At 70.6% G+C, this 110,232-nt stretch carries 110 protein-coding genes and 1 tRNA gene (2 of these 111 cut by a window edge); 61 read left to right on the top strand and 50 right to left on the bottom strand.

Annotation, left to right across the window (positions count from 1 at the left end; translation table 11 throughout):
* A protein-coding gene (locus ACFOWB_RS12780; protein ID WP_261402593.1) for a hypothetical protein crosses the window boundary here: on the bottom strand, window positions 1-440 show its 5' portion. Its footprint begins 301 nt before the window's first position; 440 of the gene's 741 nt are visible here — the first part of the coding sequence; the start codon lies at window positions 438-440; its stop codon lies off the left edge, out of view.
* 218 nt (window positions 441-658) lie between these two features.
* Here ACFOWB_RS12780 and ACFOWB_RS12775 point away from each other — a divergent pair, with 218 nt between their 5' ends.
* From ACFOWB_RS12775 to ACFOWB_RS12680, 20 genes are all read left to right on the top strand, one after another.
* Window positions 659-889 (top strand): hypothetical protein, encoded by a 231-nt coding sequence (locus ACFOWB_RS12775; RefSeq protein ID WP_261402592.1) that lies wholly within the window; start codon window positions 659-661, stop codon window positions 887-889.
* Window positions 886-1,194 carry a DUF7673 family protein gene (locus ACFOWB_RS12770; RefSeq protein WP_261402591.1) on the top strand — a complete coding sequence of 103 codons (309 nt, stop codon included), beginning with the start codon at window positions 886-888 and terminating at the stop codon, window positions 1,192-1,194. The genes ACFOWB_RS12775 and ACFOWB_RS12770 overlap by 4 nt, the downstream gene beginning before the upstream one ends.
* The gene (locus ACFOWB_RS12765) at window positions 1,194-1,448 is read left to right on the top strand and encodes an acyl carrier protein (protein WP_378147649.1); all 255 of its coding nucleotides are present in this window, start codon (window positions 1,194-1,196) and stop codon (window positions 1,446-1,448) included. Before ACFOWB_RS12770 ends, ACFOWB_RS12765 begins: the two co-directional genes overlap by 1 nt.
* The gene (locus tag ACFOWB_RS12760; RefSeq protein WP_378147647.1) at window positions 1,445-1,801 is read left to right on the top strand and encodes a hypothetical protein; all 357 of its coding nucleotides are present in this window, start codon (window positions 1,445-1,447) and stop codon (window positions 1,799-1,801) included. Before ACFOWB_RS12765 ends, ACFOWB_RS12760 begins: the two co-directional genes overlap by 4 nt.
* Window positions 1,791-2,009, top strand: a complete 219-nt coding sequence (locus ACFOWB_RS12755) for a hypothetical protein (RefSeq protein WP_261402589.1) — start codon at window positions 1,791-1,793, stop codon at window positions 2,007-2,009. Before ACFOWB_RS12760 ends, ACFOWB_RS12755 begins: the two co-directional genes overlap by 11 nt.
* A gap of 3 nt (window positions 2,010-2,012) precedes the next feature.
* Entirely contained in the window at window positions 2,013-2,447 is a 435-nt protein-coding gene (locus ACFOWB_RS12750) for a helix-turn-helix domain-containing protein (protein WP_261402588.1), read from the top strand.
* Window positions 2,444-3,007, top strand: a complete 564-nt coding sequence (locus ACFOWB_RS12745; protein WP_261402587.1) for a DUF3310 domain-containing protein — start codon at window positions 2,444-2,446, stop codon at window positions 3,005-3,007. Before ACFOWB_RS12750 ends, ACFOWB_RS12745 begins: the two co-directional genes overlap by 4 nt.
* A complete protein-coding gene (locus tag ACFOWB_RS12740; protein ID WP_261402586.1) occupies window positions 3,004-3,633 on the top strand; it encodes an HD domain-containing protein in 630 nt (209 codons plus the stop codon). Before ACFOWB_RS12745 ends, ACFOWB_RS12740 begins: the two co-directional genes overlap by 4 nt.
* A complete protein-coding gene (locus ACFOWB_RS12735) occupies window positions 3,630-3,776 on the top strand; it encodes a hypothetical protein (RefSeq protein WP_261402585.1) in 147 nt (48 codons plus the stop codon). The genes ACFOWB_RS12740 and ACFOWB_RS12735 overlap by 4 nt, the downstream gene beginning before the upstream one ends.
* A 3-nt stretch (window positions 3,777-3,779) precedes the next feature.
* On the top strand, window positions 3,780-4,061 hold the full coding sequence (locus tag ACFOWB_RS12730) for a hypothetical protein (protein WP_378147643.1): 282 nt from the start codon (window positions 3,780-3,782) through the stop codon (window positions 4,059-4,061).
* Window positions 4,062-4,063: 2 nt separating this feature from the next.
* Window positions 4,064-4,555 carry a hypothetical protein gene (locus ACFOWB_RS12725; RefSeq protein ID WP_378147641.1) on the top strand — a complete coding sequence of 164 codons (492 nt, stop codon included), beginning with the start codon at window positions 4,064-4,066 and terminating at the stop codon, window positions 4,553-4,555.
* Window positions 4,548-4,793 carry a hypothetical protein gene (locus ACFOWB_RS12720; protein WP_261402582.1) on the top strand — a complete coding sequence of 82 codons (246 nt, stop codon included), beginning with the start codon at window positions 4,548-4,550 and terminating at the stop codon, window positions 4,791-4,793. Before ACFOWB_RS12725 ends, ACFOWB_RS12720 begins: the two co-directional genes overlap by 8 nt.
* The gene (locus ACFOWB_RS12715; protein ID WP_261402581.1) at window positions 4,790-5,140 is read left to right on the top strand and encodes a hypothetical protein; all 351 of its coding nucleotides are present in this window, start codon (window positions 4,790-4,792) and stop codon (window positions 5,138-5,140) included. Before ACFOWB_RS12720 ends, ACFOWB_RS12715 begins: the two co-directional genes overlap by 4 nt.
* Window positions 5,137-5,646 (top strand): hypothetical protein, encoded by a 510-nt coding sequence (locus ACFOWB_RS12710; RefSeq protein ID WP_261402580.1) that lies wholly within the window; start codon window positions 5,137-5,139, stop codon window positions 5,644-5,646. The genes ACFOWB_RS12715 and ACFOWB_RS12710 overlap by 4 nt, the downstream gene beginning before the upstream one ends.
* Window positions 5,643-6,125: a hypothetical protein gene (locus tag ACFOWB_RS12705; protein WP_261402579.1), complete on the top strand. Its 483-nt coding sequence runs from the start codon at window positions 5,643-5,645 to the stop codon at window positions 6,123-6,125. The genes ACFOWB_RS12710 and ACFOWB_RS12705 overlap by 4 nt, the downstream gene beginning before the upstream one ends.
* A complete protein-coding gene (locus ACFOWB_RS12700) occupies window positions 6,122-6,613 on the top strand; it encodes a helix-turn-helix transcriptional regulator (protein WP_261402578.1) in 492 nt (163 codons plus the stop codon). The genes ACFOWB_RS12705 and ACFOWB_RS12700 overlap by 4 nt, the downstream gene beginning before the upstream one ends.
* Entirely contained in the window at window positions 6,610-7,893 is a 1,284-nt protein-coding gene (locus ACFOWB_RS12695; RefSeq protein WP_261402577.1) for a hypothetical protein, read from the top strand. Before ACFOWB_RS12700 ends, ACFOWB_RS12695 begins: the two co-directional genes overlap by 4 nt.
* A 114-nt stretch (window positions 7,894-8,007) precedes the next feature.
* A tRNA-Leu gene (locus ACFOWB_RS12690) sits at window positions 8,008-8,092 on the top strand.
* 372 nt (window positions 8,093-8,464) lie between these two features.
* Window positions 8,465-9,427, top strand: a complete 963-nt coding sequence (locus tag ACFOWB_RS12685; RefSeq protein ID WP_261402576.1) for an alpha/beta hydrolase — start codon at window positions 8,465-8,467, stop codon at window positions 9,425-9,427.
* A gap of 83 nt (window positions 9,428-9,510) precedes the next feature.
* Window positions 9,511-10,476: an alpha/beta hydrolase gene (locus tag ACFOWB_RS12680; RefSeq protein WP_261402575.1), complete on the top strand. Its 966-nt coding sequence runs from the start codon at window positions 9,511-9,513 to the stop codon at window positions 10,474-10,476.
* Window positions 10,477-10,591: 115 nt separating this feature from the next.
* Here the strand turns inward: ACFOWB_RS12680 and ACFOWB_RS12675 are convergent, their stop codons facing one another.
* Window positions 10,592-11,125 (bottom strand): 3'-5' exonuclease, encoded by a 534-nt coding sequence (locus ACFOWB_RS12675; RefSeq protein ID WP_261402574.1) that lies wholly within the window; start codon window positions 11,123-11,125, stop codon window positions 10,592-10,594.
* 132 nt (window positions 11,126-11,257) lie between these two features.
* On the opposite strand from ACFOWB_RS12675, the gene aroC reads away from it, so the two are divergent.
* Window positions 11,258-12,343 (top strand): chorismate synthase, encoded by a 1,086-nt coding sequence (aroC, locus tag ACFOWB_RS12670; RefSeq protein ID WP_378147636.1) that lies wholly within the window; start codon window positions 11,258-11,260, stop codon window positions 12,341-12,343.
* Between the two features lie 308 nt (window positions 12,344-12,651).
* On the opposite strand, the gene ACFOWB_RS12665 is transcribed toward aroC, so the two are convergent.
* From ACFOWB_RS12665 to ACFOWB_RS12655, 3 genes are all read right to left on the bottom strand, one after another.
* On the bottom strand, window positions 12,652-13,671 hold the full coding sequence (locus tag ACFOWB_RS12665) for a YcjF family protein (protein WP_261402573.1): 1,020 nt from the start codon (window positions 13,669-13,671) through the stop codon (window positions 12,652-12,654).
* Between the two features lie 163 nt (window positions 13,672-13,834).
* Window positions 13,835-15,322 carry a YcjX family GTP-binding protein gene (locus ACFOWB_RS12660; protein WP_378147633.1) on the bottom strand — a complete coding sequence of 496 codons (1,488 nt, stop codon included), beginning with the start codon at window positions 15,320-15,322 and terminating at the stop codon, window positions 13,835-13,837.
* Window positions 15,319-15,846, bottom strand: a complete 528-nt coding sequence (locus tag ACFOWB_RS12655; protein WP_261402572.1) for a SixA phosphatase family protein — start codon at window positions 15,844-15,846, stop codon at window positions 15,319-15,321. The genes ACFOWB_RS12660 and ACFOWB_RS12655 overlap by 4 nt, the downstream gene beginning before the upstream one ends.
* Before the next feature lie 362 nt (window positions 15,847-16,208).
* On the opposite strand from ACFOWB_RS12655, the gene ACFOWB_RS12650 reads away from it, so the two are divergent.
* The 5 genes from ACFOWB_RS12650 (at window position 16,209) to ACFOWB_RS12630 (ending at window position 21,593) form a co-directional block, all read left to right on the top strand.
* Window positions 16,209-16,574, top strand: a complete 366-nt coding sequence (locus ACFOWB_RS12650; protein ID WP_378147631.1) for an Hpt domain-containing protein — start codon at window positions 16,209-16,211, stop codon at window positions 16,572-16,574.
* 156 nt (window positions 16,575-16,730) lie between these two features.
* Complete coding sequence (locus ACFOWB_RS12645) at window positions 16,731-17,051, top strand: 2Fe-2S iron-sulfur cluster-binding protein (protein WP_261402570.1); 321 nt, start codon at window positions 16,731-16,733, stop codon at window positions 17,049-17,051.
* A gap of 104 nt (window positions 17,052-17,155) precedes the next feature.
* Window positions 17,156-18,184: an NAD(P)/FAD-dependent oxidoreductase gene (locus ACFOWB_RS12640; protein WP_378147628.1), complete on the top strand. Its 1,029-nt coding sequence runs from the start codon at window positions 17,156-17,158 to the stop codon at window positions 18,182-18,184.
* The gene (locus ACFOWB_RS12635) at window positions 18,181-19,467 is read left to right on the top strand and encodes an MFS transporter (protein ID WP_261402569.1); all 1,287 of its coding nucleotides are present in this window, start codon (window positions 18,181-18,183) and stop codon (window positions 19,465-19,467) included. Before ACFOWB_RS12640 ends, ACFOWB_RS12635 begins: the two co-directional genes overlap by 4 nt.
* Window positions 19,468-19,661: 194 nt before the next feature.
* On the top strand, window positions 19,662-21,593 hold the full coding sequence (locus ACFOWB_RS12630; RefSeq protein WP_378148808.1) for a DEAD/DEAH box helicase: 1,932 nt from the start codon (window positions 19,662-19,664) through the stop codon (window positions 21,591-21,593).
* 38 nt (window positions 21,594-21,631) lie between these two features.
* On the opposite strand, the gene ACFOWB_RS12625 is transcribed toward ACFOWB_RS12630, so the two are convergent.
* Both ACFOWB_RS12625 and ACFOWB_RS12620 read right to left on the bottom strand, forming a co-directional pair.
* Complete coding sequence (locus tag ACFOWB_RS12625) at window positions 21,632-22,837, bottom strand: GNAT family N-acetyltransferase (RefSeq protein ID WP_261402567.1); 1,206 nt, start codon at window positions 22,835-22,837, stop codon at window positions 21,632-21,634.
* Window positions 22,838-22,974: 137 nt separating this feature from the next.
* The gene (locus ACFOWB_RS12620) at window positions 22,975-24,153 is read right to left on the bottom strand and encodes a vWA domain-containing protein (protein WP_261402566.1); all 1,179 of its coding nucleotides are present in this window, start codon (window positions 24,151-24,153) and stop codon (window positions 22,975-22,977) included.
* 291 nt (window positions 24,154-24,444) lie between these two features.
* Here ACFOWB_RS12620 and ACFOWB_RS12615 point away from each other — a divergent pair, with 291 nt between their 5' ends.
* Window positions 24,445-31,866, top strand: coding sequence for an apolipoprotein A-IV repeat region-like domain-containing protein (locus ACFOWB_RS12615; RefSeq protein ID WP_378147625.1), 7,422 nt, complete (start codon window positions 24,445-24,447; stop codon window positions 31,864-31,866).
* Window positions 31,867-32,201: 335 nt separating this feature from the next.
* On the opposite strand, the gene ACFOWB_RS12610 is transcribed toward ACFOWB_RS12615, so the two are convergent.
* The 6 genes from ACFOWB_RS12610 to ACFOWB_RS12585 all read right to left on the bottom strand — a co-directional run bounded on the left by ACFOWB_RS12610 (window position 32,202) and on the right by ACFOWB_RS12585 (window position 37,447).
* A complete protein-coding gene (locus tag ACFOWB_RS12610) occupies window positions 32,202-32,696 on the bottom strand; it encodes a DUF6644 family protein (RefSeq protein ID WP_261402561.1) in 495 nt (164 codons plus the stop codon).
* A 169-nt stretch (window positions 32,697-32,865) separates the two neighbouring features.
* The gene (locus tag ACFOWB_RS12605; RefSeq protein WP_378147622.1) at window positions 32,866-33,213 is read right to left on the bottom strand and encodes a DUF6152 family protein; all 348 of its coding nucleotides are present in this window, start codon (window positions 33,211-33,213) and stop codon (window positions 32,866-32,868) included.
* A gap of 94 nt (window positions 33,214-33,307) precedes the next feature.
* Window positions 33,308-33,895 (bottom strand): ABC-type transport auxiliary lipoprotein family protein, encoded by a 588-nt coding sequence (locus ACFOWB_RS12600; protein ID WP_378147620.1) that lies wholly within the window; start codon window positions 33,893-33,895, stop codon window positions 33,308-33,310.
* Window positions 33,892-35,472, bottom strand: coding sequence for an MlaD family protein (locus tag ACFOWB_RS12595; RefSeq protein ID WP_261402559.1), 1,581 nt, complete (start codon window positions 35,470-35,472; stop codon window positions 33,892-33,894). The genes ACFOWB_RS12600 and ACFOWB_RS12595 overlap by 4 nt, the downstream gene beginning before the upstream one ends.
* Window positions 35,473-35,492: 20 nt before the next feature.
* On the bottom strand, window positions 35,493-36,299 hold the full coding sequence (locus ACFOWB_RS12590; RefSeq protein ID WP_261402558.1) for an ABC transporter ATP-binding protein: 807 nt from the start codon (window positions 36,297-36,299) through the stop codon (window positions 35,493-35,495).
* A gap of 2 nt (window positions 36,300-36,301) precedes the next feature.
* Window positions 36,302-37,447 carry an MlaE family ABC transporter permease gene (locus ACFOWB_RS12585; protein WP_261402557.1) on the bottom strand — a complete coding sequence of 382 codons (1,146 nt, stop codon included), beginning with the start codon at window positions 37,445-37,447 and terminating at the stop codon, window positions 36,302-36,304.
* A 114-nt stretch (window positions 37,448-37,561) separates the two neighbouring features.
* Between ACFOWB_RS12585 and dgcN the strand changes: the two genes are divergently transcribed.
* Complete coding sequence (gene dgcN, locus ACFOWB_RS12580) at window positions 37,562-38,569, top strand: N-acetyltransferase DgcN (protein ID WP_261402556.1); 1,008 nt, start codon at window positions 37,562-37,564, stop codon at window positions 38,567-38,569.
* A 169-nt stretch (window positions 38,570-38,738) separates the two neighbouring features.
* On the opposite strand, the gene ACFOWB_RS12575 is transcribed toward dgcN, so the two are convergent.
* Window positions 38,739-39,473, bottom strand: coding sequence for an alpha/beta hydrolase (locus ACFOWB_RS12575; protein WP_261402555.1), 735 nt, complete (start codon window positions 39,471-39,473; stop codon window positions 38,739-38,741).
* Window positions 39,474-39,700: 227 nt separating this feature from the next.
* On the opposite strand from ACFOWB_RS12575, the gene dgcA reads away from it, so the two are divergent.
* A complete protein-coding gene (gene dgcA, locus ACFOWB_RS12570) occupies window positions 39,701-40,690 on the top strand; it encodes an N-acetyl-D-Glu racemase DgcA (protein ID WP_261402554.1) in 990 nt (329 codons plus the stop codon).
* Window positions 40,691-40,786: 96 nt separating this feature from the next.
* Complete coding sequence (locus ACFOWB_RS12565; protein ID WP_261402553.1) at window positions 40,787-41,350, top strand: hypothetical protein; 564 nt, start codon at window positions 40,787-40,789, stop codon at window positions 41,348-41,350.
* A 10-nt stretch (window positions 41,351-41,360) separates the two neighbouring features.
* Here the strand turns inward: ACFOWB_RS12565 and ACFOWB_RS12560 are convergent, their stop codons facing one another.
* Complete coding sequence (locus tag ACFOWB_RS12560) at window positions 41,361-42,389, bottom strand: glycosyltransferase family 4 protein (protein WP_261402552.1); 1,029 nt, start codon at window positions 42,387-42,389, stop codon at window positions 41,361-41,363.
* Between the two features lie 53 nt (window positions 42,390-42,442).
* Window positions 42,443-43,255 carry a UDP-2,3-diacylglucosamine diphosphatase gene (locus tag ACFOWB_RS12555; protein WP_378147615.1) on the bottom strand — a complete coding sequence of 271 codons (813 nt, stop codon included), beginning with the start codon at window positions 43,253-43,255 and terminating at the stop codon, window positions 42,443-42,445.
* Between the two features lie 224 nt (window positions 43,256-43,479).
* Between ACFOWB_RS12555 and ACFOWB_RS12550 the strand changes: the two genes are divergently transcribed.
* Complete coding sequence (locus tag ACFOWB_RS12550) at window positions 43,480-43,980, top strand: DUF2852 domain-containing protein (protein ID WP_261402551.1); 501 nt, start codon at window positions 43,480-43,482, stop codon at window positions 43,978-43,980.
* Window positions 43,981-44,065: 85 nt separating this feature from the next.
* Window positions 44,066-44,845 carry an SDR family oxidoreductase gene (locus ACFOWB_RS12545; protein WP_261402550.1) on the top strand — a complete coding sequence of 260 codons (780 nt, stop codon included), beginning with the start codon at window positions 44,066-44,068 and terminating at the stop codon, window positions 44,843-44,845.
* Window positions 44,846-45,086: 241 nt separating this feature from the next.
* Here the strand turns inward: ACFOWB_RS12545 and ACFOWB_RS12540 are convergent, their stop codons facing one another.
* Complete coding sequence (locus tag ACFOWB_RS12540) at window positions 45,087-46,397, bottom strand: OmpP1/FadL family transporter (RefSeq protein ID WP_378147612.1); 1,311 nt, start codon at window positions 46,395-46,397, stop codon at window positions 45,087-45,089.
* A 294-nt stretch (window positions 46,398-46,691) separates the two neighbouring features.
* On the opposite strand from ACFOWB_RS12540, the gene ACFOWB_RS12535 reads away from it, so the two are divergent.
* From ACFOWB_RS12535 to ACFOWB_RS12525, 3 genes are all read left to right on the top strand, one after another.
* A complete protein-coding gene (locus ACFOWB_RS12535) occupies window positions 46,692-47,588 on the top strand; it encodes a fumarylacetoacetate hydrolase family protein (protein WP_378148807.1) in 897 nt (298 codons plus the stop codon).
* Window positions 47,589-47,693: 105 nt separating this feature from the next.
* A complete protein-coding gene (locus ACFOWB_RS12530) occupies window positions 47,694-48,974 on the top strand; it encodes a hypothetical protein (RefSeq protein WP_261402549.1) in 1,281 nt (426 codons plus the stop codon).
* A complete protein-coding gene (locus ACFOWB_RS12525; RefSeq protein ID WP_261402548.1) occupies window positions 48,971-49,459 on the top strand; it encodes a hypothetical protein in 489 nt (162 codons plus the stop codon). Before ACFOWB_RS12530 ends, ACFOWB_RS12525 begins: the two co-directional genes overlap by 4 nt.
* Before the next feature lie 22 nt (window positions 49,460-49,481).
* Here ACFOWB_RS12525 and otsB read toward each other — a convergent pair whose 3' ends face one another.
* The 9 genes from otsB to ACFOWB_RS12480 all read right to left on the bottom strand — a co-directional run bounded on the left by otsB (window position 49,482) and on the right by ACFOWB_RS12480 (window position 61,169).
* Entirely contained in the window at window positions 49,482-50,270 is a 789-nt protein-coding gene (gene otsB / locus ACFOWB_RS12520) for a trehalose-phosphatase (protein WP_378147609.1), read from the bottom strand.
* Between the two features lie 159 nt (window positions 50,271-50,429).
* Complete coding sequence (locus tag ACFOWB_RS12515) at window positions 50,430-51,518, bottom strand: TRAP transporter substrate-binding protein (RefSeq protein ID WP_378147607.1); 1,089 nt, start codon at window positions 51,516-51,518, stop codon at window positions 50,430-50,432.
* A 370-nt stretch (window positions 51,519-51,888) separates the two neighbouring features.
* Window positions 51,889-52,977: a TRAP transporter substrate-binding protein gene (locus ACFOWB_RS12510; protein WP_378147605.1), complete on the bottom strand. Its 1,089-nt coding sequence runs from the start codon at window positions 52,975-52,977 to the stop codon at window positions 51,889-51,891.
* 166 nt (window positions 52,978-53,143) lie between these two features.
* The gene (locus ACFOWB_RS12505) at window positions 53,144-54,394 is read right to left on the bottom strand and encodes a DUF1513 domain-containing protein (RefSeq protein ID WP_261402545.1); all 1,251 of its coding nucleotides are present in this window, start codon (window positions 54,392-54,394) and stop codon (window positions 53,144-53,146) included.
* 43 nt (window positions 54,395-54,437) lie between these two features.
* Window positions 54,438-55,484 (bottom strand): imelysin family protein, encoded by a 1,047-nt coding sequence (locus tag ACFOWB_RS12500; RefSeq protein WP_378147602.1) that lies wholly within the window; start codon window positions 55,482-55,484, stop codon window positions 54,438-54,440.
* Between the two features lie 17 nt (window positions 55,485-55,501).
* Complete coding sequence (locus ACFOWB_RS12495) at window positions 55,502-56,671, bottom strand: di-heme oxidoredictase family protein (RefSeq protein WP_378147600.1); 1,170 nt, start codon at window positions 56,669-56,671, stop codon at window positions 55,502-55,504.
* Between the two features lie 194 nt (window positions 56,672-56,865).
* Window positions 56,866-58,341: a multicopper oxidase family protein gene (locus tag ACFOWB_RS12490; protein ID WP_261402542.1), complete on the bottom strand. Its 1,476-nt coding sequence runs from the start codon at window positions 58,339-58,341 to the stop codon at window positions 56,866-56,868.
* Window positions 58,342-58,560: 219 nt separating this feature from the next.
* Complete coding sequence (locus ACFOWB_RS12485; RefSeq protein WP_261402541.1) at window positions 58,561-59,847, bottom strand: imelysin family protein; 1,287 nt, start codon at window positions 59,845-59,847, stop codon at window positions 58,561-58,563.
* Window positions 59,848-60,008: 161 nt separating this feature from the next.
* Complete coding sequence (locus ACFOWB_RS12480) at window positions 60,009-61,169, bottom strand: Mrp/NBP35 family ATP-binding protein (protein ID WP_378147597.1); 1,161 nt, start codon at window positions 61,167-61,169, stop codon at window positions 60,009-60,011.
* A gap of 66 nt (window positions 61,170-61,235) precedes the next feature.
* On the opposite strand from ACFOWB_RS12480, the gene ACFOWB_RS12475 reads away from it, so the two are divergent.
* The 5 genes from ACFOWB_RS12475 to ACFOWB_RS12455 all read left to right on the top strand — a co-directional run bounded on the left by ACFOWB_RS12475 (window position 61,236) and on the right by ACFOWB_RS12455 (window position 65,137).
* Window positions 61,236-61,859 carry an NTP transferase domain-containing protein gene (locus ACFOWB_RS12475; RefSeq protein WP_378147595.1) on the top strand — a complete coding sequence of 208 codons (624 nt, stop codon included), beginning with the start codon at window positions 61,236-61,238 and terminating at the stop codon, window positions 61,857-61,859.
* A 75-nt stretch (window positions 61,860-61,934) separates the two neighbouring features.
* Window positions 61,935-62,738 (top strand): transporter substrate-binding domain-containing protein, encoded by an 804-nt coding sequence (locus ACFOWB_RS12470; RefSeq protein ID WP_261402538.1) that lies wholly within the window; start codon window positions 61,935-61,937, stop codon window positions 62,736-62,738.
* Window positions 62,739-62,838: 100 nt separating this feature from the next.
* Window positions 62,839-63,654: a transporter substrate-binding domain-containing protein gene (locus ACFOWB_RS12465; RefSeq protein ID WP_261402537.1), complete on the top strand. Its 816-nt coding sequence runs from the start codon at window positions 62,839-62,841 to the stop codon at window positions 63,652-63,654.
* An 11-nt stretch (window positions 63,655-63,665) separates the two neighbouring features.
* Window positions 63,666-64,412 (top strand): ABC transporter permease, encoded by a 747-nt coding sequence (locus tag ACFOWB_RS12460; protein WP_261402536.1) that lies wholly within the window; start codon window positions 63,666-63,668, stop codon window positions 64,410-64,412.
* A 5-nt stretch (window positions 64,413-64,417) separates the two neighbouring features.
* On the top strand, window positions 64,418-65,137 hold the full coding sequence (locus ACFOWB_RS12455) for an ABC transporter permease (RefSeq protein ID WP_378147592.1): 720 nt from the start codon (window positions 64,418-64,420) through the stop codon (window positions 65,135-65,137).
* Between the two features lie 4 nt (window positions 65,138-65,141).
* On the opposite strand, the gene ACFOWB_RS12450 is transcribed toward ACFOWB_RS12455, so the two are convergent.
* The 6 genes from ACFOWB_RS12450 to ACFOWB_RS12425 all read right to left on the bottom strand — a co-directional run bounded on the left by ACFOWB_RS12450 (window position 65,142) and on the right by ACFOWB_RS12425 (window position 68,230).
* Window positions 65,142-65,375: a hypothetical protein gene (locus ACFOWB_RS12450; RefSeq protein ID WP_261402535.1), complete on the bottom strand. Its 234-nt coding sequence runs from the start codon at window positions 65,373-65,375 to the stop codon at window positions 65,142-65,144.
* A gap of 45 nt (window positions 65,376-65,420) precedes the next feature.
* Window positions 65,421-65,870 (bottom strand): periplasmic heavy metal sensor, encoded by a 450-nt coding sequence (locus tag ACFOWB_RS12445; protein WP_261405831.1) that lies wholly within the window; start codon window positions 65,868-65,870, stop codon window positions 65,421-65,423.
* Window positions 65,871-65,872: 2 nt separating this feature from the next.
* Window positions 65,873-66,301 carry a hypothetical protein gene (locus ACFOWB_RS12440; protein WP_261402534.1) on the bottom strand — a complete coding sequence of 143 codons (429 nt, stop codon included), beginning with the start codon at window positions 66,299-66,301 and terminating at the stop codon, window positions 65,873-65,875.
* A gap of 3 nt (window positions 66,302-66,304) precedes the next feature.
* A complete protein-coding gene (locus tag ACFOWB_RS12435) occupies window positions 66,305-66,937 on the bottom strand; it encodes a sigma-70 family RNA polymerase sigma factor (protein WP_378147590.1) in 633 nt (210 codons plus the stop codon).
* A gap of 31 nt (window positions 66,938-66,968) precedes the next feature.
* Window positions 66,969-67,487, bottom strand: a complete 519-nt coding sequence (locus ACFOWB_RS12430) for an EF-hand domain-containing protein (protein WP_261402532.1) — start codon at window positions 67,485-67,487, stop codon at window positions 66,969-66,971.
* 89 nt (window positions 67,488-67,576) lie between these two features.
* Window positions 67,577-68,230 (bottom strand): uracil-DNA glycosylase family protein, encoded by a 654-nt coding sequence (locus ACFOWB_RS12425; protein WP_261402531.1) that lies wholly within the window; start codon window positions 68,228-68,230, stop codon window positions 67,577-67,579.
* A 105-nt stretch (window positions 68,231-68,335) separates the two neighbouring features.
* On the opposite strand from ACFOWB_RS12425, the gene ACFOWB_RS12420 reads away from it, so the two are divergent.
* Window positions 68,336-69,898 (top strand): sensor histidine kinase, encoded by a 1,563-nt coding sequence (locus ACFOWB_RS12420; RefSeq protein ID WP_261405830.1) that lies wholly within the window; start codon window positions 68,336-68,338, stop codon window positions 69,896-69,898.
* A gap of 33 nt (window positions 69,899-69,931) precedes the next feature.
* Here ACFOWB_RS12420 and ACFOWB_RS12415 read toward each other — a convergent pair whose 3' ends face one another.
* The 9 genes from ACFOWB_RS12415 to ACFOWB_RS12375 all read right to left on the bottom strand — a co-directional run bounded on the left by ACFOWB_RS12415 (window position 69,932) and on the right by ACFOWB_RS12375 (window position 83,800).
* Entirely contained in the window at window positions 69,932-70,279 is a 348-nt protein-coding gene (locus ACFOWB_RS12415) for an Hpt domain-containing protein (protein WP_261402530.1), read from the bottom strand.
* 52 nt (window positions 70,280-70,331) lie between these two features.
* Window positions 70,332-77,429, bottom strand: a complete 7,098-nt coding sequence (locus ACFOWB_RS12410) for a translocation/assembly module TamB domain-containing protein (RefSeq protein ID WP_378147585.1) — start codon at window positions 77,427-77,429, stop codon at window positions 70,332-70,334.
* A gap of 31 nt (window positions 77,430-77,460) precedes the next feature.
* Window positions 77,461-79,407, bottom strand: a complete 1,947-nt coding sequence (locus ACFOWB_RS12405) for an autotransporter assembly complex protein TamA (protein ID WP_378147583.1) — start codon at window positions 79,405-79,407, stop codon at window positions 77,461-77,463.
* A gap of 91 nt (window positions 79,408-79,498) precedes the next feature.
* On the bottom strand, window positions 79,499-80,113 hold the full coding sequence (locus tag ACFOWB_RS12400) for a MerR family transcriptional regulator (RefSeq protein WP_261402526.1): 615 nt from the start codon (window positions 80,111-80,113) through the stop codon (window positions 79,499-79,501).
* Entirely contained in the window at window positions 80,110-80,436 is a 327-nt protein-coding gene (locus ACFOWB_RS12395; RefSeq protein ID WP_261402525.1) for an integration host factor subunit alpha, read from the bottom strand. The genes ACFOWB_RS12400 and ACFOWB_RS12395 overlap by 4 nt, the downstream gene beginning before the upstream one ends.
* A 137-nt stretch (window positions 80,437-80,573) precedes the next feature.
* Window positions 80,574-81,551, bottom strand: coding sequence for a beta-ketoacyl-ACP synthase III (locus tag ACFOWB_RS12390; RefSeq protein WP_261402524.1), 978 nt, complete (start codon window positions 81,549-81,551; stop codon window positions 80,574-80,576).
* Complete coding sequence (gene plsX, locus ACFOWB_RS12385) at window positions 81,548-82,618, bottom strand: phosphate acyltransferase PlsX (protein ID WP_261402523.1); 1,071 nt, start codon at window positions 82,616-82,618, stop codon at window positions 81,548-81,550. The genes ACFOWB_RS12390 and plsX overlap by 4 nt, the downstream gene beginning before the upstream one ends.
* Before the next feature lie 121 nt (window positions 82,619-82,739).
* Window positions 82,740-83,249: a YceD family protein gene (locus ACFOWB_RS12380; RefSeq protein WP_261402522.1), complete on the bottom strand. Its 510-nt coding sequence runs from the start codon at window positions 83,247-83,249 to the stop codon at window positions 82,740-82,742.
* On the bottom strand, window positions 83,246-83,800 hold the full coding sequence (locus ACFOWB_RS12375; protein WP_378147578.1) for a ubiquinol-cytochrome C chaperone family protein: 555 nt from the start codon (window positions 83,798-83,800) through the stop codon (window positions 83,246-83,248). Before ACFOWB_RS12375 ends, ACFOWB_RS12380 begins: the two co-directional genes overlap by 4 nt.
* A gap of 172 nt (window positions 83,801-83,972) precedes the next feature.
* Between ACFOWB_RS12375 and ACFOWB_RS12370 the strand changes: the two genes are divergently transcribed.
* The 3 genes from ACFOWB_RS12370 to ACFOWB_RS12360 are packed head-to-tail and all read left to right on the top strand — an operon-like array spanning window position 83,973 to window position 85,323.
* Complete coding sequence (locus ACFOWB_RS12370) at window positions 83,973-84,422, top strand: outer membrane protein assembly factor BamE (RefSeq protein ID WP_378147576.1); 450 nt, start codon at window positions 83,973-83,975, stop codon at window positions 84,420-84,422.
* 5 nt (window positions 84,423-84,427) lie between these two features.
* On the top strand, window positions 84,428-84,871 hold the full coding sequence (locus tag ACFOWB_RS12365; RefSeq protein WP_261402519.1) for a hypothetical protein: 444 nt from the start codon (window positions 84,428-84,430) through the stop codon (window positions 84,869-84,871).
* A 14-nt stretch (window positions 84,872-84,885) separates the two neighbouring features.
* The gene (locus ACFOWB_RS12360) at window positions 84,886-85,323 is read left to right on the top strand and encodes a DUF1489 family protein (RefSeq protein ID WP_261402518.1); all 438 of its coding nucleotides are present in this window, start codon (window positions 84,886-84,888) and stop codon (window positions 85,321-85,323) included.
* Window positions 85,324-85,376: 53 nt separating this feature from the next.
* Here ACFOWB_RS12360 and ACFOWB_RS12355 read toward each other — a convergent pair whose 3' ends face one another.
* On the bottom strand, window positions 85,377-85,664 hold the full coding sequence (locus ACFOWB_RS12355) for a hypothetical protein (protein ID WP_378147573.1): 288 nt from the start codon (window positions 85,662-85,664) through the stop codon (window positions 85,377-85,379).
* Between the two features lie 816 nt (window positions 85,665-86,480).
* Between ACFOWB_RS12355 and ACFOWB_RS12350 the strand changes: the two genes are divergently transcribed.
* Entirely contained in the window at window positions 86,481-87,158 is a 678-nt protein-coding gene (locus ACFOWB_RS12350; RefSeq protein ID WP_261402515.1) for a DUF599 domain-containing protein, read from the top strand.
* A gap of 141 nt (window positions 87,159-87,299) precedes the next feature.
* Here the strand turns inward: ACFOWB_RS12350 and cimA are convergent, their stop codons facing one another.
* A complete protein-coding gene (gene cimA, locus ACFOWB_RS12345; protein WP_378147571.1) occupies window positions 87,300-88,898 on the bottom strand; it encodes a citramalate synthase in 1,599 nt (532 codons plus the stop codon).
* A complete protein-coding gene (gene cysS, locus ACFOWB_RS12340) occupies window positions 88,895-90,253 on the bottom strand; it encodes a cysteine--tRNA ligase (RefSeq protein WP_378147569.1) in 1,359 nt (452 codons plus the stop codon). The genes cimA and cysS overlap by 4 nt, the downstream gene beginning before the upstream one ends.
* Window positions 90,254-90,792: 539 nt before the next feature.
* Here cysS and pqqA point away from each other — a divergent pair.
* The 5 genes from pqqA to pqqE all read left to right on the top strand — a co-directional run bounded on the left by pqqA (window position 90,793) and on the right by pqqE (window position 94,298).
* Window positions 90,793-90,873: a pyrroloquinoline quinone precursor peptide PqqA gene (gene pqqA, locus ACFOWB_RS12335; protein WP_128779492.1), complete on the top strand. Its 81-nt coding sequence runs from the start codon at window positions 90,793-90,795 to the stop codon at window positions 90,871-90,873.
* A 53-nt stretch (window positions 90,874-90,926) separates the two neighbouring features.
* A complete protein-coding gene (gene pqqB / locus ACFOWB_RS12330; protein WP_261402514.1) occupies window positions 90,927-91,862 on the top strand; it encodes a pyrroloquinoline quinone biosynthesis protein PqqB in 936 nt (311 codons plus the stop codon).
* 30 nt (window positions 91,863-91,892) lie between these two features.
* Window positions 91,893-92,663, top strand: coding sequence for a pyrroloquinoline-quinone synthase PqqC (pqqC, locus tag ACFOWB_RS12325; RefSeq protein ID WP_261402513.1), 771 nt, complete (start codon window positions 91,893-91,895; stop codon window positions 92,661-92,663).
* Window positions 92,660-92,941, top strand: a complete 282-nt coding sequence (pqqD, locus tag ACFOWB_RS12320; RefSeq protein ID WP_261402512.1) for a pyrroloquinoline quinone biosynthesis peptide chaperone PqqD — start codon at window positions 92,660-92,662, stop codon at window positions 92,939-92,941. Before pqqC ends, pqqD begins: the two co-directional genes overlap by 4 nt.
* 187 nt (window positions 92,942-93,128) lie before the next feature.
* Window positions 93,129-94,298 carry a pyrroloquinoline quinone biosynthesis protein PqqE gene (gene pqqE, locus ACFOWB_RS12315; protein WP_261405828.1) on the top strand — a complete coding sequence of 390 codons (1,170 nt, stop codon included), beginning with the start codon at window positions 93,129-93,131 and terminating at the stop codon, window positions 94,296-94,298.
* 324 nt (window positions 94,299-94,622) lie between these two features.
* Here the strand turns inward: pqqE and ACFOWB_RS12310 are convergent, their stop codons facing one another.
* Window positions 94,623-94,784 carry a Flp family type IVb pilin gene (locus ACFOWB_RS12310; RefSeq protein ID WP_261402511.1) on the bottom strand — a complete coding sequence of 54 codons (162 nt, stop codon included), beginning with the start codon at window positions 94,782-94,784 and terminating at the stop codon, window positions 94,623-94,625.
* Window positions 94,785-95,023: 239 nt separating this feature from the next.
* Here ACFOWB_RS12310 and ACFOWB_RS12305 point away from each other — a divergent pair, with 239 nt between their 5' ends.
* From ACFOWB_RS12305 to ACFOWB_RS12270, 8 genes are all read left to right on the top strand, one after another.
* Complete coding sequence (locus tag ACFOWB_RS12305; RefSeq protein WP_378147565.1) at window positions 95,024-96,235, top strand: DUF2865 domain-containing protein; 1,212 nt, start codon at window positions 95,024-95,026, stop codon at window positions 96,233-96,235.
* 119 nt (window positions 96,236-96,354) lie between these two features.
* Entirely contained in the window at window positions 96,355-96,975 is a 621-nt protein-coding gene (locus ACFOWB_RS12300; protein ID WP_261402509.1) for an anthranilate synthase component II, read from the top strand.
* Window positions 96,976-96,986: 11 nt separating this feature from the next.
* On the top strand, window positions 96,987-98,012 hold the full coding sequence (trpD, locus tag ACFOWB_RS12295) for an anthranilate phosphoribosyltransferase (protein WP_378147563.1): 1,026 nt from the start codon (window positions 96,987-96,989) through the stop codon (window positions 98,010-98,012).
* The gene (gene trpC, locus ACFOWB_RS12290; protein ID WP_378147561.1) at window positions 98,009-98,803 is read left to right on the top strand and encodes an indole-3-glycerol phosphate synthase TrpC; all 795 of its coding nucleotides are present in this window, start codon (window positions 98,009-98,011) and stop codon (window positions 98,801-98,803) included. Before trpD ends, trpC begins: the two co-directional genes overlap by 4 nt.
* Window positions 98,804-98,832: 29 nt before the next feature.
* A complete protein-coding gene (locus ACFOWB_RS12285) occupies window positions 98,833-99,390 on the top strand; it encodes a DUF1003 domain-containing protein (protein ID WP_261402508.1) in 558 nt (185 codons plus the stop codon).
* A gap of 90 nt (window positions 99,391-99,480) precedes the next feature.
* Window positions 99,481-99,825: a hypothetical protein gene (locus ACFOWB_RS12280; protein WP_261402507.1), complete on the top strand. Its 345-nt coding sequence runs from the start codon at window positions 99,481-99,483 to the stop codon at window positions 99,823-99,825.
* Window positions 99,826-99,827: 2 nt separating this feature from the next.
* Entirely contained in the window at window positions 99,828-100,325 is a 498-nt protein-coding gene (gene moaC, locus ACFOWB_RS12275) for a cyclic pyranopterin monophosphate synthase MoaC (protein ID WP_261405827.1), read from the top strand.
* Entirely contained in the window at window positions 100,322-101,539 is a 1,218-nt protein-coding gene (locus tag ACFOWB_RS12270; protein WP_261402506.1) for a molybdopterin molybdotransferase MoeA, read from the top strand. Before moaC ends, ACFOWB_RS12270 begins: the two co-directional genes overlap by 4 nt.
* Window positions 101,540-101,568: 29 nt before the next feature.
* On the opposite strand, the gene ACFOWB_RS12265 is transcribed toward ACFOWB_RS12270, so the two are convergent.
* The gene (locus tag ACFOWB_RS12265; RefSeq protein ID WP_261402505.1) at window positions 101,569-101,952 is read right to left on the bottom strand and encodes a hypothetical protein; all 384 of its coding nucleotides are present in this window, start codon (window positions 101,950-101,952) and stop codon (window positions 101,569-101,571) included.
* Between the two features lie 299 nt (window positions 101,953-102,251).
* On the opposite strand from ACFOWB_RS12265, the gene lexA reads away from it, so the two are divergent.
* Window positions 102,252-102,953, top strand: coding sequence for a transcriptional repressor LexA (lexA, locus tag ACFOWB_RS12260; protein ID WP_378147557.1), 702 nt, complete (start codon window positions 102,252-102,254; stop codon window positions 102,951-102,953).
* Between the two features lie 186 nt (window positions 102,954-103,139).
* Here lexA and ACFOWB_RS12255 read toward each other — a convergent pair whose 3' ends face one another.
* Entirely contained in the window at window positions 103,140-105,443 is a 2,304-nt protein-coding gene (locus ACFOWB_RS12255) for a ComEC/Rec2 family competence protein (protein ID WP_378147555.1), read from the bottom strand.
* 100 nt (window positions 105,444-105,543) lie between these two features.
* Between ACFOWB_RS12255 and gltX the strand changes: the two genes are divergently transcribed.
* Both gltX and gltA read left to right on the top strand, forming a co-directional pair.
* On the top strand, window positions 105,544-106,983 hold the full coding sequence (gene gltX, locus ACFOWB_RS12250) for a glutamate--tRNA ligase (RefSeq protein WP_378147553.1): 1,440 nt from the start codon (window positions 105,544-105,546) through the stop codon (window positions 106,981-106,983).
* Between the two features lie 167 nt (window positions 106,984-107,150).
* Entirely contained in the window at window positions 107,151-108,488 is a 1,338-nt protein-coding gene (gene gltA / locus ACFOWB_RS12245) for a citrate synthase (protein WP_378147551.1), read from the top strand.
* 223 nt (window positions 108,489-108,711) lie between these two features.
* Here the strand turns inward: gltA and ACFOWB_RS12240 are convergent, their stop codons facing one another.
* The 3 genes in view from ACFOWB_RS12240 to clpA are tightly spaced (at most 41 nt apart) and all read right to left on the bottom strand, a layout consistent with a single transcriptional unit that may run on beyond the window.
* Window positions 108,712-109,053: an AzlD domain-containing protein gene (locus ACFOWB_RS12240; protein WP_378147549.1), complete on the bottom strand. Its 342-nt coding sequence runs from the start codon at window positions 109,051-109,053 to the stop codon at window positions 108,712-108,714.
* Window positions 109,050-109,802: an AzlC family ABC transporter permease gene (locus tag ACFOWB_RS12235; protein ID WP_378147547.1), complete on the bottom strand. Its 753-nt coding sequence runs from the start codon at window positions 109,800-109,802 to the stop codon at window positions 109,050-109,052. Before ACFOWB_RS12235 ends, ACFOWB_RS12240 begins: the two co-directional genes overlap by 4 nt.
* Before the next feature lie 41 nt (window positions 109,803-109,843).
* A protein-coding gene (gene clpA / locus ACFOWB_RS12230) for an ATP-dependent Clp protease ATP-binding subunit ClpA (protein ID WP_261402503.1) crosses the window boundary here: on the bottom strand, window positions 109,844-110,232 show its final stretch. Its footprint extends 2,065 nt past the window's final position; the window shows 389 of its 2,454 coding nt (coding positions 2,066-2,454); the start codon falls outside the window, past its right edge — the gene reads right to left on this strand; the stop codon is at window positions 109,844-109,846.

Raw genomic sequence — 110,232 nt, 5'->3', positions numbered from 1 at the left:
GCGGCCAGCACCGCGAGCCCGTCCTTGGCCCTTCGCAAGGTGGCCCGCATCGGATCGTCTTTCCGCGAAAGGCCGAAGCCTTCGAAGAAGGTGACGGCGTCGGCGATGATCTCGCCGGTCCCAAGATCGATCAGCTCGACCATGCGGTCGGCGCGGAACAGCCGCGGCTCAAACCGCAGCGTGCAGAACGCGCTGACATAGCAGACCTCGCGATCGAACCAGCCGCGGCTGAAGCGGACGATCCGCTTCGTCACCTCGGATTCGCCCTCATAGATCAGCGCGCAGGCGAGCGGGCTGAGCCTGACCGCGGACGCCGGAGCGCCGCGCAGCATCATCGAAACAGGATCACCGATCCCTGCATTGCTGAAGAAGCCCGGCGGCGGCCCAAGATTTTCACCGCACCGCGCCGCCAGCCAGTCCCGCGCCTCGTCGTGATCCATCGCTCGCCCCGAAGACTTCGCGCGTCGCTAACCCCCGAGCCGCCCGCGCGCACGCGAGAGTGGCACAGCCATACCCGCCGGCCATGGCTGATTCGGACAGACTGAGCCGCCAAGCGCGATCCACCCCGCGACGATATGTCGAATTTAGACATTTTCTCTCTTGACGATTATGTCTGATATCGACATGCTTTCTCCATCAACCGCTGATGGAGCCGCCGATGTCTCTTTGCCTGTCGCCCGCGCCGCGCGCCAAGGAAGTCCGCGCGCCCGGCTCCCGCGCCGTCACCCTCGCCGACATGGTCGAGGCCGCCCGCAAAACGATCTTCCGGCGCGGCGAGCTGCACGAGTCCGACCTCGAGCTCGCCGGCTTCACCAAGGCCGAGATCGCCGAGCACCGCGAGACCGTGCTGGCGCGCCTGCGCCGCGAGGCCCGGAGGCTCGACGCGTGAGCGCGGCGCTTTTCCCCTCGGGCGTCGAGGCCTATGGGGCGCTCGCCCGCCTCCTCGACGTCGCCATCACCGACACCGGCCAGGGCCGCCGCTGCGCGAACTTCGTTCTGGCCTGGTGGAACGCCGGCCAGAACGGCGGCTTCGACCTCTCCGACCTCTGGAACGTCGACGACCGCCTCACCTCCGACATGACGACGGTGTTCGCCTATGTCGCCCGTACGCCCGGCGGGACCTATCCGGTCGATTACCGCGACGAGATCGAGCGCGTGATCGCGCTGCACCGGCCCGCCGCGGAGGCCGCGTGATGGCCGACACGCTGGAGCGACTGCGCCGCATCGCCGTCGACGAGCAGGGCGTCGACGCCGCCGCCTTCACGCTCGAAGCCGAGTTCGAAAGCTTCGGCCTCGACAGCCTCGACATGGTCGAGCTGCTGATCTCGATCGAGGAGGAGTTCGGGATCGAGGTCCCGGACGCGCAGTTCGAGGGCTGGCGCACCGTCGGCGCCGCGGTCGGCGGGATCGACGAGCTGACAGCCACAACCCGCGGAGCCGCCGCATGAGCGCCGCGGCCCTGCGTTCCGCCTCGCCCCGCCGCCCGGCATTTCGCCTCGCCGATCTCGAACCGAAGGTTCTGGGCGTCGCGCTCGAGGGCCTGCTGGACGCCCGCCGCGACCGGCCTCGCGCGCTCCGCGCCGTCATGGTGCTGGACCAGGTCGCGCGCCTGCCCTCGCCGGGCCTGGCGAAAACCGCGGCGCGCGCCGCCGACGAGATCCGCCGCGCCGTCGGCCACCTGCCGCCGGCCGCCCCGGCCGTCGCCCCTCGCCCGTGCTTTCCCCGCCCGCTCTCGCCCGCCCGCGCGCTGCAACAGGCCGTCGAGCGCGCGTTTTCCGGAGGTTCCGCGCATGCCCTCTGAGCGTTTCGTCTGCCGATCCTGCGACGGCCTCGGCGCCCGCCTCGTCCGCGAAGCCGGCGAAGTCACCTTTGCGCCCTGCGCCTGCCAGGCGCCCCGCGAGGCGCACGAGCCCGCCGCCCGGCCGCGGCTCGCGGCCTCCGCTCCGCATCCCTCCGTCTTTGCGCTTCGCCGCCCGGCGCCGCGCCTCACCCTCGTCAAGGGCTTTTGAGCCATGCTGCAGACCCTCGCCCGCCCCATCGTCGCCAAGCCCTCGAGCCTGGCGCCCGACCCCATCGACGTCCGCGTCGGCGCGCGCATCCGCCTCGGCCGCCGGCTCGCCGGCTTCAGCCAGACCAAGCTTGGCGAGGCCGTCGGCGTCTCGTTCCAGCAGATGCAGAAATACGAGAAGGGCGTGAACCGCGTCGCGGCATCGCGCATGGAGAAGATCGCCGCGGCGCTCGGCCGCCCGATCGCCTGGTTCTACGCAGAGGGCTCGGATTACGACGCCGCGGAGAACGACGAGGAGGCGCTCGCCTCGCTCGCCGAGCGCGACGTCGAGTTCCTGCGCGATCTCTCCCGCCTGGGCGACCGCCACTTTTTCATTGTCAAGCAGATGGCCGCCGCCCTCGCCTCTCAAGGCGCCGCCGGCCAGGAGCGCGCGGCGTGAGCTCGGCGGTCAACTCGCCCTCGCATTACCGCCGCGGCGGCTTCGAGCTCGCGCAGGTGATCGACGCCTTCGAGCTCGACCGCTGGGAGACGCAGGCCGCGCAATATCTCTTCCGCGCCAAGCACAAGGACGGCGGCGCCCATGAGGCGCAGGACCTCGCCAAGACGATCGCCTTCCTGATCCACGCGCTGACGCTGAAGTCGCCCGCGACGCTCGAGCGGTTCGAGGCCTTCGGGTTCCGGCTCACGCGCGGCGGCGAGGCGGATGTCGATTTTCAGCCCGCCAGAATTCCGCCGCTCACGCGCTCGACAGCGCTGTCCCTGGTGTCGCTGGAAGACACGCTTGAGGCGTTTCTTGGCGAGAGCCGCGAGGTCGTGCTGGAAGGGCTCACCGCCGCGCTCGCTCTGCAGGGGCGGCTGCGGCCGTCGCTCAAGGGCAGCGTCGGCGACCAGACCGCCGGACTTCCGGAAGACGATCCAGCCGTCTCGGCGATCTGCAACGCCGCCGAAGCGATCGCGCACGAGCGCGTGATCGTCGCCGCGCGAGGTCGAGCGTCATGAGCGCCGCCGCACAGCTTTACGAGGCCGGCTCGCGCGGGCCCGAACTCTTCATGCCGTGGGCCGACGGCGGAAAATGGGACCTGCTCGCGCCCGATCCCGCGACGCTGCGCTGGCGCGACCTCGCGCTGCGGCTCGCCCGCATGCCGCGCTTCGGCGGCGAGACCGACTGGTCGCTCGCCGAGCACATGATGCTGGCCGCCCGTCTCGCGCCGCCGGAGGCCCGCGGCCACGCGCTGCTGCACGACGCCCACGAAGGGATCTTGGGCGACTGGGTCACGCCCGTGAAGTCGGCGCTGAAGCGGCTCGGCGGGCCGCCGGTGCGCGTCGCCCTCGGCGAACTTGAGCGCCGCTCGGCCGCCGCCGTCCACGCCGCCGCGGGCCTGCCCTTCCCGCCGCCCGACGCGGTCGCCCGCGCGGTCGACGAGGCCGACCGCCGCGCGCTGTCGACCGAGCGCCGCGACCTGTTCTCGCCCGCCTACTGCGCCGGCTGGGGCGAGAATCTGCCCGACCCTGCCCCGCTCCGCGACGGCCGCCTGAAGCCCAAGCGTGCGCCCGAGGCGATCGCCGAGGCCTGGCTCACGGCGCTGGTGATCCACGCAGGCTTGAGCCCGGAGACAGCCCGATGACGCTCGAACATCAGCAGAAGCTCGCCCGCCGCAATCCGTGCTTCGCGCCGGAGGACTGCGCCAACACGGCGTTCGGCTGGCGGCTGCCTGCGCCCTTCGACGACGCCAGCGTCATGCTGACGCTCAACGTCGGCATGGAGTGAGCGGTGTTCTTCGGCGGCGCGCCCCTCTGGCACGCGAGCGTGGTCCTCTGGGACCGGCTCACCCGCCGCCCGAAGCCGGTGTCCAGTTGGACCCAAGCCGACCGCTCCCGCGCCGAGACCGTCGCGAGCAACGTCCTTGCGGGCGTCGGGATCCCCGATCGCACGCGATCCGAAACCTTCGAGCTCGGCCTGCATGTGCGGCGGGAGACCACCGGCCAGGAACGGGACTCCGTCTTTAAGACGCCGCGCGGCCGCCGCGCCGCATGGGCCCACGAGAGAGGCTGAACATGCCCAATCGCAAATGGATGCCGAGCCACCTGCAGGACGAACAGGTGCCACCGCCGCGCGACAGTCCGTCCGACTGGATCATCGGTCCCGCCGGCGACTGCTGGCTGATCGCCGGTGACGAGAGCGCAGACGCCGAGGGCCGCGAAAACTCACGCCGCGCGATCGCCCCGGGCGAGACGCTCGACTTCGACTGGAACGAGGCGGGCGAGGACTTCGAGGCGCTCATTCGCGCCGACGGAACCTTCGAGTTGCCCGCCGGCGGCGAGCCGCCCGAGGCGACGCATTACTGGATCCCCTACGACTCCGACACGATGGCTTTCAGCTGGAAGGACTTCGTCGCGGCGCAGGCCCAGGTCGCGAGCGCCGACGGCGACCTCGTGGAGGTCGAGGCCTACAGCTGGTCGGAAGCCCCGGTCCCGCACCGCCTCGTGGTCGAGAACGGCGCGGCGCGGTTCGAGCCGGTCGAGGCGGAGGCCGCCGCCCATGTCTGACGCGCCGACCGCCGACCCGCGCATGTCGCTTACCCTGAAGGACCGCACGCTTTACGGGTCGAACCCGGACCGCGAGGCCGAGCTCGCCCGCCGCGCGCTGCGCGCCGCCGAGGCCGACTATCTCGGCTGGCCCGCGCCGGCCGCCGCCCCCGGCCCGATCACCGACGACCAATGGGCCGACGAGATCGCCGCCGGCGTCGCGGCGGGCCTGAAAGCCCGCGCCGGAGGGCGGCGATGATGGCCGAGAGCGCGTGGTTCTACTTTGGCTGCGTCGACGTGATCGGCCACGGGTCGCACGACGAGAAGCTGCGCCGCGTCTATGACCGCCGGTTTGACAGGTACGACGCCCAGCTTTGCCCTGAGAGCCGCGCGGGATACGTCGCGCGCGTCACCCGACTGCCTGCCATTGGGTTCACCGCGCTCGCCTTCTGGGATTACACGGTGGACGCCCGCGGAGGCTCGAACAGCGCGTTCTTCGCGCCGACGCTGACGATCGAACCATTCGAGATGCTCGAAGAGGCTCGCAAGCGGTTCCCTTCGATCTTTCTGCGCTGCCCGCCGATCTCGCTGGAGCCGCGCCCATGACCCCGATCCAGCGCGATCTCGCCCGCCATGCGCTCGGCCTGCCGAACGCGCGGTGCCGCTCCTACCGAAACCACTTCGGCGGCCCGCGCGGCGAGGACCTCGAGGCGTGGTCCGCGCTTGTCGCCGACGGCCTCGCCCGGCGCTTCGGGGGATCGTCTCTCACCGGAGGCGACGACTGCTACGTGCTCACCCGCAAGGGAGCGCTGCAGGCGCTCGTGAAGAACGAGCAGCTCGACCCCGAGGACTTCCCGTCGCCCGAGATGGTCGCCGCTCTGCGCCGCCTCTCCGAAACCGGCACGGCGACCCACTGGATCGCCAAGGCCTGCAGCCTCGACACGGCCGCCGCGCGCCGCTTCTTGAAGCGCCTCGCAAAGGAGGGCTTCGTCGAAGGGATCGTCGGATCGAACGACTGGGCCGTGCGCACTTGGCGCATCACCCCGCGCGGCCAGTGCGCTCTCCGGACCTTCGACAAGCGCGCCGCAGTGGCGGAGTTCGGCCAGCCATGACGAACCTTCCCGCCCTCACCGTCTGGCAGCCTTGGGCGTCGCTGATCGCGATCGGCGCGAAGCCCTATGAATTCCGCGGCTGGCGCGCGCCCCGCGCCTATCAGGGCCGCCGCATCGCGATCCACGCCGCCGCCCGGCCGGTGAGGATCGCCGAGGTCGTCGAGATGATCGAGGACCTCACCTCGGACCGGGCCTGGACGACGTGCCTCGACGCCAAGCTCGCGCTGCCGGTCCTCGAGCGCGTTTATCGCGACCCAAAGATCCTGCCTCTCTCGGCGGTCGTGTGCACCGCCATGCTCGGCGTCCCGCGCCACGGCGACGACATCGCCGCCGAATTCGGCGGCCCGGTGAACGACAGCGATCGCCACGATCACGCCCACTGGGGCTGGCCGCTCACCGACGTCTTCGTGCTGGAGCCCCCGGCCCCGGCCCGCGGCGCCCAGGGGTTCTGGACATGGACCGACGTGAGGCTGGCGTGAGCGCCGCGGCCGTCGCGCTCGTCGAACTGTCCTGCAGCGTCCGGCACGTGTCGGACGCGACGGTCGTGATCGAGCATGACGGCCGCATCACATCTCTGCCGCGCCGCGCCGTTGAGGAGATCGGCCCGCGCTTCGTCCTGATCCCGCAGGCGATCGCTGCGTCCGTCTCCGAATCCGCCGTCGAGCCGCTCGACGAGGCGGCGCTCGCCCGCCGCTTCGGCCGCTCGCGCGACTGGGTCTATCGAAACATCGCCCGGCTCGTCGCCGAAGAGGAATTTCCGCCGCCGCTCTCCCGCTTCGGCCACCGCCGTTATGCGCGGGAGGCGGTCGACGCCTGGTTCATGGGCGAACGGCCGAAGCCCCGGTCGGCCACGCCCGAGCCACGGCCCGAGCCGCGGCCCCAGGCGCCCCCCGCCCCGGCGCTCGCCCTCGACGAGGCCGACGCGCAGGAGTGGCGGCGCGCGCTCGCGGCCGAGTATGGCGCTTGACCCTCGCCGTCGGCGGTCGTGAGATGCCGGCCTCCGCCGCCCGAGCGCCCGACGTGCCGAAGCTCAAGCTGAAAGTTCCCTACCTCGTCTGGCGCGACGGCCGGCCCCGATGGGTTCCGGGCCCGGCCTTGCGCGCCAAGGGCGCGAAGGGCGCAGACCTCAAGAGCGCCGAGGGCGCGTGGCTCGGGCTCGAGGCGGCGATCGAGGCGGCGCGCAAGCTGAACGCCGAGATGGCCGACGCCAGGCCGTTGACCCCAAAGCCCGCGGCGCGCGGCGCGAGCGTCGTCGACCTCGTCGAGGACTACATGCGGTCCGACGACTTTTCGCGCCTCGCCGCCACCACGCAGGACACCGCCCGTTCGAAGCTGCGCGCGATCAAGTTCCGCCCGGCCCGCCACGGCGAGCCCGAGACCCGCGAGCTCTTCGGGCTGTCGCCCGCGCGCGCCATCGGCAAGCCGGAGGCCAAGGCCTTCTTCGAACATTGCCGGAAGACCCGCGGCCTCGTCTCGGCCCGCCACATCATCATGCTGGTCTCGGCCGCATGGAAATGGGGCTCGACCTCGACCACGTGGCGGCTGACGGGAGAGAACCCGTGCCACAAGCTCAACCTTCCGACAGCCGACGCGCGCATCCGGGTCGCGATCGAGGCGGAGATCCGCGCGCTCGACGGCGCCGCCGAGGCGCTCGGCCTCTGGTCGGTGGTCGACGCCGTCTACCTCGCGCTCTTCAGCGGCCAGCGCCAGACCGACGTGCTGCTGCTCGCCGACCCGTTCGGGTCGAACCGATCGGCGGCGGACCGCGCCGCCGCCGGCGAGCCGATCCGCCTGCGCCAGAAGAAGACCGGCGCGGTGGTGGCTGTGTTCTGCGCGCCGCCGCTGGTCGCCCGCCTCGCCCAGATGGAGGAGCGCCGGCGCGCGCGGGCCGTCGTGCGCGACGAGCTGCTGGTCGACGAGCGCAGCGGGGCGCCCTTCGTCAGCCGCAGCCAGTTCGACAAGCGCTGGCGCGAGGTCCGCGATCTCGCGATCGCGGGCGACGCCGCGCGCGGCCTCGAGCCCTGCCCAAGCCTCAACACCCTCACCTTTCGCGACCTGCGCGACACGGCTGTGACCTGGCTTTTCCGCGCCGGCGCGAACTACCCCGAGATCGGCTCGATCACCGGCCATTCGCCGGCGACGATCATCACCATCCTCAAGCACTACCTGCTGATCGACGAGACCGACGCCAGGCGCGCGAACGACAAGCTGACGGCCTGGCTGGCGGCGCAAGGAATGAGGCTGTAGAACGCCGCCCGAACGGAAGTCTCACGTGAGACTTTTTCGAGGTCTCACGTTCCACCCCCGTTCCGCCTCGACCCCGAGGCCAAAGCGTTGATTATTGAACGATTTCCCCTGCATGCGGACGTGGCGAAACCGGTAGACGCACGAGACTTAAAATCTTGCGCCGCAAGGCGTGCGGGTTCGAGTCCCGCCGTCCGCACCAATCCTGACCAGCGACCCGGCCCAAACGAGATCGGCCGCTTCCGCCGCGCGCCCGGATGGGAGACGCGGCGAAGGCGGCCGACCAAATGGCGGCCTTCGGACATGGGGTCCTCCGGCCTGTTCCGCTTCGCGAGAGGGGCGGGTATCGCGAGGCGGCCTGACACGCCAGATAGGCGCCGCCTCTCGCCCGGCAATTGATCGGCCGATAACGCGTGGTTACAAACCGTTGCCGACGGGCTGCGCGACCAAGCGCCGGTCGTCGTCACGCGCGCTCCGCCGCGTCGCACAGTCGTGAGCAGGATTTGCGCCGCCGCAGCCCTATCTCCAACTTCGTCTTCGCCAGAACAGCCGCCTTCAAGCGCCGGAGCCAGAGTTGCGACTGAACCGCGTCATCCTGCTTCTCTGCAGCGTCTTCGGGGCCGTCTTCGCCGCCGCCTCGCCCGCCGCGGCGCAGGGGCTCGGCTTGGTCGAGCGCCACATGTCCTCGCCGACCCCGGCGCTCGACCATCCGCTGGTCTTCAGCGTCTACCGTCCGGCGCTCGCGCCGACCGACGGAACGCGCTGGCCGGTGGTCTATCTGCTCGAGGGTCGGCCCGGACTGTCGGACTGGATCGATCAGGGCTCGGTCTATGAGGTGATCGATCGGGCGATCGCCGAGGGCGCCATTCCGCCGACGCTTGTCGTCATGGCCGCCGCCCCCTTCAGCTGGTACGCCGACAATCCGCAGGGCCAAGGCCTCGTCGCGACCGCGCTGACGCGCGACCTCGTCGCCGCCGTCGACGCGCGCTATCCGACCGCCGCCTGCCGGGAGGGACGCGCGATCGGCGGGCTGTCCATGGGCGGCTACGGCGCCGTGCTCTACGGGCTCACGCGTGCGGACCTCTATGTCGGCGCCATGAGCTTCGCCGGCGCCATCGCGCCTCCGATCGGAGCGGACGAGACCGAGCGCCTCGCCCGCTCGGACGTGTTCTACGACGGCGCGTTCGGACGGCCGCTGGATCGCGCGCGCTTCAACGACATGACGCTGTTCGCCAAGCTGCGCGAGGCCTCGCGCGCCCATGGTCCGAAGGCGGCGCTTTTTCTTGCGGCCGGCGACGCCGATCGCGGCGGACTGCTGCTCTCGACGACCCGGCTCCACGTCGAGGCCAAGCGCGCCGGCTTCGACTCGACCCTGCGCATCGGCGCAGGCCTTCACGACTGGCCGACCTGGCGAAACCAGCTCGCCGAAGGGCTCGCCTGGCTCGGGCCGCGGCTCGACCCGTCCTGCGGAAAGGAGATCGCGCGCGCGGCTCCGCTTCCGGGCGGCGGCGAGCCTCCAAGCCACGGAACGCCGTGACAAAATTTCGCTTTGTGCAGCGCAAATGACGGGTCTAGATTTTCCGTGAGAGCAGTTCTCGACCAAGCTCCAGAGCGCGCACGATGCCGTTCTCCGTTCGCCGCCTCATCCCGCCAATCGCAGCCCTTGCGGCCGCGCTCTTCTGGCTGACGGACGCCCACGCAGGGGGCCTCGTCACGCGTGAGGCGATCGCGCCAAGCAAGGCGCTCGGCAAACCGATCCGCTTCTCGCTCTACAGGCCCGCCGAAGCCCCGCCGCCGGGCGCGCGCTGGCCGGTGCTCTACCTTCTGCACGGCGGCGGCCCAGGCGAGGCCGACTGGCTCGACGCCGGCCGCCTCGCCGACACGATGGACCGCGCGATCGCCGCGGGCGACATGCCGCCGACCGTCGTGGTCATGCCTCAGGCCGGCGACAGCTGGTACGTGGACAATCCGGACTCAGGAGGCGCGGGGCTGATGGAGACCGCGCTCACCCGCGACCTCGTGCGCGCGATCGACAAGGCGCTGCCGACCGCCGCGTGCCGGCAGGGGCGCGCGGTCGCAGGCCTTTCCACCGGCGGCTACGGCGCCCTGCTCTACGCCCTCGACAAACCGAAACAGTATGGCGCGGCCATCAGCCTGTCGGGCTCGATCTCGCCGCCCATCGGCCCGCAGATGAAGGACCGCATCCGCCGCGCCGCGCGCCTTTATGACGGGGCGTTCGGAAAGCCCTTCGTCGCGGCGCGGTTCAACAAGCTCAACCTGTTTCCGCGCGCCGTGCGGCTCGGGATCGGGGGGGCGCCCTCGCCCGCCTTCTACCTCAACGCCGGCGACCGCGACCCTGGCGGCATCGTCCAGGGCACGACCGAACTCCATCTCGCGCTGCTCCGGCGCAACGCGGACTCGACGCTCAGGATCGTGGACGGGCGGCACGAATGGGCGCTGTGGCGCCGTGAGCTCGGGCCGGCGCTCAAATGGCTCGGCGTCCGGCTCGATCCGACCTGCGGCGCGGTCGTCGCGAAGGCGGTCGCGGGCGTCGACGACGGCGAACCGACCGCCTCGACGCACTAACCGTCCGGCCGGCGCCTGCCGCGCGGCTTGGGTCCTACCGAGAAGCGGACGTCAAACCGCCCCGGTCCGGTCAGATCGCGATGCCGGGGCGCGCAGATCGACGTTCTGGCCGTGCTCAGAGCTCGAGCGTCTTCTCGAACACGGTGAGGCCGGTCAGGCAGTCCTCCATCGCCCGGCGGGCGCGGGGACGCGGGCAGTCGAGCGCCTTGGCGATGGTCTCGAGCCGATGGTTCGGCACGTCCTTTACCCGGCTCTGCGCGAAGCGCATGGCGCAGACCGTCGTCGGAGGCGCGCTCAGCCCCTCGCGCTCGGCCTCGGCGACCAGGAAGGCGTGGTCGAAGCCGATGTTGTAGGCCACGAGCGGATCGTCGCCGACGAAGGCGAAGAAGTCGGCGAGCGCGGCTTTGGCGTCGGGCGCGTCCGCGAAGGCGGCGTCGTCGAGGCCGGTCATGGCGCGCACGAAGGCCGGGATCGCGCGGTCAGGCTTCACCAGCGTCTGGAAGCTGTCGAGTTCTCCGCTCGCGCGGTCGAAGCGGAGCGCCGCGATCTCGATGATGCGGTCGCGCTTGGGCGTCAGTCCCGTCGTCTCGAGATCGAAGAAGACGTAAGGGGTTTCGCCGGCGGCGATGGCTTCGAGAGGCGTCGACATGGAGGTTCTTGGGGCCTTGGACTCGGAACATAAGGCGCGAGAGGGCGGCTACGCCCAATTTTCTACGCAATCACGCGCGCGGCGGCCAGCGCTCTTCCGCTAAAAACCGCCGCATGGCATAGGCTCGCGGCCATGTCCCACAACTCTTTCGGCCATCTGTTCCGTTTCACGACCTTCGGCGAGAGCCATGGACCCGCGATCGGGGCCGTGGTCGACGGCTGCCCGCCGCGACTCAGCTTCACCCGAGACGACGTGCAGGCCGCGCTCGACCGCCGCCGCCCGGGGCAGTCTCGTTTCACCACCCAGCGCAAGGAGCCCGACCAGGTCGAGATCCTGTCGGGCGTGATCGAGGGCGCGGAAGGCGTGCTGACGACGACCGGCACGCCCATCGGCCTGCTGATCCGCAACGTCGACCAGCGCTCCAAGGACTACTCCAACATCGCCTCGAGCTACCGGCCGGGCCACGCCGACTACGCCTATGACGCCAAATACGGGATCCGCGACCACCGCGGCGGCGGCCGCTCCTCCGCGCGCGAGACCGCCTGCCGGGTCGCGGCCGGAGCGATCGCGCGGCTGGTGATCCCCGGGGTGAGGATCCGCGGAGCGCTGGTCGCCATGGGCCAGATCGAGATCGACCGCAGCCGCTGGGACTGGGCGGAAGTCGACCAGAACCCCTTCTTCTGCCCCGACCCGATCGCCGCCAAGGAGATGGAGGGCTACCTCGACGGGGTCCGCAAATCCGGCTCCTCGGTCGGCGCGGTGATCGAGGTGACGGCCGAGAACGTCCCCGCGGGGCTTGGCGCGCCGATCTACGGCAAGCTCGACGCCGACCTCGCCTCGGCGATGATGAGCATCAACGCGGTCAAGGGCGTCGAGATCGGCGAAGGCTTCGGAGCCGCGAGGCTTTCGGGCGAGGACAACGCCGACGAGATGCGCGCGGGCGAGAACGGGCGGCCGTCGTTCCTGTCGAACCATGCGGGCGGCGTGCTCGGCGGGATCTCGACCGGCCAGCCGGTCGTGGTGCGCTTCGCCGTAAAGCCCACCTCGTCGATCCTTACGCCGCGCCGTTCGATCGACGCCGACGGCCAGGAGGTCGACGTCTCGACCCGCGGCCGCCACGACCCGTGCGTCGGCATCCGCGCGGTTCCGGTGGGCGAGGCCATGATGGCGCTCGTGCTCGCCGACCATGCGCTGAGGCATCGCGGCCAGATCGGCTGACAGATCAGTCGGTTGACGCCGACGAAAGTCTCAGGCGCGCGGTTCGGCGGCGCGCAATCCAGATTGCGCGGCCGCTCGTATCTGCAACCACGATGTCGCCCTTGGGCGACGGACAACTTGAGACATGATGTCCACCGCCGGCGCGGATGCAGTCACGCGCCGGCGGTCTTTTTTTGTCGAGCCGATCGCGTGCTTCGAGACGATTGGCTGTCGCCAAGCTCCTCGGCATGAGGGAGGTTTCTGCCTCTCAACGGTCCTCATGCTGAGGAGCCGTCCGCAGGGCGGCGTCTCGAAGCACGCAGTCGCTCTCAGGCCCGCGGCTGACCCTCGAACAGATTGCCGGCGACCTCGCGCACCGTTGGCGCGCGGCGGGCGACGAAGGGCAGCGGGCGGCACACCGCCATGGCGGCGAGCCCGACGCGGGCGGTGAGCAGGCCGTTCAGCACGCCCTCGCCGAGCCGCGCCGAGAGCTTCGCCGCAAGGCCGTGGCCGAGCACCTGCTCCAGCAGGCCGTCGCCCACCCCCATGCCGCCGGTGACGGCGAGATGGGCGCCGACATGCTTTGCGAGCTTGAGGAAGCCGAGCGTTCCCGGCCTGCCGCCATAGATCGTCCCGATCCTGCGGATGAGCCGCATCGACTCCACCAGCACGAAGCCGAGATCGACGATCGCGCGCGGCGAGACGGCGGTGACGACCGAGACGCGTTTGGCGGCCGTGGCGATCGCGCGGGTCGCCTCGCGGTCCAGTTCGGCCAGCATTTCGCGCTCGACGATCTTGAGGCGGTCCGAGCCGTCCACGATCTCGCCGTCATGGGTCGCGACGGCGGCGCGGGCGCGGGCGGTCTCGGGCCGCTCGGCGTAGAGCGCCACCACCTCGGCCGCGACCTTCCGCGCCTTGCGGTCGTCGTCCGTCGCGTGCGCCTCGTCGGCGGACGCCCGCAGCGTCTCGATCTTGCCGAGCCGCATCAGCCCGGCGATCTCGCGGATGACCACGCCGAGCCCGGCGAGCGCCGCAAGCCCGGCGAGGCCGAGCGCCAGCCAGCCGAGCCAGTCTGCGCGCGCGAAGGTGTCCTCCACCACGCGCGTCGCCCAGAGGCCGACCGCAAGGCTGAGCAAGCCGCCGAGCGCGCTCCAGAACACGCCGCCGAGCGTGAGGCCGCGACGACGCGGCTTCACGGGCGCGGCCGCCGGTTCGGGCTGCTCGAAGACGTCGGGCTCGGGCGTCACCACCACGCCGCGCGCGGCGGAAACCTCCTCGCCCTTCGCTCCGAGCACGACCGCGGGATCGTTCAGGCGAAAGGTCGTCGGACGGCGGGGGGCTTCGGTCATCGGATCAAGATCTGCATCGAGGAACTGCGTGCTTCGCGACGCGCGCCAGAAGCGCGCTGCTCGGCATGAGGACCGCCGAGGCCGGCCCGGAGCCGAGAACCTCCCTCATGCCGAGGAGGCCCGCAGAGCCGTCTCGAAACACGAAGCCTGGTTTCCACCGCTCTCACGCCAGCGCGTCTCCGATCAGGAATTCGAGCGACCGGTCGAGCCGGATGTGCGGAAGTTGGGGAGCGCGGTCGGTCGTGACCAGCTTCGGAGGCCGGAACTTCACGAAACGAAGATCGCCGCCGTCTTCGCTCGCGGCGAGACCCTGATAGCCGCCGGAACGCAGCGCGACTTCAGGATCGGCCGGGAGGTCGCCCGGAAACACCGCGATCTCCTCCTCGCCGTCGAAGATCTGCCCGTTGGAGCGCTCGCCCTTCTCGGGCACGCCGACGATGACCGGAAGCTCCTGCCGACCCTGCCGCGCGGTCGCCTCGCGGGTGGCGCGCACGGCCGCAAGCGCCACCACGTCGACCGCCGCGCCGCCGAATTCGGCGCGCTCGATCGCCCGGCTGACGAGGCGGCGCAGGATCGCCTCCAGCCGGTCATGGCTGGTGTGGTGGAGGTGGTCGGCCTTGGTGGCGGCGAACAGCAGCCGGTCGACTTTCGGGCGGAACAGGCTCGACAGCCACGAATTGCGGCCATGGCGAAACGCCGAGAGCACGTCGGCGAGCGCGTTCTCGAGGTCCGCCACCGCCTCCGGGCCGGCGTTCAGCGCCGCGAGCGCGTCGACCAGCACCACCTGCCGGTCGAGCCGGGAGAAGTGGTCGCGGAAGAACGGCTTCACGACATGGGAGCGATAGGCCTCGTAGCGGCGCTCCATCATGGCCCAGAGCGAGCCCGAGGGCGCGCCCCCCTCCTCCGGCAGCGCCAGCGGCGCGAAGGTGAGCGCGGGGCTGCCCTCGAGATCGCCCGGCATCAGGAAGCGGCCGGGCGGCAGCGTCGAGAGGGCCACGCGGTCGTTGCGGCCGGCCTTCAGATAGGCGGCGAACAGCGCCGCGGCGGCGCGCGCGTCGTCCTCGCTCTCGGGCTTCAGCGGATCCAGCGTGTCGAGATGGGTGCGCCAGTTCCGGGCGATCGGCGCGCGGGTCGGCCCGTCGCTCGAGGCGAGGGTGCGCTCGCTCCATTCGCGGAAATCCTGGCCGAGCAGCGCGAGGTCGAGCAGCCACTCCCCCGGATAGTCGACGATGTCGAGGGTGAGCCTGCGGCGGGTGCGCGAACCGGTCAGGAAGCCGTGCGCCTCGAAGTCCACCACGACGCGCAGTTCCGAAATGCGCCGCGTCGAGTCCGGCCAGCCGCGTTCGGCGCCGGTCAGCGCGCGAAAATGCTGCTCGACCTCGAAGCGCGGCACCGCGTCGTCGGGCTGCGGCGCGAGCCGCGCGCCGGCGATGCGGCCTTCCGCATAGGCGCGGAACGCAGGCAGCCGAGCGCCGTTCACGAGCGCCTGCACGAGCGCGGTGAGGAACACCGTCTTGCCGGCGCGCGACAGCCCCGTCACTCCGAGCCGGATGGTGGGATCGAGCGCGCCCGAGACCGCCTCGCCAAGGCTGCGCGCGACGATTCGGGCCTCGTCGAACAAGCCGCCGAAGCTGATGCCCGATGGGCTCATTCGTCCGCGATCCCGAGCGCCTTGGGCGTGACGAAGCGGTCGAGCCGGCCCGAGCCGGGCTCGACCGAGGCCCAATCGTCGAGGGGAAAATCCAGCACCGCGATCGCGGCCGTGGGGAACTTAGCCGAGAGCGCGCGCCGCGCCTCCGGGTCGCCTTTCGACGCAAGTAGTTCCACGAACTGTTCGAGACCCGGATTGTGGCCAACGATCATCAACGTCTGGATGCCGGCAGGCGCGCCCTTCACGACCTGAAGCAGCGCGCCGGGGGATGCGTGGTAGATGTCCGCGTCGAAGGTCGCTTTCGGAGACGGCGAGAACGCCCCTTTGGCGATGTCCCAAGTGGCGCGCGCGCGCCGGGCGGTCGAGCACAGCACCAAATCAGGCCGAAATCCCCTCCCCGCGAGCCATGCGCCCATGGGTCCGGCGGCGCGCCGTCCGCGCTCTGCGAGCGAGCGGTCGTGGTCCTCCTGCCCCTCCTGCGACCAGTCTGACTTGGCGTGGCGGAACAGGATGAGGCGACGCATGGGACTCCCGTCAGGTGTGGCCGGCGCGCAACCCCGTCGCGCCTCGGCGGAGGTGGGGGCGCGTTCAGGCTTTCTCAACCCTGTCCGTTCACGCGCCGGTAACGCTGTTGGCGACTTCTTCATTGTGCAGCGCAATGAACGCCTGATGAACGCGTCGTTCGGGTGGAGTTCAACGCGGCCAAGGCATTCTTGGGCCAAGCTGCCCCAGTGGCTCAAAAGCCACGGCGGGTCTTACGAAAAGAAATGTAGCGATTGGTGAACCTGTTCCGCCCAGATTTAGACAACTGAGGCGCAGTATTTGGAGACACAGCCCGCCGCGTACCCCTGACGGGCTTCGGAGCGTGACCACAATGTCGAGCATGATGAGACAATTCGAACAACGAGCTGACACCGCCTTCGCGACTGCGATCGACGTCGGACACCTGAACCGCCAGACCATGGGCGACCGCAGCCTCGAGCGCGAAGTGCTGGAGCTGTTCCGCCGCCAGGCCCGCATCCTCCTCTTCCGTTTCGACGCGCTGACCAACCCGGCCGAGCGCGCGGACGTGGCCCATACGCTCAAGGGCTCGGCCCGCGGCGTCGGCGCCAATCGCGTCGCCTTCGCGGCCGACGAGCTGGAGCGCGCGGCGATGGCCGGCGAGCCGACCGGCAAGGCGCTGGCCGAACTCGCCGAGTCGGTGGCCGAGGTGACCTCGGCGATCGAGCTGCGTTACGGCCTCGACCGCTGAGCCTCACGGCTCCAGACCGCCTCGACGACCTGACGCGCCGCAGCTTGCTGGCGCGTCGTTCGGAAAGACTCTAAAGAGCCAGCTCGGACCGGCGGTGAGCGCCGCCGGCCGCCGCGGTCCCAAAGGGCCGCGACGAGGCTTCGAGCGGGGCGACCGATGGCGAGCATCACCTTCATCGATCAGGACGGCGGCAAGCGCACCGTCGAGGCCGAGCCCGGCTCGACCGTGATGGAGGCCGCCATCCGCAACGACGTCCCCGGCATCGAGGCCGAGTGCGGCGGGGCCTGCTCCTGCGCGACCTGCCACGTCTATGTGGACGAGGCCTGGACCGAGGCCGTCGGCGGACCTGAGCCGATGGAGGAGGACATGCTCGACTTCGCCTACGACGTGCGCCCGACGAGCCGCCTCTCCTGCCAGATCAAGGTCACTCCTGCGCTCGACGGGCTAGTGGTCACGACCCCCGAACGCCAGGGCTGACCGAGCGTCGACCTCCGTCGCCCTGTCGCTTTTGCTCCCGATGACCTAGATCGGCGTCCTGAAGGGGCGCGATCGCGCGCCCGCCATTCTCGCGCCGGGGCGCCATGACCGAGACCATCAAGACCGACGTCGTCATCGTCGGGGCCGGGCCCGTCGGGCTCTTCGCGGTGTTCGAGCTCGGCCTGCTCGACATCCGCGCCCATGTGGTCGACATCCTCGACCGCCCCGGCGGGCAATGCGCCGAGCTCTATCCGGAAAAGCCGATCTACGACATTCCCGGCCTGCCCGTGGTCACGGGTCAGGAGCTCACCAACAATCTCCTCGAGCAGATCAAGCCGTTCCAGCCGACGTTCCATTTCTCCGAAATGATCGCGGGGCTGGAGCCGCTGCCCGACGAGCGCTTCCTGCTCACCACCGACGCCGGGACGCGCTTCGACGCCAAGGTGGTGGTGATCGCCGCCGGCGGCGGTTCGTTCCAGCCCAAGAAGCCGCCGATCGACGGCGTCGAGGCGTTCGAGGCGAAGTCGGTCCATTACGCCGTGCGCAAGATGGACGTGTTCCGCGGCAAGCGCGTGCTGATCGTGGGCGGCGGCGACTCGGCGCTCGACTGGACGCTGAACCTCGCCCCCGTCGCCCAGCGGGTCACCCTGCTCCACCGCCGCGACGCCTTCCGCGCCGCCCCCGACAGCGTCAACAAGATGCGCAAGCTCGTCGATGAGGGCGTCGTCGACCTCGCGCTTGGCCAAGTGACGGAGCTCCTCGGCGACGACGGCGTGCTCGAAGCCGCCCGCGTCAAACTCAACGACGGCTCGATCCACGAGATCGCGAGCGACGCCATGCTGCCCTTCTTCGGGCTGACCATGAAGCTCGGGCCGATCGCCGATTGGGGCCTCAATCTCGACGAGAACCTTGTGCCGGTCGACACCGAAAAGTTCGAGACGACCACGCCCGGGATTTTCGCCATCGGGGACATCAACGCCTATCCGGGCAAGCTGAAGCTCATTCTCTCGGGCTTCCACGAGGGCGCGCTGATGGCGCAGGCGGCCGCGCGCCGCATCAATCCGGACCGCCGGATCGTGTTCCAGTACACCACCTCCTCGACGAGCCTGCAGAAGAAGCTCGGGGTGGCGTGACGGCCGGGGCCGCGCTCCCGCCCCGAAAGGTCTCGCGCGGCTCGCTCGCGATCGCCTCCGTCTCGACGGTCGTCGAGTGGTACGACTTCACGCTCTACCTCTATCTCGCGCCGACGCTCGCCAGGGTGTTCTTCGGGACGGGCGAAGGCGCGCTCGCCGAGACGCTCGCGGGCTTCGCCGCCGCCTATCTGCTGCGGCCGCTCGGCGCGCTCGTCTTCGGCCAGATCGGCGACCGTTTCGGCCGCCGGCGCGCCATGCTGCTCTCGGTCGCGCTGATGACCGCCTCCATGCTCGCCACCGCGGCGCTCCCGACCGACGCGCAGGCCGGCGCCGCCGCCGGCTGGGCGCTGCTTGCGCTGCGCTGCGTCTCGAGCTTCGCGGTCGGCGGCGAATATGTCGGCGTGGTGGCCTATCTGCTCGAGGGCGCGAAGGCGGAGCGGCGCGGCCTCGTCACCTCCTCGGCCTCGGCCACGAGCGAGATCGGCGCCCTGCTCGCCGTCGGCGTCGCGGCGCTCGTCGTCGGTTCGCTTTCGGGACCCGACCTCGACGCCTGGGGCTGGCGCATTCCCTTCCTCGTCGGCGCGGCGCTTGCGGGCGGCGTCTGGATCGCGCGCTCGGCCATGGAGGAATCGCCCGAATTCGAGCGGCAGCGCGCGACCGACGCCACTCCCGCCAGGCCCTTGCGCGACATGCTGACCACGCACAGGAGCGCCGTCGCGCGGGGCTTCGCGATCTCGGCGCTCGGCTCGATCACCTACTACGTCGGCATCACCTACGTGCCGTCCTTCCTCGCCTCCGCGGGGGTCCGCACCGAAGGCGAAGCCCTGTCGCTCTCCACGGCGGCGGCCGTCGCGGTGATCCTCGCGACGCCGGTCGCAGGGGCTTTGTCGGACCGCTTCGGCCGGAAGCCCGTGCTGGTCGCGGTCGCGCTCTTGAGCGCCGCCCTGCCCGTCGCGATGTTCGCGCTTGTCGCGAACGGCTCCGCGGCCGCCGCCCTCGCCGGCGCGGTCACACTCGCGGCGATCGCCGGAGGGGTGAGCGCGGTCGGCGCCGTCGCGACCGCCGAACTGCTGCCCGGCGAGGGCCGGCTCACGGGCCTCGCGCTCGGCGCGACCGGCGCGACGGCGATCTTCGGAGGGCTCGCGCCCTATCTCGCCCATCGGCTGGTCGAGGCGACCGGCTGGCCCGGGACGCCCGGCTTGATGATCGCGGCGGTCGCGGCGCTCGTGCTTCCCGTGCTGGTCCTCATGCCCGAGACGGCCCCCGCGAAGGCGCCGGGCTGAAAATCGGGAAGACGCCGGCCATCGCCGCCGCGCAGCCCTGACGCGCGCGGTTGCATTGGCGCATCGGCGAAAAAACCTGTATGGGAGCCGCAATCCCTGATCCGAGCCGATCCCATTCGCGCCGCGTCGCGTGCGCCGGTTCGCTCATGTCCCGAAGGCGAACCGTGAACATCCTCCCCGAAACGTCGCCGCTGATGCGCGCGTTGACCGAGCGCGGCTATGCGCAGCTGACCCCCGTGCAGAGCGCCGTGCTGGAGCCCGAGGCCGCAGGCCGCGACCTCCTCGTCTCGGCCCAGACCGGGTCCGGCAAGACCGTCGCCTACGGCCTCACGCTGGGCGAGACCCTGCTCCAGGGCGCTGAGACGCTCGGTCAGGCCGCGAGGCCGCTCGCGCTCGTGGTCGCGCCGACGCGCGAGCTCGCGATGCAGGTCGAGCGCGAATTCGTCTGGCTCTACGCCGCGGCGGGCGCGCGCATCGCGGCTTGCGTCGGCGGCATGGATCCCCGCTCGGAGCGCCGTCGTCTGGAGCACGGCGCGCACATCGTCGTCGGCACGCCCGGGCGCCTGCGCGACCACATCACCCGCGGCGCGCTCGATTTGTCGGCGCTCAAGGCTGTCGTGCTCGACGAGGCCGACGAGATGCTCGACCTCGGCTTCCGCGAGGATCTCGAATTCATCCTCGAGGCCGCGCCGGCCGAACGCCGCACCCTGCTGTTCTCCGCGACGCTTCCCGACGCCATCGTCTCGATCGCGCGCCGCTTCCAGCGCGACGCGTTCCGGATCGCGACCGTCGGCGAGGCGCGCGCCCATGCCGACATCGAGCACCGCGCGATCCGCGTCGCCCCGCGCGAGAGCCACGCCGCGGTCGTCAACGTGCTGCGCCAGCAGGACGCCGCCGCCGCGATCGTGTTCTGCACCACCCGCGAGAGCGTGCGCCGGCTGCACCAGCATCTCGCCAAGCGCGGCTTCTCCGCGGTCCTGCTCTCCGGCGAGCTCGGCCAGGGCGAGCGCAACCGCGCGCTGGAGGAGATCCGCGACGGCCGCGCCCGGGTGTGCGTGGCGACCGACGTCGCCGCCCGCGGCATCGACCTCGCCAATGTCGAGCTCGTGGTCCACGCCGACCTGCCGCATGACGCCGAGACCTTCCAGCATCGCAGCGGCCGCACCGGCCGCGCGGGCCGCAAGGGCGTCAGCGTTCTGATCGCCCCGGCCTCGCGCCGCCGCAAGGCCGAGCTGCTGTTCAGCGACATCGGCGTCACGCCGATCTGGAGCGCCCCGCCGTCCGCCGCCGAGATCCGCGCCATGGACGAGGAGCGGCTCGCCGCCGACCTTGCGGGCTCGGCGCCTGCGAGCGACGACGAACTCGCCCGCGCCCGCGCGCTGCTGGAGCGCGGCGGCGCCGAGGCGGTCGCGGTCGCGCTGCTGCGGCTTCAGCGCGCGCAGTTGCCGGAGCCCGAGCGGGTCGAGGACGTCGGCGATTGGGCGGCGCCGCGCCAGCGCGCTCGGCCGGAGGGCGGCGCGCGCCCGGACGGCGGGACCCGGCCGGACGGCGGCGCCCGTCTCCATCGCCGCGAGGAGTTCGGCGACGCCGTTTGGTTCCGCCTCGGGGTCGGCCGCAAGCAGAACGCTGACCCGAAGTGGCTGTTGCCGATGCTGTGCCGCCGCGGCGGCGTGACCCGCGACGAGATCGGCGCGATCCGGATCTTCGACCGCGAGACCAAGGTGGGAATCGCCGCCGAGGCCGCCGAACGCTTCGCCGCCGCCGCGCTCGGCACCGAGAAGGGCGACGTCGTGATCTCGCGCGCCGACGACGCCGCGCCGGAGGCTCCGCCGCGTCCGAGCCGAAGCTGGGCGCCGAGCACCGACGTCATCGCAAACGCTCCGCGAGCTCCCCAAGGCCCGCGCAAGGACGCAGGCGACCACCGCGCCGGCGAGCGTCCGGGCAAGCACAAGCCGAAGTTCCGCGGCGGCGACCGGCCGCATGGGGACCGGCCCCATGGGGATCGGCCGGGGACGGCCGACCATGGCGTGGGCAAATCCTTCGCCAAGCCCCATCGCGCGCGGCCGACGCTTGGCGCGCCCGTGAAATCGGGACATCCGGCCAAGAAGCGCGCCGGCGGAAAGTGACGTGAGCGGCCGGCGCGCGCTTTGCCGCGCCAGCTCTTTCACCTGATCCCGAGCGCCGCGGCGGCGCGCGCGGCGACGCGGCGGACGACGGGCGGCAGGCCGTCGAGCGAGCGGCGAAGCGCTGGCCGCAGCGTCCCGTGCCAGGGGCCGGCGTAAAGCCGCCCCTTCCAGCTCATCGGCGCGACGAAGTCCCGGACCGCGACCGCGCCGGTCGACCATTCGCGCTTGTAGCGGTCGGCCGGAGCGAGCAGGTCGTAGGTCTCGAGCCCTTCGGCCTTGGCCCAGCCGAGCGCGTCCTCCATCACGACCTTGCCGGGGCTTGCGCCCGCGAAGTCGTGGACGACCGCGCCGAGATAGGCGTGGAAGCGTCGGCCGCGCACCAGCCCGACCTCATAGGCCGCGGGCGCTCCGCCGACCGACAGCCGCGCGACCACGAGCGACGCGCCCTCCACCGGGTCGCGCCCGGCCTCCTGCAGCAGCGCCAGCGCCGCGGGATCCTCGATGACGCGGCTGAAATGCCCGTTGCGCGCCAGCCAATCGCCCTTCACCCGGAACGCCTCGGCGAGCGGGCCGACCGCCGCCTCGCCGCGGAAGACCTCGAAGGCGAGGTCGCCGCGCTCGGCGAGCCGGCGCCGCGAGCGCGCGCGTTCGCGCCTGTGCTTGGCGCCCGCCACCTCGAGCAGCAGGGTCGAGACGTCCGCGGCGCGGGTGAGGTCTGCGTAAGGCGCTTCCGCGCGCACGGCGTCGGCGCGGGTCATGGCCGCAAGCGCAGGGGTGAGCGGAGACTCAGCCCTCACCCGCCGGAAATCGAAGAGATGGACGCCTTCGGCCTCGGCGATCGCGCGCAGCGCGAGGCCCACCAGCCGGCGCGGCGCGTCGGCGGCGAGCAGCGCGTCGGAATATTGCGTGACGGGATCGCCGAGCGCCGTGCCGATCGTGACGCCCGCGCGCCGCAGTAGGACGACGGCGACCGCGGCGGCCGGACGGCCGAGCCAATGCGCGACCGCGACCACCACCTTCTCGCCGCGCGCCTCGTGGAAGCGGGCGGCCGCGAGCGCGTAGCCGAAGCCGAGGAAGGCCGCCGTATCGCCTGCGCGTCCCGAGATCTCGCGCCAGTCCGCCTCGAGCCCGCCGAGGCCGGCCGCGCCGCGCGCGATCGCGACGCCGTCGCTGTCGCCCTGCTCGGCCGCGTGGACGCGCGTTCCGATCCGGGGTTCGGGCAGATCGATCGAGGCGAAGGCCATCGGCGCTCCGGCGGCGGAGGAAGGTTCGGCCGGACGGTCGGACCCCGTGCGGATCCGATGCGTCTCGGGCAGAGCCGCCGGATCCGCTCCATCATAGCGCCTGTCGCCTTCCCGTCGCCCCAATCCTTGATCTTTCGTTAACGCGCGAGCTGGCGCATCGCGGCCTCTAACCCCTCGAGAGTGAGCGGATGCATCCGCCCGCCCACGAGATCGCGCACCATTCCGACCGACGCGGTCCAGTCCCATTGCGCCTCGGGCAGAGGATTGATCCAGGCGAGCTTCGGAAACCGGTCGACGAGACGCGTGATCCAGACCTGCCCGGCCTCCTCGTTCATATGCTCGACCGAGCCGCCCGGGACCATGATCTCGTAGGGACTCATCGAAGCGTCGCCGACGATCACCACGCGCCAGTCCGGAGACAGGCCGCGCAGCACGTCGAAGGTCGGCGTCAGCTCGGCGCGTCGGCGGCGGTTGTCCTTCCACAGATGCTCATAGACGCAGTTGTGAAAATAAAAGTGCTCGAGCCGCCGAAACTCGACCCGCGCGGCGGAGAACAGCTCCTCGCAGACCCGGACGTGCCAATCCATCGAGCCGCCGACGTCGAGCAGCAGCAGCACCTTGGCGCCGTTGCGCCGCTCGGGCCGCATGTGGACGTCGAGCCAGCCCTGCCGGGCCGTGCCCTCGACGGTGGCGTCGAGGTCGAGCTCGTCCGGCGCGCCCGAGCGTGCGAATCGGCGAAGCCGGCGGAGCGCGATCTTGATCGCGCGCGTGCCGATCTCGGCGGTGTCGTCGAGATCCTTGAACTCGCGCTTGTCCCAGACCTTCACGGCGCGGAAATTTCGGTTTCCGTCCTGCCCGATGCGGATCCCCTCGGGATTGTAGCCATAGGCCCCGAAGGGCGAGGTCCCGCCCGTGCCGATCCACTTGTTTCCGCCTTCGTGCCGGCCCTTCTGCTCCTCGAGCCGATGCTTCAGCGTCTCCATCAGCTTGTCGAGCCCGCCCATGGCCTCGATGGCGTCGCGTTCGGCCTGGCTGAGGCTCCGCCCGAGGCCGCGCGCGAGCCATTCGGGCGGGATGTCGGCGGAGGACAGCGCGTCCTCGAGCCGCTCCACGCCCCTGAACACTTCGCCGAAGGCGCGGTCGAACCGATCGAAGAATCGCTCGTCCTTTACGAGGCATGTGCGGGCGAGCGCATGCAGCCCGTCGATGTCGGCGGCGCCCAGCCCGCGGCCGAGGGCGTCGAGGAAAGCGAGATGCTCGCGCAGCGAAACCGGCACGCCGGCGCTCCGCAGCGCGTCGAAAAACCTCAAGAACATGCGCGGCTCCGGGGCGCGAGGCTCCATATGGTTAACAAGACGTTAACGATGTTTGCCAAATGCCGGATTCCACTGTTCTCTAGAGTTAAGATCGCCGGTAGCATTCTCGGCGCAGGAGTATGCCCCGTCGGGCGAAGCGGCGCACGTCGGGGCAAGGAAGGGCTTAGGCCAAGACAAATTTCGTCAATGATCGTCGTATCTTGAGAGAGCTCCTCAAGGCGTTGCGCGATCTTTGGCGGTCTTGGCCCGGCCAGAGTTAGTGTGTGTGGCGTGCGGCGCGAGGCGACGATCATGGCGAATGCGACCCCGGCGAAAGATCCGGCCGAAGCGGCTCTGTCCGCGATCGAGGAGGCGCTGAACCTCGTCGCCCCGGACGCGAAGGCGACGGTGGAGGCCCCGAAAGCCGAGGAGCGCGCCGCTCCGGCGGTCGAGGCCAAACCCGCCGACGCCCCGCGGGCCGAGGCCGCAAAGCCGGCCGAACCCGCCAGGACGACCGCGGCCGAGCGCCGCGCCGCGCTCGAGCGCGGCCGCCGCGCCCCCGCCAATGACGACGCCCGCTCCTTCGCCCATCTCGTCTATGCGCTGCAGCGCAAGCCCTCGCGCGCGCCGTTCTTCGCCGCCACGCTGGTTTCGCTCGCCTGGGCGGCGCTCGCCGCGATCTACGCCGCGACCGTGATCGGCCTTGGAACGAGCGAGCTCGATTTCGCCGACCGCGGCGTGCAGGCCCACCTCGCGGTGACCATCCTCGCGACGCTCGCGCCGATCGTCGTCTTCTTCATGATCGCGATGATGTCCTGGCGCGCGCAGGAGATGCGCCTCGTCGCCCGCTCCATGACCGAGGTCGCGCTGCGCCTCGCCGAACCCGACACGGCGTCGTCGGAGGCCGTCTCCTCGCTCGGCCAGGCGGTCCGCCGCGAAGTCGCCGCCATGGGCGACGGCATCGAGCGCGCGGTCAGCCGCGCCGGCGACCTCGAACAGCTCGTACGCGGCGAGGTCTCGTCGCTCGAGCGCTCGTTCCACGAGAACGAGGTCCGGGTCCGCACCCTCATCGAGGAGATCCAGGCCCAGCGCGAGGCGATCGACGGCAACGCCGAGAAGCTGCGCGAGACGATCGCAGGCGCCCACGACCTGCTGGCGCGCGACCTCAACGCCGCCGCGGGCCTCCTGTCCGACAACATCACGAGCTCCGGCCAGCGCGTCACCGGCGACCTCAGCGCCAAGACCGACGAGATCACGACCGCGATCCTGCGCGCGGGCGACGACATGCTCTCATCGATCGCGGGACGCGGCTCGGAGATGATCGAGCGGCTCGCGGCCAGCGGCTCCGAGATCGCGCGCGATCTCGACGAGGTCGGCCGCTCGCTCTCCACGACGATCGCCGAGCGCTCCGACGCCGCCCGCGTCGCGCTCGTCTCCTCCAGCGAGACGCTGGTGCGCTCGATCGACGACCGCTCGATGCTGGTGGTCGACCGCCTGACCGCCGCGAGCGCCGAGTTCGACGGCCGCGTCGAGCGCTTCTCGTCCGAGACCGCGAGCGCGATCGAGCTGCGCGGCAATTCCGTCGTCAGCGAGATCGAGCGCGCAGGCGCCGCGATCGCCGACCAGCTGGCCGAGCGCGGCGACGCCATCGTCGACCAGCTCGACCGCACGGGCCTTGGCGTCGGCGACCGCTTCGCCGGCCGCGCCGAAGAGCTCAACGCCGCGCTCGCCGCCGCCGGCGCCGCGTTCCACGAGCGCATCTCCGAACGCTCCGACGAGGTTCTGACCGCCCTCGACTCGCGCTCCCGCGACATCTCCGACGCCCTCGCGGGCGTGGGCGCCGAGTTCCACGAGCGCATGACCTCGAGTTCCGGCGACCTGATCGAGCGCCTCGACACGCGCTCGCGCGACATGACCGAAGCTTTGTCGACCGCCGGCGCCGATTTCGAGGCCCAGCTGTCGGCCCGTTCGGGCGAAGTCCTCGCGGCGCTGGGCTCCCGTTCGCGCGAAATGTCCGACGCCCTCGCCGGCGCCGGCGCCGCGTTCGACGAGCGCATGACCGTCAGCTCCGGCGAGCTGATCGATCGTCTCGACGCCCGCTCGCGCGACATGTCCATGGCGCTCTCGACCGCCGGCGCCGATTTCGACGCCCAGCTGTCGAACCGCTCGGGCGAAGTCCTCGCGGCGCTTAGCGCCCGCTCGCGCGAAATGTCGGACGCGCTGGCCGACGCCGGCGCCTCCTTCCACGAGGCCGTCGAGTTCCAGTCGCGCGGCGTGATCGACCAGCTCGGCGAACGCTCGCGCAACCTGATCGAAACGCTGAACGCGACCGCCGAGTCTGTCACCGCATCCTTCGCCGAGCGCGGCGAGCGCTCGATCGAGGCGCTGGCGACGACCGCCCAGCGGCTGTCCGACGACTTCGCGGCCCGCGGCGCAAGCTTCACGAGCGACCTCGACCGCACCGGCTCGGACGTCTCCCAGCGCTTCGCCGACAGGTCGGACGTGGTTCTGCGCGACCTCTCCGAGCGCGTCGCCGACGCGACCGCCGCTCTCGGCTCGCTCGCGGTCGAGGTGCGCGAGGCGCTCGCCCAGCGCGCCGCCGACGTCACCGAGGCGCTCAAGGCTGCGAGCGATCGCGTGGTCGACGACCTCACCCAGCGCGGCTCCGAGATCACCGGCCGTCTCGACGAGACCGGCTCGCGCCTGACCGACGAGATCGGCGTCCGCGGCTCCGACCTCGCCGACCGGCTCGCCGAGGCGAGCGCCCAGATGCACGAGGCGATCGTCGTCCATGGCGGCGAGCTCGAGCGCCGCTACGCCGACGGCGGCGAGCGCATGGCGACGCTGCTCGAGGCCCAGGGCCTCGACGTCGCGGCCCGCATCACCCGCGCGAGCGACCGTGTCTACGAGGCGGTGGTCGACCGCAGCGCCGCGATCGAGAGCGACTTCGGCGCCGCCGGCGCCCGCATCGTCTCGGCGATCGACGGCCGCGCGGCCGAGGTGCGCGACTCGATCGAGGCGGTCGGCGTGACGATCGCCGACGTGCTTTCCGAGCGCAGCCAGATCCTGCTCAACAATCTCGGCGACAGCGCCGAGCGCATCCACGAGATCGTGGTCACCCGCGGCGGCGAGCTCGAAAGCCGCCTCGCCGCGACGGGCGACAAGCTCGGCGAGACGATCGACGCGCGCGCCGTGGCGGCCGAGGCGGCGTTCGACGCCGCGACCGGCCGGATCGGCTCCAGCGTCGAGGACCGCCTGCGCGCCTTCGAGGAGCGTCTCTCGACGACCGGCGCCTCCGTCGCCGACATCATCGCCGACCGCGGCGGCCGCCTGACCATCACGCTCGGCGACACGGCCGAGCGCATCCACGACACGATCGTCACCAAGGGCGCCGATCTCCAGGCGCGGATGGCGGCGAGCGAACAGCGCCTCGTCGCTTCGATCGGCGACCGCTCCGACGCCGCCGAGGCCGCGTTCCGCGAGGCCGACGAACGCGCCGCCCGCGGCTTCGCCGAGCGCATCGCCGCGTTCGAAACCCGCTACGACGCCGCAGGCCAGACGCTGGGCGACCGCCTCGCGGGCGAAATCTCCAACGCCGAGCGCATGCTCGCCGACGCCGCCTCCCATGTCGCGACGAGGCTCGAGGACGGCGCGTCCTCGGCCCGCGCGACGCTTGAAGGCTCGGTCGAAGGCTTCGGCGGCCAGCTCGACCAGCGCGTCTCCGCGATCCGCGAGCAGCTCGATCGCGTGGCGACCGAGATCGGCGTGCTGATCGGCCAGCGCGGCGAGAAGGTCGGCGAGGCGCTCGCCATCGCGGCCCGCGAGCTCTCCGACGCCATTTCGGCGCGCGGCGGCGAGGTCGGGGCAAGCTTCGCGACCCAGATCGCCGCGCTTGACGAGATCGTCACCCAGCGCGGCGGCGCGCTCGCCGATCGGCTCGGCGTCGAAGGCCGGACGGTCGCCAAGCGGATGGACCAGCGCATCGCCGAGATGGACGGCAAGTTCGGCGAGTTCGACGGCGTCCTCGCCGGCCGCCTGTCGGGCTTCGACGAGCGCCTCGCCGCCTTCGACCAGTTCACCCAGGACCATGTCGCCGGCCTCGAGGCCAACGTCCAGCGCGCCGGCCGCGACATCGAAAGCCGGATCTCGGCCTTCAGCGACGTCAGCCGCGTCCATCTCGAGACCCTCGACGCCCAGGCCGCCAAGGCCGGCCGCGACCTCGCGAGCCGCATCGCGGCCTTCAGCGACGCCAGCCGCGCGCATTTCGAGACCCTCGAAGCCCACGCCGACAAGGCCGGCCAGGAGATCGAGACCCGCATCACGGCTCTCGGCGAGGCGAACCGCGCCCACATCGAGAGCCTGGAGGCGCAGGCCGCCCAGGCCGGGCGCGACATCGAGACCCGCGTCGTCGCCTTCGGCGAGGCCAATCGCGCCCATGTCGAGATGATCGAGACGCAGGCGGCCAAGACCGGCCGCGAGATCGAAAGCCGGCTCGCCGCCTTCGGCGAGGCGGCCCGCGTCCAGCTCGACGGGCTCGACGCCCACGTCACGCGCGCCGGCGGCGAAATCGGCGCCCGCATCGCGGCCTTCGAGGACGCCTCTCGCGCCCAGGGCGAAGCGCTCGACGCCCGCCTCCTGCGCACCGCGACCGAGATCGACCAGCGCGTCACGGCCTTCGACGGCAAGATCACCGAGCTTGACGGCCGTCTCGGCCAGATGGACGGGGCGATGGCCGACCGCGTGTCGGCGATCGACGCCAAGGTCGCGCTTGTCGACGAGACGATCGGCCAGCAGATCGGCCGGATCGACGCCAAGGTCGGCACGCTCGACCGCGTGATCGGCGAGCGGCTCGGCTCGTTCGACTCCCGCGTCGCGGCGCTCGACGCCGCGCTCGGCGAGCGGCTCGAGAGCTTCTCGGGCCGCGTCTCGGCGCTCGACGAATCGATCGGCAGCCGCGTCGGCGCGCTGAACGAGCGCGCAGGCGCCATGGGCGACGCCATCGCCGAGAGCTTCCAGAACCTCGACGAACGCGCCCAAAAGCTCACCCGCTCGGTCTCGCTCCATGTCGCGAGCTTCGACTCCAAGGCGTCCGAGCTCGAGCGCACCCTCGCCGAGCGCGCCGACGCCTTCGGCGAACGCGCCTCGGACCTCGACGGTCAGCTCGGCGTGCGCTTCCAGGCCTTCGACCAGCAGATGTCGGCCCGCATGGGCGACCTCGCGCTGTCGCTCGAGAGCCGCATGACGCGCATCGACGACGGCCTGTCGTCGCGCACCCGCACGCTCAACGAGACGCTCGCGCAGCGCACGCTCGAACTCGCCCGCACGCTCGGCGAGGGCTCGAACGGCGTCGCGGCCCTGCTCTCGCAGCGCGCCGCCGAGTTCGCCGCGACGCTCTCGGCGCGCACCGACGATCTCGTCGCCTCGTTCGACGGCAAGGCGGAAGCGGTCAATCGCGCCCTCGGAGCCAAGGCGATCGAGGTCGGCGACACGCTCGACACCCGCATCGCGCGCTTCGAGATGACCGTGCTCGGCCGCCTCGACAGCGTCAGCACGGCGCTCGACGAGCGCGGCGCGGGCGTCGCGGGCGAGCTCGCCGGCCGCGTCGACGAGGTCACCCGCGCGCTCGGCGAAGCATCGACCCGCGTCGAAGGCGGCCTCTCCCGCCTCGCCGAGGGCGTCGCGGCCGAGATCACCCGCCGCATCGGCGAGCTGTCCACGGCGCTCGACCAGAGCGGCTCGGGCCTGCTCGAACGCATCCAGACCCATGGCGGCGCGGTGACGCGCGAGCTGTCGGTCGTGGGCGAAGGCGTGGTGGGCCGTCTCGACGAGCGCGCCGCCACCCTGATCGAGACGCTCGGCGTGCGCGGCGACGCGCTGCGCGAGACCGTCGAGGCGCTGAACAGCGACCTCATCGCGACCTTTGAGACCCGCGGCGCCTCGGCGATCGCCAATCTCAACCAGGTCGCCGACCGCCTGCGCCTCACCGCCCAGCGCCTCGGCGAGACGATGGGGGTCGAGACCACCAAGGCCGTCGAGCTGCTCGACGGGTCGTCCTCCAAGCTGCAGGACGCCGTCACCGAGGCGACCTCGACGCTCGCCCGCACGATCACGCGCGAAAGCAAGCGCGCGGTGTCCGAGCTCACCGAGACGCAGACGGCGCTCACCGGCGAGCTCGCCGAAACGCTCGCCCGTCTCGGCGAGGCCAACACCAGCCTGCAGTCCCTGCTCGACAACGCCGGCCGCAAGCTCGGCGCGGTCGAGACCGACCTTGCGAGCCGCGTGAACGCCTTCGAAGAGATCATGGCGGACATCGCCGAGACCACCACCCGCACGGGCGACCGCGTCGGCGGTCAGGTGGCCTCGCTCCGCGACGTCTCGGTCGGGGTGCTCGAGCGCGTCAGCGACGTCGCCCGCCAGCTCGAAAGCCAGACCGGCGCGATCACCCGCGTGATCGAGACGCTCGACGGCGCGCAGGGCCAGCTCGCCGGCCAGCTCGAGGAGCGCCGCGGCGCGCTCGACACGCTGTCCTCTTCGCTCGGCGAGAAGGCCAAGGAGCTCGGCACGGTGCTCGAGGGCTTCTCGACCACGATCGACGCCTCGCTCGCGCGCTCCGAAAAGCGCGCCCGTCAGGTGGCCGAAGGGCTGGCGGCGCAGGTCGGCGCCACCACCCAGTCGATCGCCGGCGAGTTCGAGAAGGTCCGCACCTTCTCGGAAGGCGAGCGGCAGAAGACCGCCGTCGCGTTCAAGGCGGCCAATGACGAGGCCGCGCGCGAGCTCGGCCGCATGCTCACCGACACCACCACGCGCTTCGGCGAGGTGTCGCGCGAGATGCGGACCATGACGGTCTCGATCCAGTCCGAGCTCGACAAGACCCGCGAGCAGCTGCGCCGCGGCGTGCTCGAAATGCCGAAGGAAGCCGAGGAGAACGCCGCCGAGCTGCGGCGCGTGGTGGCCGATCAGATCAAGGCGCTGAACGCGCTCGGCGAGATCGCCGCGCGCCACGGCGCTTCGTTCGACGTCGCCGAGCGCCCGGCCCGCGCGGCCGCTGCGGCGGCCGTCCCGGCGGCCCGCCCGGCCCCTGCGCCCGCCGCGCGTCCCGCGCCGCAGCCGCAGGCTCAGGCGGCCCCCGCCCCTGCCCAGCCTGCTCAGGCCCCGGCTCCGGCCGCTCCGAAGCCGCAAGCGCAGGCCGCAGCGCCTGCGCCCGCCCCTGCGCAGAAGCAGGCGGCCCCGGCCCCGGCGAAAGCCCAGGCTCCGGCTGCTCCCGCGAAAGCCGCCCCACGCATGCCGCGCGGCGACGACAACGCCAGCTGGATCTCGGGCCTGCTCGCCCGCGCGTCCCAGGACGACGACGGCGAAGGCGAGGCGCAGCTGAAGCCGCAGTCGCAGACCCTGGAGGCGCTCGACAGCCTGTCGGTCGACATCGCCCGCATGATCGACCACCAGGCGGTGGCCGAGCTCTGGGACCGCTACCGCCGCGGCGAGCGGGGCGTCTTCACCCGCCGGCTCTACACGCTGCAGGGCCAGCAGACATACGAGGACATAAAGCGCAAATACGCCGCGGAGCCTGAGTTCCGCACGACGGTCGACCGTTACGTCGCCGAGTTCGAGAAGCTGCTCGAGGAGGTCGCGCCCAAGGGCTCCGACGACGCCCTCGCGCAGACCTACCTCACCTCGGAGACGGGCAAGGTCTACACCATGCTGGCCCACGCCGCGGGCAAGTTCGAGCAGCGCTGAAACCAACAGCTCGATTGAAAACAAGGCCCGCCGGACAGACCGTCCGGCGGGCTTTTCTTTTGCGCGCGGCGGCGCGAGCGAATGGAGCTGGACCAAGGAGCTGCGTGCTTCGAGACGCCCGCGAAAGGCGGGCTCCTCGAGCCATGAGGGGCAGGGCTGGACGCCAGAGACCAGAGCAGTCCTCATGGCTCGAGGATGGACGGCGTCTTAAAGCGCGCAGTCCGCCCGTGCAGCGTCATGCCCGCGTCTTCGCGGGGATCCACGACTTCGGCGTCGAGCTCGACGATCCCAGAAAGTCGTGGAGGCCCGGCCGCCGCCGGGCATGACGGCGGCGCTCACAGATAGGCGATCATCCGCCCGAGCCCTGCGACCGTGAACCAGATCACGATCGAGGCCGCGGCCTGGGCCCTCCCCCGCGCGGCGGGCGCTGAGTCCCAGCCGACGAGGCGGTCGCCATAGGCCCGGCGGAACGCGAGCGCGTTCAGGAGGCCGAGCGCCACGAGCGCGAGCTTGGCGATCATCGTCGGGCTGGTCGAAAGCGCCTTGGCGTCGGCGAGGAACAGCAGCGGGCCGGACGCGATCGCGAGGATCGCGCCGGCGACCGCGAAGGGCGTCACGAACTGCGAAAGCCCCTCGAGACCGACGAGCCGTCGGCCGACGCCCAGCACCCGAAGGTCGAACAGCAGGATCGGCCCGACCAGCAGCGTCAGCCCGAGCAGGTGGACGAGATTCGCGACCGGATAGGCGACGGCCGACTGCCGCATGAGGACGCCGGCCCAAGTCGCCTCGAGCGCCGCCGCCCATTCGGGCGCCTGGGCGGCCTGCTCCATCTCAGCGTCCCTGCCGATGGCGCGATGATGTCAGGACGAACCGCCACGTCATGCCCGCGTCTTCGCGGATATCCACGACTTCGGCGTCGAGCTCGACGATCCCGGAAAGTCGTGATGGCCCGGCTGTCGCCGGGCATGACGGCGTGAGCGAATGAGATCGCATCGCGCTCTAGCGCAGCTCGACCGTCTTGCCGCCGGCCGTGATGCGCTCGACCCGCATCTCGTTCTTGGTGCGGTTGGACGGGTAGCCCTCGACCTTCACCGTCTTGCCGACCGCGATGTCCTCCTCCTTGAGGCCGCGCGCGCTCATCCGCGAGGGCGGCGCGAGCACCGCCTCCCAGCGCTGGCCGCCATGCTGGAGGAACACCGAACCATGCGGGTTCGAATAGGACGACTCCACCACCGGCCCCTCGATGACGAAGGCCTTGGACGAATCGTAGGCCGACCAGCCGTGATGGGCGAGAGCCGGCGTCGCGATCACGGCGGAGAAGGCCGCGAGCTTCAGGGACGAGCGCATGGAAGACCTCCGTCGCGCGAATGGCGTCGGAGGGTGAGGTCGGTCGCCGGTCGCCCACGGCAACCCGCCGGCGATGACGCCTGCGTGAGAGGGCTCAGGAGGTCCGGCGCGTCCGCCAGCTCACGAGATCGGTCAGAACCTCCGAAAGCGCCTGGTCGAGCGCCTGGCTCGCGGACGCGCCGGAAATCGCGCCGACCGGGCGCGCGGCCTGGAACACCGCCGCGGAGACGATGCGCCCCGTCTTGTCGTTGATGAACTTGGCCGAGATCTCGACACGCGCCTGCCCCGTCGCGGCGTCGATCTCGAAGGCGCGGATCTCGGTCACGAGCTGGTAGTCGACCGTGAGGCGGTCGCCGGGCCGGCCGACCGAGGTCATGCGGCCGGAGTTCTCGTAGGCTTCGATCATCTTGGACTGCACGAGCTTCGGCAGCCGGTCGGACCACTGCGCGTCGGGCAGGAACGTGACCTCGCCGGCGTTCGGCTTCACCACGATGCGCTGGCCGTCGATGGTCGCGACCGCGACGGGCTCGGCGACCACCAGGTTTCCGCGAACGCCGCCGGCGGCCGCGACCCGCGCCGGGGCGTTGAGGTCGAAGGTCTGGGGGGGCTTGGAGGACGAGCAGGCCGCGAGCGAAAGCGCCGCGCCGAGCACGGCCGCGAACCGGAGCGAAGACGTGATCATCGGCCGCGATACTCCGGAACGCCGCCCTTGGTCCCGAACAGGAACTGTTGCGGATTGCGCCTGATGTCCCCAAGGACGGAATCGAGATTGTTAAGGGTCCGCCGGCCGTCGGCGATGAAGCCCTGAAGGTCGCGCTGGCCCGAGCTCGAGAGCTTCGAGATGCCGGAGGCGATCTCGGCGGTGCGGCCGTCGAGCTTGAGCGCGAGTTCGCGGATCGCCTGGCTGGTCTTCTGGAAGTCGGCGATCGCGCCCTGCGCCTCGCCCGAGCCGACGAGTTTCTTGGCGTCGTCGAGCAGCGAGTCGAGCTTGTCGGCGGTGCCGGTGAGGCGGCCCGAAATGCCCCTGGCGTCCGCCATGATCTGGTCGACCGTCTGGCTGTTGCGGCCGAGCGCCTCGGCGAAGCGGTTGATGTTGTCGACCGTGGAGCGGACCTTGTCGCCGTCGACGGCCGAGACCGCCCGGTCGATGCTCGCGATGGTGCGGTTGATGGTCGGGCCGTCGATCGAGGTCATCAGGCCCGAGAAGCCGTCGACCGCACGGTTGATCTTCTCCGGGTCGATCGCCTGGATGGTGCGGTTGGCGCTGCGCGAGGCCTCCTCGATCGAGGCGATGGTGGAGTTCACCTTCGCCGGATCGACCGACTGAAGCACCTGGTTGAAGCGCTCGACGGCGGCGTTGACGGTCCTCGGCTCCACCGCCGCGACGATGCCCTGAACGCGGCTCAGCACCTCGTCGACCTTCTGGCCGGAGCCGCGGAGCTGCTCGGCGAGGCCGGCGACCTGCGCCATCGCCTTCTCGACGTCCGGCCCCGCCTTGCGCAGCGAGTCCGTGAACGCGACCGCATTGGTCATGGTCTGGTCGACCTTGTTGACGTCGACGGCGCGCACGAGGTTCTGCACGTCGGTGACGAGCGGCACCAGATTGTCGGCGAGGTTGCCGATCTGGCGCGCCGCCACGCCCGTGTTCTGCATGAAGCTCTTGAGGTCGTCGGAATTGGCCGCGAGCGCCGCGGTGAACTGCTCGACGTTCTGCAGCGAGCGCTCGATCGAGCCGCGCGAATTGCCGACCAGCCCCTGGATGTCGCCGAAGGTGGTCTGCGCCTGCTGCAGCACGTTGCGCGCGCCTTCCAGGATGTCCTGGAAGGCGGAAGCCTCCGCGACGAGGATCGGGGCGTTGTTGGGGTCGCCCGACTCGGTCGTCACCAGCGGGAAGCTTTCCGCCGTCTGCGAGCCGCCGGTGAGCTGGATGACGGCGCCGCCGGTCAGACCCGTCATTTCGAGGCGGGCGCGGGTGTCGGTGCGGATCGGGGTGTTCTTGAACACCTCGACGCGCGCCACGACCTTGGCCGGGTCCTGCGGATCGAAGTTCAGATTGGTGACGTCGCCGACCCGGATGCCGTTGAACAGCACGCCGGAGCCGGGCGTCAGCCCCGAAACCGCGCCCTCGAACTGCACGCGGTAGATCGCGCGCTCGCGGCTTTGGCCTGCGGCGGCGAACCACCAGACGAAGCCGAAGGCGCAGGCGACCACGAGCAGCGTGAAGGCTCCGACGACGACGTGGTTGGCGCGGGTTTCCATGGTCTTCTACTCTCCCACGCTCACGCCGCCGCGCCGATGCCGGCCGCGCGGGCCCGCTCGCCGCGGAAGTAGTCCTTCATCCACGGATCGTCGTTCTTCACCATCTCGGACATCGGCCCGACGGCGAGCAGCTTGCCGCCCTTGAGCGCCGCGATGCGGTCGCAGGCGGTGTTGAGGCTGTCGAGATCGTGCGTCACCATGTAGACGGTCAAGCCGAGCGTGTCCTTCAGCGTCATGATCAGGCGGTCGAAGGCGTTGGCGCCGATCGGGTCCAGGCCCGCGGTCGGCTCGTCGAGGAACACGATGTCGGGATCGAGCGACAGCGCTCTCGCGAGCGCCGCGCGCTTGATCATGCCGCCTGAAAGCTCGGAGGGGAAGCGGTCGGCCGCCTCCGGCTTCAGCCCCACGAGCTCGATCTTCAGCCGCGCGACGTCCTCGATCATCTTCGCGCCGAGGTCGGTGTGCTCGCGCAGGGGCATCGCGACGTTCTGGAGGACGGTGAGCGAGGAGAACAGCGCGCCCTGCTGGAACAGCACGCCCCAGCGCCGCTCGACCGAGAGCCGCTCCTTGGGCGTCGCCGCGTCCATGTCGACCCCGAACACCTCGACGGTCCCGGCCTTCTTCGGCAGCAGGCCGATGACGGCGCGCAGCGTCACCGACTTGCCCGCGCCCGAGGGGCCGACGACGCCGAGAATCTCGCCCTTGCGGACGTCGAGGTCGAAGCCGTCGATGACGTTGCGGTCGCCGAAGCCGACCACGAGGTCCTTCACCTTGATCACGAGCTCGGGCTCGTTTGCCGCGGCGGACGCCTCTTTGGGATCCATCATCGTCAGATCCCCATGCCGGCGAAGAACATGGCGAAGACGCCGTCGAGAACGATGACGACGAAGATCGCCTTCACGACCGAGGCCGTGGTGCGGGAGCCGAGCGATTCCGCCGAGCCCTCGACCTTCATGCCCTCGGTGCAGGCGATGAGGCCGATCACGATCGCCATGAACGGCGCCTTGATGAGCCCGACCATGAAGGTCTGCAGCGTCAGCGCGTCCTTGAGGCGCTGCAGGAAGGTGACCGGGGTGATGTCGCCATAGACCCAGGCCACCAGCCCGCCCCCGAGGAGCGCGGCCATCGAGGCGATGAAGGACAGCATCGGCAGCGCGATGACGAGCGCGACGAGGCGCGGAAGCGCCAGGATCTCGATCGAATCGAGCCCCATGGTCTTCAGCGCGTCGATCTCCTCGCGCATCTTCATCGAGCCGATCTCGGCGGTGAAGGCCGAGCCCGAGCGGCCCGCGATCATGATCGCGGTCAGCAGCACGCCGAGTTCGCGCAGCACCAGAATGCCGAGCAGGTCGACCACGAACAAAGTCGCGCCGAAGTTCTTGAGCTGGAAGATCGACTGCTGCGCGACGATTGCGCCGACCAGGAACGAGATCAGCGCGATGATCGGAACCGCGCCGACGCCGACCCGGTCGAGGTGGTGGATCGTCGAGGTGAAGCGGAATCGCCAGGGCGTGAGCGCGAGCCGGCCCGAGACCGCGACCACGGCGCCGAGGAAGCCAAGGCCGCGCGACACGTCGTCGCCGATCTCGCAGACGCTGCGGCCGATCCCCTCCACGAAGGCGACCGGCCAGATCGGCTTCTTGAGCGCGACCGGCGGCTCCTTGCCGTGCTCGCGCAGCGCCGTCATCAGGCGCTCGTGCTGCGGGCGGGCGTCGAAGAAATCCGACGAGGCTCCGGCGGCCTCGGCCGCGCCCCTCAGGCGTTCGAGCAGCAGGGCCCCGACGGTGTCGAGGCGTTCGATCTCGCCCATGTCGATCGCGACGCGCCGGCCCGACACGCCCGACAGGTCGAGTCGATCGATTCGGGTCTCCAGACCGTCGCCGGTCTGCGCCGTCCAGGGCCCGAGCGGCGTCAGCACGAGGCCTTCGTCGAAGGCCTCGACCTTCAGGTCGGCGACGTCTGTCTCAATGGCCACGCGGGATGAGGTCCGTGAACTCCGGTGCGAGCGAGCGGCTTGTCGGGGCAGATCGCGTCCTAATATTCAGTGCTTTAGAGGCCTGTCGAGGCGAAGCGGCATCGGAGACGCGCATTGGAGATCACGAAGCCCTACCTGTTGTTTCTGGGCGACGCCCCGGACCAGCTCGCGGCCAAGACGGCGTCGGGCGTTGTCGACTGGCGGCGCGACTGGTGCGTGGGCCAGATGCGGATGGAGGGTTGCGGGGCCGATGTCGGCCTCGAGGATCTCGACGTCGCCGGAGCGGTCGCGGCGGGAGCAAAGACCTTTGTGATCGGCGTCGTCAACGCCGGCGGCATGCTGCCCGACCATTGGGTCGACGTGATCGTCGAGGCGCTCGACTCGGGAATGGACGTCGCGAGCGGCCTCCACATGCGGCTCGGCGACATCCCGCGGGTGGCCGAGGCCGCGAAGGCCAACGGCCGGAGCCTGTTCGACGTCCGCCATTCGAGCGAGCGCTTCGCGACCGGCAAGGGCGCCAGGCGGCCGGGCAAGCGCATCCTCACGGTCGGCACAGATTGTTCGGTCGGCAAGAAATACGCAGCCCTCGCTCTCGAGGCCGAGATGCAGGCCCGCGGGCTCGACGCCGAATTCCGCGCGACGGGCCAGACCGGCGTGCTGATCGCCGGCCGGGGCGTGGCGATCGACGCGGTGGTGGCGGACTTCATCGCCGGCGCCGCCGAATGGCTGACGCCGGCGGCCGCCGAGGACCACTGGGACGTGGTGGAGGGCCAGGGCTCGTTGTTCCACCCCTCCTTCGCCGGCGTGACGCTCGGCCTGCTGCACGGCAGCCAGCCCGACGCCTTCGTGGTTTGCCACGAGCCGACCCGAACCAACATGCGCGGGGTCGCGACGCCCCTGCCCTCGATCGCGCAGGTGATCGAGGCGACGGTCTCGGCCGGGCGGCTCACCAATCCGGACATCCGCTGCGTCGGGATCGCGATCAACAGCTCCGCGCTCTCCGAAGACGAGGCCCGCGCGGTGATCGACAAGGCGGCGGCCGACCATGGCCTCCCGGCGACGGACCCGGTGCGCTTTGGCGCCGGGCCGATCGTGGACCGGCTGATCGCGGAGTTCGGCTGAGGTTTTGGAGCGGGCGGTCCGAACGACCACAGCCGTCATCCCGGCTTCATGCCGGGATCCAGAACCGAGACGGCGCGTGAGGTCGGCGACGTCGGCGCGTCTGGATCCCGGCTCTTCGGCCGGGATGACCGCCAACGTTCGGGGCGCCTTACCCTTACTCGTCGCTTCGTCAGCGTCCGCGCTCGAACGCGACGAGCGAGCGGAACACGCGGTCGAAATCGATCCCGATATGGTCGGCGCCTTCGAGGATCTCGAGGCGCTTCGGCTCGTTCGCGGCCGCAAGGAGCCGCCGCGCCTGCTCGGGCGCGATGAGCGTGTCCCGGTCGCCGTGAAGCATCAGGATCGGGGCCGAGACCTTGCGGATGTCAGCGAGCGAATCGAACCGCCCCCCAGCGAGAAGCCGCACCGGCAGGAACCAGTAGATCTCAGCCGCGACGTCGGTCACCGACGTGAAGGGCGAGATCAGCACAAGCGACCTGACGGAGTTGCGCGCCGCAAGATCCACCGCGACCCCGGAGCCGAGCGAGCGGCCCATCACCGTCACGCGCTCGGACGGAACGCGCTGCGTGAGGAAGGCGAGCGCGGCGTCGGCGTCCTTGTAGAGACCGGCCTCGGAGGGGGAGCCGGCGGAGCCGCCATAGCCGCGATAATTGACCCCGAGCACCGTGTAGCCGGCCTCCGCCAGAGCCCGGAAGAAGCCGGCATAAGGCGGCAGCGCGTCGGCGTTGCCGTAGAAATAGAGGATCGCCTTGTCGTTTTTCGCGGCCTCGTGCAGCCAGCCGACGAGATCGACGCCGTCGTCCGTGCGGAACGTCACGCGCTGGAAGTCGTCGAGCCCGAAGGCGGCCGGCGGCCCCATCTCGCCGCGCGGATGGAAGGTCAGGCGGTCCTGCGCCAGCACCATGAAGAGGCAGACGGCCGCGTAGATCGCGCCCAGTCCGATCAGGATCTTCCAGACGAGGGCGATGGCGAGACCTCCGGGTCGGACGGGTGGCGGCGACCATCGCCTCGCGGCGCGGAATTTTCCAGACCCGGAAGACGCCGCGATCGGGGTTCAGTCGCGCGGCCGCAGCCGGTAAGGCTTTCAGGCCGGGACGCGCCTGTCCCGAACCGAAGCGGACCCGGATCGCCATGCCCGTCGCCCTCTCCTGCCGCATCGAACGCTGGCCCGTCGCCGGAGCCTTCACGATCGCCCGCGGCGCCGTCACCGAAATCGTGACGGTGGTGGCGGAGCTTGCCGACGGCGCCCATCGCGGCCGCGGCGAGTGTCGGCCCTATCCGCGCTACGGCGAGACGCCGGAGGGCGTGAAGGCCGAGATCGACGCGCTCGCGGGCGAGATCGCCGCCGGGCTCGATCGCCCGGGCCTGCAGGCGCGACTTCACGCCGGCGCGGCGCGCAACGCGCTCGACTGCGCATTCTGGGATCTCGAGGCCAAGCGCGCCGGGACGAGCGTCGCGGCGCTCGCCGGCCTGCCGGAGCCGAAGCCGCTTGTCACCGCCTACACGCTCTCGCTCGGCGCTCCCGAAGCCATGGCGGAGGCCGCCGCCAAGGCGGCGTCGCGGCCGCTGCTCAAGGTGAAGCTCGGCGGAAGCGATGGCCGCGACCCCGAGCGGATCGCGGCGGTGCGAGCCGCCGCGCCCTCGGCCGAACTCATCGTCGACGCCAACGAAGGCTGGACGGGAGAAGCGCTCGCAACGAACCTTTCGGCCTGCGCAGCCGCGCGCGTGACGCTGGTCGAGCAGCCGCTTCCGGCCGACGACGACGAGATCCTCGCCCGGGTCGAACGCCCGATCGCGGTCTGCGCCGACGAGAGCGCGCATGACCGCGCGAGCCTCGCGCGCCTGATCGGGCGCTACGACGCCGTCAACCTCAAGCTCGACAAGACGGGCGGCCTCACCGAGGCGCTCGCCTTCGCGAAGGAGGCGCAGGACGCCGGTCTTTCGCTGATGGTCGGCTGCATGCTGGCCTCCTCGCTCGCCATGGCGCCCGCGGTCCTCGTCGCGCAGACAGCGAGCGTGGTCGACCTCGACGGCCCGCTTTTGCTCGCGCGCGATCGGGAGCACGGCCTCGTCTATGACGGCAGCCTGATGAGCCCGCCGGACCCAAAGCTCTGGGGATGACGGCCGCGCGCAGCCCGCAAGGCTTTTGCCGCGGCGGGGATGGGCCTTAGATGGGCGAGCGCCTTGCGGATGATTCCGCGGCCTGAGGTTCGTCCCATGTCTTCGCCGCCGGCGCTGTCTCTGGAGGACTACGACGAGATCGCCTCCGCGGTGATGGAGACCGAGCGCGGGCGCTGGTTCCTCGCCGAGTTCGCCCGCCGCAACCGCGCCGCCGACACGGCCGCGGTGCTGGAGGCGCTGGCGGCGGTCGAAGCGCGGCTCTCGGGCCGGACGGCGTCCGCCCCCGAAGCCGAGGAGGCCGCCCGCCGGGTCGCCTCCGCGCTCGAGACCGCCACGCAGGTCCGCGCATCGCTGAAAAACACCGATGCCGACGCAGTGGAGGGCCTGCGGGCCGTCGAAGACGACCTGACGAAGGCGCTGCGCGCGCTCGGCGCGCCGCAGGCGGCCGCGCTCGTCGCCCTCGCCGCGCCCGGGGTCGCCGAACCCGCGAAGACCGTCGAGCCTCCCGCCGAGCCTCGCATCGACCGCCCGGCCGAGCGACCGGCGCCGGCCGCGCCGCCCCGGGCCGCGAGCGCCTGGCGCGAACCGCCGCCTCCGGTCCGTCCCCGGCCCCTGCTCGATCGGCTTTCGGCCGCCGAAAAGGCGATCCTGTTCGCCTGAACCCTGCGCCTCAGGCCGATCGGCGGCGCGCGCGCAGCTCCATGGCGCTCGCGACGTTCTCCACGAAGACGCGGGCGGCGTCCGCCCAGCCGTGATGGAGCGCGAAGGCGCGCGCCTTGTCCTTCGGCAGGTCGAGGGCTGCGAGCGCGGCCGCGCGCAGATCCTCGTCGAGCGCGCCGACGCCGGAGCCCGCCAGGATGTCGACCGGCCCGGTGACGGGGAACGCGGCCACGGGCAGGCCGCTCGCCAGCGCCTCCAGGATCACGATGCCGAAGGTGTCGGTGCGGCTCGGGAACACGAAGACGTCGCAGGACGAATAGGCCTCGGCGAGCGCCTCGCCCTCGAGCGAGCCGGTGAAGTGCGCGTCCGGAAACGCCGCCTCGAGGTCGCGCCGGGCCGGCCCGTCGCCGACCACGACCTTCGATCCCGGCAGGTCGAGCGCGAGGAACCCCTCGATGTTCTTCTCGGTCGCGACGCGGCCAACATAGAGGAAGATCGGCCGCGGCAGCTTCAGCACGTCGACGCCCGGACGCGGCCGGAAGCGGTCGGCGTCGACGCCCCGCCCCCAGAACATCAGGCGCTGGAAGCCGCGCGCCGACAGTTCGTCGGAGAGCGAGCGCGTCGCCACCATCATGCCGTCGCCGGCGTTGTGGAACCGCCGCAGCCAGGCGTAGGTCCAGCGCTCCGGCACCGGCGCGCGCCGCCGCAGATATTCGGGAAAGCGCGTGTGGTAGCTCGTGGTGAAGCCGATCCCCGCCTTGAGGCAGGCGCGCCGCGCCGCGATGCCGAGCGGCCCCTCGGTCGAGATGTGGACGTTGTCGGGCCGCGCCTCGGCGATCATCCGCGACACCACCGAGGTGCGCGCGAGCGACAGGCGGATCTCCGGATAGGTCGGCATCGGCACGGTGCGGAAGCGCTGCGGGGTCAGCAGGTCGATCTGCGCCCCATAGGCCGGGGCGTGCTCCACGAGGTGCTCGATCGTGCGCACGACGCCGTTCACCTGCGGACGCCAGGCGTCGGTCACAACCAGCACCCGCATGGGATTTCTTCTGCTCCGGTCATCTGCGCGCCGGGATCCCCGGCGCGGGGCCGTCAGGCCGCGGCGTGGACGCCCTCGGCGCGCTTGGCCTCGAAATCGACGATCGGGGAGATCTGTCGCTCGCCCCAGCGGATGAGCTCCAGCCGCCCGTCGTCATGTTCGGCGATCGCGGTGCAACTTTCCACCCAGTCGCCGCAGTTCACATAGGCCACGCCGTTCATGTCGTGCATGGCGGCGTGGTGGATGTGGCCGCAGATCACGCCGTCGACCTCGTGCTTCTTGGCCTCCTGCGAGAGCGAGGCCTCGAACTGGCCGATGAAGTTCACGGCGTTCTTCACCTTGAGCTTCGCCCAGGCCGACAGCGACCAGTAGCTGAGGCCGAGCTTGCGCCGCACATAGCTCACATAGGTGTTGACGACGAGCGCGGTCTCGTAGGCCCAATCGCCGAGGAAGGCCAGCCAGCGCGCATGACGCACCACCATGTCGAAGATGTCGCCGTGGATGACGAGGTAGCGCTTGCCGTCGGCGGTCTCGTGGATCGCGGTCTCGGCCACTTCGACGCCGCCGAAATGCGTGCCGTAGTAGTTGCGCAGGAACTCGTCGTGGTTTCCGGGCACATAGACGATGCGCGCGCCCTTGCGGCCCTTGCGCAGCAGCTTCTGCACGACGTCGTTGTGGGCCTGCGGCCAGTACCAGCCGTCCTTCAGCCGCCATCCGTCGATGATGTCGCCGACGAGATAGATCGTGTCGGCGTCGTTCTCTCTCAGGAAATCCAGCAACATCTCGGCCTGGCACCCCTTGGTGCCGAGATGGACGTCCGAGATGAACAGCGTGCGGTAGCGACGCGTCTCTGGCTCGTTCGTCAACAGCGCTCCCTCCGATCGCCCCCGTCAGCTCGCGGATAGTTGAGATTCGTCTCGCCCATATGACGCACCGCGTCATGGATCCCTGTGGACATGGGGCGTTGACGCTCTCGGGGCCAGCGCAAGCGCCTCGCTCTCTTGAAGCGCGGTCGCGCCGTCGCCAAATGGCAACAGACCCCGGGCTTTTCCCCCGACGCCCGCGGGCCTCGAAGGAGACCCAGACCCCAATGACCCAGAACCCTCCGATCGACGAAGGCTCGGCCATCCCGGGCGTGCCGCACCGCTGGACGGCGCTGACGATCGCGCTGACCGCGATCGGGTTCGTCGTGTTTTGGCCGCTTGGCCTCGCGATGCTCGTCTATGTGCTTTGGGGCGAGCGCATCCTCGCCGAGGCGCGCAGCGAAAGCGGGATCGCGGCCAAGGTGAAACGGGCGACCGAAGACCTCGGCCGAACCTTCCGCGAGGAGTTCCGTCCCCGCGGCGCGGCCGACGCCGCCGGCGGCGCGAGCCGCGGCTCCTGCGGCTTCGGCGCGTTCAAGCGCACCGGCAACGCCCAGTTCGACGCCTGGCGCGACGCCGAGCTTCGCCGCCTCGACGAGGAGCGCCGCAAGCTCGACGAGACGACGGCCGCCTTCGAGGCGCATCTGCGCGCCGAGCGCGGCGCCCATGACGACAGCCGCCAGCGGGAGGAGTTCGACCGCTTCATGTCCGGCCGCCATCAGGGCTGACGCGGAGCCGAACCGCGCTTAAGACCGGGCCGGTCCTTTTCGAGGGACCGGCCTTTTTTCGTGATCGACTGGGAAGGACTTGACCATGGACCTCGGCATCGCCGGCCGCACCGCGATCGTCTGCGCCTCCTCCAAGGGGCTCGGACGCGGCTGCGCCGAGGCGCTTGCGGCGGAAGGCGCCCGCGTCGTCATCAACGGCCGCGACGCCGCGCGGCTCGAAACGGTCGCCGAGGAGATCCGCCGCATGACTGGCGCCGAGGTGATCGCGGTCGCAGGCGACGTCGCGACGGCCGCGGGCCAGGACGCGCTTCTCGCCGCGGCTCCCTCCCCCGACATCCTCGTCAACAACAACGCCGGCCCGCCCCGCAAGGATTTTCGCGAGCTCTCGCGGGACGCCATGCTCGCCGGCGTGGTCGCCAACATGGTGACGCCCATCGAGCTCATTCAGCGTGTGATCGACGGCATGGCCGAACGCGGCTTCGGCCGCATCGTCAACATCACCTCGGCCTCGGTGAAGGCCCCGATCGTCGGGCTCGATCTCTCGAGCGGCGCGCGTGCGGGGCTGACCGCCTTCCTCGCCGGCGTCGCCCGCACGGTCGCGGACAAGAACGTGACCATCAACAACGTGCTGCCGGGCATGTTCGACACCGACCGGCTGCGCGGCGGCTTTCCGGCCGAGGCCAAGCTCAAGGGCGTCACGCCGGAGGAGGTCGCAAACGCGCGAATGGCGGGCGTTCCGGCCAAGCGCTTCGGCACGCCGGAGGAGTTCGGCCAGCTCTGCGCCTTCCTGTGCTCGGCGCAGGCCGGCTATCTCACCGGCCAGAACTTCCTGATCGACGGCGGCAATTTTCCGGGCGCGTTCTGACGCCGCGACAAGACCGAGCTCGCGCGTCGGCGTCATGCCCGGCGGAGCCGGGCGTCCACGACTTCCCAGGATCGTCAGGCGCCACGCCAAGTCGTGGATACCCGCGTGAAGACGCAGGCATAACGGCCTCGCCGCCTCGCCCCGAAACGAAAAGGTGCCGGCCTCCCCCAAGGCCGACCCCTTCGAACCGCGCGCGGCGCGGCGAGGCGTTCTTTCGAACGCCTCAGTGCGTGATTGCGCCTCAGTACTTGGTGACGAGCGCCGCCGGGGCTTCGCCGCCGAACTTGTAGCGGACCGCCGCCGAGACGATGTGCACGTCGGACTTCGCCTTGCCCTGGAGCCCCGGGGCACCCACGAGCGGGTCCGGCGCGATGTCGATCTTCGACTTGCCCGGCACGAACACGTAGGAGTAGCCAAGGTCGAAGGACAGCTTTTCGCTGTAATTGTAGCTGCCGCCGGCCGAGAGCCACCAGCGATTGTCGTCGGGCAGGCGCACGTCGCGGTTCTTGGTGCTGATCGGCGACCACTCGTAGCCGACGCCGCCGCGCACCGTCAGGTCCGGCGAATAGGCGTATTCGAGGCCGCCAGAGACGAAGTAGCCGTCGTCATAGTTGAACGGCAGAGTCTGGATCGTGCCGAGGCCGCCGGTCTTCACGTTGACGGTCTTGAGGCGGCTCCAGTTGGTCCATTCGAAGCCGCCGAGGGCGGTGAGCTCGTTTGTCAGCTTCTGGCGGATGCCGAAGGTCACGACTTCGGGCAGCTTCACCTTGGCCTTGACGTCGAAGTCCGCCGGCAGCGGCGGGTTCGGGCCGTAGAGCTTGCCGTCGAGCGTGTGCGAGACCGAGGAGCGGAAGCCGACGCCGATGCTGGTGCCTTCCATCGGCTCGATGGTCATGCCGGCCGTGAAGCCGACGCCGATGTCGTCGCCCTTGAGCGTCGCGGAGCCCGCGCCCGGAAGCACGGCGTCACCGGGAACGCCGTTGCCCACGGCGCGCTTCAGGCGGATGTCGAACCACTGGATCTGGACGCCGCCGGCGATCGACAACCAGTCGGTCAGCTGGACGCCGACCGTCGGGGTCGCGTTGATCGAGCGGACGCGCGAGTTGCGCGCATAGATCTGGCCGCCCCAGTTGCTCTTCGGATCGGTGGCGAGGCCGAACGGCGTGTTGATCGAGAGGCCGAGCACCACCGTGTCGGACACGCGATAGGCGCTGTAGCCCGAGGTCAGCGCCGCGACCTTGCCGATGTTGCCGCTGTCGCCGAAGGCCCCGAGCGCGCTCGTGACGTCGATGGTGGAGTCCGGGACGATCACCGAAACGTGCTGCTCGCCCTGGAAATGCTCGACCTGGTTGATGACGGCCGGGTTCCAGAACATGCCGGAGATGGAGTCGCCGCCGCCGGCCGCCATGCCGGCGAACGACATGCCCTGCCCGACCGCGCTCTGCTCGCGCGGCGCGAAGGCGCCGGCGAAGGCCGTCGAGGAGGCGCACAGGGCGCAGAGCGCGACCGCGCCTGACGACAGAATGACGCGACGCTTCAGATTCACCGACATTGTGGTTTCCCGACCCCCGGCTCGGCGTCCCCGTCCCCCGACGCGCCATGCCTTGTTTGACGGCTCCGATTCGACGAAGCCTTGAGCCCGAGGGTGCATGGGCGCCGCGGCCGCCGCAACAATGTCGACGCATTTCGTCGCAGTTTCGCCCAAAGCGTGGCGCTCGCGCACCAGTGGCGGGAGGCTCTAGATCGTTAGCCGCGCTCGTCAAAGGCGGCGCGCCGTCATATCGCTACGTCGCTGCCGCTCGGCCTCGACGCCAGGCGCGACAAGAAACGCAAAGGGATGACGATCATGAAGCTGGTGCGGTTCGGAGAGGCGGGCGCGGAGCGTCCCGGGTTGATCGACGCCGAGGGCAAGGTGCGCGACCTCAGCGGCGTCATTCCCGACGTCGCGGGCGCGGCGCTGACCTCGGCCGGTCTGAAGCGCATCCGCGACCACGACCCGGCCTCGCTGCCGCTCGCGCCCGAGGGCGCGCGGCTCGGCGCCTGCGTCGGGGGCGTACGCAACTTCATCGGCGTCGGCCTGAACTTCGCCGACCACGCGGCCGAGACCGGCCTGCGCGTGCCGCGCGAGCCCATCCTGTTCAACAAGGCTCCGAACTGCATCGTCGGGCCGGAAGACGACGTCATCCTCCCCAAGACCCACGAGAAGGTCGACTGGGAGGTCGAGATCGCCTTCGTGATCGGCGACCGGGCCCAGAACGTCGCCGAGGAGGACGCGCTCTCACACATCGCGGGCGTGTGCGTCTGCAACGACGTCACCGAGCGCCACTTCCAGACCGAACGCTCCGGTCAGTGGACCAAGGGCAAGGGCTGCCCGACCTTCGGCCCGCTCGGGCCGTGGCTCGTCACGCTCGACGAGGCCGGCGACCTCGACAATCTCGACATGTGGCTCGATCTCAACGGCCGCCGGATGCAGAACGGCTCGACCTCGACCATGATCTTCCGGATCCCGTATCTGCTCAGCTACATCTCGAGCTTCATGACGCTCGATCCGGGCGACGTCGTCACCACCGGCACCCCGCCCGGCGTCGGCATGGCGATGGACCCTCCGGTGTTCCTGAAGCCCGGCGACGTGATGCGGCTCGGGGTCCAGGGCCTCGGCGAACAGTCGCAGACCGTGGTCGGCTACCGGCCCGACGACGGCCGCGCCTCGGCCTATCGGACAGGGTTCGACATCGCGCGCTGACCACAACCCTTGGTTTGTCGTTCAATCGTCACGCCGCCGGTCCATAGGCTCGCAACCCTCGCCCACCCTGCTTCCGACGCAGGCGGCGTCTGACAGGAGCGTCGCATGGCCCGTATCAAGATCGGCGAGAACCAGACCCGCACCGAGCGCCTGGACATGGAGGCCGACGACGCGCTGCGCGTGCGCGGCGTGTTCTCCGTATCCGACGAGGACGAGACGGTCCGGTTCGAACAGCCGACCGACGGCGCGACGATCGTGAACTACGGCGTCATGGAGAACCTCGCCGAGGAAGGCCGGGTGATCGTGTTCGACGAGGAGGTGGGCGACAGCCTCACCGCCGAGATCGTGAACTATGGCGAGATGTCCTCTGAGGACGACGCCGTGAAGATCGACAGCGGCGACCTCGTCTCCGGCGAGCTCGCGATCCGCAACGGCGAGGACGGGCTGATCCGGTCCGACATCGGCCAGGGCCTCGACCTCGCCGACGCCAGCGGCGACTTCCGCAGCCTCGTCCACAACCTCGGCGTCATCTCCTCGGGCGAGAACGACGGCGTGAAGATCGGCGGCGTCGGCCGCGTCGTGAACGAGGGTCGGATCTCCGGCGGCGACGACAAGGGCTATTCGGACGGCGCCGACGGCGTGTCGTTCGAGGACGACGCCAAGGGCGTGGTCGTCAACTCCGGCCGGATCGAGGGCGACCGTCACGGCGTCGACGCCGGCGAAGGCTCCATCATCAAGGTGACCAACAAGGCCGGCGGCGTCATCGTCGGCCACAACGGCTCCGGCGTCGGCTCGGACGGCTCCGGAACCGTGGTCAATTACGGCACGATCATCGGCGCGTTCTCCGACTCCGAAGGCTCCGACACGCATGGCAGCGAGGTCGGCGAGGAGGACGGCGGCGGGCCGGACGGGATCAATGACGGCGACGGCGACGGCGTCGACATCGATTTCGACGCCCACATCTTCAACTACGGCGTGATCAAGGGCACGGGCTCGGGCGGAACCGGCTCCGACGGCCTGCCCAACACCTCCGAGGGCATCGCGGCCGGCGGCGGCGAGATCTACAATTTCGACGGCGCGAAGATCACCGGCGCGGACGTCGGCATCCTGATCGACGACAGCTCGCAGGGCGGCGGCACCTTCGAGACGCGCATCGAGAACGACGGCCTGATCAAGGGCGGCACGGGCTTGGCGATCAAGATCGTGGGCGAACAGGACGACGTGATCGTCAACAGCGGCAAGATCGTCGGCGGCGACGGCGTCGCGATCGATCTCGGCGGCGGCGACGACCGGCTCAAGGTCCTCGACGGCTCGAAGATCGTCGGGACGCCGAGGGCGGCGACGGCGGCGACCGGCTCGACTACAGCGATTTTTCGAAGGGCGTGACGGTCAATCTCGACACCGGCAAGGCGACCGGGACCGGCGGCGTCGAGGGCTTCGAGACCGTGCGCGGCTCCGAGCATGACGACCGGCTCGTCGGCGACTCCGGCGCGAACAAGCTCGTGGGCGGCGCCGGCGACGACGTGCTGGTCAGCCGCGGCGGCGCCGACACGCTGATCGGCGGCGACGGCGACGACACGTTCCGCTTCCGCGACGGCGAAGGCGGCGACATCGTCATCATCGAGGACTTCACGGCCGGCCAGGACAAGATCGCGCTCGGCTCGAAGTTCGGCCTAGAGCAGGGCGACCTTTCCGAAAGCGCCTTCACGATCGGCACGGAGGCCAAGGACTCCTCCGACCGCCTGATCTACGACGCCAAGACCGGCAAGCTGTTCTTCGACGCCGACGGCGCGGGCGGCGAGGACGCGGTGCTGATCGCCAAGCTCAAGCCCGGCCTCGACTTCGACTACGACGACGTCGTCATCTCCTGACGCCGCCCCTGCGGCGGCCGGCTCAGTCGGCCGCCGCCAGCTCCGCGAGCCAGGCGCGCATCGCCGCCGGATCGGGCGCCGCATAGGCCGCGACCGATGGCCGGGCGACCTCGCCCACCAGGATCGCGGCGCCGCCGAGCGCGGCGGCCGCCTCGAAGGCGAACTCGTCCGTGAGGTCGTCGCCGCAGACGAGCGGCGTCCGGCCCGCGAAGGGCGGCTGCTCCATCAGCGCGCGCAACGCCGCGCCCTTGTCGATGCCGCGCGGACGCACCTCCACCACCATCTTGCCGGGCTGCAGCTCATGCTCGGGCGCGAGCTTTTCGACGAGGTCGCCGACATGGTCGCGCACCTCGCCCTCGCGCTCGGGGCTGGCGCGGAAATGCACCGCGGCCGAAGCCCCCTTGTCTTCGAGCGTGAGGCCCGGGCGCTGGTCGACGAAAGCGCCGAGAGCCGCCGTGAGGCGCTGCGGAAGATCCCCGGCTCCCGCCGCCGCCCTGCCCCCGCCCCGGCGACGCAGCTCCGCGCCATGGAGCGCGGCCGCGGGCAGGCGCAGCGGCGCAAGGATGCGGTCGACGTCGGCGAGTTCGCGGCCCGTGATCACCGCGAGCGCCCCGCCGAGCCGCTCGGACAATACGGCGATGGCCGCGCGCGTCTCGGCCGGCAGCGACACCGCGCCCGGGGTCGCGGCGAGGTCGAGAACCGTGCCGTCGAGATCGAGGAACAGCGCGAGGCCATCGGGATATCCCGTCGGACGCGCGGGCGGCGAAGCGCGGACGGGCGTCTCGCTCGTCGCTGCGGATAGACGAGCCATGGCGACGCTCCCTCGCTACGAATGCTCTTTTGTTTGAGCGCGAGATAGGGGCGGGCCGCCCCCGCGGCAAGGCCGGAAGGCCCTCGTTCCGCAAGCGAAAACGAAAGGGCCCGGCGTCGCCGCCGGGCCCTTCGCGCGAAACGTGCGTCGCGGCGAAGATCAGCCGCGGCTCTGCATCTGCGCCATGAAGCTGTCGAACGGCAGCTCGGCCACGCGGAACCACATCACCTCCTCGTTGCGGAAGGCGGTCTGGCTCTCGTGGATCTTCTTGAAGTGCTCGTTCTTGGCGTAGAGCTCGGCGTAGATGTCCTGGCTCGCCTTGTAGGCCGCCTCCATGATGTCGCGGGAATACGGCCGCAGCTTCACCCCCGACGCCACGATCTCGCGCAGCGCCTTGGGGTTCTGGTTGTCGTATTTCGCGAGCATCGTCTCGTTGGCGATCGCGGCCGCGCCCTTGGCGATGTTCTTGTAGATCGGCGGCAGCTCCTCCCACTTCACCTTGTTGATGAAGAGGTGGATGCAGGGGCCGCCCTCCCACCAGCCGGGATACATGTAGTTCTTCGCGACCTGGTTGAAGCCGAGCTTCAGGTCGTCATAGGGACCGATCCATTCGGCGGCGTCGATCACGCCCTTCTCGAGCGAGGGGTAGATGTCGCCGGCCACGATCTGCTGCGGCACCGCGCCGAGCCGCGCCATCGTCTGCCCCGCGAGGCCCGCGATGCGCATCTTCACGCCCTTGAGGTCGTCGAGCTTGGTGACCTCCTTGCGGAACCAGCCGCCCATCTGCGCGCCGGTGTTGCCGCAGGGCAGGTTGACGATGTTGTGGAGCGCATAGAACTCGTCGAGCAGTTCGCGCCCGCCGGAGCGCAGCCAGGCGTTCATCTGGCGCGCGTTCGGGCCGAACGGCACCGCGGTGCCGAGCGCGAAGGTCGGGTCCTTGCCGACATAGTAATACGAGCAGGTGTGGCAGGCCTCGACCGTGCCGTTGGTGACCGCGTTCGCGGCCTCGAGCCCGGGCACCAGCTCGCCCGCGGCGAACACCTGCGCGGTGAAATTGCCGTCGGTCATGTCGGAGATCGCCTTGGCGAAGGTCTCGCCGCCGCCGTAGATCGTGTCGAGCGACTTCGGGAAGCTCGAGGCGATGCGCCATTTCACCTTCGGCATCGACTGCGCGATCGCCGGGGCCGCGAGCCCGGCCGCGCCCGCGGCGCCGACAGCCGCGCTCGTCAGAAACTTGCGTCGTTCCATGGTGGTCTTCCCTCTTGGACACGGCTTGCGCCGGCGCGGACTTATGTCCGTTGTCGCCGCAGCGTTTTTCGCCGCGGCCTGTCTTGCGAGGGCATCGTAACCGGGGACCTGCGACCGGCAAGCACAACTCTTAGGCAGAGAAATCGAGCCGGGACACGCCTGCGGCGGGAGCCCTAAGGACCGCGCCACACACGAAAACGCCCGCGGACAAGCCGCGGGCGTGATCTCAATCAGCGTTCAGACGCCACGGTCAGCCGTCGTCATGCCCGGCGGAGCCGGGTATCCACGACTTGCTGGGAGCGTAGAGCGCTACGCCCAAGTCGTGGATGCCCGCGAATGCGGGCATGACGGCGTGTTTCCGACGCGAATCTCAGCCGCGGCTCTGCATCTGCGCCATGAACGAGTCGAACGGCAGCTCCGCCACGCGGAACCACAGGATCTCCTCGTTGCGGAACGCCTGCTGGTTCTCGTGGATCTTCTTGAAGGCCTCGTTCTTGGTGTAGAGGTCCGCGTAGATCTCCTGGCTCGCCTTGTAGGCCGCCTCCATCACGTCGCGCGGGAACGGCTTCAGCTTGACGCCCGAGGCCACGATCTCGCGCAGAGCCTTCGGGTTCTGGGCGTCGTACTTGGCGATCATCTGCTCGTTGGCGATCGAGGCCGCGCCCTTCACCATCGCCTTGTAGGCCGGCGACAGCTCGTTCCACTTGTTGTTGTTGATGAAGAGGTGGACCGCGAGGCTCCCCTCCCACCAGCCCGGATACATGTAGTTCTTGGCGATCTGGTAGAAGCCAAGCTTGTGGTCGTCATACGGCCCGATCCATTCGGCCGCGTCGATCACGCCCTTTTCGAGCGAGGGATAGATGTCGCCGCCGGCGATCTGCTGCGGCACGACGCCGAGCTTGGCCATGGTCTGGCCGGCGAGGCCCGCGATGCGCATCTTGACGCCCTTGAGGTCGTCGAGATTGTTGATCTCCTTGCGCCACCAGCCGCCCATCTGGGCGCCCGTGCCGCCGCAGGGCAGGCCGACGAAGTTATGCTTGGCGTAGAACTCGTCCATGAGTTCGTTGCCGCCGGTGCGCTGCCAGGCGTTGAGGTGGCGGCTGTTCAGGCCGAACGGCACCACGGAGCCGAGCGCGAAGGTCGGGTCCTTGCCGACGTAGTAGTACGAGCAGGTGTGGCAGGCCTCGACCGTGCCGTTGGTGACCGCGTTGGCGGCTTCCAGGCCCGGCACGATTTCGCCCGCGGCGAAGACCTGCGCGACGAAGTTGCCGTCGGACATCTCGCCCAGCGCCTTCGAGAACACCTCGGCGCCGCCGTAGATGGTGTCGAGCGACTTCGGGAAGCTCGAGGTGATGCGCCAGCGGATCTTGGGCTGGGACTGCGCGATCGCGGGGGCCGCGAGCGCGGTCGCGCCGGCGGCGCCGACTGCGGCGGTCGTGAGGAATTTGCGGCGTTCCATGAACTTGTCTCCCTGAGCGACGCCTTTGCCGGCGCGCTTCGCCGCTCTGACGACCTGCCGAATGGTCAAGTCCCCGCAAGGTGATGTTGCGGAAGGCGGCAAGGCGAAGAGGTAGAAGACTCCTGTCCCGCGAGCAAGCGCCGGATGCGACCGTCGCGGGTTCGTGTCAGACGAAATTCGCCCGGGACGCCAGATGGTTGTCCCAACGCAGGCGGCTCGCCCGGCGGGCCGTGATCGCGACGCCGCTCTCATGCGCTGCGATGCGCAGCGCCTCGCCGAGCCCGGTCGCGGCGACGAAGCCGCCGGTCGTCCCGTCGGCCGCCACCGCGCAGCAGTCCGGCGCGGGCACGAGGCCCAGACACTCGTCGGTCTCCAGGTCGAACACGCCGACGACGCCGCCGACCGGCCCGGAGGCCGCGAGATAGCGGCCCGAGGCGTCGAGCGAGAGCTGTCCCACATAGCCGCCGAAGCGCGCCGCGAGCCCGTAGTCGACCTCGAGGAAGCGCAGTCTTTCGCCCTCGACGCGCGCCACGAGCGGCAGGTCGCGCGCGCCTTTCGCCGTGTCCTGCGCGCCGACGATGACGCCGCCGCCGGGCGTCGCGACGAGATGGCGGAGCGAGAGCGTCTCCATGCCGTCCTCGAGCGCCGCGACGCTCTCCGCTGCGCCGGTCCCGGCATGGAGCAGCGCGACGTTGGAGCGGGCGGTCGTGCGACCGAGCGCGGCGACGCCGGGCTCGGACTTCGGCTCCTTCGCGCCGTTCGCGACCGCCACGAGGCCGCCGGCGCCGATCAGCTCATGCGGACCGACCCCGGCCGAGGCGAATTCGGCGCGCGGTTGGTAGCCGCCCGCGACGTCGCGCAGGACCACGACGCCCTCGCCCGTCTCGAAATCGATCTCGGCGGTCATGAACGTCACGCCGTCGCGCGAATAGTCGCCGTGGCCGGAAAAGCGGCGCCCCTCGGTGGCGTCGAACGACGCCCGGAGGGTTTCGCCCGCCCCGTCGAGCACGAAGGCGACGTCCTGCGGGCGTCGGCCGACCGCCACCGCCTCGCGCCCGTCCGGCCGCGGGGTGAGCGCATGGACTCGCAAGGCGAGCCCGGCGCCGGCGCGTTCGGAGAGTTCGCCGTCGAGAGCTGCCGCATGGAAGGCGCCGTCCGGGCCGATGGCGGAGCCGAGAACCGCCGGGGCGTCGGCTCTGGCGAGTCGCGACAGTCCGACAAGGGTCGCGGCGCCGAGCGTCGCAAGCGCCTGGCGGCGCGTCAGGGAGAGATGCGCGTGGCCGAAGCCGACTGCGTGCTTCGAGACGGCGCTGCGCGCCTCCTCAGCATGAGGGAGGTTTGGACGTCTCAGAGCCTTCCCGGCCTCAGTTCCATCACCGCCCCTCTCACCTTCCTCATGCTGAGGAGCCGTCCGCAAGGACGGCGTCTCGAAGCACGCAGTTCCTTTCCGCTCCACCGCCTCAATCCCCGTCGAGCGCGTTGAAGCCGAGCGGCACGCCGAGCGCGGGCGCGAGCTTCTGGACGACGTCGGTCTGCGCGGCCTTGAAGCTCGCGACCGCGGCCTCGATCGCCTTGCGGCGCTTCGGCTCGGTCGCCGCCTCGCCGAGGTCGTCCGGCAGCTTCGCGGCCGAAGCCTGGGCCGCCGCGAACGCCTTGGCGTCGGCAGCCGCGAGATCGACGGGCGCAGCGGCGGCGAAGACCCTGGCGAGGTCCGCGACGCTCGCCATCGTCACCCGGATCGCGCGCGCCGAGCGGCCCGAGCGCCAGCCCTCCGCGGCCTTGGCGCGCGCGGCGTCCGCGCTCGATCCCAGAACCGGCAGCAGCTTGACGTCGTTCACCCGCTGCACGCCGCCGGCGAGATCCGTCATCAGCCGGGCGGCGGCTTGCGCCGGATCGGCGAAGCTCAGCGGGTCGCCCTCCCCGCGCTTCAGCCGCGCGAGCGGGCCGGTCTCGGCCTTCCATTCGGTCACGACGTCGGCCGCGATCCCGGACAGGTTTTTGGCGATCGCGACGCCGACCCGGCAACGCGCCGCGGCCTCGCCCTCGGCCGGCTCGTAGAGCACGCGCTCGAGCGCAGGAAACCCCTGCGCCGCGACGCTCACCCCGCGCACCGTCTCGGGCGAGAGGTCGCCGTCCCTGGCCTTGGCGGTGAGTTCGGCGAGCGCCTTCGCCACCGTGTTGCGGCGGTCCGGCCCGAAGAACACCCGGTCGGGCCGCAGCGAGGTGGCGATCGGCCCGGTGGTGACGAACTCGACCGCCGCCCAGCCGTCGGCCGCCGTCTGATAGGCCTCGCGCAGCGCGCCAAGATCGGGCGCGAAGTCGCCGTCCGCGCAGGCCTTCGTCCAGGCGTCAGTCTGCGCGGCCGTCGCTTTGGCGAAAGCCTCGTAGCGCGGCACGATCACGGTCTCGATCGCCTTCACGGCGAGCGGTCCGGGCTCGGGCGTCTTGGCGAGAGCCGGTCCGGCGGGCGCGAGCAGCGCAAGCGTTGCGGCGAGACTGCGCGCCATCATCCGGCTCTCCATCGTCAAAGCCCGCTCACATAGGCGACGAGCGCGTCGCGCTCGCCTTTGGGCAGCGCGTCGAAGCGGCTTCGCGCGCCGGAAGCCTCGCCGCCATGCCAGCGCACGGCTTCCGCGACGTCGCCCGCCCGCGCGTCATGCATCAGCCCGGATCCTTGCGCCAGCGCGCGCGACAGGCCCCAGAGCGGCGCGGTGCGCCACTCCCGGCTCGTCGCCGCGCCCTCGCCGGCGCCGTCGTCGAGATCCTCGCCCATGTCGTGGAGCAGGAGATCGGTGAAGGCCCGCGCCTCGCCGCCGCCGTCGAGCGCAAGGCTCGGCGCATGGCAGGCGGCGCATCCCACGGCGGCGAACGTCTTGGCGCCCCTCGTCGTCGCCGGCGCGGGCGGCGCAGGGCGGCGCTCGAGAAAGGCGACGAGCCCCGCCATCAGCGCCGGCGCGACTTCGGGCTCGCCGTCCTGCGAGCCCTGCGGCGCGAAGCGGCAGGCGGTCTGCGCGTCCGTGCAGTCGCCAGCGGGATCGGGGCGGAGGTCGCTCGAGAGCCCGAGATCGAGCGCGAAGGCGGCGGCGGCCTGCGCATGGAGCGTCGGCTCCGAGGCCTTCCAGCCGAAGCGGCCGATTTCGCCCGAGGCGAGCCGCGCCACGCGGCCGGAGACGCCGTCGCCGTTGCGGTCGTCGGGATCCTCGCGCTTGAGGATCTCGGCCTCGCTCACCCTCGCCAGCAGCCCGATCCCGGCGAGCGACGGCGCGACGCGGGGCGAGGCGTGGGTTTCCGCAGAGAGCGCGCCGTAGCCGAGATCCTCGACGCTCCAGCGCGGCCGCGGCGGCATGCCGTGCGCCGCCGGATCGAAGCGGACCGCCGCCCGCCCCTCGCCGGCCGCGCCCGAAAGCCCCGCCGGCTGCAGCTGCGCGCCATAGGTCGGGTCGGGCGTTCCGGATGCGTCGCCGAAGCGGATCACGAGGCCCGGATGCCCTGCCGGATCGTCGCGGCCGAGCCGGAAGGTCGTCCGTCCGCCGCTCCCTGCATGGCACGAGGCGCAGGAGCGCGCGGCGTAGAGCGGGCCGAGCCCGTCGGCGCTTTTGGTCGAGGCGGGTGCCTGGACCCAGAGCCGGTCGAACGTCGCCTTGCCGATCGCGACGTCGAGGTCGCGGGCGGCCGCGGGGGCGGCGCACGTCATGGAAGCGATAAGGACGAGGATCGCCGCGCTGCTCCCCTCCCCCTTGCGGGGAGGGGTCGGGGGTCGCTCAGTATGAGGTGGAGCGACAGACGCAGCCTTAAGCGCGACGGCGGCGCTCGATCCTGAACCACCCCCACCCTCACCCTCCCCGCAAGCAGGAGGGAACAGAGAGGTCGCGCTTCGGCCCCGCTCCATCACGCGACCTTCACATAGCCCATCATGCCCGTCTCCTGATGCTCGATCAGGTGGCAGTGGACCATCCAATCGCCGGGCCGGTCGGCGACGAACGCGATGGTGATGCGGTCCTTCGGCGTCAGCAGAACCGTGTCGGCGAAATGCTCGGGCGTGTCCGCGCGCGTCGATTTCAGCACCTTGAACGTGAAGCCGTGCAGATGGATCGGGTGCACGTGCGGCGTCTCGTTGGTGAGCTCGGCGACGTAAGTCCGCCCTTCCCGCAGGGTGAAGAGCGGCGGCGGCACGCGGGAATGGTCGCCCGCAGGCCAGCTTTCGCGGTTGATGCTCCAGTTCACCGTCTCGGACGCGCAGAGGCTGTCGAGCAGCGCCTGGTCGAGCGCGTCGCCGCCCTCCGCCGCCGCCGCGAGCTTCGACTTGCCGCCCGTGGCGGTGGCGAAGGCGAAGGAGAGTCTTCCGGCGCCCTTCAGCTTCGGCTCGGGGATCGCGCCGCGCGACAGCGGCGCCGGGTCGAACGCGCGCGCGGACCTGCCCTCGCCTTCGCCCGCAAAGGTCGCCAGCGTCACGGGCTTGGCCGAGAAATAGTCGACGAGCCTCCCGGTCGCGCCCGGGGCGGGCGCGCGGACCACCACGTCGATCCGCATCGCGGGGCCGAGCCGCCAGTCGGTCAGCGGGAACGGCGCGACGGGCGCGCCGTCGATCGCGACGACCGCGGCCTCCATGCCTTCGAACGACAGGTCGCCGACCCGGGTGGAGTCGAGATTGAGCAGGCGCAGCCGGCAGTCGCCGCCGGCCGGCAGCTTGATCGTGGGCGCCTGCTCGCCGTTGACGCTCCGCACCGTGCCGAAGGTGCCGGCGCGCAGCATGCCGCGGGTCGTCGTGAAGGGCAGCCAGTCGCCGCTCGGCTCGTCGAGCCGCCAGTCCTTCAGCACCAGCACGAGGTCGGCGTCGTAAGGCCTGGTCTCGTCGCCATCGACGATCATCACGCCCGCAAGTCCCCGGCCGAGCTGGGAGACGGTGTCGCAATGGGGGTGGAACCAGAAGGTGCCGGCGTCCGGCGGCGTGAAGCGATAGGCGTGGCGCTCGCCGGGCTTCACCGGCGGCTGGGTGAGATAGGGCACGCCGTCCTGGTCGTTCGGGATCCGCAGCCCGTGCCAGTGGATGGAGGTGTGCTCGGGCAGGCGGTTCTCGAAGTCGACGGCGAGCGTCTCGCCCTGTCTCAGGCGAACGAGGCGAAACAGCTCGTCCCCATAGGTCCAGAGGCGGCTTTCGGGGCCGCCCCGCCCGAGCAGTCTTGCGGGACGTTCGGCGGCGACGAGCGAGACGGGCTTTTCGCCGGTGACGGGCTTGAGGGTCCGGGGCGGCAGCGGTTTGGGAGCCGGTCCCTTGGCGAAGCCCCGCGGCGAAAGCAGCGCGGCGCCCGCGACCGCAAGGCCGCCGCCGAGAAGAGTTCTGCGGGAAACGCCAAGACGCGACATCACAACCAGCCGCCACCACCTTGTCCCGGCCTTGAGCCGGGACCCAGAGCCGACACCATTTCACTCAAGTCCGCGTCCGCCTCTTCGAGAAGAGGTATCGGTTCTGGGTCCCGGCTCAAGGCCGGGACACAAGCGCGGCGTTTTTGGCGCCATGACCTGAAAACGGCCCCGGATCGCAGGCGCATGGCCCGCGATCCGGGACGACGGTTTCCGACGCGCTTACTGCGTGACCTTCTCCGGCGCGTCGAGGCTGTCGGAGCCCTCGACGGTGATCTTCACGCCGAGCTTGGCCACCACCGCCTCGACGCCGCGGGTCTGGGCCACGAGCGCGTCGATCACGTCCTGCACCGCCTTGTTGCCCTCGGCGTTGCCCTCGCCGATCATCTGGTCGTAGGCCATGCCGCTGTCGGCCTTGTCCTTCATGGCCTGCGCCTTGGAGAGCGTCTCGGAGAACAGGTCGGTGAGCTTCTCGGCCTGCTCGGGCGCCTTGGCCTCGGCGTAGGCCTTGATCGAGGGGCCCTCGACCACCGTTCCGACGAGGCGCTTGTAGCGGCCCCGCCAGATCTCCGACATGCCGACGATGTTGTAGTAGTGCGAGTTGTGCGTGTTGTCCGAGAAGCAGTCGTGCTCCTCTTCCGGATCATGCAGGATGAGGCCGAGCTTCATCCGCTCGCCGCCGAGCTCGCCATAGGAGAGGCTGCCGAGGCCGGTGAAGATCGGGGCGAGCGCCGACGGCCCCTTCTTCTTCATGAGCGCCGTCCGGGCCTTGCCCTTGGCCTCCCAGGCCTTCTCCATGTTTGCGAGATCGTCGACCAGCATGCCGGTGACGACGCGCAGATAGTCGGCGCGGCGGTCGCAATTGCCGTGGGTGCAGGCCGCCCCTTGCGCATAGTCGGTGGCCGGACGATTGCCGGCGCCGGGGCCCGTGCCGTTCAGGTCCTGCCCCCAGAGCAGGAACTCGACGGCGTGGTAGCCGATCGCGACATTGGCCTCGACCTCGCCCACTTCCTGAAGCGAGTTCAGGAGCTTGGCGGTGATCTTCGTGGCGTCGACCGTCTTGCGGCCGACCTTGAGCTTGGGGTTCGCGATGACGTTCGCGGCGTAATAGGGGTTCTCGTCGGAGCTGTCGCCGTATTTGGGGTCGACATAGTCGATCAGGCCCTCGTCGAGCGGCCAGGCGTTCACCCGGCCCTCGAGATCGTCCATCGCCTTGTTGCCGAAGCGGTAGGCCTCCGTCTGCTGATAGGCGGGGCGGGCGTCGATCCAGGCCTTGCGGGCGTCGGCGAGCGTGGCGTCGGTCGGATCCTTCAGCAGCGCGTCGACCTTGGCCTGCAGTGCCTTCGCGCCGATCACCGCGTCGCCATACATTGCCTGCGCGACGTCGGCGTAGGTCTTCAGCACGTCCTTGGGCGCAGGCGCCTTGGCCTCCTCCTCGGCGAAGGCGGGCGCGGCGAGCATCGCGCACAGGCCGGCCGCGCCGAGCGCGGCGATCCATCTGGCGGTCATGATCTTCTTGTCTCCTCCGGCGCCCGCGCGACGCCGCGCGGGACACGTCAGGCCGGACGGAACGCTTCGATCACGATCCTGTCAATTCACGCCTAAGAGCCTTTGACCGAACGGCTTTTTCGCCCTCGTCATCAAGTTAGAATAATTCGAGACTGGACGGGTCAGCGCTCGATGACGATCCGCGGCGCGACGCGGCCCGGCGCGCCTTCGGTCAGGCGCTTCCAGAGCAGCTCCGCAATGCCCCCATAGGCCTTGGCGTGCGCGCCCTCCGGATCCTGCGCCACGATCGGCGAGCCGGCGTCGGACTGCGCGCGGATCTCGACCGCGAGCGGGATCTCGCCGAGGAACGGCGTTCCCATCGCCTGCGCCTCCGCCCGCGCGCCGCCATGGCCGAAGAGATCGGCGCGATGGCCGCATTCCGGGCAGCAATAGTAGCTCATGTTCTCGACGAGCCCGAGGATCGGCACGTCGACCTTGCGGAACATCGCCACGCCGCGGCGGGCGTCGGCGAGCGCGAGGTCCTGCGGGGTCGAGACGATGACGGCGCCGGAGAGCTTCACGCGCTGCGCCATGGTGAGCTGCGCGTCGCCGGTGCCGGGCGGCATGTCCACGACCAGAATGTCGAGCTCGCCCCAGGCGACTTCGGTCAGCATCTGGGTCAACGCCGACATCACCATGGGCCCACGCCAGATCATCGCCGTGCCGGCGTCCACCAGGAAGCCGATCGACATGATCTTGAGGCCATGGGCCTCGAGCGGCTTCATCTGCTTGCCCTCGATCTCGGGCTTGGAGTGCAGGCCGAAGAGCGTCGGGACCGACGGGCCGTAGACGTCGGCGTCCATCAGGCCGACGCGCAGGCCCTGCTTCTTGAGCGCGAGCGCGAGGTTGGCGGCCGTGGTCGACTTGCCGACGCCGCCCTTGCCGGAGGCGACCGCGACGATGTGGCGGACGCCCGGGACGCCGGCGCCGCTGTGGCCCTGCGGACGCTGCGGGGTTCCGGCCCCCGGCGCGGCCTCGCGGGCGCCGCGGGCGGCCATCGGCGAGGCGGCGGGCCGCGGAGCAGGCGCGGAGCCCGGCTCGCGCTCGGCGGTGAGCGCCACCAGCACGTCGGAGACTCCGGGCACCGCCTTCACGGCGGCTTCGGCCGCGCGGCGGATCGGTTCGATCGCGCCGGCCTTCTCGGGCGTCGTCTCGATCGAGAAGATGACGCGCGAGCCCAGCACCGAAATCTTCGACAGCGAGGGGGAGTCGGCGAGGCTCGCCGCGCCGTCCGGAGCGGGAACAGCGCCGAGGGCGCGCCTGACGTCGTCTTCGGTTGGCATGCCAAAACTCCCTGTCGTCTCGGAACGCCCTATGGACCTTGGCCGCCCCTCGGGTCAAATGCGTTCGTGACGCTTCAAACCCAAGCCCCCCATTCGAATATCCGCGCGATCGCCGGCCTCGTCGTGATGGGCGGACGCGCGACCCGCATGGGCGGCGGAGACAAGGCCCTGATCGAGGTCGCCGGACGCGCGGCGATCGACCGGCTGCTCGACCGGTTCGCCTCGCAGGCGGAGCCGCTCGCGCTGTCGGCGAACGGCGATCCGGCGCGCTTCGCCCGCCTCCGCCTGCCGGTGCTCGCCGACCGGCCGGGCGATCCCGAGGGACCGCTCGCCGGCGTCCTCGCCGGCCTCGCCTGGGCCGCGGCGCTGCCGGGCGTTACGCATCTCGCGACCGTTCCGGGCGACGCCCCCTGCCCGCCCGCCGACCTCGTCGCACGCCTTGCCGCGGCGGCCGGCGACGGCGCCGCCGTCGCCCACGGGCCGCACGGCGTCGAGCCGCTCGACGCGCTCTGGCCTGTCTCGGCGCTCGGGCGGCTCGAGGCGCTCGCGCGCGAGGGCCTGCGTTCGCCCAAGCGCGCGCTCGAGGCGCTCGGCGCCGCCGCGGTCAGTTTCGACGGCCCGCTCGATTTTCTCGATCTCGACGAGCCCGCGGACGTCGCGCGCGCCGAACGGCTGCTGTCGGGGCGCTGAAGCCCCGGGGCGTTAGCAAAGCGACAAGACACGCGGGGACATCATCGCCGCCGCCGCGCTTCGCGGATCCCGAGCATGCGACCCGCGCCCTTGATCCTCGCCGCCCGCCTCTCCGCCCTTGCTCTCGCGCTCTTGGCCGCGCTCGCCCCCGCGTCGGGCGAGGCGACGGAGTGGCGGCGCATCCGCGTCGGGTCGGAGGGCGGCCATCCGCCGTTCAACTATCTCGACTCCATGGGCCAGCTTCAGGGCTTCGAGATCGACCTCGCAAAGGCGATCTGCGAGCGGCTGAGCGCCGAATGCGAGTTCGTGGTGCAGGACTTCGCCGGGCTGCTGCCGGCGCTGGTCGCCGGGCGCTACGACGTGGTGTTCTCCTCGCTCTCGATCACCGAGCAGCGTCGGCGCTTCGCGCTGTTCTCCAACAAATACTACGACACCCGCGCGATGTTCGTGGCCAACCGCGCCAAGCCCATCGCCGCCACCGATCCCAAGTCCATGAAGGGCCTCAAGATCGGCGCGAAGCTCGCGAGCACCAACGCGCGGCTGATCCAGGAGCTCTACGTGCCCGAAGGCGCCGAGGTCCGGCTCTACGTCACCCATGACGAGGCCCGGCTCGACCTCTCGCGCGGCCGTCTCGACGTCATCATTGGCGACAAGACCGCCCTGCTCGACTGGCTGGAGAAATCCCCGGTCGCGCAGTGCTGCCAGGTTGTGGGCGACGACATCGTCATGCCGCCCTTCCTCGGAGCCGGCATCGGAGCCGCGATGCGCAAGGAGGACGTCGAGCTCAAGGCGCTCATCGACGATGCGATCCTCCGGCTGCGCAGCGACGGCGGCTATCAGGCCATCGCCCGCAAGTACTTCTCCTTCGACCCCTATTGAGGTCGCTTGCGGAGGCGGAACGTCGCGTTGCCGTCCGGGCCGCGCGGTGAAATCATCCTCCCACGCCGCGAGCGGCGCGGCGGGCGATGGGGCGAGCGTGATGGCCGCAACCGGCGGGCTTCTCCCGAAGCGACATGCGCGCCGCCGGCTCGTTTCCGCGGCGCTCGTGATCGTCTTCGCGCTCGTCGGACAAGCCGAGGCGAGTGAGTGGAAGAAGGTGCGGATCGCGACCGAGGGCGCCTATCCGCCGTTCAACTTCATCGCCTCCGACGGCTCGCTCCAGGGTTTCGAGATCGATCTCGCCAAGGCGATCTGCGCAGTCCAGAACCTCGACTGCAGCTTCGTCGCGCAGGACTGGGAAGGCCTGATCCCGGGCCTGCTCGCCTCGAAGTTCGACGCGGTCTTCGCCTCGATGTCGATCACGCAGGAGCGGCTCAAGGTCGTGGCGTTTTCGCAGAAATACTATTCCTCGCCCGCGATGTTCGCGGTCGACAGCCTCAACGCCGGGATGGACGTCTCGCCGAACGCCATGGCGGGCAAGGTCGTGGGCGCGCAGGCCGCGACGGTGAGCGCCCGTTATCTCGAGGCGGTCTATGGGCCGGCGGGCGCCGAGGTGAAGCTCTATTCGGCGCAGGACGAGGCCAATCTCGATCTCGTCTCCGGGCGCCTCGACGCCATGCTCTGCGACAAGCTCGTGCTGCTGCCCTGGCTCGAGACGACCGACGAGGGCAAATGTTGCCGCGCGACCGGCGGCGACATTTCGGATCCGGAATATTTCGGCGACGGCGTGGGGGCCGCGATCCGCAAGGGCGACGTCGCGCTCAAGGGCCTGATCGACGACGGGGTGGCGAAGCTGCGCGCCAATGGCGACTACGCCCGCATCAACGCCCGCTACTTCCCCTTCAGCCTCTATTGAGCCCGGCCCGCGTGACGCCGCCCTCTCCCCTGGCCGCGCTTTCCTTCGGACCGGGCGGCTGGGGCGACGAGCTGCTCGCGGGCGTCGGCGTCACGGTCGGGCTCGCGCTGACCTCGCTCGTGATCGGGCTCGCGATCGGCCTCGGCGTCGCGGCCCTGAAGAACGCCCGCGGCGCGGCCCCGCGCGCGCTCGGCGAGGCCTACACCACCGTGTTCCGCGGGCTTCCCGAACTGCTGACGCTGTTTCTCGTCTATTACGGCGCGCCGCGGCTCGCCGGAGCCGCGCTTGGCCTCGCCGAAAGCCTCCTCGGCCTCGAGCCGTCGGGCCAGACGCCGGCCGTCAGCGCCTTCTGGGCCGGGACGACGGCGCTCGCGCTCGTCTTCGGGGCCTATGCGAGCGAGACGTTCTCCGGCGCGATCCGCGGCGTGCCGGACGGACAGCGGGAGGCCGCGGAGGCCCTCGGCTTCAGCCGCGCGCAGGGCTTCCGGCTCGTGATCCTGCCGCAGGTCTGGCGGCTCGCGCTGCCCGGCCTCAGCGCGAACTGGCTGACGCTGCTGAAGGACACCTCGCTCGTGTCGGTGATCGCGCTGCCGGACCTGATGCGGCAGAGCTATCTCGCCTCGCTCTCCACCAAGCAGCCGTTCCTGTTCTACCTGACCGCCTGCCTGATCTACCTCGCGCTCGCAGGTCTGTCCGCGCTCGTCGTCGCCCGGATCGAGGCGAGGACGTCGCGCGGCCTCGCGACGGCGGGCCGGTGAGCGCGATGGAGACGGCTCTCGCCGCAGCCTCCTGGATCGGCCTCGACGCCGACCTGCTCGGCCGCTACGGGCCGAACCTCCTGCAGGGGCTCGGCGTCACGCTGTCACTTGTGGCGATCGCCGTGCCGATCGGCTTCATGCTGGCCTGGCCGCTCGCGATCGCGCGCCTCGACGGCCCGGCGCCGGCGCGTGCGGCCGTCGCCGCCTTCACCGGCTTTTTCCGCGGCACGCCCGTGCTCTGCCAGCTGTTCCTCATCTATTACGGCACGGGCCAGTTCCGACACGCGCTGACCGATGTCGGGATCTGGTGGATCTTCCGCGAGGCGTTCTGGTGCGCGGCGGTGACGCTCACGCTCAACACCGCCGCCTATCAGGCCGAGATCATCCGCGGCGCGCTGAAATCGGTTCCGGCCGGTCAGGTCGAGGCGGCGCAGGCGCTCGGCCTCACGCGCCTCCAGACCTACCGGCTCGTGCTCGGTCCGCAGGCGCTCGTCCTCGCGCTGCGGCCGCTCGGCAACGAGCTCGTGCTGATGATCAAGGCGAGCTCGATCGCGAGCGTCATCACGGTGGTCGACCTCATGAGCGCCGCCAAGCGCGCCTTCTCGGCCTCGCTCGACTTCGAGGTCTATGTCTGGGCCGCGACGCTCTATCTGATCGTCGTGGAGATCGTCCGGCGCGTCTGGAACGCGATGGAGCGGCGCCTGACGCGGCGCGCGGCCGCGTGAGGCCTCAGGACTCCGCCACGATCATCACGACGCAGAGCAGCGTCAGCGCGCAGCCCGCGACGAGCGTCGCCTCGCCGACGCCGTAGAGCCAGTCCATGTGGCGCCTTCCGATGTCGGCCGCGACCGGGGTCAGCCACACGCCGATGATCGACAGCAGGATGCCGATCCCGGCCCCCATCACGTAGAGCTTCGGCCGGTCGATCTCGACGAGCCGTTCGAGGCGCTCGCGCAGGTCCATGCGACCTCTCCATCACATCAGGCGACGACGGCTTCAAAAGCGTCGTCAGTCCGGATCGTCGTCCTTCTCGATCGCGTTGCGTTCGGATTCGGGCAAGTCCGGCAGCGCCTCGATGATGGCGCTCTGGATCAACTGCTGGAAAGCCACCGCCTTGTCGCGGGAGGCGGCGAACGCGGCCTCGATGCGGGCCTTGTCGAGCGGCTGCTGCTTGATCGCCTTGCGGGTCTCACGCCGGGCGAGCCGCATCTCGTCGAACGCGGTCGAAAGCTCGGGGCGCTTGGCCTCGAGCTTGGCCCGCACCTTCGCGGCGACCGGCGCAGGGTAGCGGCCGGCCACGTAGTCGATCGTGCTTTCCACCGTGCGGGGCGGCTTGCCGTGCCGGGCGCTGCGGTAGTCGGCGAAGCCCGCGCCGAGGAAATAGCCCGCCCCGATCAGGTTGACGGCGAGCGAGACCGCAAGAAGCGCATAGACGAGGCCATGCGGCCGCCTGCGCATGCTCACAGGTCGCCGTCCGTCAGCGTCAGCGAGAAGGCCGAGCCGAAGTCGAAGTCGCCGCCGTCGTCGGCCTGGGCGGGCTGCCCGATCGACCCGAGCGCGACGCCGATGGCGAGCGCCGCGACGCAGAAGCCGAGGCCGGCGAAGCCGAAGCGGCGCGGCGAGGCGAACAGCCAGCCGAGCTTGTCGCTGCGGCGCGACGCGACCTCCGCCACGATGCGGAACGCGAGGCCGTTCGGCATGTCGGCGGCGGCCGCCTCCCCCACCAGCGCATGCATCCGGCGCGCCTCGTCATGCAGCCTGCGGGCCTCCTCGGAACGCAGCGTGAGCGCGCGCGCGGCCGCGCCTTCCGCGGCCGGCCAGCGGGAAAAATCCGGACCCAGCGCGTCGAGCCGCTCGGCGAAGAGATCCATCCGCCTCTCGTCAGTCACGTCTCACATCTCCTCACGCGTCGCGAGCCGGGCGCGGAGCGTCCGGCGCGCCCGCACCAGCATCGATTCCACCGCCTTCTCGCTCGTCTCGAGGACGGTCGCGATCTCGGCGTTCGAACGCTCCCCGTCGGCCGAGAGCAGCAACGCCGCGCGCTGCCGTTCGGGAAGCGTCAAAATGTCGGCCCGCACCTTCTCCACCGCGTCGCGGTCGGCAAGCGAGCGCTCCGGGCCCGGCTCGTCGGAGGGCGGGTCGAAGGCGTCGGCGAAGGGCAGCCAGTTTCTTATGCGTTGCCTGCGGGCGCGGTCGACGCAGAGATTGACCACAATCCGGTGAAGCCAGGTCGAGAACAGCGCGCCGCCGGGCTGCCAGCGCGCAGCCGAGCGCCACACCCGCCAGAACGCCTCCTGCACCACGTCCTCGGCCTCGGCGGACGAGCCGGTGAACCGGTGGGCGAGCGCCTGCGCGCGCGGGGCGTGCCGCGCGACGAGACGCGAGAACGCGCGCTGATCGCCGGCCGCGACCCGCGCCATCAGCTCGTCGTCCTCGCTCGCCTCGGCCCGCTCGGGCCGCGCGGCCTCACCCGAGGCCACGCGCCGTCCGTCGAACACGAGCACGGTCGCGCTTGAAGCCGTCATCAGCCGGCACCTCCGCCCCCCACCTCGTCGGTCACATCTCGTCCCGGTTCCGTTTCCGCTTGCCGCCCTTCATCTTTCGATTCGCCATGTAGTCGTCGAACTCGGCCCGTGTCACGCGCTCGTCGCGATTGGCGTCGGCGCGGCGGAACCAGATGGGCGTCTTCGCGAGATACTCCTCTCGCGTCACGCGCCCGTCGCGGTCGGCGTCGGCCTTCTGGAACCGCTTCTCGATCCGGTCGCCGCCGCCGCGCTGGCGCCCGCCGCCCTTGTTTCCGCGCTTCTCGGTGAGCGCCTTGACCTCGTCGAGGTCGACGACGCCGTCATTGTTGCGGTCGGCGCGCTCGAAGCCGCGCTCGAGCCGCCGCTCGACCTCGCGCCGGTCGACCGCGCCGTCATTGTTGCGGTCGAGCTTCTCGAAGCGCTTGACCATGCGCTCGGCGCGCTGCTCGCGCGAGGCGCCGGCGTCCTGCGCCGCCGCAGGCGCGATCGCCGCGAGGCCGGAGGCCAGAAAAATCGCCACGGCGCTCGCCGCTGCGAAATGTCGGATCATGTGAACCGCTCCTGTGGGGGCGCGTCGCCCCTTTCGCCGCCTCTCACGCATCCCGGGGGAAAACCCTGCGCGGCGCTTCCCGGATCGGCTCACGCCGGCCGGTCGAGGATCGCGCGCGTCATCGCCTTGAGCCGCGGGATCGCCTCGGCCTCGAACCACGGATTGCGCTTCAGCCAGGCGTTGTTGCGCCACGACGGATGGGGCAGCGGAAACACCGCGGTCCGCCCCGGGAGGGCGACGATCCGCCGCCAGTCCGCCACCGCCTCGGTCAGGCTCGCGCCCGCCTCGCGGCGCCCGAGATGCCAGACCTGCGCCGGCCGCCCGACCGCGACGACGAGCTCGAGATTTTCGAGATGCGCGAACACCTCGCTTCGCCAGGCCGGGGCGCATTCGCGACGCGGCGGCAGGTCCGCGCCGGCCTCGCTGAGGCCCGGGAAGCAGAAGCCCATCGGCACGATCGCGACGCGGTCCTCGTCGTAGAACTCCGCCTCGTCGACGCCGAGCCAGGACCGGAGCCTGACGCCCGAAGGATCGGTGAACGGCACGCCGCTCGCGTGGACGCGCGTGCCCGGCGCCTGCCCGCAGATCGCGATCCGGGCCGAAGGGCGCCCGCGCAGCACCGGCCTCGGCTCGTGCGGAAGCGGCCGGCCGAGCGGCGCGTCGCGACAGATCCGGCACGCCCGGACCCGCGCAAGCAGGGCGTCGAACGCCGCCGGCGACCCGGAGGAAATCGAACGACTCACGATCGATACCTGCAAAATCGATCCATCGGGTCAGCGGGTCTTAAAGGTTTGGGCGCCATGGTTCGGGCCTGAGCGGAACGACAGACAGGCCCTTGCCACGTGGACATGTTCGAACTCCCGGCGGAGCGGACGACCGACCGCCGGACGAGCGAGACGTCCGAGCGAAGGCGGCTTGTGGGCCAGAAGGTTCGGGCCGCGCGCGAAACCCTGACGTCGAGCTCCGGACCGCGGCCTGAATTCGGCTTCGAGCTCGCACGAATCTACGCCCAGAATCGCATTTCGGCCGTGCCCGTGGCGCTCACCGTCGCGGCGGTGATCGCGGGCGTGTCGATGACGTGGCTCGTGCCGCCGATCGCGCTCGCCTGGCTCGTCTTCGCGCTCGCCGGACAGGTGCTGGTGGCCGCGCTCGCGCGGCGCTTCGTCGCGAGCGAGGTCGAGGCCACCCATCTCAAGCTCTGGATCACGCGCTTCGCCGGCGCGGAGGCGCTGAACGGCATCGCCTGGGCGTCGATCGTCATTCTTCTGGCGGGCGCCGGCGACACCGGCGACGCGGCCGAGATCGTCTCGCTGTTCGTGATGCTGGTCGGCGTCGCGGTCGCGACGATGCTCGCCTCCACCGTTCCGATCGCCGCCTGCGCGGCGACGCTGCCGATCGCCGCGATCGTGATCGGCACCTACGTGCTGAAAGGCGGCGCGGCCGCCACTGCGGTCGCGGCGCTGAGCGCCGGCGCCGAGATCTATTTCCTGCTCCTCGCCCAGCGCCTTCACGCCACGGCGCTCGAGACGCTCGAGTTCCGCGCCGAGAAGGACGCGCTGATCGGCGAGCTGGAGCAGGCCAAGTCCAACTCCGACGAGGCCCGCCGGCGCGCCGAGGAGGCCAACCTCGCCAAGTCCCGGTTCCTCGCCACCATGAGCCACGAGCTCAGAACCCCGCTCAACGCCATCCTCGGCTTCTCGGAGGTGATGAAGACCGAGGTGTTCGGGCCGCACGCGACCCCGACCTACAAGGAATACGCCGACGACATCCACCAGTCGGGCCAGCACCTGCTCAATCTCATCAACGAGATCCTCGATCTCTCGCGCATCGAGGCGGGGCGCTACGAGCTCAATGAGGAGAGCGTGCGGCTCGCCTACATCGTCGAGGACTGCCACCACCTGCTGAAGCTGCGCGCCAAGAAGCGCGGCATCCAGATCCGCGAGATCGCCGAGCCCGACCTGCCGCCCGTCTGGGCCGACGAGCGCGCCATGCGTCAGGTGGTGCTGAACCTCTTGTCGAACGCCATCAAGTTCACGCCCCAGGGCGGCGAGATCCGCCTGAAGCTCGGCTGGACGACGTCGGGCGGCCAGTACGTCTCGGTCTCCGACACCGGACCGGGAATCCCCGAGGACGAGATCCCGACCGTGCTCGCCTCGTTCGGCCAGGGCAGCCTCGCGATCAAGACCGCCGAGCAGGGCGCGGGCCTCGGCCTGCCGATCGTCAAGGGGCTGATCGACCTTCACGGCGGCGGCTTCTCGCTGAAGTCGAGGCTGCGCGAAGGCACCGAGGTCATCGTCACCCTTCCGGCCTCGCGCGTCATGAGCGCGCTTGCGCCCGTGCCCGACAAGGGCCAGCCGGCGCGCGACCGCGCCGAGGCGCCGGCCGCCGCGCTCCTGCGCCGCGCAGGCTGACCGCAGGCCGGAGCTCCGCGGCCGCGCGACGCCTCACGCGAGGTCCGGCAACCTTTCGATATCCCCGGCGAGCCGCTCGGCGACCGAGAGCTCGAGGCCGCCGTCGGCGAGGCGTTCGGCGATCAGGCGCTTCTCGAGCGCCGCCGCGGCCTTGCCGAGATCGGCGAGGCCGAGCGTCGGCGCGCCGCCTGCGAGATTGTGGAGCCCGAGCCTCAGATCGTCCGCGGCCTTGTCGGCCACGGACCTGTCGGCGCTCGCGGCGCCGCGGGCGAGCGCCGACAGCGCCTCCGCCCGCTGGCCGAGCCCTGATGCGAACCGGGCGCGCACTTCGGCGATCCGTTCGCTGGTGCGGCGCTTCACGCCGTCGGTGTCGTCATCCATCTCGCTTCACGCCGCGTCCGCCTGTCCGGGGTTCGGCCGGGAGAGCGGACGTTCAGTAGTCCCATTCGATCGCGACGCCCGCGGAGGTGTTGCCGGCGGCGCCGGCCATCCCCTGGGCCTTGATGTTCTTCGTGATGTCGATGTCGACCGTCACGCCGGTGGTCTCGGGCGACGTGCCTTGCGTCACGCCGAGATAGATGTTGTCGGAAATGTACTTTCCGATGCCGAGGCCGAAGAGCCCTCCGCCGGAGCCGCCGCCGAGATCGAGGTTGTCGACCCCGAGACCCTTGCGCAGACTGTCGAGCGGCCCCGCGCCGCCGCCGCCGACGCCCGAATACTGGGCGACCGCCTGGGCGAGCGTGATGGCCTGGCTCGGGGACAATTCGCCCGAAGACTTGTCGAAAAGGAGGCGCGACAGAACCTCGTCCTGCGGCACCGCCGGATTTGAGGTGAACTCGATCTTGGGCGAGGACGCGTTTCCGGAGATCAGCACCTGCGCGGTGATGCCCTTGGCGGGCGTCTCGGCGAGGAAATCGAGCGTCGGGTCGAGATCGCCCGCAAAGCCCACCTGCCCGCGCGTGAAGTTCAGCCGCTTGCCGATGACCGTGATGGAGCTGCGGCCCTGACGCAGCTGGAACGCGCCGACCGGAACGGGCGCCGCCGAGGTGCCGGTGATCTTGATCTGGCCGCCGGCCTCCGCCGTCATGCCCATGCCGCGGATGAAGATGCGGTTTTCGGCCTGAACGTCGATGTCGAGCGTCGCGAGGAAGGCGTCGTCCTTGGAGCCGCCCTTGCCTCCGCCGGTGTTGAGCGCCGCGAGCTGGCGGGTGACTGCGGCCGGCGCGTTGCGGTGGCGCACGCCCGGCAGCGGCGTGTACTGGGCCGGGATGCGGTCCGGGATCTGGATCTCGACCGAGCGGGTGCGGATCGTCCCGTTGATCACCGGCCGGCGCGCGAGCGGGCCCTCAAGCTTGAGGTTGGCGTCCGTGATCGCGGTGACGATGTCGGTGCCCACCACCTCGGCGTTGTTGGCCTGGAAGTTGATCTCGCCCGGGAAGCCCGCCGCCGGGTCGACCGCGACGCGGCCCGAGCCCGAGATCGTGCCGCCGTTGCGCGTCGTGGCCCGCAGGCTCGCGACGTTGATGTTGGTCCCGTTCGCCACCACCGAGGCCGAGAGGCCGCGCAGCTGCAGGCCCGCGGCGCGGTTGGAGTAGGAGGCGTTCTGGAGCGCGCCCGAGCCGTTGATGCGCGGCGCCGAGGTCGGCCCGCCCACCTTGACGTCGAAGGTCGCGGTCCCGTCGATGCGGTCGCCCGAGACTGAGAGCGTGTCGTTGAGGAAGCCGAGCGGCGCGCGGCCGCCGACCTGGAGGTCGAGGTCGCCCGCGCCGAGCGGCGCCGAGCCGTTGGCCGTGACGCGCAGGCCGCTCGCGGCCGTCACCACCGTGTTGGTGAACACCCGCTGGCCGTCGAGCCGGCCTTTGGCGTCGATCGAGGCCGCAGGCACGCCCGCGCCGCGTGTCGCCTGGGTGGAGAGCCCCGTGACCCTCAGCGCATAGGTTCCGGCCGGCGCGGACGCCGTGCCCGCGACCTTGGCCTCGCCCTGAAGCGTGCCGTTCGCGCCGAGGCCCGGCGAAAAGCCGTTGGCGAGCGAGAGCGGCACGTTGCGGATCGCGATCGCGACGTCGAGCGGGCCTGTCGCCGACAGCGGCGCGGAGCCGTTCGCCGTGATGCGGACGCCCCCGCCGCCGGTGACGGCGGTGTCGGTCGTCACGCGGCCCGAGGCGAGCGCGCCCTTCGACGTGATCTGGAGCGCCGGCACGCCCTTGGCGGCCGCCGCCGTGAGGCCCGTGACGCGCAGGTCGTAGTCGCCCGTCGGCGCGGCGATGGGCCCTGCGACCTTCGCGCCGCCCGCGAGCTTTCCGCCGAGGCCGAGGCCCGGCGAGAAGCCGTTCGCGATCGAGAGCGGGAGTTCGGCGATGTCGACCGCCATGTCGAGGTCGCCCTGCCCGATCGGGGCCGCGCCCTTGGCGGTCAGGCGGATGCCGCCTCCGCCCGTCACCGCCGTGTCGGTGGTGACGCGCTGACCCTCGAGCGTGCCCCTTGACGTGATCTGGAGCGCCGGAACGCCCTTGGCCTGCGCCGACGTCAGGTTCTCGACCGAGAGGTCGTAAGTTCCTTGCGGCGCGGAGACTTGGCCCGCGACCCTGACGTCGCCCCGGAGCCGGCCGCCAAGGCCGAGCGACGGCGAGAACGCGTTGGCGAGCGCGAGCGGAACCTCGCGGATCGCGACGCTCATGTCGACGTCGCCGGTCCCGAGCGGGGCCGAGCCCTTGGCCGTGACGCTCACCCCGCCGCCGCCCGTGATCGCGGTGTCGGTCGTCACCCGGTCGCCCTCGAGCGCGCCCTTGGTGACGATCTCGAGCGGCGCGACGCCCTTGGCTTGCGCGGCGGTGAGGCCCGAGACGGCGAGATCATAGGTTCCGCGCGGCGCGGCGATCGGGCCCGAGACGTTGGCCGAGCCCCGCAGCGCGCCCGCAAGGCCGAGCTGGGGCTGGAACGCGTTGGCGAGCGCGAGCGGCAGTTCGCCGATCGCCACCGCCATGTCGAGGTCGCCGTCCCCGATCGGGGCCGAGCCCTTTGCCGAGGCCTGGACGCCGCCGCCGCCGGTGATCTGCGTGTCGGTGGTGACGCGGTTTCCTTCGAGCGCGCCTTTGGTCGCGATCTGGAGCGCCGGAACGCCCTTGGCCTGCGCCGAGACCAGATCCGCGATCGTGAGATCGTAGGCCCCGCGCGGGGCGGACACCGGGCCGAGCACGCGCGCGTCGCCGCGCAGCACGCCGGCGAGGCCGAGCTCGGGCCTGAAGCCGTTGGCGAGCGCGAGCGGCAGCTCGCGGATCGCCACCGCCATATCGAGATCGCCGTCGCCGATCGGTGCCGAGCCCTTGGCCGTGAGGCTGATCCCGCCCGCGCCGGTGATCGCGGCGTCGGTCGAGACGCGCTCGCCCGTCAGGTCGCCCCGTGCGGCGATCTGGAGCGGCGGCACGCCCTTGGCCTGCGCGGCGGTGAGGTCCTTCACCGTGAGATCGTAGGTCCCGATCGGGGCCGAGACCGGGCCCGTCAGGCGCGCATTTCCCATCGCCTGCCCGCCGAGGCCGAGCGTCGGCGCGAAGGCGTTGGCGAGCGCGAGCGGGAACGCCTTGAGGCCGACCGTCATGTCGAGGTCGCCCTGCCCGATCGGGGCGGAGCCGCGGGCCGAGGCCTCGATCCCGCCGCCGCCCGTCACCAGCGCGTCGGTCACGACGCGCTTCGGGTCGAAGTCGCCGCGGGCGTAGACGTTGAGCGCGGGCACGCCCTTGGCGCGCGCGGAGGTGAGATCCTTGACCGTGAGGTCATAGGTCCCGGCCGGCGCCTTGGCGGAGCCGCCGATCTTGGCGGTCCCCATCAGGGCGCCGCCCAGTCCGGAGTTCGGCAGGAAGCCGTCGGCGATCTTCAGCGGCAGCTCGCGGATCGCGACGTCCATGTCGATCGGGCCGTCGCCGAGCGGGGCGGACCCTTGAGCCGAGAGATCGATGCCGCCGCCCGTGACGGTGGTGACAGTCGTCGCCCGCTCGCCTTCGAGCGCGCCGCGGGTCTGGATCTCGAGCGCCGGGACGCCCTTGGCGGGCGCGGCCACGAGGTTCGAGACCTTGAGGTCGTAGGTCCCGCGCGGCGCGTCCACCGGGCCGCTGACCCGTAGGTCGCCGCGCAGCACGCCGCCGAGGCCGAGATCCGGCGCGAAGGCGTTGGCGAGGCTGAGCGGCAACTCGGCGACATTGACCGCCATGTCGACGTCGCCCTTGCCGAGCGGCGCGAAGCCCCTGGCGGTCGCGCGCACGCCGCCTGCGCCGGCGATCGTGGCGTCGGTGGTGACGCGCGCGCCCTGAAGCTCGCCGGAGGCGTCGACCGAGATCGGCGCGACGCCGCGGGCGCGCACGGAGGTGAAGTCCACGACCTTGGCCCGATAGGTCCCGTTCGGCGCCGTCACCGGTCCGGCGACGCGCGCGTCGGCCTCGAGCCGCCCGCCGAAGCCGAGCTCGGGCTGGAAAGCGTTGGCGAGCGCGAGCGGCAGCGAGCGCACGCGCACGTTCATGTCGAGCTCGCCCTCGCCGATCGGCGCGGAGCCGGTCACGTCGGCCTCGAGCCCGCCTGCGCCCGAGACCTTCGTGTCGGTCGTCACCCGCTGGCCTTCGAGCCGGCCGCGGGTGGCGATCGACAGCGCCGGGACCTTGGCGTTGCGGAGCTTGGCGATCGAGAGGCCGGCGACGTTGAAGTCGTAGTCGACGACCGGCGCGGCGGCCGCGCCCGTGAGCCTGGCGGTTCCCTGCGCCATGCCGGCCATGTCGAGGCCGGGCGTGAAGGCGTTGCCAAGCGCGAGCGGCAGGTCGCGCAGCAGCATGTTGAGATCGAGCGTCTCGCCGGCCGTGCCGGAGACGTCGAGCACGCCCCCCTCGCCGGCCCGCAGCGAAAAGGCGTCGATCGCCACGGCCCCGGCGCCGACGCGCACCGTCGCGGGCTCGTTGAGCGCCGCGGTCTTGCCACCGCCTGCGAGATCAAGGCGCGAGAGATCGATGCGGGTCTCGTTCGGCGCATAGGCGACGCGCGCCGCGGCCTTCGCCGACGAGCCCCTGGCGGCCATGTCGAGCGCGACGTCCATGCCGTTCGGAGCGCCGCGGGCGACGACCGACAGCGTGTCGATCGCCTGGCCGCTCGCCACGATCCCGGAGCCCGAAACCGTCCCGTCGACCGTCACCTTGCCGGCCGGGTCGAGGATCGCGGCGTCGACCTTCAGCGCGCCGAGCTTCGCGCCGGGCGCGGCGACGTTCTGGCCGTCGAGCTTCACGACGAGGCGCTGCGCGCCGTTCTGCTCGGAGAGCGCGACGTCGCCCTTGAGCGCGCCGGCGAGTTCGGTGAGCGCGAGCGCGCCGATCTCGGAGAGGTCCGGCGAATCGATCGCGACCGAGCCCGTGGCGATCCCGCCCGGAAGCGCGGTGACCGCGCCCTTCACCGTCGTCGAGGCGACGGCGATGTCGAGGTTCTCGATGCGGCGCGCGCCCGAGGGCTCGGTGACGAGGCGGGCGCCGCCCGCGATGGGCTTGCGGTCGAGGCTGCCGGAGAGCGCCAGGGACCCCGTCACGTCGCCGGTGAGCTTGCCGGCGTCGACCCGGACCTCGAGCTTTTCGAGCGCGCGGCCCAGCACCTTGCCGTCCGGCACCGCGATCAGCGCCTTGAGGCCGAGATCGTCGAGGCGGCCGGTGAGGTCGGCGGTCGCGGTCGCGCGGCCGCTCGCATTGGCGTCGACCAGCGCGAGGTCGTCGATCTCGGCGCGGATCTTGGCGTCGGCGTTCGCGTCGGTGACCGAGCCGTCGGCGGTGACGAGCACGTGGTCGCCGCGCGCGTCGAGGCCGCGGAACGTCAGCGAACCGTCCTGTCCGCGCGAGACCCCGCCGCGCAGCCGCAGCGAGCCGCCGGTCAGCGCGTCGACCTGGGGCACGCCGGTCTTGAGGCCCGAGCCCGTCCCGTCCACCGAAACCTCGAGCTTCGACATGTCGAAGGCGACGTCGAGGTCGGACGACAGGTTCAGCGCGCCCGCGAGGTCGCGGCCGGCGAGGCCCGAAAGGGTCGAGAGGTCGCCGGCGTTCACCGTCGCGCGCCCCGTGACCGCGTCGGGCGAGGCCTTGCCGACATAGGTCGCGCGCACGTCCGCCAGCCACAGCTCGGCGCGCTCGACGTCGGTGACGCCCTTCGGCGTCGTGACGGCGGCGGCCGAGAGGCGAAGCTCGCGGCCGAGGCTGAAGAGGCGATCGTCGGCGAACTTCACGCCGTCGGCCTGCGCCTCCACGGTCGCGGCGATCTTGGTGGCTTCGTCGGCGAACGGCCCGTTGGGCGTCGCGGTCACGACGACCCGCGCCGTCTCGGCCGCGCCCTGGGGCGCCGCCAGCGCCCCGCCGTCGAGCGTGGCGTTCACGGTCGGATGGTCGAGCGGGCCCTTGGCGGTTCCGAGCACGGTGAGCGAGGACCAGCGCACGCCCGGCAGCAGGCTGGCGAAGCGGGCGGCGTCGCCGGCGCGAAGATCATAGGATAGGTCGACGGTCTCCTTGTCGAGATCGACCCGTCCGCGCGCCCCGAGGCGAACGGCCGGAATGTCGACAACCGTCTCGGAGATCTCGATCGGCCCCTCGTCCGGCACGAAGGCGCCGGCGGTGATGCGGCTCTGGCCGCGCACGAGCGGCGCGATCTCGGGCTTGACCATGCGGCCGACGTCGCCCGCGAGCTCCAGGCTCACGCGACGGCCCTTGCCCTCGCGGCGAAGCTCGCCCGCGCCGTCGATGCGGCCCTGGGTTCCGGCGGTGACCACGAGCTGCGTGCGGAGCGCGTCGAGCGTGCCGGCGCCCTCCATGCCGATGTCGATCGGCGGCAGGCCCGGAATCTCGGCCATGCGGGCGATCAGCCCGCCGGCGGGCTCGGAGCCGCGCAGCGAGATCTCGACGCCCTGCGTCGCGGGGATGAAGCGCGCCTTGCCGGAAAACTGGCCCTTGGTCCCGTCGGTGCGGCGCACGTCGAACTCGGCCGAGACGCCTTCCTTCGGCTTGCGCACCATCGCCGAGGCGGTGGCCGCGAGCCGCGCGGGCACGCCCATCACGGGCTGGGCGAGGTCGAGGTCGGCGAGCGAGAAGCGGTCGAGATGGATCTCGATCGGCAGCTCCGGGAACAGCGGCGCGTTCGGGTCCGGCGGCGGGAGGTTCTCCTCCTTCTCCGGATAGTCGGGCTCGCGCGCGACCGCGACGCGGCCAAGGTCGACGAGATCGATCTTGAGCTTGCCGGAGTAGAGCGAGAGCGGCGACCAGACCACGCGCGCCCGATCGACGGTCAGCCACTCGCCCTTGCGGTCGCCGAGCCGGACGTCCTTCAGCGTCAGGTCGTAGGGGAACGAGCCCTCGATGTCGCCGATCGCGATCTTGGTGTCGTCGGAGCTGGCGTAGGTCGAGGCGACCGAGGCGATCGTCGACAGGCCGTGCGCGGTCGTGACGTAGGCGAGCGCAGCCGCCAGCACCACCACCGGGATCAGAAGCAGGATCGCGAGAACGATCAGGGCGCGCTTCAGAACAGCCATCAGTGTGCGATCTTAACCCCTTGGTCTCGCATCAGAACGACTGCCCGATGCTGACGTAGAACGCGACCCGCGGATCGGCCTTGGTGCGGCCCACCACCGGCATCGCCACGTCGAAGCGGATCGGGCCGATCGCGGTGTAGTAGCGAAGCCCGAGGCCGGCGCCGATGCGGACGTCTTCCTTGAAGTCCGGGATCGCCTTGTCGAAGGCGGCGCCCGCGTCGACGAAAGGCACGACGCCGATCGTGTCCGTGACCTTGATGCGGGCTTCGAGCGAGGATTCGAGCAGGCTGCGGCCGCCGAGCGGCTGATCGTCCTTGAGCACGCAAGGCAGCGACTTGTTCGGGCGCGGGAGGATCTTCTCGCAGCGCGGGCTCGCGCTCTGATAGGCGAAGCCGCGGATCGAGCCGCCGCCGCCCGCGAAGAAGCGCCGATAGGCCGGAACGTCCTCGGTCGTGCTCGGCCCGATGATCGAGCCCGCGCCGATCTTGCCCGCGAGGATGTACTTGCCGTCCTCGTCGAACGACCAGTAGGCCGACACCTGGCCCTTGAAGATGTTGAGCGACTTCTGCTCGCCCTTGGCGTTGTAATAGGGCGCGGCCTGCAGCGTGACGCGCATGCCGCTCTTGGGGTCGAGCTTGTCGTCGGTGTTGTCGAAGGTCCCGACGATCGGCAGGCCGACGAGCAGAAAGCGCTTCTCGCCGAAGGTGTCGCGCACCTTCGAATAGTCGCCCTCGACGCCGATCTGCAGCGCGAGCTCGTCGGTGAGCTGGCGGCGGATCGCCACCACGCCGTTCACGCCGTCGCGCCAATAGGCGTCCGGCCGCTCGCGCTGGGCGATGACGTCGATCAGCAAGTCGTCATAGCCGGTGATGATCCCCGGCTTCTCGAAATGGACACCGAGCTTGTACTCGTATTCGGAGGGCGGGTTCGAGATCAGCTGGCCGACGCCGGCGTCGATGCGCAGCTTCTCGGCCCCGCCGAACAGGTTGCGGTGGCCCCAATAGGCGTTGACGCCCGCGCCGTCGACCGAGTCCCACTTGGCTGCCGCGCCGACGTAGCGGAACTTCTTTTCCTCGACCTCGATCGCGATCGGCACGCGGCCCGAGGCGTCCGGCTTGTCGGCCTCGCGCACGCGGATCGAGGAGAACACGTCGAGCTTGGCGAGATCGTCCTTGAGGCGCTTGATCTTCTTGGGGTCGTAGCGGTCGCCGGGCTGGAACGGCACTCGGCCGAGCGCGACGTTCGGATCGACCTCGCGCGTGCCCGAGATGGTGACGTCGCCGAAGGGCGAGCGCGGGCCGGCCGCGACGTTGATGGTGACGTCGACCTGCTTGCGGGCGTGGTCGGCGACCACCTCGCGGCCCTTGGTGGCGGCGAACGGATAGCCCTCGTCGCGAAGCTGGTCGACGATCCGCGATTCGGCCCCGAACACCGCGGTCGAGGGGGCCGGCAGGCCGGGCTCGAGGCCGGTCCTGCGCAGGGTCACGGGGGTGTCCATGGCGCCTCGGTCGAGAGGCTGGAGACGGACGGAGCCGAAGGTGAAGACCGGGCCGGGATTGATGCGGATGACGGCCGGTACGGGCTTGGCGGAGCGCTGCGCCGCGTCGGCTGCGCTCTGCGAGGAGACCGAGACCCCCGCGACGGTCACGCCGACCGTCGCCCCGTAGCGCCCCGTCGCCATCAGCGCGGCGGCGATGCGCTCGATGTCGGCCTTGCCGCGGCCGACGAGGCCCGGCGGCCCCGGCGGAGCTTCCTTCTCGAGAGTCTTCAGCGTCGAGGTGTCGGTCGCGATCTTCTCGACCTCGGCGTCGCCGCCGTCGACCTGGATCTGGAGCGTGTAGGGAACGCCCGGCACCGCGGTCGCGGCGGCAGGCGGAGGACCGTCGGGCGCAGGCTGGGCATGGGCGACCGCGACCATCGCGCACGCCGCCGACACGGCGAAGAGCCGCGGAAAAACTCCGCACGTCAGGCTCTTCAACGCCACTCTTCACCCCCGAAGTCCCACCCGGCTACCGTCTTAACCGGGATAGCGACCCATTGTAACGCCTTATATGCGGCGCCGCGACACCTCAGGTCCGCTCAGCGAGCAAACGGCGACAGGCCGCCAGCTCCTCGAGCGCGCCCCGGAGCCGCCCGATCTGCTCCGCGCTCAGAGCAGGCCGCGCCTCGACGACCGGCGCCAGGTGCGGCTGGACGACGCGAGCGCCGGCCGCAGCGACGGGAGCGTCCTCGAATTCCTCGTCGTCATACGCGAGAAGGTCGTCGGTCGGATCGGCCGGATCGGGCGTTTCTTCGATCGCGGCCCTGCGGCCCGACGCCCAGATCTCGGGGCCCGGCCCCGAGGGCGCGGACCCGGCCGGGGCGAAGGAGGGACCGGCGCGCTGGCCGGCTTCCTGCGTGTTCTTGCGCCCGCCCGTCTCGCGCAGGATCCGCTGCACGCCACGGATGGTGTAGCCCTGCCCGTAAAGGAGCTGCTTGACGCCGCGCAGAAGGTCGACGTCGCCCGGCCGGTAGTAGCGCCGGCCGCCGCCGCGCTTGATCGGGCGGATCTGCGGAAAGCGCGTCTCCCAGAATCGCAGCACGTGCTGGGGAAGGCCGAGCTCCTCGGCCACCTCGCTGATCGTGCGGAACGCGTCCGGGCCCTTGGCCGCGACGTCGCGATCGTCTTCCGGAAGATCCGTCACGCCGCCCCGTTCTCCGCCGGCGGCTCGCCCTCGCCGCCATTGATCCTGTGCTTGAGGATGTTGGAGGGCTTGAACACCATCACGCGCCGCGGCGGGATGGGAACCTCCTGCCCGCTCTTGGGGTTGCGCCCCACCCTCTGGCCCTTGTCGCGCACGACGAAGGACCCGAATGACGAGAGCTTCACCGTCTCGCCGCGCTCCAGACAGTCGCCGATCTCGCCGAGAACCATCTCGACCAGCGCGGCGGACTCCGTCCGCGACAGCCCCACCTTCTGGTAGACCGCCTCGCAAAGATCCGCCCGCGTAACGGTGCGCCCCGCCATGCCGAATTCCCCCCAAGCGCCGCGTCTTTCGCGCGGTCTTCGTGCCTGCGCCAATACCGACGCTCGCGAGGCTATGTGCCTGATCCCGCGCGGTCAATCATGCCTTATGAGGTCTTTTTATAAATCTGATCGCCTGATCACCAGCGCAGGAGCGCCGATCCCCAGGTGAAGCCGCCGCCCATCGCCTCGAGCAGGACGAGGTCGCCCTCCTTCACGCGGCCGTCCTTGCGCGCCTCGGCGATCGCAAGCGGAATCGAGGCCGCCGAGGTGTTGCCGTGCCGGTCGACCGTCACCACGACCTTCTCGGGCGCGATGCCGAGCTTGCTCGCGCTCGCGTCGATGATGCGGCGATTGGCCTGGTGGGGAATGAACCAGTCGATCGACTGCGCGCTCTCGCCGGTCGCCGCGAAGGCGTCCTCGATCACGTCGGTGATCATGCCGACCGCGTGGCGGAACACCTCGCGGCCCTCCATGCGCACATGGCCCACCGTGCCGGTCGAGGACGGGCCGCCGTCGACGAACAGCTTGCTCTTGTGGCGCCCGTCGGAGCGCAGATGGGTGGTGAGCACGCCGCGGTCGCTCGCCTCGCCCGGCTGCTCGACGCCTTCGAGCACGATCGCCCCCGCGCCGTCGCCGAACAGCACGCAGGTGGTGCGGTCGGTCCAGTCGAGCAGGCGCGAGAAGGTCTCGGCGCCGATGACGAGCGCGCGCTTGTGCTGGCCCGCGATCAGGAACTTGTCGGCGACCGCGACCGCGTAGACGAAGCCGGAGCACACCGCCTGCAGGTCGAAGGCGAAGCCGGTGGTGATGCCGAGGCCCGCCTGGACGCTCGCGGCGGTCGCCGGGAAGGTGTTGTCCGGCGTCGAGGTCGCGACGACGATCAGGTCGATCTCGTTCGGATCGACCTTGGCGTCGGCGAGCGCTTCCTTCGCCGCGGCGATGGCGAGGTCGGAGGTCATCTCGCCCGCCGCCGCGACATGGCGCTGGCGGATGCCGGTGCGCTGGACGATCCAGTCGTCGGAGGTGTCGACGGACTTCGCAAGGTCCTCGTTGGTGAGGATCTCGGCCGGGAGATAGGAGCCGCAGCCCCGGACGACGGACCGGATGCGGCTCACGACGCCGCTCCTGCGAGCGCGGGCTCGCTCGGCGCATCGGGCGCCGCCGCGCCGTCCTGCGCGAAGCCCTCGCGGATCTTCTCCTCGAGGTCGTAGCGGGCCATGTCGTAGCCGAGTTCGACCGCGGACGCGAAGCCCTCCGCGTCGGTGCCGCCATGGCTTTTGATGACGACGCCGTCGAGGCCGAGGAACACGCCGCCGTTCACCTTGCGGGGGTCCATCTTCTCGCGCAGCGTGTCGAAGGCGTGCTTGGCGAGCACGTATCCGACCTTGGACAGGAACGTGCGGGTGATGGCGGAGCGCAGATATTCGCCGATCTGCTTGGCGGTGCCTTCGGCGGTCTTGAGCGCGATGTTGCCCGAGAAGCCTTCGGTCACCACCACGTCGACCGTGCCCTTGCCGATGTCGTCGCCCTCGATGAAGCCGCGGAAGTCGAGCGCCGGGAAATGGCCCTCGCGCAGCAGCCGCGCGGCCTCCTTGACCTCCTCGACGCCCTTCACCTCCTCGACGCCGACATTGAGCAGGCCGACGGTTGGGCGTTCGATGTCGAACAGGATGCGGGCCATGGCCGCGCCCATCACCGCGAAGTCGACGAGCTGGCGGGCGTCGGCGCCGATGGTCGCGCCGACGTCGAGCACGATCGATTCGCCGCGGGTGGTCGGCCAGATGGCGGCGATCGCCGGCCGATCGACGTTCGGCATCATGCGCACGCAGAGCCGCGACATCGCCATCAGCGCGCCAGTGTTGCCGGCCGAAATGGCGGCGTCGGCCTTGCGGGTCTTGGCGGCCTCAAGCGCGAGCCACATCGACGACTTGTAGCGGCCCTTGCGCAGCGCGACCGAGGGCTTGTCGTCCATCGCCACGGTGACGGTGGTGTGGAGAATCTCCGAGACCGGCTTCAGCGTCGGGTCGGCGTCGACCAGCGGGCGGATCTGCGCCTCGTCGCCGACGAACAGGAAGCGCAGGTCAGGCTTGCGCGACAGCGCGATGGACGCGCCCGGAACGACGACCGACGGGCCGTGATCTCCGCCCATGGCGTCGAGTGCGATGCGAACCGTGTCTGTCATTCGTCCTGCGGCCGGGATGGCGCGATGCGCGGGTCTGCGGCGCCGATGCGGCCCCGCTTCTGGCGGCGGTTCGGGCGCGGCGGGACCATAACGTCTGCGGCCCGCGTGGCAACCCTCGCCCTCACTTGTCTTGAGCTCCGTCCTTCAGGGCCTTGAGCGCCGCGAAGGGCGACTCCGCCTCCGCCCCGTGCGCGGCGGCGTCGAAGGCCACGCCCGGCTTGCGGGGATGCGGGTCAAGCCCGAGCGTGAAGAATTCGCACGCGACCGCGCCGAGATCGACCTCGCCATTGACGATCTGGTCCGGCGGATCGGCGTCCTCGCCCTCGTGCAGCGCCGGCGCGCCCTCGGGCGAGAAGCGCACGTCCACGTCCTCGCGGATCGTCTCGACGAAGGGTTCGAGGCTCACGACGCAGGTCCGCTCGGCCTGCGCCTCGACCCGTCCCGTGACCCTCAGCCCGTCGCGCCCGACCGGCCGGGCCTCGAGCCGCGCCGTGAAGCGCCCGACCGACGGCAGGTCGTTCGCCGCGGCGAGCGATTCGCGCTCGGCCGCGTCGGCGATGATCTCGACCGTCAGCCCCTCGGGCGGAACCGTGGCCACCGAGAGCGGCCGGCTTATGGGGCTTGGCGTCACTTTCGCGTCTCCCTCACCTCGGGATAAGCCGGACCGGCGGCTTCGAGTTCCGCGACCGACTGCGCGGCGAGCGCCGCGTCGGCCTCGAACGCCCAGACCGCGAGCCCGCGGGGGCCCGACGCGTCGGCCGGAGCGCCGCCGTAGACGATGCGCCCGAGCGCCGCCGCGAGCGCGTCCGGGTCGCGCGCGTCGAGCGCCGCGTCATAGGTCCGCGCCCCGTCGTAGAACGCGCGCGCCATCGCCTTCATGCGCTTGGGCACCGTGACGTCGCCGACGCCGATCTCGCGGACGTTCGCCTCGAGCGCTGCGATCATCGCGTCGAAGATCTCCTGCGACAGCGGCCGCGCTCGCGGGTCGGGATCGCGGCCGAGCCGCCGCGTCACGAGGGCTGCGTGCAGCACGAGCGTCTCGAAGCGTCCCGGCAGCGTGTCGGGCGCGCCGAGGTCGCGGTAAAGCGCGGGGCGCCGCGCCGCCGCGGCGATCGCCGCATAGACCGTCTCGCCCGCGGACGGGTCTTCGGGCGAGCGTTTCCTGAAGAGGCCGAAGATCATGTGATCGAGAGCAATCGGTGGCTTCGGCGCGTCGCCTGTTGAAACGGAACGGCCTGCGGGTTACGCCAAGGCCGGCGAAGGAACAAGCCTCGCGGGGAGAGGCCCCGTCGCCGCGGTATGGGCTGGGCGGCCCGGACCGCGCAAGAGTGGCGTTTCGGGAGGACGTTCGAGCATGTTTTCCAAGGGTTTTTCGACCGTCCGCGCGGCGGCGCTCGCGGTAGCGGCCGCCGGCGTCCTGACGCTCGGCGGCTGCGCCGAGGAGCAGACCAAGGGCTATGTGATGGCCCCGAACGCGCTCCAGCAGGTGCCGGTCGGCTCCAGCCAGGAGCAGGTTCTGGTCGTGCTCGGCACGCCGTCCACGACCGCGACGCTCAAGGGCGAGGTCTATTACTACATCACCCAGCGCTCGAAGCGCGCGGTCGCCTTCCTGAACCCGACGATCACCGACCAGACGGTGGTGGCGGTCTATTTCAACAAGGACCGCCGGGTCGAGAAGGTGGCGCATTTCGGCGTGCAGGACGGCCGCATCATCGACTTCGTGGGCGAGACCACGCCGACCGCGGGCCAGGAGCGCAACTTCCTCGAGCACGTCTTCAAGGGACTGCTCTCGAACGAGGATTGATCCGCATGGCCCCCGCGCCGCGCCGCCTGAGCCTGCCGGCGGCGGCCGCGGCCGCCGCCTTGTCGCTCGCGCTCCCCACGCCTGCGGCGGCGGGGCCCGGCGACATGCAGTACGTCACGATCGTCGACCATTCCCCGCAGGGCTTCGTAAGAGCGCTGCGGGCCGGCGAGGATTTCGTGAAGGGCGGGCGCGGCCGGCGCTTCCGCATCATCCTTGCGGCCGCGGGCGTGATCGTGGCGATCCCCAGCACCTCGATCGCGCAGCTCGAATATATGAAGAAGCGGCGGCCCGCGGGTCTCGAGATCATCGCCTGCAAGGAGACGATCGACGCGCTCGCCAAGGCCAACAAGCGCCGCCTGCCGACCCTGCCGGGCATCTCGGTGAAGCCCTGCAAGTCGCTCAAGAATCAGATGACGCTCGCCGGCTGGCAGAACGCTCCCGGCATCTGAGGACAAGCCGCGGCATGCCGCTCAACCTCCAGAAGCTCTGCGTCGGCTGCGATTCGCCCGAGGAGCTGCGCGGCTGGATCGACGAGCGCATGGCCGAGCGCCGCCGCCGCGGCGCGCCCGAAGAACAGATCCACACCACCCGCATGGCCCCGAAGCGCCGCGACGAGCTGCTCGACGGCGGCTCGCTCTACTGGGTGATCAAGGGCGTGATTCTGGTCCGCCAGCCGCTGCTCGACCTGCGCGCCGTGACGGGCGCGGACGGGATCGAGCGCTGCGAGCTGGTGCTCAAGCCCGAACTGATCCCGGTGCGCCCCACGCCGCGCCGCGCGTTCCAGGGCTGGCGCTACCTGCCGTCCGGCGAAGCGCCGGCGGATCTCGCGGACGACGAGCGCAAGGCGCCGGGACTGCCCGCGCACCTCGTCGCAGAACTCAGGACGCTCGGGCTGCTGTAGCGCCGGTGCTCTCGGTGTCGAACGCAGACTTCAGCTTCGCGAAAACAGATCCGTCAGCTCGCCGGACAGAACACGATCAGACGAAATTTCACGTTTGTGGCCACAGTCGAGGTTCCTGACATCCGATGCGTGCCGACGAAAACTGCGTTGGGGTTGCCAAATCTTTCCTGAGTAAAAGCAAAATATCCGGGCCCGTTTGAAATCGACACCGAATAATAACAGTGCGAGACGTCTCGATCGAAACCGATCTCATAATTGCCGGTGATGCCCCCGATCAGAAAAGAGCTCGCGCCCGCCGTTCCGCGGTCGAGCGAGCCGTCCACATTGACGACCGCCCCCATCATGACGTCCGGGCCGGCCGGGCCTTGAGGACCGACCGGGCCCTGCGGGCCCGCGGGCCCGGCCGCTCCGTCGGCTCCCTGAGGCCCCGCCGGGCCTTGAGGTCCCGCGGCTCCATCCGCGCCGGCGGGCCCTTGAGGTCCCGCCGCTCCCTGGGGTCCGGCGGGACCGGCTGCGCCGTCCGAGCCCGGCTCGCCCTTGGCACCTTTCGGGCCCTTGGAACCTTCGTCGCCCTTCGCGGCGAGGAGGTCCCACTTCGCGGAGTTCGACGGCCGCGCCCTTGCTCTTCTCGACTGCGATGAAGCTCGAGCCCTTGTAGAAAACCGTGTCGCCGACCTTGTAGCTGCGGTCGACCTTCCAGTCGCCGAGCCAGCGGAGGCCGCTCGCGGCGAGCTCGATGCGCATCTCCTGCGGCGCGCAGGCGTCTTCCGGACCGACGATCAACCGGAGCGCACCTGAAGCCTGGCCGGTCTGGGTCACGCACCCGACGGCAGGCGCCGTCGCGGGCTCGTCGTCCGCCACGGCCGGAGCGATCATGAACGACACGGCGCACGCCGCCGTCACGGACCAGACCAAGCTGCGCATCGCCAAGCCCGCGGAAGCAATGCCGCCGATTAGATCGGCGGCCCGATACCACCGATATCCGTAGAACTACGTATCCGAGCAAAAAGCGTCCGTTGCGCCACTACGGGGCGACTCGCGCCCGGCGGACCGCCGCCGGGGCCTGTGGGCCGGCTTCCGACCAACCAGTGTTCAGGGTCGCCTCCGCGTGGTACTCCCACGGCGCGACTTTGACACGGTCTCGGGAGACGCCGGCGGTGACCAGTTTCGGCCTCATCGACGCGGCGGCGATCCTCTATTTCCTTGTCGTCTGGTTCGGCCACTACGCCTTTTCGGAACGTTCGGCCAAGAGCCTCAACTCCGTGATGGCAGAGCGCCGGCGCGACTGGATGCGGCGGATGGCGGGGCGCGAGGCGCGCATGCCCGACACCATGACGATGACGGGCCTGCAGAACGGCTCGGCGTTCTTCGCCTCGACATCGCTGATCGCGATCGGCGGCGCCTTTGCGGCGCTCGGCGCGAGCGCGAACGCCATCGAGGTGTTCTCCGCGCTCCCCCTCGGCATCACGACGACGCGCGAGGCCTACGACATCAAGGTTCTGGGCGTCGCGGCGGTGCTCACCTACGCGTTCTTCAAGTTCGTCTGGTCCTACCGGCTGTTCAACTACGGCTCGATCCTGGTCGCCGCCGCGCCTCCGCGCGAGGAGCTCGGCACGCCGCAGATGGAGATCGCGATCGAGCGCGCGGCGCGGATGAACATCGAGGCCGGAAAGCACTTCAACCGCGGCCTGCGCTCGCTCTTCTTCGCGCTGGCGCTGATCGGCTGGTTCGTGAGCCCCTGGGTGCTGATCGCCACCACGACGCTCGTGACCATCATCCTGCACCGCCGCCAGTTCTCGTCGGAGCCGCTGAAGGCGGCCGGCTGGGACGGGTAAGGCGGCCGTTCGCCGCGTCATGCCCGGCGGAGCCGCGCATCTACGACTTTCCGAGAAGATCGAGCGCCGCGACGAAGTCGTGGATACCCGCGCGAAGGCGCGGGCATGACGGCGACCACCCTTGAGATCGTCAGGCTTCGACTAAGGCGCGGCGGCCCCCGCCTTCAGCAGCTTGTAGGTGAGGCTGTCGGTGAGCGCCTCGAAGGACGCGTCGACGACGTTGGGCGAGACGCCGACCGTGGTCCAGACCTCGCCGTCGCCGTCCGTCGACTCGATCAGCACGCGGGTGATGGCGTCGGTGCCGCCGTTGAGGATGCGGACCTTGTAATCGGTGAGTTTCAAATCCGCGATGTAGGGCTGGTAGCGGCCAAGATCCTTGCGCAGCGCGAGATCGAGCGCGTTGACCGGGCCGATGCCCTCGGCCGCCGTGATCAGCGGCTCGCCGTCGACCGTGACCTTCACCACCGCTTCCGAAACCGCGATCTGGCCGCCATGCCCGTCGCGGCGGCGCGCGACCATCACGCGAAAGCTCTCGACCGTGAAGAAGTCCGGCACGCGGCCCAGAGCGCGCTTGGCCAGCAGCGCGAAGGAGGCCTCGGCGCCCTCATAGGCGTAGCCTTGCGACTCCCGCTCCTTCACCCGCGCCAGAAGCGCGTCGAGCCGCGGGTCGGCCTTGTCGACATCGACGCCGACGCGGGCGAGTTCGGAAAGGAGGTTCGACTTGCCGCCCTGGTCCGACACCAGCAGGCGCCGGTGGTTGCCGACGGCGTCCGGCGCCACGTGCTCGTAGGTCGCCGGGTTCTTCAGGATCGCGGAGGCGTGGATCCCGGCTTTGGTCGCGAAGGCGTTGGCGCCGACATAAGGCGCGTAGCGGTTCGAGGGGCGGTTCACGAGCTCGTCGAAGGCGCGGGAGAGCTGCGACAGCCCCGCCAGCGCCTCGTCCGGCACGCCGACGTCGAAGGCGCGGTTGAACTCGCTCTTCAGCTTCAGGTTCGGGATCAGCGTCGTGAGGTTGGCGTTGCCGCAGCGCTCGCCGAGGCCGTTCAGCGTGCCCTGGATCTGGCGCGCGCCGGCGCGCACCGCCGACAGGGAATTGGCGACCGCGAGCCCCATGTCGTCATGGGCGTGGATCCCCAGACGCCCCGCCGGAACCACGGTCCCGGCCGCGCGCACGATCTCGGCGACCTCTTCGGGCGTCGTGCCCCCGTTGGTGTCGCAGAGCACCACCCAGCGGGCGCCGGCTTCGGCCGCGGTCCTGGCGCAGGCGAGCGCGTAGTCGGGATTGGCCTTGTAGCCGTCGAAGAAGTGCTCGCAGTCCACCATGGTCTCGCGGCCGGCCGCGACCGAGGCCTCGACCGTCTCGCGGATCGTCTCGAGGTTCTCCTCGAGCGTGATCCGGAGCGCCTCGCGGACGTGAAAGTCCCAGGTCTTGGCCACGAAGCAGCAGGCGCCGGCCTTGGCCTGCAGCACGCCCTGAAGGCCCGGATCGTTGGCCGCCGAGCGCCCTGCGCGCTTGGTCATTCCGAAGGCCACGAAGGTCGCCTTTTCGGTGCGGGGTGCCGAGAAGAACTCGGTGTCGGTCGGGTTCGCGCCTGGATAGCCGCCCTCGACATAGTCGACGCCGAGGTCGTCCAGCAGCCGCGCGACCGCGATCTTGTCGTCGAGCGTGAAGTCCACGCCCGCGGTCTGCGCGCCGTCGCGAAGCGTGGTGTCGAACAGATAGACCCGCTCGCGGGTCATCTCGCCGCCTCCCAGACCGTGCCGCCGGCGCCGTCCTTCAGCACGACGCCCTGCGCCAGAAGCTCGTCGCGGATGCGGTCGGCCTCGGCGAAGTTCTTCTCGCGCCGCGCCGCGAGGCGGGCGTCGATCAGGCGCTCGATCTCGGCCTCGGAGATCGCGAGCTCCGGCGCGTTGGCGGCGCGCCAGTCGGCGAAGACCTCCGGGCGGAAGCCCAGAAACTTCAGCGTGCCGGCGAGCGCCTTGCGGCCGCCTTCGGACTTCAGCCGGTGGATCTCGGCGATCATCTTGGGCGTGTTGAGGTCGTCGGCCAGCGCCTCGACGACGCCCGGCGCCGGACGCGCGTCGGCCTCGCTCGCCGCCGCCTCGAACCAGCCCGCCAGCGTCCGTTCGGCCTCCTGAAGGCTCTTCAGCGTCCAGTTGATCGGCTGGCGGTAATGCGCCGAATACATCGCGAGCCGCGCGACGTCGCCCGGCCAGTCGTTCAGGATCTCGCGGATCGTGACGAAGTTGCCGGCGGACTTCGCCATCTTCTCGCCCTCGACCTGCAGGAAGCCGTTGTGCATCCACACATTGGCCATGCGGTCGTGGCCGAAGCAGCAGGTCGACTGCGCGATCTCGTTCTCATGGTGCGGGAAGATCAGGTCGATGCCGCCGCCATGGATGTCGAACACTTCGCCGAGCAGCGCCGCCGACATCGCCGAACATTCGAGGTGCCAGCCGGGACGGCCCTGCCCCCAAGGGCTCTCCCACGCCGGCTCGCCCTCCTTCGAGGGTTTCCACAGCACGAAGTCCATCGGGCCCTTCTTGTAGGACGCGACCTCGACGCGGGCGCCGGCCTCCATCTCGTCGAGCGAACGGCGGGCGAGCTTGCCGTAGGCCGGCATCGAGGCGACGTCGAACAGCACATGGCCGTCGGCCGCATAGGCGTGGCCGCCGGCGATCAGGCGCTCCACCACCTTGATCATATCGAGTTCGTCCGCGCCACGGCAGATGTAGTCGGTGGCGCGCGGCTCGTGGGTGGGCGAGAGGCACCCCAAGTCCGCGACGTCCTGGTGGAAACCGGCGGCGGTCGCCTCGGTCAGTTCGCGGATCGTGATCCCTCGCTCGGCGGCGCGCGCGTTGATCTTGTCGTCGACGTCCGTGATGTTGCGGACGTAAGTCACCGCGTCCTCGCCATAGGTCTGGCGGAGCAGGCGGAACAGCAGGTCGAAGATGATGACGGGCCGGGCGTTGCCGATATGAGCGCGGTCATAGACCGTCGGCCCGCAGACATACATCCGGACGTCCGTGGGATCGATCGGCGCGAAGTCTTCCTTCGCGCGCGTCAGCGAATTGTAGAGCTTGAGCGTGGTCACGCCCCGTCCTCCTCGTCGGCCGGGGTGTCGCGCTTCTCTTAAACGTTCAAGAAAAACCGCCGCGGCCAGCCTTCAGCTCAGCCGCAGATAATGACGATCCGGCAGGTCGCGCGTCGGGCGGTGTTCATGGCGGCGGACAATGCTCGCGGGCCCCGGGCGCGTCAAGCGCGTCCAATTCCAATCCGCCACGACGAAGTTCATCGGCTGCCGGACCGGCCTGACGCGGGGCCGAGCAGATTCGCGACATGGAGGACGTCGACTTTCCCGCGCCCGAATGAAGCGCCGCGGCCCCGCCGCCGCTGGAAAGCGGGCGCGCAAGCCGTTGAAATCATGGCGACAAGGCGGCGGCATAGACCATAGGCGGAGGCCGGCATGACCACCCCAAGTCTAAGAGCTTCTTGAGATTTAGCGGCCTTGCATTACCAAGATTTAAGGCGGCGGCGGCTGGCGGCGGGACTGCCGCCGGGCTATCTTCCCGACGTGCCGCAGGGTGATTTATTGCGCTGCAGCATAGTCTAGGAACCCTTGAGGAGGCAACAATGGCCCTTTGGACCGCTCCGATCGTCGAAGAGACCCCGGTTGGTCTCGAAGTCACCTCGTACAGCCCGGCCGAGCTCTGAGCTATACGTCGTGATTGAACTTCAGCAGATCTGCGGATCGTAAGGCCCACGCCATGTCGTTCCGCATGATCGTGCTTGGTTCGGCCGCCGGCGGCGGCTTTCCCCAGTGGAATTGCCGCTGTCCGGTGTGCGCCCTCGCCTGGGACGGCGACCCCCGCGTCAAGGCGCGGACGCAGTCGTCGATCGCGGTCGAGACCGGCGACGGGCGCTGGACGCTGTTCAACGCCTCGCCCGACCTGCGCTCCCAGATCCTGGCCACCCGCGCCATCCAGCCGACCGGACTGCGCGAGACGCCGATCGCCGCCGTCGCGCTCACCAATGGCGACGTCGACCATGTCGACGGGCTGATCACGCTGCGCGAACGCTCGCCGCTCACCGTCTACGCCACGTCCCAGATCTCCAAGGTGCTCGACGCCAACCCGATCTTCGGCGTGCTAGCAAAGGACGTTGTCTCGCGGGAAGTGGTCGAGCTCAACAATCCCTTCCGCATCCACGACACCGAGATCGAGTTCTTCGGCGTCCCCGGAAAAGTGCCGCTCTATCTGGAGACGAAAGATCTCAAGATCGGCGACACCTCCGGCGACACGATCGGCGTGGCGATGGAGAAGGCCGGAAAGCGGCTCGTCTACATCCCGGGCTGCGCAGTAGTGGACGACGACGTCCGCGCCCGCGCTTCAGGAGCCGACCTGCTGCTGTTCGACGGCACGGTGTTCGAGGACGACGAGATGGAGAAGGCCGGCGTCGGCGTGAAGACGGGCCGGCGGATGGGACACGTGCCGATGTCGGGTCCGGGCGGCTCGCTGGAGGCGTTCCAGGGTGTAAACGTCGGCCGGAAAGTCTACATTCACATCAACAACACCAACCCGGTGCTGATCTCCGGTTCGGCCGAGCGCCGCGCCGTCGAGGCCAAGGGCTGGGACGTGTCGGAAGACGGGCTCGAGATCGCGATCGGCGAGCCCTCGGCGAACCGCGGATCAACCGCGGCCTGAAGCGACGCGACGTTCGCGGGAGACGAACCCATGGCCGGTTCTTCGGCTGAACTGCTGACCCCTGAAGATCTCGAGGCGCGGCTGCGCCAGGTCGGCGAAACGCGCTACCACCACCTCCACCCGTTCCAGCTTCGCCTGCAGTCGGGCGAGTGCACGCGCGGCGAGGTCGAGGCCTGGGCGCTCAACCGCTACCTCTACCAGGCCTGCATCCCGCAGAAGGACAGCCACATCCTCGCCCGGATGGAGGACGCCTCGATGCGCCGCGAATGGCGCCAGCGCATCATCGACCATGACGGCGAGCGCGAGGGCGAAGGCGGCATCGCCAAGTGGCTGAAGCTCACCGACGATCTCGGTCTCGACCGCGGCGACGTGATGTCGGGGCGGCTCGCGCTGCCCGCCACGAAGTTCGCGGTGAACGCCTATCTGTCCTTCGTGAAGGACCGCTCGCTCTTGGAGGCGATCGCCTCCTCGCTCACCGAGCTGTTCTCGCCGATGGTGATCAAGACGCGCGTCGCCGGCATGCTCTCGAATTACGACTACGTCACCCAAGAGACGCTCGCCTATTTCACCGCGCGTCCCGTCCAGGCCAAGCGCGACAGCGACTTCGCGCTCGCCTATGTGCTCGAGCACGCCAAGACGCCGGAGCAGCAGCAGGCCGCGATCGGCGCTCTCGAATTCAAGTGCTCGATGCTCTGGACCATGCTCGACGCGCTCGAGCACGCCTATGTCTACGCCAAGCCCTGGCCGGACGCCTTCGCTCCGGACGGAGCCGCGGAGATGCGCCGGGCGGCCGCGGAATGAGCGACGTCCCGAGCGAAGCGACGCCGAAACTGCCGCGCGGGGTGAGGCTTCGCCGCGACGAGGTGCGTCAGGAATGGCTGCTGCTCGCGCCCGAGCGCGTGCTGAAGCCCGACGCGATCGCGGTCGTGGTGCTGGAGCTTTGCGACGGCGCGCGCACGGTCGGGACCATCGTGGACGAGCTCGCGCAGAAATACGCCGCGCCGCGCGAGCAGATCGAGACGGACGTGAAGAAGATGCTCCGGGACCTCGCCGACAAGCGGGTGCTGGATCTGGCGTGAAGTTGAGATGAAGCCGATTGCGTGCTTCGAGACGCCTGCTGGCGCAGGCTCCTCAGCATGAGGGATGGTGAGAAGGCCAAAACTCAACATCCCTCATGCTGAGGAGCGGTCCGAGGGATCGCGTCTCGAAGCACGCAGTTCGTTGATGCAAGGCGCTCTGGAAGGAAGGAGGCAAAACATGAACGACATGACCCTTCCGAACCCCTCGGAGGCCGCCCGCGTGGCCCCGCCGGCGCCTCTCGGCATGCTGGCCGAGCTCACCCATCGCTGCCCCCTCTCCTGCCCCTACTGCTCGAACCCCGTGGAGCTCGACAAGCGTTCCGGCGAGCTCGACACCGAAACCTGGAAACGCGTGTTTTCGGAAGCCGCCGCCATGGGCGTGCTGCATCTCCACCTTTCCGGCGGCGAGCCGACGGCGCGCAAGGACATCGTGGAGCTGACGGCGCACGCGGTGAAGGTCGGGCTCTACACCAACCTCATCACGTCGGGCATCGGCGTGCAGCGCGAAAAGCTCGAGGAGCTGGCGAACGCCGGCCTCGATCACGTGCAGCTCTCGATCCAGGACGCCGAAGCCGAGAACGCCGACAAGATCGCGGGGCTTTCAGGCGCGCATGACAAGAAGCGGATCTTCGCCGGCTGGGTGCTCGAGCTCGGCATGCCGCTGACGATCAACGCCGTGATCCACCGCGGCAATGTCGAGAACATCGAGGCGCTGGTGAACATGGCGCTCGATTTCGGCGCCCGGCGCGTCGAGATCGCGCATTCGCAATATTACGGCTGGGCGCTCGAAAACCGCAAAATGCTGATGCCGACCCGCGAGCAGGTGATGAAGGCGGCCGAAACCGTCGAGCGCCTGCGCGCGGAGCTTCAGGGCAAGCTGGTGATCGACGCCGTGGTGCCGGACTATTACGCGCGGCGCCCAAAACCCTGCGTCGGCGGCTGGGGCAAGCAGTCGCTCAACGTCACGCCGCAGGGCAAGGTGCTGCCCTGCCACGCGGCCGAGACGATCCCGCATCTCGAATTCGACTACGTGACCGAGAAAAGCCTGTCGGAGATCTGGACCAACGGGTCGGCCTTCGAGGCCTATCGCGGCACGGACTGGATGAAGGAGCCCTGCACCAGCTGCCCGCGCAAGGAGATCGACTTCGGCGGCTGCCGCTGCCAGGCGCTCGCCATCACGGGCGATCCGCGCAACGCCGATCCCGCCTGCTCGCTGTCGCCGTTCCACGCCAAGATCACGTCGCTCGCGATCAAGGACGCGGCGGACGACGGGCGCGACTACATCTATCGCCGCTTCGGCGCGACGCCGGGAAACGCGGCGCGCGTGCAGATCACGCGCAACGGCGCGCCGGTCTGAGCCAGGCTTTGGATGCCCGCGAAGACGCGGGCATGACGGGGCTTCGCCTCACCGGATCTCGATCCCCCAGCCCGGCTGCAGCCCGTCCATGGGGCGATCAGGCGGCGCATGCGTGGCGAGGTGACTTTCTTGTCCCGGACTTGATCCGGGACCCAGAACCGAAACGTTTCAAGTCCTTCCGCAGCGCCTCGGCTGCCCATCGACCGCAGTCGGTTCTGGGTCCCGGATCAAGTCCGGGACAAGAGGGCGGCGCGTCTTGACCGCCGCTGGGCATGACGCTGGCCAAGCGGAACCGGGCCCGCCAGGCCCCGGCCCGAGAACGCGTCAGCGCAGGTTGCTGTTGATCTTGGTGAAGGACGAGTTGAGGCTCGTGCCGATGCCGCGCACCACCGTGATGATGGCGATCGAGATCCCGACGGCGATCAGGCCATACTCGATGGCGGTCGCGCCGGACTGGTCATGCATGAACCGGCGAACGGCTTTCATCGCGGGCGCCCTTTTCTCTCAGCGGTTTGACCTGGTCTGGATACCCGGCCGGGGCTTTAGGAACCGTTGCGTCGAGCGCAGAAAGATTGCGCGCAGTTCACAGAGTCGAGAGCGTTCGCGGCCGCCGCCTTCTCACTTCCGTCCCATTCGCGCGGCCCTGTGCGAGGCGGTCGAGGCTTGCTAGAACCCTTGCGGGGTGCGCGTGCGCCGGCATGCGAGAATCGCCTGAAGGAACGAGCATGAAGTCTGCCATCCTGACGATCGCCGCTCTGGCCGCGGGGTTGCTCGCGGCCGCGCCGGCGGACGCCCAGCAGGGATCGGAGGACTGCCTGCGTCTCGAGGCGCAGCTCGCCGGGCTCGATCGGTCCGGCCCCAAGCGCGCCGATCCGCGCCAGCTCGAGCAGTCGGTCGCGCGCCAGCAGAACGAGCTCGACCGCACCAACGCCTACGCCCGCGGCATCGGCTGCGGAAAGAAGTTCCTGTTCTTCGGCGACCCGCCCGCCGAATGCGGCCCGCTCGGCCAGCGCATCAAGCAGATGGAGGTCAATCTCGACCGGCTGCAGGCGCAGGCGGCTCAGGCGTCCCAGGGCGGCGGCATGGATCCGCGCCGCCGGGAGCTTCTGTTCGCGCTCGCCCGCGGCCAGTGCGGGCCGCAGTACCGGCTGGTCGAGCGCCGCGTCGCGCCGACCCAGCAGCAGGAGAAGCGCGGCTTCCTCGACATGCTGTTCGGCGGCGGCGGCCGCCAGTCGGAGGACGCCGTCGGCGGCGAGACCGTGCTCGAGCCCGAGATGGAGCCCGGCGCGACGCCGCATGTCTCGACCTTCCGCACCGTCTGCGTGCGCGCCTGCGACGGCTTCTTCTTCCCGATCTCCTACCAGACCACCAAGAACGCGTTTAACCGCGACGAGGCGATCTGCCACGCGACCTGCCCCGGGGCGGAGGCCAAGCTGTTCGCCTACCCCAATCCCGGCGGCAAGATGGAGATGGCGTTCGACGTCGACGGCCAGCCCTACACGAAGCTCGAAAACGCCTTCCGTTATCGCAAGGAGTTCGTCGCCGGCTGCTCGTGCAAGCCGGAGGGCATGAACTGGGCCGAGGCGCTGCAGGGCGTCGACGACAAGACGGTGAAGAAGGGCGACATCGTCATCGACGAGAAGACCGCGAACGACATGAACCGCGCCAAGAGCCCGGAGGAGGCCCAGGCCGCCGCCCAGGCGCTCGCGCGCCAGCGGCCCAAGGCGCCGGCGCAGCCCACGGTTCCCGCGCCCACGCTCGACGGCGGCACCGCGACCCCGGACCCGACCCAGACCGGCGCGAGCCCGCGCCGCGAAGCGCCGACCGACGACGTGATCATCCTGCGCCGCGATCCGGTCGACCGAGGCCAGGTCGAGCGTCGCCCCGTCCAGCGCCGGCCGCTCGACCAGGAATTCGAGTCGCCGCCGAACAACTGACCGGCTTGGCCGGGCGAGGCCCAGGCGAAGCGCGCTACGCCCCTGCCCGCGCGATCAGAGCTCCCGCCCTTGACGAGACGACCGCGCTTGCGCTTTGTCGGGCGCTTCGGAGCGTTGCGATGACCGCCGTCACCCTGATCGACAACTACGACAGCTTCACCTGGAACGTCGTCCACGCCATCGGCGCGCTCGGCGCGCAGGTGACAGTGCGCCGCAACGACAAGACCTCGGTCGCCGAAGTGCTGGCCGACGGCCCGGACGCGATCGTGATCTCGCCCGGCCCCTGCACGCCGCGCGAGGCGGGGATTTCCTGCGAGCTCATCCGCGCCGCCGCCGGCCAGACGCCGATCTTCGGCGTGTGCCTCGGCCATCAGGCGATCGGCGAAGTGTTCGGCGGAGTCGTGGAGCGCGCCCCGACCCCTGTGCACGGCAAGCTCGCGACCATCCGCCATCAGGGCCGCGGCTCGTTCCGGGGCATCAACGGCCCCTTGAGCGCCACGCGCTATCATTCGCTCGTCGTGCGGCGCGAGGGACTGCCCGACGCGCTCGAGGTCACGGCCGAGACCGAGGACGGGCTGATCATGGGCCTGTCGCATCGCGCATGGCCGATCTTCGGGGTGCAGTTCCATCCCGAGAGCATCGCCTCCGAGCATGGCGCGACCATCTTCGGCAACTTCCTCGCCGACGCCGCCGAGTGGAACGTCGAGCGCCGGCGGCTCGCCGCCGCGCGCGCGGGCTGACGGCGGCTCCGATGGACGCCTTCAAGCCTGTCATCGCCCGGATCGCGGAAGGCCGCGCGCTCGATCGCGCAGCCGCAGAAGCCGCGTTCGGCCAGATCATGTCGGGCGAGACCACGCCCGCGCAGATCGGCGCCTTTCTGATGGGGCTTCGCCTGCGCGGCGAGACGGTGGACGAGATCGCGGGCGCGGTCGCGGCCATGCGGGCGCGCATGACGCCGGTCGCGGCGCCGGCCGAGGCCGTCGACGTCGTCGGGACCGGGGGCGACGGCGCCGGCTCGGTCAACGTCTCCACCTGCGCGGCCTTCGTGGTCGCGGGCTGCGGCGTGCCGGTCGCCAAGCACGGCAACCGGGCGCTCTCCTCCAAGTCAGGCTCGGCCGACGTGCTGAAGGCGCTCGGCGTCGACGTCGACCTCAGCCCCGAGCGCATCGCCGCCTGTATCTCGGAGGCCGGCGTCGGCTTCATGTTCGCGCCCAACCATCACTCGGCGATGCGCCATGTCGGCCCGGCGCGGACCGAGCTCGGCATGCGCACCATCTTCAACCTGCTCGGGCCGCTTTCGAACCCGGCCGGCGTCAAGCGGCAGATGGTGGGCGTGTTCGCCGCCAAATGGGTCGAGCCGATCGCCGAAGCGCTCTCCACGCTCGGCTCGGAGGCCGCCTGGGTGGTGCACGGCTCCGACGGGCTCGACGAGATCACGACCTCGGGCGAGACCTCGGTCGCCCAGCTGAAGGACGGCCGCGTCACGACCTTTTCGATCTCGCCCGAGGACGCTGGGCTCCCCCATCATCCGGCCGAAGCGCTGAAGGGCGGCGACGCCGCGCAAAACGCCGCCGCGCTGCGCCGTGTTTTGGATGGCCAGTCAGGGGCTTATCGCGACATTTCGATCCTCAACGCCTCCGCCGCGCTGATCGTGGCGGGCCGCGCCAAGAGTTTCTTGGAGGGCGCGGAGCTCGCCGCCGCCTCGATCGACAGCGGCGCCGCCGCCTCGCGCCTCGACGCCCTGATCCGCGTCTCGAACCCGGAGACGGCCGAATGACCGCAGACGTGCTGGAGCGCATCGGCGCCTACAAGCTCAAGGAGATCGAGGCCGCGAAAGCCGCCCGCCCCCTCGCCGAGGTGAGGCGCGCGGCGGAGGCCGCCTCCCCGCCGCGCGGCTTCGTCAAGGCGATCCGCGCCGCCCATGCGGACGGGCGCACCGCGCTCATCGCCGAGATCAAGAAAGCAAGCCCGTCCAAGGGCTTGATCCGCGCCGACTTCGACCCGCCGGCGCTCGCGCGCGCCTATGCGGCCGGCGGCGCCGCCTGCCTTTCGGTGCTGACCGACGGCCCCTCGTTCCAGGGCGCGCCCGAGTTCCTGGGCCAAGCCCGCGACGCCGTCCCGCTGCCCGCCATCCGCAAGGATTTCCTCTACGATCCCTACCAGGTGGCCGAGAGCCGGGCGCTCGGCGCCGACTGCATCCTCGTCATCATGGCGGCCGTGACCGACGCGCAGGCCCGCGACCTCGTCGCCGCCGCCGGCGACTTCGGCATGGACGTGCTGGTCGAGGTCCATGACGGCCAAGAGCTCGACCGGGCGCTGCCGCTCGGCACGGCCCTCGTGGGCGTCAACAACCGCAACCTGCGCACCTTCGACGTGCGCCTCGAAACGACCGAGGAGCTCTCGGCCCGCGTTCCGGCCGACCGGATCCTCGTCGGCGAGAGCGGGATCTTCACCTCCGCGGACGCCGCGCGCCTGGCCGCCGTCGGCTGCCGCACGCTGCTCGTCGGCGAGAGCCTCATGCGCCAGCCCGACGTCGCCGCCGCGACCCGGTCGCTGCTCGCGGCCTGAAGGCTTCCGCCGGACAAGGAGGTCTTGCCATGACGAACGAGACCTCGCCAGAGCTGGACCAGGCCTCGCACCGCGTCTTCGGCCGCGCGCTCAACGCCCTCGACGACGCCGAGAAGCGCGTCCTCAAGCTCGCCCGCGGCCGCAAGCTCATCGCGCGGCCTCCCTCGCCCGACGACGACGCCGACAGCTTCGGAGACCGGCTCGCCGACGGCGTGGCGCAGTTCGGCGGATCCTGGACCTTCATCGTCATCTTCGGCGTCATTCTGGCGATCTGGGCGGTCGCCAACGTCTGGCTGCTGACGCGTCCGTTCGACGCCTACCCCTTCATTTTCCTCAACCTGATGCTGTCGATGCTGGCCGCGATCCAGGCGCCCATCATCATGATGAGCCAGAACCGCCAGTCGGCGAAGGACCGGCGGCAGGCCGAACTCGATTACGAGGTGAACCTGAAGGCCGAGATCGAGATCATGGCGCTGCACGACAAGCTCGACGCGCTGAGGAACGACCATCTCGTCGCGCTGGTCGCCAAGCAGGAGGAGCAGATCGCCCTGCTCACGCGCCTGCTCGAGCAGCGCCCGTTGCGTTGAGGCGCGCGACCCGCCATCACTCGCCGCTCCGAACGAAAACCGCCGCGCCAAGCGCCGCCGCCCGCGCCACGCCAGCCAGCGACCACGACCATGACGCCGGAAGACCCGCCCCCGCCGCCGCTCGACGCCACGTTCCGCAACGGCACGATCACGGCGTTCGGCGTCACGGTTTCCTTTTCTCTCGGCTTCCTGTCGCAATGGGCGTCGAGCCCGGGCGTCTGGCACAGCTACGACACGCCGCCCGCCCTCATGATCTTCGTCGGCGTCGCGCTGCAGATCCGCGCGCTGGCGCTCCTGCTGCCGATCGAGGGGCTCCGAAAGAAGATCTACGACAAGGCGACCAAGATCTATCTCGTCGGGCTGATCCTGACGGGCCTCGGCGTCTGCGCGGCGGTCTCGTTCGACGCCCTCGCCCCCCTGTTCTCGGGAGCCTGACGATGACCGACGTTTCCCCGCGTCTCACCCATCTGTCCGCCTCCGGCGAGGCCAACATGGTGGACGTCGGCGGCAAGCCCGCCACGACCCGCGAGGCGACGGCGGAGGGCCGCGTCGTCATGGCGCCCGAGACCCTGCGTCTCGTCGTCGAGGGCGAGGCCAAGAAGGGCGACGTGCTCGGCGTCGCCCGCATCGCCGGCATCATGGCGGCCAAGCGGACCCACGAGCTCATTCCGCTCTGCCATCCGCTGGCGCTCTCCAAGGTCTCGGTGGAGCTGACGCCCGACGACAGTCTGCCGGGCGTGCGCGTCTCCGCGACCGCCCGCGTCTCCGGCCCGACCGGCGTCGAGATGGAGGCGCTGACGGCGGTGACCGTCGCGTGCCTCACCGTCTACGACATGACCAAGGCGGTCGATCGCGGCATGCGGATCGAGGGCGTGCGGCTGCTGTCGAAGTCCGGCGGCCGCTCCGGCGACTTCCACGCCGGGGAGCCGGCGTGAGCGGCCTGCTTCCCGTCCCCGAGGCGCGCGCGCGCATCCTCGCGGGCCTCGCGCCGCTGCCGGCCGAGCGCGTCGTGCTCGCCGAGGCGCTTGGGCGCACGCTCGCCGCTCCGCTCCATGCGCTCCGCGACCAGCCGCCCTGCGACTGTTCGGCGATGGACGGCTACGCGGTCCGCGCCGCGGACGCAGCCGGGGGCGCGCGGCTGCGCGTCGTCGGCGAGTCGGCGGCCGGAAAGAGCTTCGGCGGCTTGATCGGTCCCGGCGAGGCGGCGCGCATCTTCACCGGCGCGCCCGTGCCGCAGGGCGCCGACGCGATCCTCATCCAGGAGGACGCCGACCGCGACGGCGACGTGATCACCGCGCGAGAGGCGGCCCAAGCCGGGCGCCACATCCGGCGGGCGGGGCTCGACTTCTCGAAGGGCGAGGCGCTGCTCGAGGCCGGCCGGCGCCTCGGCGCGCGCGACCTCGCGCTCGCGGCGGCGCTCGGCCATCCCGCGGTGGAGGCCGCGCGACGCCCGCGCGTCGCGATCCTCGCCACCGGCGACGAGCTCGTCGCGCCGGGCGACCCTGTCGGCCCGGACCAGATCGTCGCCTCGAACGCCTTCGCGATCTCAGCGATCGTGACCGCCGAGGGCGGCGTTCCGCTCGACCTCGGCATCGCGCCCGACCGGCCGCAGGCGATCCGCGCCGCGATCGCCCGCGCCTTCGCCGAAGAGGCCGACATTCTCGTCACGCTCGGCGGCGCCTCGGTCGGCGACCACGACCTCGTCCAGCCCGCGCTCGAGGCCGAGGGCGTGACGCTCGACTTCTGGAAGATCGCGATGCGGCCAGGCAAGCCCATGATGGCGGGCCGCCGCGGCGCGACGCTCGCGCTCGGCCTGCCGGGCAACCCGGTCTCGTCGATCGTCTGTTCGCTGCTGTTCCTCGCGCCCGCGCTCAGGCGGCTGTCGGGGCGCGCGGACCTCGATCCGGCTTTGCTGCCCGCCAGGCTCGGCCGCGACATGCCCGAGAACGACCAGCGCGAGGACTATATGCGCGCCGCGCTCGAAATCGGGCTTGACGGCGTTCCCGTCGCGACCGCGTTTCCGCGGCAGGATTCGTCGATGCTGCGCCGACTCTCGGACGCCGAATGCCTGCTGGTCCGCCCCGCGCACGCCCCGGCCGCGAAGGCCGGCGACGCATGCCGGATCCTCGCGCTGCCGCATCCTTACTAAGGCTCGCCGCAAGCGGCCGACCGAAGCGTCTACTTCCCGACGGGCGTCAAGACTTCCTTGCCGAGCTTCTGAGTGGACGTCTCTGCGAATTTGCCGATCAGTTTGCCCGATCCATCCGGCTCATAGATGCTGAACCCGACATAGCCGCCGCCGGACTTGGGAGCAAATCCGCAACTCAAGCGATCTTCCTCGGCAAAGCACATCGAAAGCTCTATGAAATCCCCGTACTTTGACTCAGATCGATAGATACTACCATCGACCTTGACGATCGTGACGTTCGCCTTAACGACGTCGCCGTTCGGCAGCGTGATCTTGCTCTTGTATTTTCCAGAATAGTCACGCGCGGCCGCCTCGCCCGCCATGGACCAAGACGCCGCAACACCGCACGCTACCGCGAAGGCCAGTCGACGCATCGTCGTCTCCTGATGTCGGTTGCTTAGAGATCGCGACGCGCGACCGCACTCCGACAAGTTTAGACGCCGGCAACCGTGGCGGGCATCCGCAAGACTACCTATCGCCGCGGGCGCCCGGCTTGTCGGAGATCGGTCCTACGCCCTCTCTGGTCGTGCTGCGCGGCGAGGCGCATCGGCGGCGCGTCGCTCGTTCGTCTGTCCGACACGCGGACGGAAACGGGATGTTAACGCTTGCGGAACATGTCTAGAACAGTTACGGTCGTGTTCATGATTTGTTTTGGCCTCGCGCGGAGCCGTCGATGCTGACCCGCAAGCAATATGATCTCCTGCGCTTCATTCACGAGCGGCTGAAGGAGACCGGCGTTCCCCCCTCGTTCGAGGAGATGAAGGATGCGCTGGGGCTTCAGTCGAAGTCCGGCATCCACCGTCTCATCATGGCGCTGGAGGAGCGCGGCTTCATCCGCCGCCTGCCGAACCGGGCCAGGGCTCTCGAGGTGGTGAAGCTGCCGGAAGCCGCCGCTCCCGCCGTCACGCGGCCGACCGGCCGGTTCTCTCCGAACGTCATCGAGGGCAGCCTCGGCCGCCGTCCGCAGCCAGCGAACGAGGATGAGGATCCCCGCTCGGTCTCCGTCCCCGTCATGGGGCGCATCGCCGCCGGCGTGCCGATCGAGGCGATCCAGTCGCGCAGCCACACGATCTCGGTGTCGCCCGACATGTTGGGCGGCGGCGAGCATTTCGCGCTCGAAGTGCGCGGCGACTCGATGATCGAGGCCGGGATCCTCGACGGCGACCTGGTGCTGATCAAGAAGCAGACCACCGCCGACACCGGCGACATCGTCGTCGCGCTGGTCGACGACGAAGAGGCGACGCTGAAGCGTCTAAGGAAGCGCGGCGCCTCGATCGCTCTCGAGGCCGCCAACCCGGCCTACGAGACCCGCATCTTCGGCCCCGACCGCGTCGCGATCCAGGGCCGGCTCGTGGGGCTGATCCGCCGGTATTGAAGGCTTCGCCTTTCGACGCGACGGCGTCTCTCCTTATCCCGCTGTGGGAGAAGGTAGGCGACGCGAAGCGCTGGCCGCTTGAGGGGCGCGGGCGGCGCCTTTTTGTAAAGTTCGGAGGCTCCCCCTAACCCTCTCCCGCAAGGGAAGGGGGACGGATATGTCGGCGGCATCGAGCGGCCGCAGACGCTAGGGCTCTTCGCCGTCGCCTGTCATATCGTCCGGTTCCGTGGGATCGACGATCTTGTGATCCTGCGGCGGTCCGGCCGCCTTCGGCTGCGTGGCGAAGCTCAGCCGCAGCGCCTCCGCCGGCGGCGGATCGCGAAGCATAGGGCCCGTCCACGGACGCCGTCCGGCCGGATCGCGCGCCGCCTTGGCCGAGAACGCCACGCCTTGCCGCGTCAGCTCCAGCGCGCCGGTCGCGGCGAGCGTCCGCCGGTCGACGACCGCCGCGGTTTCGCTGCAGGCCTTCGGCGCGACGAGCGGCGTGACGACGAGCGTCGCAATCCGGCACTCCTCGGCGAAGGCCCGCGCGTCGGTCACGAGCGCGACCTCTCCACCGCCGGAAAGCGGCGCGACGCAGCCTTGCGAGTCGCAGCGCCCGCCGTCGGGACTCGGGCCCCCCGGCGCCTCGCCGTCAGCCCCGCGCCAGACCCTCGCCGAGAAGCTCGACGCCCGGCCTCCGAGGATCGCCAGGCGCCCGTCGGGCCCGCGCGCGGCGATCTGCCGTCCGGAGGCGTCGATCACGACGTCGGGCCGCGCCGGAAACGCCGCCAGCGCGAGCGCGAGGCCGATCGCGGGCGCGCCGAGATAGCGCAGCGCCGTTCGCCACAGGCAGAGCCAGGCGATCCCGACCGCGAACAGGATGAGCGCCGTTTCCCCGAAGGCGAACACGAAGCGTTCGGAGCCAGGCCACGAGGCGACGGTCTCGGCGATCGCCAATACGCCGCGCAGGCCAAAGCCCATGGCCTGCCACCAAGGTCCGTCGAGCCCGAGCGGCGCGAAGGCGAGGCCGCCGACGACGCTCGGCATCACGATGATCCCGAGCAGCGGGGTGGCGAGCGCGTTGCCGACCAGCGAATAGGGGGTGGTGCGGTGGAAGTGATAGGCGGCGAAGGGCGCGGTCGCGAGACCCGCGACGATCGTCGTCATCACGGCGACGGCCGCGGCGGCGGCGAACCAGCGCAGCGCCTTGCCCGCAAGGGTTTCGGGCGGCGGCGGCTTCGCCTTGCCCTTGCGCGCCTCGAACCAGGCGAGGAGGCCCGCGACCGCCGCGAACGACATCTGGAAGCTCGGCCCGAGCAGCGCGTCGGGCGTCAGCGCCATCACGGCGAGGCCCGCGAGCGCGAAGTTTCGCAGCGACAGCGCCGGGCGGCCGACCAGCACCGCGACGAACGCCACCGCGATCATGACGTAGGAGCGCTGCGTCGCGACCTCCGCGCCCGAGAGCGCCAGGTAAAAGGTCGCCCCGGCGAGCGCGAGCGCCGCTGCGACGCCCTTCACCGGCCATCGCAGCGCAAGGCCCGGAATGAGCGCCAGCGCCGCGCGCACGAGAGCGAACAGCGTCCCGGCGATCAGCGCCATGTGAAGACCGGAGATCGACAGGATGTGGCTGAGGCCCGCGGCGCGCAGCGCGTCCTCGGTCGGCTGCGGGATCGGCCCCTGAACGCCGGTGACGAGCGCGGCCGCCACCGTTCCTTCAGGACCGCCCACTGCGGCGGTGATGCGCTTCGTCAGCCGTTCGCGCAATCGTTGAAGGGCCGCGTCCCAGCCTTGCGTTTCGGCAGGGCCCCAGGCCTTCACGTTCTTCGGCGCGAAGGCGCTCGCGCCGATCCCGTTGAAGAAGGCGACGCGCGCGAAGTCGTAGCCGCCGGGCCGCACCGGCCCCTCGGGCGGCCGCCAGAAAGCTTCGAGCGAGACGCGGTCTCCGGCCGTGAAGGCGGGCTCGGGCCCAAGCGTGAAGCGCACGCGGCGCGGCAGGTCCTCGTCCTCGAGCGGGCCGAAGCGTTCGACCTCGAGCGTCACCCGCCGCCTGGCGTTCTCGCGCGGCTCGATCAGCGCGACGCGGCCGACGACTTCCGCGGACATCGGGCGCGCCAGAACCGGCGCGTCGGCGCGGATCGTCGCGAGCTTTCCGGCCAAAAACCCCGCCGCTACGGCCGCAAGCCCGACAGCCAGGCCAAGGATAAGGAAGCGCTTTCGCGCCGCGACCACAAGGCCGGCGGAGATCCCGAAAGCGAGCGCCGCGGCCCAGAGCTCCGGCTCATGCGCGGCGGCGAAATAGACCGCGCAGCCGACGCCGAAAGCGACCGGCAGCCAGAGCGCGGGACGGCCGGCTTCCGCCTCCTCGGCGAGGCGGTCGAGCAGCCAGCCCTGCGCGGCGCGCCAAAGGCCCGGCAGCGCGCCGGCGCGCGTGCGGGTCCCGGGCAGCGCGATCGCGCGCGCCCTGCCCCGAACTCCGTCCGACTCACGCCCGCTCGGCGCGATGGCCATGGCCGTCTTTTCCCCGGTCCGCCGCCTGTGTTAGGAGGGCCGCAACGCGCGGCTCCATGAGCCTCGCACGCAACCTTTCCGAGAGCCAGACCGTCCGCCCGTGACCGAACCCGTCGTCACCCGCTTCGCGCCGTCGCCCACCGGCTTCCTCCACATTGGGGGGGCGCGCACCGCCTTGTTCAACTGGCTCTTCGCCAGAAGCCTCGGCGGCAAGATGCTGCTCCGGATCGAGGACACCGACCGCGCGCGCTCCACGCAAGGCGCGATCGACGCGATCCTCGACGGACTGAAATGGATCGGCCTCGACTGGGACGGCGAGCCGGTGTTCCAGTTCGCCCGCGCCGAGCGCCACCGGGAAGCCGTGGAGCAGATGCTCGCCGACGGCCGCGCCTATCGCTGCTACGCCTCGGCAGAAGAGCTCGAGGAGATGCGCTCGACCGCTCAAGCCGAGGGCCGCGCGCCCCGCTATGACGGCCGCTGGCGCGATCGCCCGGCTTCTGACGCGCCGGAAGGCCGCGCGCCCGCCATTCGCCTGAAGGCCCCGACCGAGGGGGAGACAGTGGTGGACGACCTCGTGCAGGGCCGCGTCGTGATCCCCAACAAGGACCTCGACGACCTCGTCCTGCTGCGCTCGGACGGAACGCCCACCTACATGCTCGCCGTGGTCGTGGACGACCACGACATGGGCGTCACCCACGTCATCCGCGGCGTCGACCATCTGACCAACGCCGCCCGCCAGACGCAGATCTACCAGGCGCTCGGCTGGGACGTGCCGAAAATGGCCCACATCCCGCTGATCCACGGGCCGGACGGCGCGAAGCTGTCGAAGCGCCACGGCGCGCTGGGCGTCGAGGCCTATCGCGAGATGGGCTTCCTGCCAGCGGCGCTGCGCAACTATCTGGCGCGGCTCGGCTGGAGCCACGGCGACGACGAGATCTTCTCGACCGAACAGGCGGTCGAATGGTTCGACATCGGCTCGGTCGGCCGCTCCGCCGCGCGTTTCGACCAGGTCAAGCTGTCGAACCTCAACGGCCACTACATGCGCGAGACGCCGGACGCCGATCTCCTGGCGGCGTTCCGGACGGCCCTGCCCTTCCTGCCGGGCGGCGAGGCGGCGGCGGCCAAGCTCGACGCCACCGGCCGGTGGGACGCCTTCGCGCTCGCGCTGCCGGGGCTGAAGGAGCGCGCCAAGACGCTGGTCGAGCTGCTCGACGGCGCGCGCTTCCTAACCGACGAGCGCCCGCTCGCCATGGAGCCCGCCGCCGAACAGCTGCTTACGCCGGAGGCGCGCAGCCTGCTGGCCGCGACCCATCAGGGACTGGCGGCCCTTCCCGAATGGTCCGCCGCCGACGCCGAGGCCGTGGTGCGACGCGTCGCCGAGCACGCGGGCGTGAAACTCGGCGCGGTCGCCCAGCCGCTGCGCGCGGCGCTCACGGGACGCAAGACGTCGCCCGGCATTTTCGACGTGCTTGCGGCGCTCGGACGCGAAGAAAGCCTTGGGCGAATTGAGGATCAGGCCCGGCAGATTCAGAAGGTCTGAAACCGATCAAAAAAACTCGCCAAAGGCGCTCCGCGCCCTAGTTTGCGCTGCAACAATAGTCGTATAGGCTCGCAGCCGCCATGAGACCCGGCGGCCTCCGAGCGAGGCCTGAAAGCGCCGGTCAGAGCGGCGTGAGACCTCACTGTTTCAGCTAAGGGGTATGGCGCATGTCACCGACGGCCAGCACGGTCAAATTCAAGGAAGCCGAGATCAGTTCCGACGCTCCGGGCACGCTCTCGGTGGGCGGCGCCAGCATGGATCTGCCGATCCGCCACGGCTCGATCGGGCCGTCCGTGCTCGATGTCCAGACGCTCTACAAGAACACCGGGATGTTCACCTACGATCCCGGCTTCACCTCGACGGCGAGCTGCGAGTCGAAGATCACCTACATCGACGGCGACGAGGGCGTGCTGCTCTATCGCGGCTACCCGATCGACCAGCTGGCCGAGAACGGCGACTTCCTCGAAACCTGCTACCTGCTGCTCCATGGCGAGCTGCCGACCTCGGCCCAGAAGGCCGACTTCGACCGCCAGGTCACGCGCCACACCATGGTGCATGAGCAGATGTCGCGGTTCTATTCGGGCTTCCGCCGCGACGCCCACCCGATGGCCGTGATGTGCGGCGTCGTCGGCGCGCTCTCGGCCTTCTATCACGACTCGACCGACATCAACGATCCCGAGCAGCGCGAGATCGCGGCGATCCGCATGATCGCCAAGACGCCGACGCTCGCCGCCATGGCGTTCAAGTATTCGGTCGGCCAGCCCTTCGTCTATCCGCAGAACGCGCTCGATTTCTCGGCCAACTTCCTGAACATGTGCTTCGCGGTGCCGTGCGAAGAGTACAAGGTGAACCCGGTTCTGGCGCGCGCCATGGACCGCATCTTCATCCTGCATGCCGACCACGAGCAGAACGCCTCCACCTCGACGGTGCGTCTCGCAGGCTCGTCGGGCGCCAATCCCTTCGCCTGCATCGCGGCCGGCATCGCCTGCCTCTGGGGCCCGGCGCATGGCGGCGCGAACGAGGCCGCGCTCAAGATGCTGGGCGAGATCGGCAAGCCCGAGAACGTTTCGAAATACGTGGCCAAGGCCAAGGACAAGAACGACCCGTTCCGCCTGATGGGCTTCGGGCACCGCGTCTACAAGAACTACGATCCGCGCGCCAAGATCATGCAGAAGACCTGCCATGAGGTTCTGGGCGAACTCGGCATCAAGGACGACCCGCTGCTCGACGTCGCGATGGAGCTCGAGCAGATCGCGCTCAAGGATGAGTATTTCGTCGAGCGCAAGCTCTACCCGAACATCGATTTCTACTCGGGCATCACGCTGAAGGCGATGGGCATCCCGGTGTCGATGTTCACCGTGCTGTTCGCCGTCGCCCGCACCGTTGGCTGGATCGCGCAGTGGAAGGAGATGTTCGAGGATCCGTCCCAGCGCATCGGCCGCCCGCGCCAGCTCTACACCGGCGCGCCGTTGCGCGACTACATGCCGATCTCCCAGCGCCGCTGAGCGCAGGGGTTCCGACGCAAGTTTGGTTCGGCCCCGGCCTCCGGTCGGGGCCGAACTGCGTTTGGACCCGCCAACGCGACGATCGCAGGCGCAACGTCGCCGTCATGCCCGGCGGCAGCGGGGCATCCACGCCTTCTAGGATCGGAGAGCTCTCCGCCGAAGTCGTGGATACCAGCGCAAGAACGGGCATGACGGCGATGGTTCGCGCGCGAAATTCGGCCGGCTACGGCCCGAGCCAGGCCATCCCCGCGATGAGCGCGGCGGCGCTGACGCCAACGCCAAGCGCCATCGACCGCCGCCCAGCGGCGTAAGCCGCGACGCCGCAGCCGACCGCGGCGAGCCTCAGCCACAGCGGGGCCTGCCCGAAGGCGCCCGTCGGCGAGAGCACCAGCTTCGCCACCAGCCCCGCCACCAGCGCTGTCGCCACCATCCGCACCCAGGCGAACAGCGCGCTGTCCTCGCGCAGTCGCGCCGACAGAACGACGCCGAGCGAGCGCCAGACCTCGTTCGCGGCGAAGGCGGCCAGAAGCGCCAGCAGCATGAACCAGTCGTCGTGCTGGATCACGACGGCGTCCTTCGCCGGGCGATCGCGCGGTCTATCAAAAAGGCCGCGGTGCCGCCCGCGAGGCCGGTCAGCAACAGGTCGAGACTCGGGGACATCTGCGCGACGACCGGCGCCGTCACGAGGCCGATGACGATCGCCGTCTTCTCGCCGACGCCCCTCGCGCCGCGCTCCAGCGACAGCAGGAAGTAGATCGGCGTCAGGCCGAGCAATCCGATGGCGAGCGCCGGCGGCAGCAGGCCGGCGGCCTGATGGCCCGCGATCGTGGCGAGCGTGCTGCCGAGCGCAAGTCCGCTCGCCAAGCCGAGGAAGAAGGGCATGCGCCCCGAGCGCGGCATCATCTGCGTGCGCCGGCCGCCCTCGAACCACGCCGTGACGGCGACGAAATGCGCCGCGAGCAGGCGCGTGCCGAGCCGCGTCTCCGTCGTGCGCAAGGCGGGAAGGATCGCGATGACCATCGGCAGGAGGCGCACGGCCGAGATCGTGACCGCAAGCGCGGAGGCGGCGAGGCCCGCCCCGTTGGCGAGCGAGCCGGCCAGCACCAGCTGTCCGGGCCCGGCCCAGATCAGCAAGGTCGAAAGGCCCGCGATCCACCACGACCAGCCGAAGTCGTGCGTCATCGCGCCGAAGCCGAAATAGCTGCAGAACAGCACGAGGCCCGGGACGCTCAGCGCCGACCGGGCCCCGTTCCAGAACCAGTACGAGGCGCCGGGATCGTCCGGCGCCTCGATGTTCGAACCGTCTTCGGCCAAAGGCTCAGCTCCGCGGCGCGGAGCGGAGCCGGCCGCCCGCCTCAGCCGTCACTGCGCACGAGCGGCGGCGTCTTGGTGACGGTGCGGCGCGGGCCGTCGCCGGACTTGCGCTTGGGCGAGGCCTTGCGGGCCGGCTCGGCCTTCTCGGCATCGCTCTTGTCCGCGCCCTTGGCGTCGCGCTCGATCTTCTCGGGCTTCGGCGTCACGGGGCCTTCCGGGAACTCGAAGCCGAGCTCCGACTTGCCGTCCTCGCCGTCCTTCACGATCACCTGGACCGCGCCGCCGCCCTTGAGATGCCCGAACAGCACCTCTTCGGCGAGCGGCGTCTTGATGGTCTGCTGGATGAGCCGCGCGAGCGGCCGCGCGCCCATCATCGGGTCGTAGCCGCGCTCGGCGAGCCAGTCGCGCGCCTCGTCCGAGAGCTCGATCG

This window comes from Chenggangzhangella methanolivorans (assembly GCF_042648545.1).
Classification (GTDB): Bacteria; Pseudomonadota; Alphaproteobacteria; order Rhizobiales; family Methylopilaceae; genus Methylopila; species Methylopila methanolivorans.
Note: the sequence above shows the minus strand (reverse complement) of the source record. Positions and strands in the feature narration are given on the sequence as shown.

Bases quoted from the DNA above. Each gene is read 5' to 3' on its own strand.
- ACFOWB_RS12775 (WP_261402592.1), top strand. From the start codon at position 659: ATGTCTCTTTGCCTGTCGCCCGCGCCGCGCGCCAAGGAAGTCCGCGCG.
- ACFOWB_RS12765 (WP_378147649.1), top strand. From the start codon at position 1,194: ATGGCCGACACGCTGGAGCGACTGCGCCGCATCGCCGTCGACGAGCAG.
- ACFOWB_RS12760 (WP_378147647.1), top strand. From the start codon at position 1,445: ATGAGCGCCGCGGCCCTGCGTTCCGCCTCGCCCCGCCGCCCGGCATTT.
- ACFOWB_RS12755 (WP_261402589.1), top strand. From the start codon at position 1,791: ATGCCCTCTGAGCGTTTCGTCTGCCGATCCTGCGACGGCCTCGGCGCC.
- ACFOWB_RS12750 (WP_261402588.1), top strand. From the start codon at position 2,013: ATGCTGCAGACCCTCGCCCGCCCCATCGTCGCCAAGCCCTCGAGCCTG.
- ACFOWB_RS12740 (WP_261402586.1), top strand. From the start codon at position 3,004: ATGAGCGCCGCCGCACAGCTTTACGAGGCCGGCTCGCGCGGGCCCGAA.
- ACFOWB_RS12735 (WP_261402585.1), top strand. From the start codon at position 3,630: ATGACGCTCGAACATCAGCAGAAGCTCGCCCGCCGCAATCCGTGCTTC.
- ACFOWB_RS12725 (WP_378147641.1), top strand. From the start codon at position 4,064: ATGCCCAATCGCAAATGGATGCCGAGCCACCTGCAGGACGAACAGGTG.
- ACFOWB_RS12720 (WP_261402582.1), top strand. From the start codon at position 4,548: ATGTCTGACGCGCCGACCGCCGACCCGCGCATGTCGCTTACCCTGAAG.
- ACFOWB_RS12715 (WP_261402581.1), top strand. From the start codon at position 4,790: ATGATGGCCGAGAGCGCGTGGTTCTACTTTGGCTGCGTCGACGTGATC.
- ACFOWB_RS12710 (WP_261402580.1), top strand. From the start codon at position 5,137: ATGACCCCGATCCAGCGCGATCTCGCCCGCCATGCGCTCGGCCTGCCG.
- ACFOWB_RS12705 (WP_261402579.1), top strand. From the start codon at position 5,643: ATGACGAACCTTCCCGCCCTCACCGTCTGGCAGCCTTGGGCGTCGCTG.
- ACFOWB_RS12680 (WP_261402575.1), top strand. From the start codon at position 9,511: ATGCCGTTCTCCGTTCGCCGCCTCATCCCGCCAATCGCAGCCCTTGCG.
- ACFOWB_RS12675 (WP_261402574.1), bottom strand. From the start codon at position 11,125: ATGTCGACGCCTCTCGAAGCCATCGCCGCCGGCGAAACCCCTTACGTC.
- aroC (WP_378147636.1), top strand. From the start codon at position 11,258: ATGTCCCACAACTCTTTCGGCCATCTGTTCCGTTTCACGACCTTCGGC.
- ACFOWB_RS12665 (WP_261402573.1), bottom strand. From the start codon at position 13,671: ATGACCGAAGCCCCCCGCCGTCCGACGACCTTTCGCCTGAACGATCCC.
- ACFOWB_RS12660 (WP_378147633.1), bottom strand. From the start codon at position 15,322: ATGAGCCCATCGGGCATCAGCTTCGGCGGCTTGTTCGACGAGGCCCGA.
- ACFOWB_RS12655 (WP_261402572.1), bottom strand. From the start codon at position 15,846: ATGCGTCGCCTCATCCTGTTCCGCCACGCCAAGTCAGACTGGTCGCAG.
- ACFOWB_RS12650 (WP_378147631.1), top strand. From the start codon at position 16,209: ATGAGACAATTCGAACAACGAGCTGACACCGCCTTCGCGACTGCGATC.
- ACFOWB_RS12645 (WP_261402570.1), top strand. From the start codon at position 16,731: ATGGCGAGCATCACCTTCATCGATCAGGACGGCGGCAAGCGCACCGTC.
- ACFOWB_RS12640 (WP_378147628.1), top strand. From the start codon at position 17,156: ATGACCGAGACCATCAAGACCGACGTCGTCATCGTCGGGGCCGGGCCC.
- ACFOWB_RS12630 (WP_378148808.1), top strand. From the start codon at position 19,662: ATGCGCGCGTTGACCGAGCGCGGCTATGCGCAGCTGACCCCCGTGCAG.
- ACFOWB_RS12625 (WP_261402567.1), bottom strand. From the start codon at position 22,837: ATGGCCTTCGCCTCGATCGATCTGCCCGAACCCCGGATCGGAACGCGC.
- ACFOWB_RS12620 (WP_261402566.1), bottom strand. From the start codon at position 24,153: ATGTTCTTGAGGTTTTTCGACGCGCTGCGGAGCGCCGGCGTGCCGGTT.
- ACFOWB_RS12615 (WP_378147625.1), top strand. From the start codon at position 24,445: ATGGCGAATGCGACCCCGGCGAAAGATCCGGCCGAAGCGGCTCTGTCC.
- ACFOWB_RS12610 (WP_261402561.1), bottom strand. From the start codon at position 32,696: ATGGAGCAGGCCGCCCAGGCGCCCGAATGGGCGGCGGCGCTCGAGGCG.
- ACFOWB_RS12605 (WP_378147622.1), bottom strand. From the start codon at position 33,213: ATGCGCTCGTCCCTGAAGCTCGCGGCCTTCTCCGCCGTGATCGCGACG.
- ACFOWB_RS12600 (WP_378147620.1), bottom strand. From the start codon at position 33,895: ATGATCACGTCTTCGCTCCGGTTCGCGGCCGTGCTCGGCGCGGCGCTT.
- ACFOWB_RS12595 (WP_261402559.1), bottom strand. From the start codon at position 35,472: ATGGAAACCCGCGCCAACCACGTCGTCGTCGGAGCCTTCACGCTGCTC.
- ACFOWB_RS12590 (WP_261402558.1), bottom strand. From the start codon at position 36,299: ATGATGGATCCCAAAGAGGCGTCCGCCGCGGCAAACGAGCCCGAGCTC.
- ACFOWB_RS12575 (WP_261402555.1), bottom strand. From the start codon at position 39,473: ATGGTGCTGGCGCAGGACCGCCTGACCTTCCATCCGCGCGGCGAGATG.
- dgcA (WP_261402554.1), top strand. From the start codon at position 39,701: ATGCCCGTCGCCCTCTCCTGCCGCATCGAACGCTGGCCCGTCGCCGGA.
- ACFOWB_RS12565 (WP_261402553.1), top strand. From the start codon at position 40,787: ATGTCTTCGCCGCCGGCGCTGTCTCTGGAGGACTACGACGAGATCGCC.
- ACFOWB_RS12560 (WP_261402552.1), bottom strand. From the start codon at position 42,389: ATGCGGGTGCTGGTTGTGACCGACGCCTGGCGTCCGCAGGTGAACGGC.
- ACFOWB_RS12550 (WP_261402551.1), top strand. From the start codon at position 43,480: ATGACCCAGAACCCTCCGATCGACGAAGGCTCGGCCATCCCGGGCGTG.
- ACFOWB_RS12545 (WP_261402550.1), top strand. From the start codon at position 44,066: ATGGACCTCGGCATCGCCGGCCGCACCGCGATCGTCTGCGCCTCCTCC.
- ACFOWB_RS12540 (WP_378147612.1), bottom strand. From the start codon at position 46,397: ATGTCGGTGAATCTGAAGCGTCGCGTCATTCTGTCGTCAGGCGCGGTC.
- ACFOWB_RS12535 (WP_378148807.1), top strand. From the start codon at position 46,692: ATGAAGCTGGTGCGGTTCGGAGAGGCGGGCGCGGAGCGTCCCGGGTTG.
- ACFOWB_RS12530 (WP_261402549.1), top strand. From the start codon at position 47,694: ATGGCCCGTATCAAGATCGGCGAGAACCAGACCCGCACCGAGCGCCTG.
- otsB (WP_378147609.1), bottom strand. From the start codon at position 50,270: ATGGCTCGTCTATCCGCAGCGACGAGCGAGACGCCCGTCCGCGCTTCG.
- ACFOWB_RS12515 (WP_378147607.1), bottom strand. From the start codon at position 51,518: ATGGAACGACGCAAGTTTCTGACGAGCGCGGCTGTCGGCGCCGCGGGC.
- ACFOWB_RS12510 (WP_378147605.1), bottom strand. From the start codon at position 52,977: ATGGAACGCCGCAAATTCCTCACGACCGCCGCAGTCGGCGCCGCCGGC.
- ACFOWB_RS12500 (WP_378147602.1), bottom strand. From the start codon at position 55,484: ATGGCGCGCAGTCTCGCCGCAACGCTTGCGCTGCTCGCGCCCGCCGGA.
- ACFOWB_RS12495 (WP_378147600.1), bottom strand. From the start codon at position 56,671: ATGACGTGCGCCGCCCCCGCGGCCGCCCGCGACCTCGACGTCGCGATC.
- ACFOWB_RS12490 (WP_261402542.1), bottom strand. From the start codon at position 58,341: ATGTCGCGTCTTGGCGTTTCCCGCAGAACTCTTCTCGGCGGCGGCCTT.
- ACFOWB_RS12485 (WP_261402541.1), bottom strand. From the start codon at position 59,847: ATGACCGCCAGATGGATCGCCGCGCTCGGCGCGGCCGGCCTGTGCGCG.
- ACFOWB_RS12480 (WP_378147597.1), bottom strand. From the start codon at position 61,169: ATGCCAACCGAAGACGACGTCAGGCGCGCCCTCGGCGCTGTTCCCGCT.
- ACFOWB_RS12470 (WP_261402538.1), top strand. From the start codon at position 61,935: ATGCGACCCGCGCCCTTGATCCTCGCCGCCCGCCTCTCCGCCCTTGCT.
- ACFOWB_RS12465 (WP_261402537.1), top strand. From the start codon at position 62,839: ATGGCCGCAACCGGCGGGCTTCTCCCGAAGCGACATGCGCGCCGCCGG.
- ACFOWB_RS12455 (WP_378147592.1), top strand. From the start codon at position 64,418: ATGGAGACGGCTCTCGCCGCAGCCTCCTGGATCGGCCTCGACGCCGAC.
- ACFOWB_RS12450 (WP_261402535.1), bottom strand. From the start codon at position 65,375: ATGGACCTGCGCGAGCGCCTCGAACGGCTCGTCGAGATCGACCGGCCG.
- ACFOWB_RS12445 (WP_261405831.1), bottom strand. From the start codon at position 65,870: ATGCGCAGGCGGCCGCATGGCCTCGTCTATGCGCTTCTTGCGGTCTCG.
- ACFOWB_RS12435 (WP_378147590.1), bottom strand. From the start codon at position 66,937: ATGACGGCTTCAAGCGCGACCGTGCTCGTGTTCGACGGACGGCGCGTG.
- ACFOWB_RS12430 (WP_261402532.1), bottom strand. From the start codon at position 67,487: ATGATCCGACATTTCGCAGCGGCGAGCGCCGTGGCGATTTTTCTGGCC.
- ACFOWB_RS12420 (WP_261405830.1), top strand. From the start codon at position 68,336: ATGTTCGAACTCCCGGCGGAGCGGACGACCGACCGCCGGACGAGCGAG.
- ACFOWB_RS12415 (WP_261402530.1), bottom strand. From the start codon at position 70,279: ATGGATGACGACACCGACGGCGTGAAGCGCCGCACCAGCGAACGGATC.
- ACFOWB_RS12410 (WP_378147585.1), bottom strand. From the start codon at position 77,429: ATGGCTGTTCTGAAGCGCGCCCTGATCGTTCTCGCGATCCTGCTTCTG.
- ACFOWB_RS12395 (WP_261402525.1), bottom strand. From the start codon at position 80,436: ATGGCGGGGCGCACCGTTACGCGGGCGGATCTTTGCGAGGCGGTCTAC.
- plsX (WP_261402523.1), bottom strand. From the start codon at position 82,618: ATGACAGACACGGTTCGCATCGCACTCGACGCCATGGGCGGAGATCAC.
- ACFOWB_RS12375 (WP_378147578.1), bottom strand. From the start codon at position 83,800: ATGATCTTCGGCCTCTTCAGGAAACGCTCGCCCGAAGACCCGTCCGCG.
- ACFOWB_RS12370 (WP_378147576.1), top strand. From the start codon at position 83,973: ATGTTTTCCAAGGGTTTTTCGACCGTCCGCGCGGCGGCGCTCGCGGTA.
- ACFOWB_RS12365 (WP_261402519.1), top strand. From the start codon at position 84,428: ATGGCCCCCGCGCCGCGCCGCCTGAGCCTGCCGGCGGCGGCCGCGGCC.
- ACFOWB_RS12360 (WP_261402518.1), top strand. From the start codon at position 84,886: ATGCCGCTCAACCTCCAGAAGCTCTGCGTCGGCTGCGATTCGCCCGAG.
- ACFOWB_RS12355 (WP_378147573.1), bottom strand. From the start codon at position 85,664: ATGGGGGCGGTCGTCAATGTGGACGGCTCGCTCGACCGCGGAACGGCG.
- cimA (WP_378147571.1), bottom strand. From the start codon at position 88,898: ATGACCCGCGAGCGGGTCTATCTGTTCGACACCACGCTTCGCGACGGC.
- pqqA (WP_128779492.1), top strand. From the start codon at position 90,793: ATGGCCCTTTGGACCGCTCCGATCGTCGAAGAGACCCCGGTTGGTCTC.
- pqqB (WP_261402514.1), top strand. From the start codon at position 90,927: ATGTCGTTCCGCATGATCGTGCTTGGTTCGGCCGCCGGCGGCGGCTTT.
- pqqC (WP_261402513.1), top strand. From the start codon at position 91,893: ATGGCCGGTTCTTCGGCTGAACTGCTGACCCCTGAAGATCTCGAGGCG.
- pqqD (WP_261402512.1), top strand. From the start codon at position 92,660: ATGAGCGACGTCCCGAGCGAAGCGACGCCGAAACTGCCGCGCGGGGTG.
- pqqE (WP_261405828.1), top strand. From the start codon at position 93,129: ATGACCCTTCCGAACCCCTCGGAGGCCGCCCGCGTGGCCCCGCCGGCG.
- ACFOWB_RS12310 (WP_261402511.1), bottom strand. From the start codon at position 94,784: ATGAAAGCCGTTCGCCGGTTCATGCATGACCAGTCCGGCGCGACCGCC.
- ACFOWB_RS12305 (WP_378147565.1), top strand. From the start codon at position 95,024: ATGAAGTCTGCCATCCTGACGATCGCCGCTCTGGCCGCGGGGTTGCTC.
- ACFOWB_RS12300 (WP_261402509.1), top strand. From the start codon at position 96,355: ATGACCGCCGTCACCCTGATCGACAACTACGACAGCTTCACCTGGAAC.
- trpD (WP_378147563.1), top strand. From the start codon at position 96,987: ATGGACGCCTTCAAGCCTGTCATCGCCCGGATCGCGGAAGGCCGCGCG.
- trpC (WP_378147561.1), top strand. From the start codon at position 98,009: ATGACCGCAGACGTGCTGGAGCGCATCGGCGCCTACAAGCTCAAGGAG.
- ACFOWB_RS12285 (WP_261402508.1), top strand. From the start codon at position 98,833: ATGACGAACGAGACCTCGCCAGAGCTGGACCAGGCCTCGCACCGCGTC.
- ACFOWB_RS12280 (WP_261402507.1), top strand. From the start codon at position 99,481: ATGACGCCGGAAGACCCGCCCCCGCCGCCGCTCGACGCCACGTTCCGC.
- moaC (WP_261405827.1), top strand. From the start codon at position 99,828: ATGACCGACGTTTCCCCGCGTCTCACCCATCTGTCCGCCTCCGGCGAG.
- ACFOWB_RS12265 (WP_261402505.1), bottom strand. From the start codon at position 101,952: ATGCGTCGACTGGCCTTCGCGGTAGCGTGCGGTGTTGCGGCGTCTTGG.
- lexA (WP_378147557.1), top strand. From the start codon at position 102,252: ATGCTGACCCGCAAGCAATATGATCTCCTGCGCTTCATTCACGAGCGG.
- ACFOWB_RS12255 (WP_378147555.1), bottom strand. From the start codon at position 105,443: ATGGCCATCGCGCCGAGCGGGCGTGAGTCGGACGGAGTTCGGGGCAGG.
- gltA (WP_378147551.1), top strand. From the start codon at position 107,151: ATGTCACCGACGGCCAGCACGGTCAAATTCAAGGAAGCCGAGATCAGT.